The following is a 114,400-nucleotide window of genomic DNA, read 5'->3' as shown; positions in this document are numbered from 1 at the left end:
GCTGAATATCCAGCAGCACCAGGTCATACTCCTGCGGCGCAAACATGGCCAGCGCCTCGGCGCCGCTCATCGCCACATCGACGCTGTTCCCCATCTTCTCCAGCACCGAGCGCGCGACGATCACATTCAGTTCAATATCCTCAACCAGCAGGACGTGCAGCGCCGGCAGCGGCATCTCCTCTTCCGCGGGTGGCTCGCTCAGCGCCTCTTCGACGACCGGCGCACGGATGCTCAGGGTAAAGCAGGCCCCCTCGCCCGCCACGCTGCTCACCACGATATCGCCGCCCATGGTCTGCGCCAGACGCTTGGAGACCGCCAGGCCAATGCCGGTGCCGGTGGCCGGTTTGCCGCCGTGCATATCTTTCACCTGATAGTACATGGCAAAGATCTTATCCTGCTCCTCCGGAGGAATACCGATGCCGGTATCGCGCACCTCAAACAGCAGCTTATCCTGCTGCTCACGCCAGACGCGAACGCTGACGCCGCCGCGCTGAGTGAACTTGACCGCGTTGCCGATCAGGTTCCACAGGATCTGGCGCAGGCGCGTTCCGTCTGCCATCACCTTATGCGGCAGCGCGGGATCCGGCGTCAGCGTAAAGCTCAGCCCCTTCGGCTGAACCAAGAGCCCGGACAGATTCTCCAGATCCGTCAGAAAGCCGGTAAAATCGATAGCCTGGTTATCCAGCTGTACCTTGCGCCGCTCAAGTTTATCCATCTCAATGATGTCATTGAAAATATTCCCCAGCGCTATCGCGCTGACGTGGATGGTCTTCAGGTATTTCAGCTGCTCCTCATTCAGCTCGGTATCCAGCAGAATACGGCTGAGGCCGACGATCCCGTTCAGCGGGGTGCGCAGCTCATGGCTAATGGTCGAGATAAAGGTGGTTTTTTCACGGCTTGCGTTCTCCAGGGCATCCTGATAGCGCTTGCGCTCCGTAATATCGCGCCCAAAGCCCATCAGGCCGTGGCGCTTACCCACCCGATCATAGAAGGGCACCTTGCGCAGCTCGAAGCAGGCCTTACGCCCGTCGGGATAGACCAGCCACTGCTCGTAGGTGAGGGAAACATTATGGCGGAAGACCTTCTCATCGGTCTCGATGACCTTCTGGGCGATGTCTGGATCGTACACGTCGCGCGGCGTCAGTCCGATCAGCTGCTTTTCACTCTTACCGGTCAGCAGCTCCATCGCCCGATTGCAGCCGGAAAACTCACCGTCTTCATTGCGGTAGTAGACCAGATCCGGAGAGGAGTCGAGGAATGAGCGCAGCAGCGCCGACTGCTGCTCCAGCTCTACCTGCGCCAGCTCGCGCTGATCGATCTCGTGCTGCAGGGTATCCAGCACCTGCAGACGGGCCTCTTCGGCCTTAACGCGATCGGCAATCTCTTGGTTAAGCTGGCTAATATTGTCCTTGAGCTGCTGGTTCAGCTTCAGATCGCGGTGGCGCATCTCCTCCAGCTTATTCACCAGCTTACTCAGGCGCTGACGCGACTCCTCCAGCTGCTCCACCACCACCGACAGGAAATAGACGGCCCAGGGGGTGATCAGCAGGCCAAAGAAGACCGAGCGCACCACGTCGATGCTGTCCACCTGACCACGCAGGAGCATGGTCACCGCCATCTGCACCACCATGGCCAGCAGCACCAGCGCCGATGCCAATAGGATGGAGAAGCGCACCAGCCCAAGTTTTACCATTAAATCAACGTAATACTGGGCCAATACCCGAATTTGTTTCATCTTGCACTCCCCCGGCAATTGTCTCGGTCTAAACCTATCCCGGCGAACGCCATGACGGGAGCCGATGGCGGCGCGCGCCGAACGATGTCACCGGGGCCGATACGCCTGTATAGACTCCATATGACGACGCCGGCCGCCTAATAGGATAAGTCATTAATCATACCGTAAAATCCGCGCAGGTGGGCAGGCTACGACAGCGCGGAAGCCTGCCCACCGCACTCTAGCAGATAGTTATTAATGGCGACCATCCCGGTCCAGCGGTTCTCGCACCACTGGGGAGCCAGCAGCGTGGGGCGACGGGCGCTGGCGGAAATACGGTGATAGATAACCTCTGGCGGCGTGTGGCGGATCATCTCGCCGGCGGTGTGGACATAGCGCTCTAACGTCAGATCCTGCAGGCGCCCGGCCTGCCAGGCCTTCGCCAGTACGCTGCCGGTCACAATATGCAGCGGATGCAGCTTGATCCCCTCGACGCCGGTCTCCACCACCCGCTGCAGCGTGTCGAGACAGTCCGCGTGGCTCTCGCCAGGCAAACCCACGATCAGATGGCTGCATACCTTCAGCCCGCGTGCCCGGGCGGCGCGGGTCGTACGCTGATAGCAGGCGAAATCATGCCCGCGGTTAATCCGGCGCAGCGTCTTATCATTGGCGCTCTGCAGCCCTAGCTCCAGCCACACCTCGTAGCCCTGCTCACGGTACTCCGCCAGCAGATCAAGCACGCTCTCCGGTACGCAGTCAGGACGGGTCCCGACGCACAGACCGACCATATCGGCCTGCTGCAGGGCCTCCCGATACATATCTCGTAGGATACAGACCTCGGCATAGGTGCTGGTATAGGCCTGAAAATAGGCCAGGTAGCGTCGCGCTCGATTGACTTTGCGCGCCTGAGCCTCCAGCTGTTCGGCGATGCTGCGCCGCTGCATCTGTTCATCGGCAAAGGAGGCCACGTTGCAAAACGTACAGCCGCCGCGGCCCAGCGTTCCATCGCGGTTAGGGCAGCTAAATCCGCCGTGCAGCGTGAGCTTATGAATTTTTTCCCCATAGCGGCGCTGTAGGTCGGCGCCGAACATATTGACCAATTGCTGCAACTGCATAATAGTAAAAGAGGCCTTATATAACCCGCTGGCAAGTTTCGCCATTATACTCCATGCCGCTTTTTTACGCGCCAACGGAGATCCCCCTGCGCCATATCTGTATCAAAATTCACTTTAAGTGACTTTAAATTCATTTTTACGCACGGAGCAGCGCCGCGCTCTGCGCCCATCCGCGCCGGAATAAGTCCGTGATGTAAAAACAAAATTAATCATCAACATCTTCTCTATATGCGATATATTAATCTTAAGTAATTTATTTAAATAGCATATAAAATAACAAACAGGCTCATTTGACAGTGTTACCCGGTAGCCGCGTTCGGCCCGCTTCCCGCGATACATTAGGGCACTTTTTTATATATTTTCATTAAAAATCAACTCCATATCACATAATGACCTCCAAGAAACTGTGATGCAGCCCACATTTGACCTGCGAAATCTTTCCCGATAAGTTGGAATGCCGCCGGAAATAAAAATAACACCCTTCCGGATGGACACAACATCACATCATAGTTATCCAGTTAGTTACGATCCCCTCGCAACGCGTGACAGTGTGCTTGTGAATACTGATGCAGGCGGCTGCCCGACGGGCGCCCCCGGTCAAACGACCGAGAACCTGCCAGCTACAGGCCGCTGCGCCCGGCGATGGGGGGCCGCGCAGAGCTTGGGGAGGTTCACTGAATATGTTGTACGATGCATCCCATGAACGGGACAACTGCGGCTTCGGCCTGATTGCCCATATAGAAGGCGAACCGAGTCATAAGGTCGTGCGTACCGCCATCCATGCGCTGGCGCGCATGCAGCACCGCGGTGCCATCCTGGCCGACGGCAAAACCGGCGACGGCTGCGGCCTGCTGTTACAAAAGCCCGATCGCTTCCTGCGCATGGTGGCAGAAGAGCGTGGCTGGCGACTGGCCAAGAACTATGCCGTCGGCATGCTGTTCCTCAGCCGCGACGAAGAGCGGGCCAGCGCCGCCCGGCGCATCGTTGAGGAGGAGCTACAAAACGAGACTCTCTCCATCGTGGGGTGGCGCGACGTCCCCGTCAATCAAGAGGTGCTGGGTGAGATCGCACTCTCTTCCATGCCGCATATCGCGCAAATCTTCATCAATGCTCCGGCCGGATGGCGCCCGCGGGATCTGGAGCGCCGGCTGTTTATCGCCCGCCGACGCATAGAAAAGCGCATCGACGATCCGGATTTCTATGTCTGCAGCCTCTCGAATCTGGTCACCATCTACAAAGGGTTGTGCATGCCGGCCGATCTGCCGCGCTTTTACCACGACTTGGCCGACCTGCGCATGGAGTCGGCTATCTGCCTGTTCCACCAACGCTTCTCGACCAACACCGTGCCACGCTGGCCGCTGGCGCAGCCGTTTCGCTATCTGGCGCACAACGGCGAAATCAACACCATTACCGGTAATCGTCAGTGGGCACGGGCGCGTACCTACAAATTTAAGACGCCGCTGATCCCCGATCTGCAGGACGCAGCCCCCTTTGTCAACGAAACAGGCTCCGACTCCAGCTCCCTCGATAACATGCTGGAGCTGCTGTTAAGCGGGGGGATGGACATTGTGCGCGCCATGCGTCTGCTGGTGCCGCCGGCCTGGCAGAACAACCCGGACATGGACCCCGACCTACGCGCCTTCTTCGACTTTAACTCGATGCATATGGAGCCCTGGGATGGCCCGGCCGGCATCGTGATGTCAGACGGACGCTTCGCCGCCTGTAACTTAGATCGCAACGGCCTGCGTCCGGCGCGCTATGTAATAACCAAAGACAGGCTGATCACCTGCGCCTCAGAGGTGGGCATCTGGGACTATCAGCCGGATGAAGTGGTGGAGAAAGGGCGCGTCGGCCCCGGCGAGCTGATGGTGATCGACACCCGTGCCGGGCAGATCCTGCACTCGCGGGAAACCGACGACGATCTGAAAAGTCGCCATCCCTATCGCGAATGGATGGAGAAAAACGTCCGACGTCTAATCCCCTTTGAGGATCTGCCCGATGAGCGAGTCGGCAGCCGCACGCTGGACGATGCGGCGCTGCTCACTTACCAAAAACAGTTTGCCTACAGTCAGGAAGAGATCGACCAGATTCTGCGGGTGCTGGGGGAAAACGGCCAGGAGGCGACGGGCTCAATGGGCGATGATACGCCCTTTGCCGTCCTCTCCAGCCGCCCGCGCCTCATCTATGATTACTTCCGTCAGCAGTTCGCCCAGGTCACCAATCCGCCGATCGATCCGCTGCGCGAAGCCCACGTCATGTCGCTCTCTACCAGCATCGGGCGCGAAATGAACGTCTTCTGCGAAGCCGAGGGACAGGCGCATCGCCTTAACTTTAAGTCGCCGGTGCTGCTCTACTCTGACTTCGCCCAGCTGATCGGGCAGGAGAAAGAGCACTATCGCGCCGAAACCCTGGATATCACCTTCGATCCCGAGCAACAGGATCTGCAACAGGCCCTCGCCGCCCTGTGCGACGAGGCCGAGGCCCAGGTCCGCCGCGGCGCGGTGCTGCTGGTTCTGTCCGATCGCGCCATCAGCGCCCGGCGTTTGCCGATCCCTGCACCGATGGCCGTCGGGGCGGTGCAGCGGCGCTTAGTCGAACAGAGCCTACGCTGCGACGCCAACATCATCGTCGAAACCGCCGGCGCGCGCGATCCGCATCACTTTGCCGTACTGCTTGGCTTTGGCGCCACCGCAATCTACCCCTACCTGGCCTATGAAACCTTGGCCAAACTGGTGGACAGCGGAGCCATCGCGCGCAGCTATCGCCAGGTCATGCTGAACTACCGCAACGGGATCAATAAAGGGCTGTACAAGATCATGTCCAAAATGGGCATCTCAACGGTGGCCTCTTACCGCTGCTCCAAGCTGTTTGAGGCCGTCGGCCTTCACCCCGCGATCTGCGATCTGTGCTTCCCCGGGGTCATCAGCCGCATCGGTGGAGCGACCTTCAGCGACTTCCAGCAGGATCTGCATAATCTGTCCCGCCGGGCCTGGCTGGCACGCCAGCCCTTGGAGCAGGGGGGACTGCTGAAGTATGTCCACGACGGTGAGTATCACGCTTACAACCCCGACGTGGTGCAGGCCCTGCAGCAGGCGGTGCAGAGCGGCGACTATCGCGACTACCAGCGTTACGCTAGCCTGGTCAATCAGCGCCCGATCACCACCCTGCGCGATCTGTTGGCGCTGCGCCCCGTCGCGCAGCCCCTGGCGCTGGAGCAGGTTGAGGCGGAAAGCGCCCTGTTCCAACGCTTCGATACGGCGGCTATGTCCATCGGCGCGCTGAGCCCCGAGGCCCACGAGGCGCTGGCCCAGGCGATGAACGGCCTGGGCGGCTTCTCTAACTCCGGCGAGGGCGGCGAGGATCCGGCGCGCTACAACACCGATAAAGCCTCGCGTATCAAGCAGGTCGCCTCTGGACGCTTCGGCGTCACGCCCGCCTATCTGGTCAACGCCGATGTGATCCAGATTAAAGTGGCGCAGGGCGCCAAGCCGGGCGAAGGGGGGCAACTGCCCGGCGATAAGGTGACGCCGTACATTGCCCGACTGCGCTATTCGGTGCCCGGCGTCACGCTGATCTCTCCCCCGCCGCACCACGATATCTATTCCATCGAAGATCTGGCACAGCTGATCTTCGATCTCAAACAGGTCAATCCGCGGGCGCTGATCTCCGTTAAGCTGGTCTCTGAACCGGGAGTGGGCACCATCGCGACCGGAGTCGCCAAGGCCTATGCCGATCTGATCACCATCGCGGGCTATGACGGCGGCACCGGCGCCAGCCCGCTCTCCTCCGTGAAACACGCGGGGTGCCCCTGGGAGCTCGGCCTGGTGGAGACCCAGCAGGCGCTGGTGGCCAACGGACTGCGCCATAAGATCCGCCTGCAGGTGGACGGCGGCCTGAAGAGCGGCGCCGATATCATCAAGGCCGCGATCCTCGGCGCGGAAAGCTTCGGCTTCGGCACCGGTCCCATGGTGGCGCTGGGCTGCAAATATCTGCGTATCTGCCACCTCAATAACTGCGCTACCGGCGTCGCCACCCAGGATGAAAAGCTGCGCCGCGACCACTTCCACGGCCTGCCGCTGCGCGTGACCCACTACTTCCACTTTATTGCGCGGGAAACCCGCGAGCTGATGGCGCAGCTGGGCGTCAGCCGCCTGGTGGATCTGATCGGCCGCACCGATCTGCTGACGGTGCTGGAGGGAGTGACCGCCAAGCAAAGCCGCCTGGACCTGGCGCCTCTGCTCCATACGGCCACGCCGCATCCGGGCAAGGGGCTGTACTGCAGCGAAGGTAACCCCCCCTTCGATCCGGGACAGCTCAACCAGAGCCTGCTGTCTCAGCTACAGGACAATATCGCGACCCGTCAGGGACGCGCGCTATTCTGTGATATCCATAACACGGATCGCTCGGTGGGCGCCGCGCTTTCCGGCGCCATCGCCGAACGCTACGGTGAGCAGGGAATGGCCGCCTCGCCGCTGAAAATCCAGTTTAGCGGTACCGCAGGCCAGAGCTTTGGCGTGTGGAATGCCGCGGGCCTTGAGCTGACCCTGACCGGTGATGCCAACGACTATGTTGGAAAAGGCATGGCGGGCGGCCGTATCGTCATCCGCCCGCCGGTCGGCTCCGCCTTCCGCAGCCATGAGGCCAGCATCATCGGCAACACCTGTCTGTACGGCGCCACCGGCGGTAAGCTGTTCGCCGCCGGGCGCGCCGGCGAGCGCTTTGCCGTGCGTAACTCCGGCGCGCTCACCGTCGTTGAGGGGATCGGAGATAACGGTTGTGAATACATGACCGGCGGTATCGTCTGCGTGTTAGGCCGCACCGGTATCAACTTTGGCGCGGGCATGACCGGTGGCTTTGCCTATGTGCTCGATGAGGACGGCGAATTCCGCCAACGCGTCAACGCCGAGCTGGTTGAGGTGCTGGAAATGGCGGCGCTGCCGATCCACGAGGAGCACCTGCGCGGGCTGATCACCGAACACGTTCGGCTGACGGGATCCGGGCGCGCAGAGGCCATTCTGGCCGACTGGCCGCAGTGGGCCGCGCGCTTTGTCTTAATCAAGCCCAAATCCAGCGACGTGAAAGCGCTGCTGGGACACCGTAGCCGCTCCGCAGCCGAGCTGCGCGTACAGGCACAATAAGGAGGCGGAGAAATCATGAGTCAGAATGTCTATCAGTTTATCGAACTACAGCGTATCGATCCGCCGAAAAAGCCGCTAAAGCAGCGCCAGGGCGAATTTATCGAGATCTATGAACCCTTCTCCGACGGCCAGGCGCAGGCGCAGGCCGATCGCTGCCTCTCCTGCGGTAACCCCTACTGCGAATGGCGCTGCCCGCTGCACAATTACATTCCCAACTGGCTGAAGCTGGCCAACGAAGGGCGTATTTGGGATGCGGCGACGCTCAGCCACCAGACCAACAGCCTGCCGGAGGTGTGCGGCCGAGTCTGCCCGCAGGATCGCCTGTGCGAAGGCGCCTGCACGCTGCATGATGAGTTCGGTGCCGTCACTATCGGCAGCGTAGAGCGCTACATTACCGACAAAGCGCTGGCCGAGGGATGGATGCCGGATCTCAGCGGCGTACAGCCCACCGGGAAACGGGTCGCCATCGTCGGCGCCGGTCCGGCGGGCCTTGCCTGTGCCGACGTGCTGGCCCGCAGCGGCGTACAGGCCGAGCTCTTCGATCGCCACCCGGAGATCGGTGGACTGCTCACCTTTGGCATTCCCGCGTTTAAATTGGAAAAACAGGTTATGGTCCGTCGGCGCGAGATTTTCAGCGCCATGGGGATCCGTTTCCATCTGAATACCGAGATTGGACGCGATATCACGCTGGAGAGTCTGCTGAGCCAGTTTGACGCGGTCTTTCTCGGCGTCGGCACCTACCAGGCCCTCCCCGGCGGACTGGAGCAGGAGGAGGCCAGCGGCGTACACTCCGCCCTGCCCTACCTTATCGCCACCGCCCGCCATCTGATGGGCTATGCCGAGGATCCTCAGACCCCCTACGTCTCCATGCATGGCAAACGGGTGGTGGTGCTCGGCGGGGGAGACACCGCCATGGACTGCGTACGCAGCGCCCTGCGCCAGGGGGCGACCCAGGTCACCTGCGCCTATCGCCGCGATGAGGGCAATATGCCCGGCTCCCGGCGCGAAGTGAAAAACGCCCGCGAAGAGGGTGCCGCGTTTCGTTTCAACCTGCAGCCGCTGGCCATTGAAACCAACGCCGCCGGGCGGGTGTGCGGCGTTCGCATGGCACAGACGACGCTGACGGATCCGGACGCCGCCGGCCGACGCGCCGTGCGCCTCGTACCCGACGCCGAGGTCACGCTGGCGGCCGATGCGGTGATACTGGCGTTCGGCTTCCGCCCGCACGCCATGACATGGCTGGCGGAGCACGGCGTGGATCTCGATGCCCAAGGACGCATCGTCGCCGCAGACCACGGCGACTACCCCTATCAGACCAGTAACCCGCAGATTTTCGCCGGCGGCGATGCGGTACGCGGCTCCGATCTGGTGGTGACCGCCATCGCAGAGGGACGCCGAGCGGCTCAGGGCATCCTGAACTATCTCTGCGTGTAGCGCTCAGCGCCGACGCGGCATCCCGCGGCGTCGGCGTTATCCCGCGCGCTCTCCAGCGCCGCCTCCTCTGAAGCGAAGCGCAAAAATAGCGTCCGCAGCCACTGGATCACCGGATCATGGTGTACCCGATGATGCCAGATCAGCCGAGTATAGAAGGTGGTCTCGCCATCTGGGTAGGGGAGGATTGCCAGGTTGGCCATCTGGGAAAAGTGGCGAGCGGTCTGGGTGGGCAGGGTCAGAACAAAGTCAGTCTGCGATAGAAGCATCGGCGCCGCCAAAAAGTAGGGCACTGACATCGCGACATCATAGTCTTTTCCCTGACGATGGACGGCGTTCCCCACCGTAGCGCCAGGCTGACCGTCGTGCAGGCTCACCTGCAGCCGACGATAGGCGTTGATCTGCGCTAAGGTCGGCGTCTCACCGCGCAGCATCTGACGCGCCAGCGGATGCCCCTGACGCACCAGGCAGGAAAAGGTGGTCTTAAACAGGTTGGCCTCGTGAAAATCGGGCGGAATATCGATCAGCGGATAAATGGCCAGATCCATACGGCCGAACTTCAGGCTGGAAAACAGATCGTCACCGATGGGCAGGATCTCAATTCGCGCATTAGGCGCTTGCTGGAACAATGACTTAACGACCCGTGAAAAGATCATCCAGACACCGTTGTCCACCGCCCCCAGGTACAGGGTTCGCCGCAGCGCCTGCGGATCGAACTCATAGGGCATCGTCAAATGATCCAGCGCCTGCAGCACCGCGGTGACCCGCGGCATCAGCTCTCGGGCACGCGGCGTCGCCTGCATGCCATAGCCCCCCTTCACAAACAGCTGATCCTGAAAAACGGCGCGCAGCTTACTCAGCGCCCGGCTCGCCGCCGCTTGGCTCAAGCCAACCCGGCCGGCGGCCTGCGTCAAAGAGCCGGTTTCCGCCAGTGCACGGAATAGGGCCAATAGCTCGCTGTCTACGGCAACATTATCCACTTTACGCATGATCGTTATCCGGAAATAAGCATTTATCTCCGAATAGAGATAACCTAATATCGGTATAAAAGAAATAAAGCCTGCGGTTAATTACGTGATATGTATCAAATAATAATACTATGGCGCCGCCAACATATACATATCGCCAAGCAGATTAATTAATAACAAATAAAAATAATTCAAGTAAGATTAAATTTAACGAAATATATTCGCCTGCGTAATAGCCCTGTTTATCACGACAATGATAGCCATCCATCATTGCTCATCATCGCCCTATTTATCCTGCGCCCCGCGGCGTAGAAGATACCGAATTCCCCTTTTGGGATAGCGCGGACGGCATGCAACCCAACGTGGGCTGTCCACTGATGATAAAAATGGATTTATTGCAAAGTCAGGAGAATACCATGCTCAGCACAACCAGAAAAACGCTGGTCGCAGGTGCCATTGCATTCGCCATCGGCGCCGTCTCTCCCGTAGTTCACGCCGCCGGTATGCCGGCAGCGCCGGCCGTCGGTAATCTCGGCGCCGTCGTCGTTGACCCCTATGGCAATTCACCGCTCACGGCATTAATCAATCTGAATGGACACGCCATCTCCGACGTCAACGTTACCGTGCAAGGGAAAGGGAAAAATGGCGTTGCCGTCAGTTATCCCGTCGGTAAACAGTCCCTGTTAACCTATGATGGCATTCCCATTTTTGGTCTGTATCAAAAACATGATAACCAGGTCACAGTTGAATATAAAGAGGGCGGCAAACTCAAAAAAGATGCCTATACCATCCGAACCTCTGCCATCGTCAATAAATATATGGATAACCGCTCACTCACCGATTTACAGCCGGTGAAACCGGTTAAAGTCGCCAAGGGGTTTGAGGACCGTCTCTATTTAGTCAATACCCATACCTTTACCCCACAGGGATCTGACCTGCACTGGAGCGGCGAAAAAGATAAAAATGCAGGTCTGCTGGATGCGAGCCCAGCGACCGGATCCCTGCCATTCGATATCGCGCCCTTTACCTTTATTGTCGACACCCAGGGTGAATATCGCTGGTGGCTGAATCAAGATACGCTCTATAACGGCCATGATGTTGACATCAACCAGCGCGGTTACCTGATGGGGATCCGGGAGACGCCACGCGGAACCTTTACCGCCGTTCAGGGGCAGCACTGGTACGAGTTCGACATGATGGGTCAGGTACTGAATAATCACCGCCTACCGCGTGGCTACCTCGACGCCACCCATGAGTCGATCGAGATCCCCAACGGCAACGTAATGCTGCGCGTCGGCAAGCGCAACTACCTGCGCGACGATGGGCAGCGCGTACACACCATCCGCGACCATATTCTAGAAGTGGACAAAGCGGGACGGGTGGTCGACGTCTGGGATCTTAACCTGATCCTCGATCCGCTGCGCGACAGCCTGCTCGGCGCGCTCGATGCCGGCGCCGTCTGCGTTAACGTCGATCTGGATCACGCGGGCAAGCAGGCCAAGCTGGAGCCGGATACACCGTTTGGCGATGCGCTGGGCGTCGGCCCAGGCCGTAACTGGGCCCACGTCAACTCCATCGCCTACGATCCCAAAGATGACAGCATCATCCTCTCCTCCCGTCACCAGGGCGTCATCAAAATTGGCCGCGACAAGCAGGTGAAGTGGATCCTGGCGCCGGCTGAGGGCTGGAATGAGAAGCTCTCCGCCAAGCTGCTCAAGCCGGTTGATGCGCAGAATAAACCGCTGAACTGCAGCGCCAAGGGCGTCTGCGAGAACAGCGACTTCGACTTCTCCTATACCCAGCACACCGCCTGGCTGTCGCCCAAGGGCACCCTGACGGTCTTCGACAACGGCGATGGCCGCCACCTGGAGCAGCCGGCGCTGCCCACCATGAAATATTCGCGCATCGTGGAGTACAAGATCGATGAAAAGAATATGACCGTGCAGCAGCTCTGGGAGTATGGCAAGGATCGCGGCTATGAATGGTACAACCCGATCACCTCGATCGTCGAATACCAGCCGGATCGCGACACCATGTTCAGCTTCGGCGGCTCGACCAATCTGTTTGAGCCGGGCCAGCCGACCACCGGTCGCCTGAACGAGATCGACTATAAGACCAAAGAGGTCAAGGTCGAGCTGGACGTCCTGTCCGATAAGGCTAACCAAACCCATTACCGTGCGGCGCTGATCCGACCGCAGGGGCTGTTCCTGTAACGTCCATGGGCGTGCCCCCTGGGTACGCCCATTCCGTATCGCTTTAGGAAAGGAGTCTCCACTATGCATTTAACCCTGGGTAAAACACACCTTAAAGCCCTGCTGGGCGCCACGCTGCTGACCTGCGCCTTCGGCGCCGCCGCCTTCAGCGAAGGCACGGACTACGTGGTGCTGGAAAAGCCGATTCCCAATGCCCAGAAGACCCTGATCAAGGTCTTCAGCTACGACTGCCCCTTCTGCTACAAGTATGACAAAGCGGTCACCGGCCCCGTCAGCGACAAGGTTAAGGATATCGTACGCTTCGAGCCGTACCACCTGGATACCAAGGGGGTCTATGGGCCACAGGGCAGTGAAATTCTCGCCGTACTGCTCAATAAGGATCGCGCCGCCGGCGTCTCCATCTTCGATGACGCTTCTCAGTTCAAAAAGGCCAAGTTTGCCTACTACGCGGCCTACCATGATAAAAAAGAGCGCTGGAAGGATGGCAAGGATCCGGCTGCCTTTACCCAAACCGGGCTGGACGCCGCTGGCCTAAGCCAAGCCGATCTGGAGGGGGGGCTGAAAGATCCCGCGGTGCAAAAGACCCTGGGTGAATGGAAGGCCTCCGCCTACGACGTCGCCAAGATCCAGGGCGTACCGGCCTATGTGGTCAACGGTAAATACCTGATCATGACCAAGAGCATCAAATCCGTCGACTCCATGGCCGATTTAGTCAAAGAACTGGCTGCCAAGTAGCCTAAGGATGATCGCTATGTTTGCAAAAATGTGGAGTGACCTACGCCAAAATCCGGTCGAAACGCTGGTTCGCTGGCAGGAGCAGCGCTTTCTCTGGCTGCTGATGGCCCTGGCCATGGGCGGGCTGATCGTCCTGGCACACGCCTTTTTTCAGATCTACCTGTACATGGCCCCCTGCGAACAGTGCGTCTATATCCGCTTTGCCATGTTTGTCATGGTCATCGGCGGACTGGTCGCGGCGATCAACCCCCGCAATCTGGCGCTGAAGCTGTTCGGCTGTATCGCCGCCTTTTATGGCGCCATCATCGGCATGGGGTACTCCATCAAATTGAATGGGATCCACCATGCGGTGCACAGTCCAGACGCGCTGTTTGGCGTGCAGGGATGCTCCACCGATCCCAGCTTTCCCTTCGGGCTGCCCCTGGCCGAGTGGGCCCCCTCTTGGTTTAAGCCGACCGGCGACTGCGGCTACGATGCGCCGATGGTGCCACAGGGCGTGGCGCTGGACAGCGTACAGCAGTGGTTTATCGACATGTACGTGCAGGCTGAGGGCTGGTATCTGATCCCCTCCATGCAGTTTATGAATATGGCGCAGGCCTGTTTCCTGGCCTTTGCGCTGTGCTTTGCGATCCTGGTGATCATGAGCGTAGCCTGGGCTATCCACCTGCTGCGCCGCCGCGCGATGCCCGCAGATCCTACCGCCTCTCCCCCCCGCTAAACCACTGGCGGAGTTTAACTCCGCCACCGCCCTCCCTCGTCGCACGCTCACGGACGATAGTTTGACCCTACTCACGCTTTGCTGCATTTTACCTTGATGGAGTATTGCTCCATAATATAAATTCATATGGAGTTCAATTCTAAAGCGTAATCAAGGTGAGGTGCCATGTCTGTATTCACCACTCTGCAACAGCATATTCAACGCAACGGTGCCCTGATCGTCTCCTGCCAACCGGTGCCGGATAGCCCGATGGATAGCCCGGAGATCGTCGCCGCGATGGCCGCGGCCGCTGCCCAGGCGGGAGCCGCCGCGCTGCGTATCGAAGGCGTGGCCAACCTGCAGGCGGTGCGCCCGCGCGTCACCCTGCCGATTATCGGGATCATCAAACGCGATCTGGATGACTCGCCGGTACGCATTACCCCTTTCCTGCGCGATGTTGACGATCTGGTTCAGGCCGGTGCCGATATCATCGCCTTTGACGGCACCCTGCGCCCCCGCCCGGAGCAGCGAGAGGCCCTGCTGGCGCGAATACAGCACCATGGACGTCTAGCGATGGCCGACTGCTCCTCGCTGGAGGATGGGCTGTACTGTCAGCACCTCGGCTGCGATTTTATCGGCACCACGCTCTCCGGCTACACCAACGGAGAGACGCCCTGCGAGCCAGATTTGGCGCTGGTGCACGCGCTGAGCAACGCCGGATGCCGGGTGATCGCCGAAGGGCGCTACAACACGCCGTCGCAGGCGGCGCAGGCGCTCTCCCAAGGGGCCTGGGCCGTCACCGTCGGCTCGGCTATCACCCGCATTGAGCACATCTGTCAATGGTATTGCCAGGCTCTCCAGGCGGAGGCGCATCATGAATACGCTGGCCATTGATCTGGGCGGAACCAAGCTGGCGGCGGCGCTGGTCGACGTCGATGGCCAGCTGAGCCAACGCGTCGAGGCTGCCACGCCGGCCAGCGGTGACCCGGAGGCTCTAACGCAGGCGCTCGCCCAGCTAATCACGCGCTATCGCGGAATGGCTGATAGGGTTGCCGTCGCCTCTACCGGCATTATTCATCAGGGGATCCTCAGCGCCCTGAACCCCGATAACCTGGGCGGACTAAACCGTTTTCCGCTGCAGGAGTGCATTGAGAGGCTCAGCGCGCTGCCCTGCCATCTTCTCAATGACGCCCAGGCCGCGGCCTGGGCTGAGTACCTTGCCCTGACGCCCAGCGGTCAGGATATGGCGTTCATTACGGTATCGACCGGCGTAGGCGGCGGGCTGGTGCTCAACGGCCGCCTTCAGATCGGGCGCGGTGCCTTCGCTGGCCACATTGGCCATACCCTGGCCGATCCGGCGGGGCCACGCTGCGGCTGCGGTCGCAGCGGCTGCGTCGAGTCCATTGCCTCAGGGCGGGCCATCGCCGCGGCGGCGCAGGACGATCTGGTCGGTCTCGATGCCCGCGCTATTTTTCAACGGGCCGCCGCGGGCGATGCCCAGGCACAGCGGCTCATCGCTCGCTCGGCTCAGGCGATCGCTCAGCTGATCGCCGATCTGCGGGCGACGTTGGATATTCAGTGCGCGGTGATCGGCGGCAGCGTCGGCCTAGCACCAGGCTATCTGGATCAGGTTCAGCATTTTCTGCGGCAGATGCCGCACGCTTACCACGCCACGCTGTATTCAGCCCGCCATCAACGCGATGCCGGCCTGATCGGTGCGGCACTCTGGAGTCGGAGAGAAACAGCATGATACTTGGACATATTGATGATTTAGCCCAGCGCGGCGACCTGCCTACCCCCATTCGCCGAGCGCTGCAGCGCGCGCTGGAGGCCGGCGCAGCGCAGCTGGAAAACGGTACGCACCCCATCGACGGCGAGCGGCTGTATATGAATGTCATGACGCTAACGCCACAGCGTGCGGAGGAGAAACAGGGCGAGATACACCGCGACTATCTGGATATTCAGCTGGTGCTACAGGGCGAAGAGCGTATCGACTTTGCCTTGGCAGGCCAGGCGCGCGAATGCCAACCCTACCAGCAGGAGGGAGACTATCAGCTGTGTGCCGCCATGGCGCAGCCGCAGCGCCTGATCATGACGCCGGGGATGTTTGCGGTCTTTCTCCCCGGAGAACCCCATAAGCCCGGCTGTATCAGCCGGACGTCAGACCCCATTCGGAAAGTCGTCGTAAAACTGCACCGCGACTGTCTTAAGGAAGAGAAATAACAGCAGTCTGGATATGGCTCTCGGCATACCCCTGCCGGCGATGTCCGCCATCCTCTTTGACGTGTGATCGCCCTGCTCCCCCTATGTGGGGCATCACACTTTTTTCTCCTTTTCCCCGCGGGCTACGCGAAAACAAAACAAAACCCCCTGCCTAGCAGGGGGTTTTCAACAGACAAAAAAAACCGGGTTCGGCTCCCGGTTTCTATTAACGTTTACGTTATTTAACCACGCGCAGGGCCGGACGGCCGCGCGGCGGAGGCTCATCGCCGCCGTCATCATCAGCGGGCGCTTCGTTATCCGGCGAACGATCGCCGTCGATCAGCGTCATGGCCGGCTCGTCGCTCTCCGTCTCGGCGCGCGTCTCATCGCCATCCTGCTCATAGGCAGCCTCTGGCTCAAACATCGTACCGGCGCCGTTTTCACGCGCATAGATAGCCATCACCGCCGCCATGGGCACATATACCTGACGCGGTACGCCGCCAAAGCGGGCGTTAAAGCGCACCGCATCATCGGCCAGCTCCAGCCCACCCACGGCGCGCGGCGCGATATTCAGGACAATCTGCCCATCGCGCGCGTACTCCATCGGCACCATCACGTCGGCGCAGTGTACATCCACCACCAGATGCGGCGTCAGCTGATTATCCAGCAGCCAGTCATAGAAAGCGCGCAGCAGGAAAGGGCGGCGCGGTGACATTTGCGACAGCTCCATCATCAGCCTCGGGTATGCAGACGCATTTCACGCTCAGCCTCGGTCAGCGAGGCCAAGAAAGCATCGCGCTCAAAGACGCGCGTCATATAGCCCTTCAGCTCTTTGGCACCAGCGCCGCTCAGCTCGATGCCCAGCACCGGCAAACGCCACAGCAGCGGCGCCAGATAGCAGTCCACCAGGCTGAACTCATCGCTCATAAAGTACGGTTTCTGGGCGAAGACCGGCGCGATCGCCAGCAGCTCTTCACGCAGCTGTTTACGGGCGGCGTCCGCCTCCTGAGCGCTGCCTTTTTCGATCTTGTACAGCAGAGAGTACCAGTCGCGCTCGATCTGGTGCATAAACAGGCGGCTCTCACCGCGAGCAACCGGGTACACCGGCATCAGCGGCGGATGCGGAAAGCGCTCATCAAGGTATTCCATGATGATGCGAGATTCATACAGCGTCAGCTCGCGGTCAACCAGCGTCGGCACCGTGCGGTAGGGATTGAGGTCGATCAGATCCTGCGGCAGATTGTCCATATCCACCTGCTCGATCTCGACGCTGACACCCTTCTCAGCCAGGACAATGCGTACTTGATGGCTAAAGATGTCGGTCGGCCCGGAAAACAGCGTCATTACCGAACGTTTGTTGGCAGCGACAGCCATGAAAACCTCCAAGTTTATCTAGAAAACGGTATGAACAGGTGCCCGTCAGGCTCTACATAGAGAGACGCGCAGCGCCTGTTGCACAGTTACGGGCGCAAAAAGGCAAGACAACGGAAACATTGACTTATCCCGACCTGCGGCGCTCAAATTTTATACGTTGCAACAGGAGACAAAAGTGAATGCTAGTTTACCAGAAATTGGCGTACTTGTGGGGGGCAGATAATGATTTCATGGATAAAATCCTTTACAGCGAATAAACCAACGCCGTACGGAAATAAAAAAACCCGGCCAGGCCGGGTTTTTTAGCATTAAGGATCTGCCGAAGCAGAAACCCATTAACGCTTGGAGAACTGCGGACGACGACGTGCTTTGCGCAGACCGACTTTCTTACGTTCAACCTGACGAGCGTCACGAGTGACGAAGCCAGCTTTACGCAGTTCAGAGCGCAGAGTTTCATCGTACTCCATCAGAGCGCGGGTGATACCGTGACGGATCGCACCTGCCTGACCAGAGATACCACCACCTTTAACAGTGATGTACAGATCCAGTTTTTCAACCATGTCGACCAGTTCCAGCGGCTGACGAACTACCATGCGGGCAGTTTCGCGACCGAAGTACTGTTCCAGAGAACGCTGGTTGATAACGATTTTACCGCTACCCGGTTTGATAAATACGCGAGCGGCGGAGCTTTTGCGGCGACCAGTGCCGTAGTATTGATTTTCAGCCATTGCCTATATCCCGATTAAATGTCCAGAACCTGCGGTTGCTGCGCCGCGTGATTGTGCTCGTTGCCCGCGTAAACTTTCAGTTTACGGAACATTGCACGACCCAGCGGGCCTTTCGGCAGCATGCCTTTAACCGCGATTTCAATTACACGCTCAGGACGGCGAGCAATCATCTCTTCAAAGGTCGCTTCTTTGATACCGCCGATGTGGCCAGTATGGTGGAAATACTTCTTGTCCAGACGCTTGTTACCCGTTACGGCAACTTTTTCTGCGTTCAGAACGATGATGTAATCACCAGTATCCACATGCGGGGTATACTCCGCCTTGTGCTTGCCGCGCAGGCGACGAGCCAGTTCAGTTGCCAAACGGCCTAAAGTTTTGCCGGTAGCATCAACAACATACCAGTCGCGTTTTACGGTTTCTGGTTTAGCTGTAAAAGTTTTCATTAAAAGCTTACCCAATTTTTAGTTACACGTTGGTGAACACAACGCTTCGATTTTCAGTGTTGAGGTTCACACGACCATCGTCCAGCAAACCTACCCCTTCGAATAGAGCCATGCCGGCACATAAAGTTTTTGGGAAAAAAACTTTGTTGTAACGTGGGGTCGCGAGATTATAGAGAAGTCGGCCTCAAAGATCGATCGCTTTTTCGCACGGCGATGGAATTTATTGCCCGCGCGCGGCGATACCTCCCGTGCGCACTCATGGCCGATGCGGCAGGCTCAGGTAGGCTTCGCTCTGCATCTCCTGCAGGCGGGACAGGCAGCGCTGATATTCAAACGCCAGGCGCTCGCCGCGATAAAGACCAAACATATCGCAGGTCGCGCTGATAATCAGCGTCACCCGGCGCTCATAGAACTCATCCACCAGCGCCAGAAAACGCCGTGCGCACGCTTCACGGTCGGCCCCCATCGCGCTGACCCCGTGCAACAGCACCGTATGATAGCGCTGAGCCAGCGCAATGTAATCCCGTGAGCTGCAGGGCGCCTCGCACAGCGCGGAGAAATGCAGCGCCACCACCGCCTCTGCGCGCCGTAGCACCGGCATCTGGCGGTGGTTGATCGCCAGCGTACCGCCGATCTGCCCCGTCTGACCGGCCAAGCGTAGAAACAACGCCTCCATGGCCTGTTCTGTGCGCGCCCCCAGCGGCGTCAGGTACAGGTGCGCCTGGGTCAGGGTGCGCAGGCGGTAATCGGTGCCCCCGTCGACGTTCAGCACCTGGCAGTGCGTCTGGATTTGGGCGATGGCGGGCAGAAAGCGGCTGCGCTGCAGGCCGTTGGGGTAGAGCTGCGCCGGGGGAATATTGGACGTGGCGACCAGCGTCACCCCGCGCGTGAACAGCGCCGGCAGCAGGGTACCTAACAGCATGGCGTCGCCGATGTCCGTCACAAAAAATTCGTCGAAGCACAGCACATCCGCCTGCGCCTTCAGCGCATCCGCCAGCGCCGACAGCGGATCGGCCTGTCCCTGTTTATCCGCCAGCGACTCATGCACCCACAGCATGAATCGGTGAAAGTGCAGACGCTGCTTGCGCTGTCCTGGCAGGGTGTCAAAAAACAGATCCATCAGCCAGGTTTTTCCCCGGCCAACGCCCCCCCACAGATATAGCCCAACGATGGGCTCCGCGGTACGCCGCCCACCGAGCCAGTGAGGCAGCCGCGTCCGCCACGCGGCCGGCCCGGCGGTATGCCAGCGCACCGCCCACTGACGATGGATCTCATCCAGCGCCTCCACCGCTCTCTGCTGAGCGGCATCCGGCTGATAGTCACCGGCGGCCAGGGCCGCGCGGTAGCGGGCCAGCGGCGTATCGGGCGTCAGAGCATAGGGCGAGGACATCGGCGCGGGTATCCTTATTCTGCATTATGGACGACGCGCTAAACGCCTGCGTCATCCCCTTCAGTGAGTCATAACCATATGCAAAATAGCGACGGGATTCCACTCTGGCTCGGTTAGCGGTTATAGTGTGGGTATTAGGGAATGTCCCGTAACTGCGTAATCACACGAGCAGGATTGTTCAGACAATAGGAGTCACCATGACTTGGGAGTATGCGCTTATTGGTTTGGTTGTCGGCATCATCATCGGTGCGCTGGCGATGCGCTTTGGTAACCGGAAACTGCGCCAGCAGAAAACGCTGCAGGATGAGCTGGAGAAAAGTAAAACCGATCTGGATCAGTACCGCCAGGAGCTGGTCAACCATTTTGCCCGCAGCGCCGAGTTGCTCGACAATATGGCGAAAGATTACCGTCAGCTGTATCAGCACATGGCGACCAGCTCAAATAATCTGCTGCCGGATATGCCTGCGCATGATAATCCGTTCCGCTACCGTCTGACGGAAGCGGATAACGATCAGGCGCCGGTCGAAATCCCGCCGCGCGACTATTCCGAGGGCGCCTCCGGCCTGCTGCGCGCCGACCGCCACGATTAACCGCATCAGCGCCGCCCGACGGCGCTGATGCGCCCTGCGCGTACCCTGGATAGCCCGTCGTCCGGCGGTACGCGTCATCGCGTGCCGCGCCGCCGCTTCATCTTTTTTCCCTTACTCCGTCGCAGCCCTTGCGCCACAGATTGTAGGATGGTGCCATGACCCGCAGATCGCTTCCCCTTCTTCTTGCCCTGAGCCTGTCGCTCGGCGCGCTGCCCACCGCCCAGGCATCGCTGCCGGCGACCCTGAACGGCCAGGCGCTGCCCAGCCTGGCGCCTATGCTGGCCAAGGTTCTGCCGGCCGTGGTCAGCGTCTATGTCGAGGGCAAGCAGACGCCGCGCCACCGCCGCATGGAGGGGCTCGGCTCCGGCGTTATCATTAACGCGGATAAAGGCTACGTGCTGACCAATAACCACGTCATCCGCGATGCCCAATCGATCCGGGTACAGCTGGAGGATGGGCGGGAGTACTCAGCCCGACTGATTGGCCGCGATGCCGCCTCTGATATCGCGCTGCTCCAGCTGATCGATGCCCGTCATCTGACGGCCATTCCCCTGGCCGACTCCGATAAACTGCGCGTCGGTGACTTTGCCGTGGCCGTCGGCAATCCCTTTGGGCTAGGGCAGACGGCAACCGCCGGCATCGTCTCTGCGCTGGGGCGCAGCGGGCTCAATCTGGAGGGGCTGGAAAACTTTATTCAGACCGACGCCGCCATCAACAGCGGCAACTCCGGCGGGGCGCTGGTCAACCTCAAGGGCGAGCTGATCGGGATCAATACCGCGATCCTGGCCCCGCCGGCGGCAACATCGGTATCGGCTTTGCGATCCCCAGCAATATGGCGCGCAGCCTGAGCGATCAGCTGATCAAATACGGCGAGGTCAAGCGCGGCGTGCTGGGGATCCGGGGCCGTGATATGACCGCCGATCTGGCCAACGCCTTCAAGCTGGACAGCCCGCGCGGCACCTTCGTCAATGAGGTCTTACCCAAGTCTGCCGCGGCGCGCGCCGGGATCCGGGCCGGCGATGTGCTGATCTCCCTCAATGGTACCCCGATCACCAGCTTCGCCGAGCTACGGGCCAAGGTGGGATCCGTCGCACCCGGCACCGCGCTGCAGATTGGGCTGCTGCGCAACGGCAAGCCGATGAACGTCACCGTGACATTGGAAAACCATGCGCTGGCCAGCGTGCAGGGAGAGACGCTGACGCCGGCGCTTGCCGGGGCGAGCCTCAGCCCCGGAGAGGCCCAGGGAGCGCCGGGGATCCGTATCGATACGGTAGAAAAAGGGTCACCGGCGGCGCAGATCGGTCTGCATAAGGCGGATCTGATCATCGGCGTCAACCGCCTGCGCACCCGCGATATCGCCGCCCTGCGCCGCGCGCTGGCCGGCGACCCGCCGGTTATCGCGCTGCATCTGATCCGCGGCGGCGAAGGCATGTACCTCCTGCTGCGTTGATGGCCTGCACAAAATCGGGGGGCGGGCGCTGCCCCACTCCCCGTTTCTCTGTTATTCTTGCGATTACCCTTTCCGCTCTACGTTGATAACCATGCTGGTAAAACTGCTGCGCTCCACTCTGCTCGGTCTGGCCGTGGCAATCGTATTGATGATTGCTCTGCCCTCTCTGCGCCCCCACGGCCTGATGCCGCTGTTCAGCGAGGCGAGCTTCGAAGAGCAGCCGGTAAGCTATAATGCGGCGGTCAGACGCGCCGCGCCGGCGGTGGTCAACGTGTATAACGGCAGCATGAGCGGCAGCAACAGCGGGCTGGCGATCAAAACCCTGGGCTCCGGGGTAATCATGGATGAGAAAGGCTATATCCTGACCAACAAGCATGTGGTCAGCGCCGCCGATCAGATCGTGGTCGCCCTGCAGGATGGCCGCTGGTTCGAGGCGATGCTGGTCGGCTCCGATACCCTGACGGATCTGGCGGTGCTCAAGATCCAGGCCAGTAACCTGCCGGTGATCACCATTAATCCCAAGCGGGTACCGCATATCGGTGACGTGGTGCTGGCCATCGGCAACCCCTATAACATCGGGCAGACCACGACGCAGGGGATCATCAGCGCCACCGGGCGTGTCGGCCTGAGCACCTACGGCCATCAGAACTTCCTACAGACCGATGCCTCCATTAACCACGGCAACTCCGGCGGGGCGCTGGTCAACTCCCTCGGCGAGCTGGTCGGTATCAATACCCTCTCCCTGGATAAAAGCAACGACGGCGAGACGCCGGAGGGCATCGGGTTCGCCATTCCCACCGCCCTCGCCACCAAGATCATGAACAAGCTGATCCGCGATGGCCGGGTGATCCGCGGCTTCATCGGCATCGGCGGGCGGGAGATCGTGCCGGTGCGTAATCAGCCGGCCAGCGCCGAGCGTATTCAGGGGATTATCGTCAATAGCGTCGCCGCAAACGGGCCGGCGGCCCTGGCGGGGATCCACCCTGGCGATATCGTCCTCAACGTCAACGGGAAGCCGGCGATCAGCGCCACGGAAACGATGGATCAGGTAGCGGAAATCCGCCCGGGCAGCGAGGTGCCGGTCATCATCATGCGTAACGGCGAGCGCCTGAAGCTGAACGTGACCATCGCCGAGTTTCCCAACGTAGACTAGGGCGCATCCCGTAACGGTGCGCGTCGTCGGCGCGGGGCCAGACGCGCGTAATCAAGGCGGCGAGCGCAGGACATCGTGGGACTATGTTCAAGTCTGACAACGCAGCGTTCGTGCTTCTGACACGCGCCCCGCAGGGCTGGGGCTATTTTAGCCCCGTACGGCGTTACTCACGGTGCATTTAGGCCCGCCAAAGCTCGCCGCTCGCGCCTTGTCCTGGGCAAAATAACCGCCAGCAACGTTACCGGACACGTCCTGATCTCTCCATGCCACTGAAGCACCGCGCACCGGCGTCCGCGGCGCCGTTCAGCGCATAAAAAAGCCCCCGGCCTGACGGCGGGGGCTGTTTCACTCAGCGGCGGCGATTATTCGCCCACGCGCTCAATCCGGGCGCCCATGGCGCTCAGCTTGTCTTCGATCCGCTCATAGCCGCGATCGATATGATAAATCCGGTCTACCAGCGTGGTGCCCTGCGCGATACACCCGGCGATCACCAGGCTGGCGGAGGCGCGCAGATCCGTCGCCATCACCTGCGCGCCGGAGAGCGTTTCAACGCCGTGACAGATGGCGGTATTGCCTTCGATCTCCGCGTGCGCGCCCATGCGAATCAGCTCAGGGATGTGCATAAAGCGGTTTTCAAAGATGGTTTCCGTAATCACGCCGGTGCCTTCCGCCACCAGGTTCAACAGGCTGAACTGCGCCTGCATATCGGTCGGGAAACCCGGATGGGGCGCGGTGCGCACCGTGACCGCCTTCGGGCGCTGGCCGTGCATATCCAGCGATATCCAGTCTTCGCCCACCTCGATATCCGCCCCGACCTCACGCAGCTTGGCCAGCACCGCATCCAGGGTGTCCGGACGGGTGTGACGGCAGACGACGCGCCCGCGTGAGACCGCGGCGGCCACCAGGAACGTCCCGGTTTCGATGCGATCCGGCAGCACTCGGTAAACCCCACCGCCCAGACGCTCGACCCCTTCAATGGTAATGCGATCGGTTCCGGCCCCGCTGATCTTCGCGCCCAGCGTATTCAGGAAGCCGGCGGTATCGACGATCTCCGGCTCGCGAGCGGCATTTTCAATCACAGTGGTGCCCTGCGCCAGCGTGGCGGCGCTCATGATGGTCACGGTTGCGCCAACGCTGACCTTGTCCATCACGATATGTGCCCCCTGCAGACGCCCCTGCACGGAGGCTTTCACGTAGCCCTCCTCCAGGCGGATCTCCGCCCCCAGCTGCTCGAGGCCGGAGATGTGCAGATCCACCGGGCGAGCCCCGATGGCGCAGCCGCCCGGCAGCGAGACCTGGCCGCGGCCAAAGCGCGCCACCAGCGGCCCCAGCGCCCAAATCGAGGCACGCATGGTCTTCACCAGTTCATAGGGCGCACACAGTTCGTTGACGCCGCTGGCGTCGACGTGCACCGAGCCGTTACGCTCAACCTTGGCCCCCAGCTGACTGAGCAGCTTCATGGTGGTGTCAATGTCGCGCAGCTTGGGTACATTTTGGATCTCTACCGGCTCTTCAGCCAGCAGCGCGGCAAACAGGATCGGCAGGGCAGCGTTCTTGGCGCCGGAAATTGTCACCTCACCGTCGAGACGGGTCGGCCCCTGCAAACGAAATTTATCCATTTAATTGCGTTCTCGCTTAATCAGTTATCTACCGCCGCCCGCCCGTTGGCCGACGGCGCAAAATCACAGACCGCTCAGCTTGCGGTCGCGCTGCCACTCGTCGGGCGTATAGGCTTTGATGGTCAGCGCATGAATACGGTTGTCCGCAATGTACTCCATCAGCGGGGCGTAAACCGCCTGCTGCTGCTTAACCCGGCTCATCCCGGCAAACAGCTCACCCACTACGATAACCTGAAAATGGCTACCGTCACCGGTGACATGGACCTCTTGCAGGGCCAATGCCTTCATCAGCACGTCTTTGATTTGATCATTATTCATGGCGTTCGATTCTTTTCGGGTTACCAAGCCTATGCAATAGGCGAATAGGCTGTACATATTAGAGGAAAGTGGCGTCGGCTTAAACAGTGAAAAGCCCCCATCGGCGCCGCTGACGGGGGCTTGGTGATTATTACGAGGGATTACGCAAGGTTAGCCGAGGGCGCCGCGCACACTACGATATCCTGCAGGTTATACAGGGTTATCAGGGTACGCAGGCGCTCACTGACGCCCCGCAGCGGTATCGGCGTCTCCGGACGCAGGTTTTGCACATGCAGCAGCAGGGCCAGCCCCGCCGAATCCACCCGCGACAGCTCGCTGATATCCACACACGTGATGTCCGTCAGCAGCGTCTGGCGCTGCTGCCAGAGCGCATCCAGCGAATCGCACTCCAGCGCCCCCTGCAGGTACAGGGTCGCGTCGACGCGCCGCCAGCGCAGTTCACCCCGCGCTGTCACTGCTTGGTGTCCAGCGTAATGGGCTGTTTGGCCGCGACGATCAGCTGCTGCGTCAGGCCATCGACCCCTTTCTCGCGCAGAATGGCGGCCCATTCGTTCTGTTTGGTGGTGATCATGCTGACCCCCTCGGCAATCATGTCAAACGCCTGCCAATGGCCGGTCTGGGTATTTTTACGCCATTGGAAGTCCAGACGCACCGGCGGGCGCCCCTGATTGTCAAAGATCGTGACCCGGATAGTCACGATAGTGGCATCGCCCAGCGGACGCTCTGTGGCCACCTCATAGCGCTGGCCATGATACAGCGCCAGGGCCTGGCCATACACCTGCTCCAGATAGCTCTGGAAAGCCTTAAAGTAGGCATCGCGCTGCGCCGGCGTCGCGCCGCGGTAATACTGGCCCAGCACCAGTGCCCCGGCGTACTTCACCTGCACATAGGGCATCAGCTCTTCACGCACGATCGTGCGCAGATAGTCGGGGTCCTGCTTGATACGCGGCTGCTCGCTCTTCAGGCGGCTAAAGGTCGCGGCGGCGGCCTGATTCATCAGGGTATAAGGGTTGCTTTGGTCCAGCGTCGGCGCGGCGCTGGCCTGCGCGGAGAACCAGGGCGCCACGCACAGCAGCGCGGCCATCACAATACGTTTCAACATGTTCAACATCCTCGCTGTGATTAATGTGCGACAGGCGCCGGCGTATTGCCGGCGGGAGCGGTACTGGCGGAGGCGTTACCGTTCTCGCCGCCGCTCTTATACAGGAACTGCCCGATCAAATCCTCCAGCACGATGGCTGACTTGGTATCCTGAATAGTGCCACCGTCTTTCAGAATCGCCGTGCCCATCTCCGGATCTTCAAACCCGACGTTGAGGGCCAGATACTGCTCTCCCAGCAGGCCAGAGGTCCGGATCGCCAGGGAACTGGTGTCGGGAATATGGTTGTAGCGCTGGTCGATGTCCATCGCCACCCGCGGCAGATAGGTCTGAGTATCCAGCGAAATCTCCGCCACCCGGCCAATCACGACGCCGCCGATTTTCACCGGAGAGCGCGCCTTCAGGCCGCCGACGTTATCAAACGTAGCGTACAGGCGATACGTCGGCTCGCTCCCCAGCGATTTCACGTTGGCCACCTGTAGACAGAGGAAAACGGCGGCACACAGGGCGATCAGCATAAACAGACCGACCCACACTTCAGCTTTTTTCGTTTGCATTGCATCAATTCCCAAACATCAGTGCCGTCAGCACAAAATCCAACCCTAACACCGCCAGCGACGCATGCACGACGGTACGCGTCGTCGCTCGACTGATCCCAGCCGAGGTGGGGACCGCATCATAGCCGTTGAACAGCGCGATCCACATGACCGTAATGGCGAATACCAGGCTCTTGATCAGACAGTTCAGCAGATCGGTGCGGTAGTCCACCGCCCCCTGCATCGCCGACCAGAAGAAACCCGCGTCGATGCCTTTCCAATCTACGCCGACCACCGAGCCGCCCCAGATCCCCACGGCGACAAAGATCACCGTCAGCAGCGGCATGCTGATCACCCCAGCCCAAAAGCGCGGCGCGACCACGCGCCGCAGCGGATCAACCGCCATCATTTCTAGGCTAGAGAGCTGCTCCGTCGCCTTCATCAGGCCGATTTCCGCGGTCAGCGCCGAACCGGCGCGTCCGGCGAACAGCAGGGCGGTCACCACCGGCCCCAGTTCGCGCAGCAGCGACAGCGCCACCATCATGCCCAGGCTGGCCTCGGCGCTGTAGGTCGTCAGCACCAGATACCCCTGTAGCCCCAGCACCATGCCGATAAACAGCCCTGAGACGATAATGATCAGTAGAGACTGAACCCCGACGCTGTACAGCTGGCGGCGCAGCAGCGGCCACTGCTTGCCCGGCTCTGGCCGACCAACCAGCGCGCTGAAGAGCATCAGTCCGGCGCGACCGAAGGCGGCGCAGACCCGAATGCCACGGCGTCCAAAGGCCGCCAGTCCATTAAGCAACATGTGATGAGCCCTCTCCCGATGCCAGCAGCGCATGGCGATAGTCACCCGCCGGGTAACGGAAAGGCACCGGCCCATCGGCGATGCCGTCAAGGAACTGGCGCACCCGCGGATCCTGATTCGCACGCAGCGCCTGCCGATCGCCGTGCGCGATGACGCGCTGCTCCGCCACGATATAGGCATGGTCGGCGATACTCAGCACCTCGGGGACATCGTGCGATACCACTACGCAGGTGATGCCCAGCGCGTGATTCAGCTCGTCGATCAGCTTCACCAGCACCCCCATGGTGATCGGGTCCTGGCCGACGAAGGGCTCATCGAACAGGATCATCTGCGGATCGAGCGCGATAGCCCTGGCCAGCGCCGCCCGGCGCGCCATGCCGCCGGACAGCTCGGAGGGCATGAGGTCGGCGGCACCGCGCAGCCCCACGGCCTCCAGCTTCATCAGTACGGTGGTGCGCAGCAGGCTCTCCGGCAGCCGCGTATGCTCCCGCAGCGGAAAGGCCACGTTGTCAAACACGCTGAGATCGGTAAACAGCGCGCCGGACTGAAACAGCATGCTCATCTTCTTACGCGCTTCAAACAGTCGGCCGCGGGAGAGCGCCGGAATATTCTCTCCGTCGAACCAAATCTCCCCGCGGTCCGGACGCAGCTGGCCGCCGATCAGACGCAGCAGGGTGGTTTTACCGATCCCCGATGGCCCCATGATCGCCGTCACCTTCCCGCGCGGAACGGTCAGATTAATGTCGGTAAAAATCTGGCGATTTCCGCGGCTAAAGCTCATTCCACGGATATCCACCAGATTATTTTCCTGATGATTCATCCACAATTATTCCTGGTTATTGATCAGCTAACTCAAGCAAAACACAGCCACGTGCTTTTTCTAGGTTATTAATGCTATTTTTTCGTCACTATGACATTCAGACAGTGAATTTCCCGCCTTGATAGCAGCATAAGTTTTACTTTTATCCCGCCTACCGTCAAAATTAAGTGAATTACTTACTGCCAGCGGTATCGGTGGCCGACTGACCGCGTTCAGTTAGACGTTAGAAACTGTGTCGCCGGACACTGAGGTCCGGACTTCATTCACCCAAGGATCCTGCATGCTGCTCGCCACCCTGCTAATGCTCATCGGTTTACTACTTTTAGTGTATGGCGCAGACCGTGTGGTGTACGGCGCAGCGGCCGTTGCGCATGCGCTGGGCGTGGCTCCGCTGGTCATCGGCATGACCATCGTCAGTATGGGAACATCCCTGCCCGAATTGACCGTATCCTTGACTGCAACTCTGCATAATCAAATAGATACGGCCGTTGGTAACGTTCTGGGGTCGAACATCACCAATATCTTGCTAATCCTTGGCTGTGCGGCATTGATCCGCCCACTGTCCGTACGCTCTGATATCCTGCGTCGCGAACTGCCCCTGACCCTGGGGGCCACTATCTTGTGCGGTTTTTTGCTGTATGACAATCAGCTTAATCGTATTGATGGTGCTATTTTAATGACCTTTTTCGGCGCATTCTTATGGCTAATGCTTAAAATGGCCCACAGGGTAATGCCGGGCGGTCAGGATAGCTATGCCCGAGAGCAGATCGCGGAGCTGCCGCGGGATACCGGTCTACCGGTTGCCCTGCTGTGGATGGCGCTCGGGTTTATTATCCTGCCCTTGGCCTCTCGCATGGTGATCGACAATGCCACGGTGCTGGCCCGCTATCTGGGCGTCAGCGAACTGATCATCGGCCTGACGGTGATCGCCGTCGGCACCAGCCTCCCGGAGCTGGCAACGGCCTGCGCCGGCGCCATAAAGGGCGAGCATGATATTGTACTGGGGAATATCATTGGCTCCAACACCTTCAATATTCTGGTGGTACTGGGGATACCGGCGTTAATCGGCCCGCGCAATCCCCTCATCGACGGCGCCGCGTTCGCCCGCGACTACTGGGTTATGCTGGCCTTTACGCTGGTGCTGACCCTGCTGTGCCTGCGGCGTAGGCACAGCATCGGCCGCCTCGCGGGCGCGCTGCTATTGTGTGCGTTTATCGCCTATATCGGGCTGCTGTATACGCAGCCTTCGCTGATGTTGTATTGGGATTGACTCCCCGGGCAGGATCCGCCGAGTCAGTGGTTTTGCGAGACGTGAGAAAACAAAATGTCACATATGGAATTTCAGCCGGATTTTGATTTTCAGCAGGCAGGGAAAGATGTCCTACGTATCGAGCGAGAAGGACTGGCGCAGCTGGACCATTTCATCAACCAGGACTTCAGCCGCGCCTGTGAGGCCATGCTGCGCTGCAGCGGTAAGGTAGTGGTCATGGGGATGGGCAAATCGGGCCATATCGGGCGTAAGATTGCCGCCACCCTCGCCAGTACCGGCACCTCCGCCTTTTTTGTCCATCCAGGCGAAGCCAGCCATGGCGACCTGGGCATGGTAGAGCCGCGCGACGTCGTGCTGGCTATCTCCAACTCCGGTGAATCCCAAGAGATCCAGGCGCTCATTCCGGTCCTTAAGCGCCAGAGCGTCACGCTGATCTGCATGACCAACAATCCGGACAGCGCCATGGGCCGCGCGGCCGATATCCACCTGTGCATCCGGGTTCCGCAGGAGGCCTGCCCGCTGGGCCTGGCCCCGACCACCAGCACCACCGCCACCCTGGTGATGGGCGATGCCCTGGCCGTGGCGCTGCTGCAGGCGCGCGGCTTCACCGCGGAAGATTTTGCCCTGTCTCACCCCGGCGGCGCGCTGGGCCGCAAGCTGCTGCTGCGCGTCAGCGATATTATGCACAGCGGAGACGAGGTGCCGACGGTCTCGCCAACGGCCTCGCTGCGCGACGCCCTGCTGGAGATCACCCGCAAAAACCTGGGGCTGACGGTCATCTGCGGCCCCGATGCACATATTGACGGGATCTTTACCGACGGTGATCTGCGCCGTATATTCGATATGGGCATTGATTTAAATAATGCCAAAATCGCCGACGTCATGACCCGCGGGGGGATCCGCATTCGTCCCACGGCGCTGGCGGTCGATGCCCTGAACCTCATGCAGGATCGCCACATCACCTCGCTGCTGGTCGCCGAAAACGATCGGCTGATCGGCGTGGTGCATATGCATGATATGCTGCGCGCCGGCGTAGTCTGAAGAAACGGAGCTTGCATGCAACAGAATACCTCCCCGATTGCCACCTGCTATGGACCGGTTTCCGCCGATGTCATGGCGCGCGCCGCGCAGATCCGCCTGCTGATCTGCGACGTGGACGGCGTCTTATCCGACGGGCTGATCTACATGGGCAACCAGGGTGAAGAGCTGAAGGCGTTTAACGTCCGCGATGGCTATGGCATTCGCTGCCTGGTCACCCAGGGGATTGACGTGGCAATCATCACAGGTCGCAGTTCGCAGCTGGTGGCCGATCGGGCCGCCACGCTGGGTATCCGGCACCTGTATCAGGGGCAGTCCGACAAGCTTATCGCCTTTGAGCGCATCTTGGCCGATCTGCAGCTGGCCCCCCATCAGGCGGCCTATATCGGCGATGACCTGATCGACTGGCCGGTGATGGCACGCGTCGGACTGTCCGTCGCCGTCGCCGACGCTCACCCGCTGCTGTTGCCCAACGCGCACTACACCACCCGCATCGCCGGCGGCCGCGGTGCGGTGCGCGAGCTGTGCGACATTATCCTGCAGGCCCAGGGCAACCTGGATCAAGCCAAAGGGCTGTCGATATGAGTACGAGCAAACGCTGGGTGATCATCCTGCTGACCCTGATCGCGCTGGCGCTGATTGGCTGGAATCTGGCGGATAACTCGCCCGACGGCGCGCCGACGACGCTGGATCCCAATACGCCGAACTACCAGAGCCAGCACACCCTGACCGTCGTCTACGATCCCAGCGGCAAGCTGAGCTATAAGCTGGTGGCGCAGGATGTACAGCACTACAGCGAACAAGGCGTGACCTGGTTTACCCGGCCGGTGCTGACGACCTTCGATCCCCAGGCCGCAGCGACCTGGTCCGTTCGCGCTGACAAGGCCAAGCTAACGAACGATAACATGTTGTATCTCTATGGAAATGTAGAGGTCAATAGTTTGACGCCGACCTCGCAACTGGAAAGGATTACCACCGATAATGCGCAGGTGAATCTGGTTACTCAGGACATAAGCTCGGATGATGAGGTCACGCTGTACGGCAGCAATTTCACCTCTCATGGGTTGAAGATGCGCGGAAATATGCGGGATAAAACCGCACGGTTGATTGACAAGGTAAACACCTATTATGAAATTCAAAGCAAGCACCCTTAAACTGCGTGATCTGATCCTTGCCGGCGCCCTGCTGAGCGCCAGTGCCTCTGCGCTGGCCGTTACCGGTGATACCGATCAGCCGATCCACATCAACTCGATGCAGCAGTCGCTGGATATGCAGGGCAACGTCGCCACCTTCACCGGCGACGTGATCGTGACCCAAGGCACCATCAAGATCACCGCCGATAAGGTGGTCGTCACCCGCCCTAACGGACAGCAGGGTAGCGAAATCGTTGAGGCCTACGGTAACCCGGTCACCTTCTATCAGATGCAGGATAACGGCAAGCCGGTCGAGGGTCACAGCCAACAGCTGCGCTATGAACTGGCCAAAGACTATGTCATTCTGACCGGAAAGGCCTTTCTGAAGCAGCTCGACAGCAACATCGAGGGCGATCGGATTACCTATCTGGTGAAGCAGCAGCAGATGGAGGCCTTCAGCGATAAAGGCAAGCGCGTAACGACCGTGCTGCTGCCGTCCCAGCTGCAAGATAAAGGCAACGCCAAACCGGCGCCTCAGAAGAAGAGTAACTGATTCGTTATGGCAAGATTAATTGCGGAAAACCTGGCCAAGTCCTATAAAGGGCGCAGGGTCGTAGAGAACGTCAGTCTGACGGTAAACTCCGGCGAGATCGTCGGCCTGCTCGGCCCGAACGGCGCCGGAAAGACCACCACCTTCTACATGGTGGTCGGTATCGTGCCGCGCGATGCCGGGCGCATCATCATCGATGACGATGACATCAGCCTGCTGCCGCTGCACGCCCGCGCCCGTCGCGGCATCGGCTATCTGCCGCAGGAGGCCTCCATTTTCCGCCGCCTGAGCGTTTACGATAACCTGATGGCCGTGCTGGAGATCCGCGACGATCTCAACGCAGAGCAGCGCGCCGATCGGGCCGATGAGCTGCTGGAAGAGTTTCATATCGCCCATCTGCGCGATAACCTGGGGCAATCCCTCTCCGGCGGCGAACGGCGCCGGGTGGAGATAGCCCGCGCGCTGGCCGCCAACCCCAAGTTTATTCTGCTGGACGAACCCTTTGCCGGGGTGGATCCCATCTCCGTTATCGATATCAAAAAAATTATCGAGCACCTCCGCGATCGCGGCCTCGGGGTGCTGATCACCGACCACAACGTGCGTGAAACGCTGGACGTGTGCGAGCGGGCCTACATCGTCAGCCAGGGTAATCTGATAGCCTACGGCTCTCCCGACGAGATCCTGGCCGACGAACAGGTCAAACGCGTCTATCTGGGTGAAGAGTTCCGGCTGTAAATTGGCGAGGCGTCATATCCGCTAGGGGCGCCTTGCCATGCCGACTCTTTGTTTTTTCGCCGGCGAGCGCCGCTGCGCACCACCGGCCACCACTGTCAGCAATCAAGGAACAGAACGCGCGATTATGAAGCAAGGCTTGCAACTCAGACTCAGCCAGCAGCTGGCCATGACGCCACAGCTGCAACAGGCTATCCGCCTGCTGCAGCTCTCTACGCTGGAGCTACAGCAAGAGATCCAGCAGGCGCTGGAAAGTAACCCGCTGCTGGAGCAACTGGAGCCGAATGACGAAGCCGACGGCGATAGCGCCGACGACGAGCGCGTGCAGGATGATGCCGACGCACGCGATGACGACGACCCGCTTGATACCCGCGATGCGCTAGAACAGCGCGAAATGCCGGATGAGCTGCCGCTGGACGCCAGCTGGGATGAAATTTACACCGCCGGCACCCCCTCAGGAACAGGAACCGACTACCACGACGACGAACTGCCGGTGTTTCAGGGGGAAACGACCCAGACCCTGCAGGATTACCTGATGTGGCAGGTCGAGCTTACCCCCTTCAGCGAAACGGATCTGGCCATTGCGACCGCCATCGTGGATGCCGTCGATGACACCGGCTACCTCACGGCCTCGCTGGAGGAGATCCTAGAGAGCCTCGGCGATGAGCACGCGCTGCCGGAGGAGGTCGAAGCCGTCCTAAAGCGCATTCAGCGTTTCGATCCCGTCGGGGTTGCCGCCCGCGACCTGCGGGACTGCCTGCTGGTGCAGCTCTCCCAGTTTGCGCCAGATACCCCCTATTTAAACGAGGCGCGCAGCATTGTCGATCGCCATCTCGATCTGCTGGGCAATCACGATTTCCGAAATCTGATGCGTTCGACTAAGCTAAAGGAAGAGGTGCTCAAGGAGGCGATGCAGCTCATTCAGAGCCTCGACCCGCGGCCAGGGCTCTCGATTAATACCGGCGAGTCCGACTACGTTATCCCCGACGTGCTGGTCCATAAGCACCAGGGACGCTGGGTAGTCGAGCTCAATCAGGACAGCGTCCCGCGCCTGCACATTAACCAGCGCTACGCGGCGCTGGGCGCCCAGGCACGCAGCGACAGCGATAGCCAGTTTATCCGCAGCAATCTGCAGGAGGCCAAGTGGCTGATTAAGAGCCTGGAAAGCCGTAACGATACCCTGCTGAAGGTATCCCGCTGTATCGTCGAACAGCAGCAGGCGTTTTTCGAGCACGGCGCAGAGTCGATGAAGCCCATGGTGCTGGCCGACATCGCGCAGCAGGTAGAGATGCATGAGTCGACGATTTCCCGCGTGACGACGCAGAAGTTCCTGCACAGCCCGCGGGGGATCTTTGAACTGAAGTATTTCTTCTCCAGCCACGTCAATACCGAGGATGGTGGCGAAGCCTCCTCCACGGCGATCCGGGCACTGGTGAAGAAACTGATAGCGGCGGAAAATCCGGCGAAGCCTCTGAGCGACAGCAAACTTACCACCCTGCTGGCGGATCAGGGTATCATGGTCGCCCGGCGTACCGTTGCAAAATACCGAGAGTCTTTGTCCATTCCACCGTCTAACCAGCGTAAGCAGCTGGTGTGACACACCGAGAAGGAAGACATGATGCAGCTCAACATTACTGGACACCATCTTGAAATTACTGACGCTATCCGTCAGTTTGTCAGCGAGAAATTTGCCAAACTTGAGCAGTATTTTGACCGGATCAATCAGGTCAACGTCACTCTCAGTATTGAAAAGGTCGATCATATCGCCGAAGCAACGGTGTTTATCAACGGGGGAGAGCTGCACGCCTCGGCCCAGCAGGAAGACATGTACGCCGCTATCGATATCCTGATAGACAAACTGGCCCGCCAGTTAAACAAGCATAAAGACAAACTGAAACAACATTAACACTGCCTTATGGCTGGCACGCCAGCCTACCGACCGGCGGCCTACCCTGCAAGGGTGGGCCGTTTAAGCCTTAGGGGCTCCGCGTCGCCGGCACACAGCAGCCTTTTTGAAAAAACACCATGAGTAATGACTTAACTATGCCCTTAAGCGTCGTGCTGACTCCTGAATGCACGCGCAACGCCGTCCACTGCGCCAGCAAGAAGCGCGTATTGGAAATCATCAGCGAACTGGCTGCCGCCCAGCTCAACCTGCCGACTCAGGTCGTCTTCGACGCCATCCTGACCCGGGAGCGCATGGGCAGTACCGGGATCGGCAACGGGATCGCTATCCCCCACGGCAAGCTGGAAGAGGATACCCTGCGCGCCATCGCCGTCTTTATTCACCTCGATCAGCCTATCAACTTCGACGCCATTGACAATCAGCCGGTCGACCTGCTGTTTGCCCTGCTGGTACCGGCAGATCAGTGCAAAACACACCTGCAAACCCTATCGCTGATGGCACAAAAGCTCTCGGATAAGGGCGTTTGCCGCCGCCTGCGCGCGGCGCAAAGCGATGAAGATCTGTACCAGATCATCACCGAATGATCCTCGCCAGCGCGATCCGAGGCTATCGCTGACGATCCGGGCTTGATAGTATGATGAGTGGGCAGGCAATACCGACCCGCGTAACAATAACAACAGGGGAGTGGTGATATGGTGCTGATGATTGTCAGCGGCCGTTCCGGTTCAGGGAAATCCGTGGCCTTACGCGCCTTGGAAGATATGGGATTCTACTGCGTCGATAACCTACCGGTCGAGCTACTGCCGGAGCTGGCGCGCACGCTGGCCACCCGGGATACCTCCGCGGCGGTCAGCATTGACGTACGTAACATGCCCGAATCGCCGGAGGTGCTGGAAACGGCGATGGACCATCTGCCGGAGAGCTTTACGCCGCAGCTGCTGTTCCTTGATGCCGATCGCAATACGCTGATCCGCCGCTACAGCGATACCCGGCGCCTACATCCTCTGTCCAGCAAAAACCTGTCGTTGGAAAACGCCATCGATCAGGAGAACGAGCTGCTGGAGCCGCTGCGTTCCCGCGCCGATCTCATCATCGACACGTCGGAAATGTCGGTGCATGAGCTGGCGGAGATGCTGCGCGCCCGTCTGCTGGGCAAGCGCGAGCGCGAGCTGACCATGGTATTCGAATCCTTCGGCTTTAAACACGGTATTCCCATCGACGCCGACTATGTTTTCGATGTCCGTTTCCTGCCTAACCCCCACTGGGATCCCAAGCTGCGGCCGATGACCGGGCTAGATAAACCGGTGGCGGCGTTCCTCGATCGCCACACCGAGGTACACAACTTTATCTACCAGACCCGCAGCTACCTTGAACAGTGGCTGCCGGCGCTGGAGAACAATAACCGTAGCTACCTGACGGTAGCCATCGGCTGCACCGGCGGTAAGCACCGCTCGGTCTACGTCGCCGAGCAGCTGGCGGACTACTTCCGCTCGCGCGGCAAGAACGTGCAGTCCCGTCACCGCACCCTGGAAAAACGCAGGTAGGCCGACCATGAGCGTGACGCAAACCGTAGAGATCAAAAACCGCCTGGGTATGCATGCCCGCCCGGCCATGAAGCTGTTCGAGCTGGTGCAAACCTTCGATGCCGACGTCATTCTGCGCAATGAAAACGGCATCGAGGCCGAAGCCAACAGCGTGATAGCCCTACTGATGCTCGACTCCGCGCAGGGGGGGCAGATAGAGATTCAGGCCACCGGCCCAGACGAGCGCCAGGCGCTGGACGCCGTCGTCTCGCTATTCAACGCCGGCTTCGACGAAGAGTAGCCCCGGCCGGCCGGGGACTCCCCAATTTGTGAGCCAGCTCTCTTTTAAAAGCCCTATCGGCTTACTATGATCGCATCATGAATAGCCCTCGCCGCCCATGTCGGAACGGTGAGGGTTTTCTTTTGTGACGAGACAGGACGCAGCCATGCGTCATACCATGGAGAGAACAATGTCCCGACCAGCCATTATCATCAATGAATTGGACGCTGAACGCCTCGACAGGCTGCTGGAGCGGCCGGCCTTTGCCGCTCAGCCCGTCGCCCAGGCGCTGAATGAAGAGCTCGATCGCGCCCAGCTGCTGGCACCGGCGGCGATGCCCGCCGACGTCGTGACCATGAACAGCCGCGTACGCTTCCGCGATCTGAATACCAATGAAGAGCATGTCCGCACCCTGGTGTATCCCCATCTGCAGGATAGCGCTGAAGACGGTCTGTCCGTGATGGCGCCGATCGGCGCCGCGCTGCTGGGGCTGCGCGTCGGCGACGCGATTCGCTGGACGCTGCCCAACGGCAATCAGACCCATATTGAAGTGCTGGCGCTGCTGTACCAGCCGGAGGCGGCCGGCGAGCTGCTGCGCTAAGGCTCACGCCCGCCGCGGCGGGCGTTTACGACGACCTACTCCCCGCCGCGGCGCCCCGGCAGCATCGCGCCGATCAGATTCCGCCGCAGCCAAAACGACATCGCAAATACCGCCGCGATGTGCACGCAAACCACCAGCGTCAACGCATCGACCAACCAAACATGCCATACGTCCAGCGGCCAGCGAAAAGCCAGGTCGTTCCCCTGCCCCCAGCCCGTCAGCGCAATCAGTAACAGCAGCAGCCAGGTTGCCCAGATACCGATTGCGCCCAATGGGTTGTGGTGCGGCGCCTGCGGCACCGTACGGGTGCGCAGCTCATGCAGATGGTGGATCAGCGCACTCGGCGTTGGAATGAACGCCGACAGACGCGCCGCCCCACGCGCCCACGTCACGCCCCACAGCAGGCGCAGCAGCACCAGCCCGGCAACCATCAGGCCAATGAGCTGGTGCGGCGTACTACCGGGCACCGTCAGATACAGGCGGTTACACAGAAAGCCCAGCGCCACGCTCCAGTGCGTCAGGCGCACGACGGCATCCCAATGCATCGAGGCTTAACGGTACTTTTTATGGTAGACGTTGCGCGTCTGCAGCATCTGCTGCGCCTCGGTCTTCGCCTGATCCAGCTGGCCAGCGTCCGCCAGCTTCTCCGCCTTGTCTATCTGACCGATCAGCAGATCCAGACCGTGACGATAATCCTTCATGTCCGCACTGTCAGACGCCTGTCCCTGCAGCTTGCTGGGTGCCTCTGACTTCGCCGCCGTCGCCGCCGCACGCATCGCCGTCAGCGCCTGCTTAAAGTCCTGCGCCGTCGTTGCCTGCTGCGCCTGTCGATAGCTTTGATTGATGACATCCATATCTTCGCTTACGCTGGCCGCCTGTGCCAGGGCACTGCCCGCCATCATCGCCAAACCCGCCAATGCCAATACGCTCTTACGCATGCTTACACCCTCACGTTTTATTAACATTTAATCACGCTAATAAACATAAAGAGTCTAGGGGAAATAGGCAAGCCTCTGACAGAAGCAACGATGATGGTATTACCTATCGCTGCACAAAAACAAAAAGGGGACCCCTAGGGTCCCCTTACGCTCGCGGCGAACGCGCTGCGCGTTATGCCTGCTCCTGGTCACCCAGCAGCACAGACTCCAGCGCGATTTCGATCATGTCGTTGAACGTCGTCTGACGCTCCGCGGCCGTGGTCTGCTCGTGGGTACGGATATGGTCAGAAACGGTGCAGATGGTCAGCGCTTTCGCGCCAAACTCCGCGGCTACGCCGTAGATCCCGGCGGCTTCCATCTCTACGCCCAGAATGCCATATTTCTCCATCACGTCGAACATGGTCGGATCCGGAGAGTAGAACAGATCGGCGGAGAACAGGTTGCCCACGCGGACATCGATCCCCTTCGCCTTGGCGGCATCGGCCGCATTACGCACCATGTCGAAGTCAGCGATGGCGGCAAAGTCGTTGTCTTTAAAGCGCAGACGGTTCACCTTGGAGTCGGTGCAGGCGCCCATACCGATCACGACGTCGCGCAGCTTCACGTCCATACGGACGGCGCCGCAGGAGCCTACGCGGATGATTTTCTTCACGCCGAAGTCGGTGATCAGCTCTTTGGCATAGATGGAGCAGGAAGGGATCCCCATGCCATGGCCCATAACGGAGATCTTACGGCCCTTATAGGTCCCGGTGAACCCCAGCATACCGCGCACGTTGTTGACCTGGCGGACATCCTGCAAAAAGGTTTCTGCAATGTGTTTCGCACGCAGCGGATCGCCCGGCATCAGAACGACATCGGCAAAATCACCCATTTCGGCATTAATATGCGGCGTAGCCATAACTTTAATCCTTCTCTCTTAACGCAATAGACAAGAAAGCGCCATCCTCATGGATGGCGCTGACAATCAGAACATCGGCTTACCGTAAGCCATCGGCGACAGCCCGAAATAGTGGGCGACGGTCTGGCCGATATCGGCGAAAGTATCGCGCTCACCCAGGGAGCCCGGCTTCACCTTCGGCCCGTAGACCAGCACCGGAATGTGTTCGCGGGTATGATCGCTGCCATGCCAGGTCGGATCGCAGCCGTGGTCCGCGGTGAGGATCAGGATATCATCCTCTTTCACCAGCGCCAGCATCTCCGGCAAACGGCGGTCGAACAGCTCCAGCGCGGCGGCATAGCCAGCCACATCGCGACGGTGACCATACGAGGAGTCGAAGTCGACGAAGTTAGTAAAGACAATGGTGTCATTCCCCGCCTGACGCATCTCCTGCAGCGTGGCGTCAAACAGCGCATCGATACCGGTCGCCTTCACTTTCTTGGTGATACCGACGTTGGCATAGATATCGGCAATTTTACCGATGGATACCACTTCGCCCTGCTTTTCATCCACCAACTTCTTCAGCATGGTCGGTGCCGGCGGCTCTACCGCGAGATCATGGCGGTTGCCGGTGCGCTGGAAATGACCGGCTTTGTCGCCGACGAACGGCCGGGCGATAACGCGCCCGATGTTATAGCCGCCCTTGTTCAGTTCATCGCGCGCAATCTCGCACAATTCATACAGTCTTTCCAGCCCGAATGTCTCTTCGTGGCAGGCGATCTGGAACACCGAGTCTGCGGAGGTGTAAAAAATCGGCTTACCGCTCTTCATGTGCTCCTCGCCCAGCTGATCGAGGATCACCGTACCGGACGAGTGGCAGTTGCCCAGGTAACCCGGCAGATTGGCGCGCTCGACCAGCGTATCCAGCAGCGCCTGCGGGAAACTGTTCTGATGATCGTGGAAATACCCCCAGTCAAACAGCACCGGGACACCGGCGATTTCCCAGTGGCCTGACGGCGTATCTTTACCAGAGGAGAGTTCGTTGGCATAACCATAGGCACCGATAATCTCAGCGTTTTCATCCAACCCTTCCGGAAAACGGCCGGTTGACGCCAACGCAGCTTTACCCAGCCCCAGACGGCACAGGTTCGGTAGATGCAGCGGCCCCTGGCGCCCGATATCAGCCTCACCGCGTGCACAGGCACGGGCAATGTGGCCCAGGGTATCGGCGCCTTCGTCGCCAAAGCTTTTTGCATCCTTGGCCTCACCGATGCCAAAGGAATCCAGTACCATGATAAATGCACGTTTCATCTTACTCTCCCGCGCTTGCGCGCCAAGCGCCCGAACGGCGTCACGGGGACGGCGCGAACGGGCCAAAATCATCAGACTCGGTTTGGTATTGGCGTAACCCTTACTGCGTGATACGGCGATACACCACCGGCGTCGGCTCAGGCGCACGCTCTCCCAGCGTCACCGCGGCGCGCACCGCCTCGGCGGCCTGCTTCCAGCTCGCTTCATCGCGGGCATGAACCACGGCCAGCGGGCGCTGCCCATCGACCGAATCACCCAGACGAACCATCTCGGTTAGCCCTACGCTGTAATCAATGCTATCGCTGGCCTGACGGCGACCGCCGCCCAGCCCGACAACGGACATCCCCAGCGCACGGGTGTCCATTGCTGTGATAATACCAGCTTGTTCGGCAAATACCGGTTTGCACAGCACTGCCTGTGGCAAATAGTGGTCATAGCGCTCAACGAAGTCACACGGACCGCTCTGCGCCGCCACCATTCGGCCAAAGATCTCTGCCGCCTTACCGTTGTCGAGTACCGCCTGCAGCTTATTGCGGGCCTCCGTCTGATCTGCGGCCAGTTTGCCGGAGATCAGCATCTCAACGCACAGCGCCATGGTGACCTCGAACAGACGCGGATTGCGCGCCTCGCCCGTCAGGAACTGCACCGCCTCGCGCACTTCCAACGCGTTACCGGCGCTGGAGGCCAGCACCTGATTCATGTCGGTCAGCAGCGCCGTGGTGCGGCAGCCTGCGCCGTTGGCCACGCCAACGATCGCCTGCGCCAGCGCCTCAGACAGCGCGAACGTCGGCATAAAGGCGCCGGAACCAACCTTCACATCCATCACCAGCGCATCCAGCCCCTCGGCCAGCTTCTTGGCCAGAATAGAGGCGGTGATCAGCGGGATAGAGTCGACCGTCGCGGTGATATCGCGCGTCGCATAAAAACGCTTATCCGCCGGCGCCAGCGAGCTGGTCTGCCCGATAATGGCGACGCCGACATCGGCGATAATGCTGCGGAAACGGCTGTCGTCCGGGAAAATGTCGAACCCTGGGATCGATTCTAGCTTATCCAGCGTGCCGCCGGTATGCCCGAGGCCGCGACCGGAGATCATCGGCACATAGCCACCGCAGGCGGCGACCATCGGCCCCAGCATCAGTGAGGTCACGTCCCCCACGCCACCGGTCGAATGCTTATCGACAATCGGCCCGTTCAGATTCAGGGACTTCCAGTCCAGCACGGTGCCGGAGTCCCGCATCGCCATGGTCAGCGCCACGCGCTCCGGCATGGCCATATCGTGGAAAAAGATCGTCATCGCCAGCGCGGCGATCTGTCCCTCGGAGATCGTGTTATCCCGGATCCCGTTGATGAAAAAGCGAATTTCTTCTTCGCTCAGCGCATGGCCGTCGCGCTTTTTGCGGATAATTTCTTGAGCCAGAAACAAGGTAACCCCCTGTTAGACTGATTATTAGGCTAGGATCGTCTGCGCGATCCGTGAGAGGTAAATGCCCTTGACGTCAGTCAGGCCGCCCGCAGGCGGCCTGTTCCCGCATCAGTAGCTGCTGCCGGTGCCCTTGGCATCATAGCCTAAGGTCTGCAGCAGGCTAGCCAACAGGCTGGAAGCGCCGAAGCGGAAGTGGCGGCTATCGGCCCACCCTTCACCCAGCAGACGATCGGCCAGCGCCAGATACTGCGCCGCATCCTCCGCCGTACGCACGCCGCCGGCCGGCTTGAAGCCCACGCTCTTCGCCACGCCCATATCGCGGATCACGCTCATCATGATTTCAGCGCTCTCCAGCGTGGCGTTAACCGGCACCTTACCGGTGGAGGTCTTAATAAAGTCCGCCCCGGCCTTAATTGAAATTTCAGACGCTTTACGGATCAGCGCAGCGTCTTTCAGCTCGCCGGTTTCAATAATCACTTTCAGCAAGACATTAGCGGCGGCGCAGGCCTCTTTACAGGCTTTCACCAGATCGAAGCCCACCTGCTCGTTGCCCGCCATCAGGGCACGGTACGGGAAGACCACATCCACTTCATCCGCCCCGTAGGCGATCGCCGCACGGGTTTCCACCAGCGCGATCTCGATATCATCGTTACCGTGCGGGAAGTTGGTCACCGTTGCAATGCGTACGTCCGGCGTACCCTGTTCACGCAGGGTTTTACGGGCGATGGGGATAAAACGGGGGTAAATGCACACCGCAGCGGTATTGCCCACCGGGCTTTTGGCCTGATGACACAGCGCGATCACTTTCTCGTCGGTATCGTTGTCATTCAGGGTTGTCAGATCCATCAGGCGCAGTGCGCGCTGAGCGGCAGTTTGTAACTCGGTCATAATACTCTCCAACTGGCTGAACGCGGCCCATGCCGGTTCAATCAAAAAAAACGGGACGAAGGTTTTAACGGCCTGCGCCGTAAAGCGATCCCACACGTTGGCGAGCGGACTTGGTTCCCTGAAGAGACACCCGGCCACGCCGGTATGTCATTGAGATCCATCTCACCGCACACAGCCCTTCTGGTGTGATTATTTGAACACAAAACCTCCGTCATATTTGTGTTCACTGTCACATTAGATGAAAATCAGAATGTAACATAGGATCGTGATATGTGATCAATATCACATATAAATCATAACTATCGTCAAAACCGATGCTAACGTGCGAACGCGCGCAGCCCACGGCCTTACACTGACCACGCTCCGCCGTCCGCCGGTGAACCCCGCAGGCGCGACGCCGGGATTTCATACCGTTACAGGACACAGCCCTACGCTCATCCTGATCATCGCTCTCATCGCCATGGACAACGATCATGCCTGAAACCTCTGCCAACGCACTGCACTCGCGCTGTATGGCTATCGCCTGCGATCCCCATCTCTCTGCCCTGCAAAAACGCCACTTCCTTGCGCTGGAGGCCGAAAACGATCTGCCCTACCCCGCCCTACCGGAAGCGGCTCGCCAGGCGCTGGACGAAGGCGTCATCTGCGATATGTTTGAAGGCCATGCGCCCTATAAGCCCCGCTACGTACTGCCGGACTACGCCCGCTTCTTGGCCAACGGCTCTGAGTGGCTGGAGCTCGAGCCGGCGCAGGACTTTGACGACGCGCTCTCCATGTTGACCATCCTGTATCACCATGTCCCATCCGTCACATCTATGCCGGTATTTTTGGGGCATTTAGATCAACTATTGCTTCCATATGTTGGAATTTTAACAGAGAACGAATTATATATCCGCATAAAACGCTTTTGGCGTTATCTGGATCGCACTTTTCCCGATGCCTTTATGCACGCGAACCTGGGACCGTCCGATAACATCCTGACGCGTCTATTTTTACGCGCGGACGCGGGGCTAGCTCAGGTCGTCCCCAACCTGACCTTCCTCTACCACCCTGAGATCACGCCCGCAGAGCGTCTGCAGCAGGCCATTGAAAACATCTGCGCCTGCAGTAAACCGCACATCGCCAACGCGCCGCTGCATGATAATATTTTCACAGCGGGCGGCTACGGCATCGTCAGCTGCTACAACGCGCTGCCGCTGGGCGGCGGCGGCAGCACCCTGGTTCGGATGAACCTGAAAGAGGTGGCCCTGCGCAGCCGGGGAGAGGAGGACTTCTTTACCCGCACCCTGCCTGACTATTGCCAGCGCCAGACCGAGATTCTCCGCGCCCGCAGCGACTTTCTGTTCACCCGCTCCCATTTCTTCAGCCAGAGCTTCCTGGTGCATGAGGGGCTGATCGACGCCCAGCGTTTTGTGCCGATGTTCGGCATCTTTGCCCTGGCGGAGGCGGTCGATATTCTGTGTCAGCAGAGCGGCGTCGCCGCCCGCTACGGTCAGGATGAGGCGGCCAACGCCTTAGGCTATCGGATCAGCGCCTGGCTGGACGCGTTTGTCCGCGCGACCCCGCTCCCCCATGCTTGGCAGCAGCGCGCGCTGCTGCATGCCCAATCCGGGATCAGCAGCGATCGGGGCACGACGCCCGGCGCCCGCCTTCCCTACGGCAGCGAGCCGGATCCGATCGGCCATCTGATGGCCGTCGCGCCGCACCACGCCTATTATCCCGCCGGGATCAGCGACATTCTGACCCTGGATCCCACGGTAAAAAGCAACCCGCAGGCCCTGATGCAGCTGTGCCTCGGCGCGTTCTCCGCCGGGATGCGTGAATTCACGGCCAACGTCAGCGGCAACGATCTGGTGCGGGTGACCGGCTATATGGTGCGCCTGTCCGATCTGGCGCGCTATGAGCAGGAAGGGTCGCGGCTGAACACCACCTGGCTGGCGGAAGAGGCGGCGCGCAATACGGGGATGCTGGAGCGCCAGGCGCGCGTGATAAGCCATGAACAACAGACGCGCTTTAGTCAGTAAGCTGCTGCCCTTCTCCTGCGTGGATGGGCCGGGCAGTCGCCTGGTTCTGTTTCTGCAGGGCTGCAACCTGCGCTGCCGCAGCTGCCATAACCCCTACACCATTGGCCGCTGCGACGACTGTGCCCAGTGCGTGGCGACGTGCCCGCATCAGGCGCTGTCGCTGCAGGCGGGAAAAGTGCTCTGGGATGCGCTCGCCTGCCAGCAGTGCGATACCTGTCTGCAGGGTTGCCCACGTCAGGCGAGCCCCATGGCGCTCTCCCTCAGCGTCGACGATGTGCTGATGCAGCTGCGCCGCCAGGCGGTGTTTATCAAGGGAATCACCGTCAGCGGTGGAGAGGCGACGCTGCAGCTGCCTTTCCTGCTGGCGCTGTTTCAGGCGATACGCCGCGATCCGGGATTGCAGGCGCTTGACTGTCTGGTCGACAGCAACGGTGAACTGTCAGAGCCCGGCTGGGCACGGCTAATACCGTGGTGCGACGGCGTCATGGTCGATCTCAAAGCCTGGGACGACGAGCGCCACCGCTGGCTGACCGGGCGCGGCAATCGGCGCATCCTGCACAGCATTCGCTGGCTGGCGCAGCGGCGACGCCTGGCGGAGCTGCGCCTGCTGGTGATCCCGCAGCACAGCGACTACCTGACCCACATCGATGCGCTGGCCGAGTTTATCCTGTCGCTGGGCGATGTGCCCGTACGCCTCAATGCCTTCCATCATCACGGCGTCTATGGTCCGGCGTCAGCGTGGCAGCCCGCCGCAAAGGCCGATGTCGAACGACTGGCTCAGGCGCTGGAGACCCGCGGCGTCGGCGCGGTGATCCGCCCGGCGCTCTACCTATAAATAAAAACGCGCCCCGGCCAGTGACGGCGAAGGCGCGTGACCACCTTGCACAGCGCAGGATTACAGCGCCAGGAAGAACCCGGCGATGGTGGCGCTCATCAGGTTGGAGAGGGTACCTGCAGCGACGGCGCGCAGGCCGAAGCGGGCAATCTCATGGCGACGCTTCGGCGCCATACTGCCCAGTCCGCCCAGCAGGATCGCCACCGACGAAAGGTTGGCAAAGCCGCACAGCGCGAAAGAGATGATCGCCTTGGTATGGCCGGAAAGCACCTGCAGACCGGCCGCCGCGACCTCGGCATCCGCCTTCAGGTATTCGCCAAAGTTCATATAGGCGACGAACTCGTTAACGATCAGCTTCTGCCCGATGAAAGAGCCGGCGATCTGCGCCTCGTTCCAGGGCACGCCGATCAGGAAGGCGAGCGGAGAGAATACCCAGCCCAGGATCAGCTCCATCGACAGCTGCGGGTAGTTAAACCACCCGCCAATCCCGCCCAACATGCCATTCAGCAGAGCGATCAGGGCAATAAACGCCAGCAGCATCGCGCCGACGTTCAGCGCCAGCTGCAGACCCGAGGCCGCACCGGAGGCGGCGGCGTCAATCACGTTGGCCGGACGATCCTCTGCCGCCACCAGCGCGGTAGCATCTTCACGATCGTGGGTCTGCTCGGTTTCCGGTACGATCAGCTTGGCAAACAGCAGGCCGCCCGGCGCCGCCATAAAGGACGCAGCGATCAGGTACTCCAGCGGCACGCCCATCTGGGCATAGCCGGCCAGCACCGAGCCGGCAACGGAGGCCAGGCCACCGCACATGACCGCGAACAGTTCGGACTGGGTCATGGTGGCGATATAGGGGCGTACCACCAGCGGCGCTTCGGTCTGACCGACGAAGATATTGGCCGTCGCCGACAGCGACTCGGTACGGGAGGTGCCCAGCAGCTTGTGCAGCGCACCGCCCAGCACGCGGATCACCAGCTGCATGATCCCCAGATAATAGAGCACGGCAATCAGCGACGAGAAGAAGACGATCACCGGCAGTACGCGCAGGGCAAAGACAAACCCGCCGCCGCCGAACAGCTCAAACATCTTGTCGGATACCAGCCCACCGAACATAAACGAAATGCCCTGATTACCATAGGCGATAACGTTTGCTACACCGGTAGACATCGCGCCCAGCATATCGCGCCCAGCGGGCACATACAGCACAAAGGCGCCAAGGCATACCTGAACGGCGAAGGCGCCGGCCACGGTACGCACCCTAATGGCGCGGCGGTTGTTGGAAAGCAGTACGCCGAGCAGGATCAGCGTGACCATTCCCACAACACCCATTAAAAGTTGCATGGTTATTATCCCTGTTGTGTGAGTCTTAATAAGGCTTACACGCCCAATGGCGCAAGCCGTCTCCTGGTGCCAGGCAAAAAACAGGAGGGGTCCATCGCCGGCGGGCGGATTATAACGGGGCATCCGCGATGTTTGCGCGTATTGCTCACAAATTTATACAACTTGAAGCAAGTTAAATTGTTAAAAAGTGATGCATATCACATCATTTAATCGTTTACGCGCGCAAAAAATCGGCGGTTCGCGTCAGGAACGCGGGGGGAAGTGAAATAGACGGTGCGTGTTGTCATACAGCGCCTGGGCTATCTGCGCAGGCGTTTCACTGCGCAGCGCACACAGGGCCGCAAAGACCCGCGTCAGCTGCTCCGGACGATTGGGCGCGCCCTGGTAACCGAACAGCGGCATATCCGGCGCATCGGTCTCCAGCAGCAGCGCCTCCAGCGGCAGCGCCGCCACCGCGGCACGGGTCTTGTTCGCCCGTGCGTAGGTAATCGTGCCGCCGACGCCAATCGCATACCCCAAACGCACGAAGGCCTGCGCCTGGGCCAGGCTGCCGGAAAAACCGTGCACCACGCCGGTGCGCGTCAGCCGCCGCTGGCGCAGTATCTTCGCCAGCAGATCGTGGCTGCGGCGTGAATGCAGGATCACCGGCAGATCGTAGCGCTGGGCCAGGGCCAGCTGATCCTGCAGCAGGCTCAGCTGACGCGCCGGCTGGCGGACGTCACCGTAGTGATCCAGCCCGATCTCACCCAGCGCGACCACCGCCGGGTCGGCCTGGGCCAGCAGCGTATCCAGCGCCGCAATATCCGTATCCCGATGATGTTCGATGTACAGGGGATGCAGCCCCAGCGCCGCATGCAGCATCGGATAGCGATGGGCCAGCGCCAGCACCGACGCAAAACGGGAGGCCTCGATGCTGGGCACAATGATATCGCCGATCCCCGCCGCCCGGGCGCGATGCAGGCTTGCCGCCTCATCGCCACAGAAGGGAGCAAAGTCAAAATGGCAGTGGGTGTCGATCAGCGCCGCGGCGATCACAGCGTTTCCCCCGCAGGCTGACGCGCGGCTTGGTGGGTCAGCCTCGCCGGGCCATGGGCATGCGCCGGCAGGTCACGCGGTAGCAGCCAGTGCCCAACGGCCGCCAGAAAATAGCGGGCGCAGCGCCGTCCCAGATGGTAATCCGTGTTCAGCGATGCCACCGTACTGCCCAAGGCATGGCTCGCCAGCGGCTTGGGGGGGTAAATTTCAAAGATACGCAGACGGCCCGGCGGTTGCTCAATAAAACGCTGGGTGCGACGGTAGCTCTTCTCATGGCGCTGCATCATCCGCACCATCTGCTGCAGGCTGCTCTCGCTGAGCAGAGACTCCATGCGTTTCACCCAGCGGGGCGTATAGAACATCTGAGACGGCACGGTGCGTATCACCACGATGGTATCGGCGCCCAGTCGGTACGCCTCGCGCACCGGCACGGCGTCGGCGATGCCGCCGTCCTGGTAGACCACGCCGTCCAGCTCCACCCCGCTGCGGTAAAAGCCGGGGATGGCGCTGCTGGCCTTGATCACCTGCAGCCAGCTATCGCGCTGCGCCGGAAAATAGGCCGCGCTAAAGTCATCGCTACGGCTGGCGACCATATAGAACTGGCGCTGCTGTCCCAGCATACGCTCGGCGCGATCGAAGGCCAGCGGCATCTCGCGGTGGGTACAATCCACCAGCCAATCCAGATCAATGAGATGGCCGCCGCGGACAAAGCGCAGCGGGTTAAAAAACTCGCTGCGGGTGGTATAGCGCGTAATCACGCGTCGGGCATATCCCGCCTGACCACAGACAAAGGACGACAGGTTCTGGGCGCCGGCGGAGGTACCCAAATAGAGATCGAAGGGGTTGAAGCGCGCACGCAGAAACTCATCCAGCACCCCGGCGGTAAAAATACCCCGCTGTCCGCCGCCCTCGCACACCAGCGCAATGCGGCCCGGATGGTAGGGTTTATAGGCCAGGGGCTCAATGTTGCCCAGCGTAATCGGTATTCTGTATCCCACTCTACAACCTCATGACAACACGCTCAGCCGGTCTGCCGCCCCGACAAACGAGGCGACCCACATAGATTAAGCATACCTTGGATAAGGCCTCGGGATAAGTCCAGCGCAGGGGGGAAATATTATCATTCTGTCCGCTTTAACGGACGACGCGGCGCAAATAAGACGGCGGGCCACAAGGCCCGCCGCGATCGTCCCGCCAACGCCCCAAAAAAGGGCTAGGCCGATCAGTGTTCGCGCGTCTTACGGAAGCGCACCTCAGGATAACGCTCCTGGGTCAGGTTCAGGTTCACCATGGTCGGGGCGATATAGGCCAGGTTATCGCCGCCGTCCAGCGCCAGGTGCAGTTCGTTCTTACGCTGAAACTCGTCGAACTTCTTCGCGTCGTCACATTCGACCCAGCGCGCGGTAGAAACGTTAACCGACTCGTAGATCGCCTCAACGTTATATTCGCTCTTCAGGCGAGCCACCACCACGTCAAACTGCAGCACACCGACCGCACCGACGATCAGATCGTTATTGGCCACCGGACGGAACACCTGTACCGCCCCCTCTTCCGACAGCTGAACCAGCCCCTTCAGCAGCTGCTTCTGCTTCAGCGGGTCGCGCAGACGGATGCGGCGGAACAGTTCCGGGGCAAAGTTGGGGATCCCGGTGAACTTCATCTCTTCGCCCTGGGTAAAGGTATCGCCGATCTGGATGGTGCCATGGTTATGCAGACCGATGATATCGCCCGGGTAAGCCTCCTCTACGTGGGCGCGGTCGCCGGCCATAAAGGTCAGCGCGTCGGCGATCACCACATCCTTACCGGTGCGAACCTGGCGCAGCTTCATCCCCTTGTCATAGCGACCGGAGACCACGCGCATGAAGGCGACACGGTCGCGGTGCTTCGGATCCATGTTCGCCTGGATCTTAAACACAAAGCCGCTGAATTTCTCTTCGTCGGCGCTGACCTTGCGCACATCGGTCATCCGCGGCATCGGCGCCGGCGCCCAGGCCACCAGACCGTCCAGCATATGATCCACGCCAAAGTTACCCAGCGCAGTCCCGAAGAAGACCGGCGTCAGCTGACCGTTGAGGAAGGCCTCCTCTTCAAACTCGGTAGACGCCCCCTGCACCAGCTCCAGCTCCTCGCGCAGCTGGACCGCCAAGTCCTCGCCCACCGCGGCATCCAGCTGCGGGTTATCCAGCCCCTTAATCACCCGAACCTCTTGGATGGTATGCCCCTTGCCGCTTTGGTACAGGTAGGTTTCATCCTTGTACAGGTGGTAGACCCCCTTGAACAGCTTACCGCAGCCGATAGGCCAGGTGATCGGCGCACAGGCGATCCGCAGCTCGCTCTCCACCTCGTCCAGCAGCTCCATCGGATCGCGGATGTCACGGTCGAGTTTGTTCATAAAGGTCAGGATCGGCGTATCGCGCAGACGGGTGACCTCCATCAGCTTACGGGTGCGATCCTCGACCCCTTTAGCCGCATCGATCACCATCAGGCAGCAGTCCACCGCCGTCAGGGTTCGGTAGGTATCCTCGGAGAAATCCTCGTGCCCCGGGGTATCCAGCAGGTTGACCAGGGAGTCATGATACGGAAACTGCATCACCGAGGTGGTAATGGAGATACCGCGCTGTTTCTCCATCTCCATCCAGTCTGACTTGGCATGCTGGCTGGAGCCGCGGCCTTTTACCGTCCCGGCGACCTGGATCGCCTGTCCGAACAGCAGCACCTTTTCGGTGATGGTGGTTTTACCGGCATCCGGGTGAGAAATAATGGCAAAGGTGCGCCGTTTGGCGACTTCGCGGGCGTATTCACTTGGCGACATGATTTTCTATTCTGTATTGAGCTGCCCTGCCCGCGAACGCGCGCAAACGGCGGCCATCGGCGGGCAACACAGGCGTAAATGGGTAATCAGCGCGCTATTTTCCCTGATTTATTCAGGTTAGACAACGCGCAATTTCAGGCGCCCTGCCGCAGGCAGGGGGAATACTATCGCGCCGCGGGCGCGCGAAAACGACGGCTACCCCAGCGGCAGCGCCATGATGCGGGCATCCTCACGTCCGTCCGCGGTCGGATAGTAGTTGCGCCGCAGCGACACCTCATTGAACCCCAGCGCATGATACAGCGCGATGGCGGCCCGATTGGAGTCTCGCACCTCCAGCCACAGCGTCACCACGCCGCGCTCGGTCAGATCGTCAATCAGACGCAGCAGCAGCGTACGCCCCAGCCCCTGACGCTGATAGGCGGGGGCGACGGCAACGTTGAACAGCGTCGCCTCATCCAGCACCACCTGCGTAATGGCAAAGGCGGCCAGCTGCCCCTGTGACTCCAGCTTCAGGTTATAGTAACGCTCGCCCTGATTGCTGAGAAAGGTGCTGTGAGTCCAAGGAAATGCGTGACTGGCGCACTCCACGGCATAGGCGGCATCAGTGTCCGCCGGGGTCAGGGAAGAAATGATGTTGCTCATGACAAATTTGCTGCCACAGGGCGCGCTTGGCGCCGGGGTTATGGTAAAGCGCACCGAGCGCCGGAGAGCGGAGGCAAGCCTCAGAGGAGGCGGACTCCCCCAGCCACCAACACAGGTAACGCTGGCGATCGCTGAGCATCTCATACTGCTCCGGCGTCAGGATCACCGCCTGCTCCGCCGTCAGCGACAGCGCGCGTAGAATATCGCACAGTAACAGATCATCCGGCGACAGGGGAGCCTCAGACACGATAAGCAGCCGTGTCTGCGCCGACAGCGTAATGGCGACCTCGCCGCGCAGAAGCGCCGGGCGACGCAGGACCCATTGGGTTATCCCCAGCTGCTGTAAAAGTTGATCGCGTCGCGAAGTCATACTGCCCCTGTCTGTTATGCGCCGCCGCGGCGCCGAAATCCCGTGATACCTGTCTGCGCTACTATGCTAACAAACCCGTCGCGACGGCACCATCGCACCGTGCAGCGGATCGCCACCGCCGCGATGAATGGCGCGTTTCAGAACGCCGGTGAAAGCTCTATAATCACCGGTCAGCCTATTGAGGAGTTTTGTGCCATGTCCGCTTTTACCCCGGCCAGCGAAGTCGTGCTTCGCCACGGCGAAGAGTTTGAGCCCCGCCGCGTCCTGTTCGCCGGCGATCTGCAGGATACGCTGCCCGCGCAGTTTAACGCCGTTGAAGTCCGCGCCCACACCACCCAGTACCATCACTGGCAGGCGCTGCATCCCACCATGGGCGAGCGCTGCCTGTTCTCTCTGACCATCACGGCAGAGTTCGCCGCCGGCATCGATACCCTGATCTACTTCTGGCCCAAGAGCAAGCCAGAGGCGCTATTCCAGCTGACTCAGCTACTCTCGCAGCTGCCGGTCGGCTGCGATGTGTTTATCGTCGGTGAAAACCGCGCCGGCGTCCGCAGCGCCGAAGAGCTGGCGTCCGACATGCTGACGCTGAACAAGATAGACAGCGCCCGCCGCTGCGGCCTGTATCACGGTCAGCTGGCCCAGCCGCCCCACTTCGATCTGAACGACTGGTGGATGTCCTATGACACCGGCAGTCTGCGCATCGCCACGCTGCCGGGCGTATTCAGCCGCGACGGGCTGGACATCGGCAGTCATCTGCTGCTCTCTTCGCTGCCCCACGGCCTAAAAGGGCACGTCCTGGACGTCGGCTGCGGCGCCGGGGTGTTATCCGCCGCCATCGCCCGCATGTCGCCGGAGACCCGTCTCACCCTGAGCGATGTGAACGCCGCTGCCCTGACCGCCAGCCGGCAAACGCTGGCGCAGAATGCGATCGACGGCGAGGTGCTCGCCAGTAACGTCTTCTCCGATATCAGCGGTCGCTTCGATCTGATCATCTCTAACCCGCCGTTCCATGATGGTGTACAGACCAGCCTGCTGGCCGCTCAGACCCTGATCCGCGGCGCCGTCAGCCACCTGCAGCTGGGCGGTGAGCTGCGGATCGTCGCCAACGCCTTCCTGCCCTATCCGCAGGTGCTGGATGCCGTATTCGGTCGCCATGAGGTCGTGGCCCAGACCGGGAAATTCAAGGTGTACTCCGCCATTCTCGATCGGGCGGCGCTGGAGCACAGCCGTCGATAGACCCCGGGGCCGGCGTACGTCGGCCTTTTTTTCAGCGCAAAACGGTCAAATTACGCCTCACGCGCCCAAATTTGCACCGATCGCAGAAAATTCAGGAAATAACTGTTGACGCCGCGACGAAAATCTCTAGAATTCGCCTCCGTGGTTACGTTACTCCAGCAGTAACGCAACGGTATGCGAAGGTGGCGGAATTGGTAGACGCGCTAGCTTCAGGTGTTAGTGTCTTAACGGACGTGAGGGTTCAAGTCCCTCTCTTCGCACCACATAACCACGATTGATTGCGCTTTGACGGCACCTTGCGAAGGTGGCGGAATTGGTAGACGCGCTAGCTTCAGGTGTTAGTGTCTTAACGGACGTGAGGGTTCAAGTCCCTCTCTTCGCACCAAAGCCGACGAGCGACAATCAGCAACACCCGTGTGCGAAGGTGGCGGAATTGGTAGACGCGCTAGCTTCAGGTGTTAGTGTCCTAACGGACGTGAGGGTTCAAGTCCCTCTCTTCGCACCACTCTTGTTTTTCTTCTGCATCTCGTCATCCTCTCCCTGTTTTACGCTTGATTCCCGCAGTTGACCTATCCTGCTATCGCTATCCAGACAGAGACTCAACGCCGTCGATATATCGCGCTCGTCGCTCATCGCCGATAACGTCGCGACCGTACCGCCTCATCCCGACCCAACGCTGCGCTTAGCCTACCTGCAGCGACAGCATGCTCAGCGACCCCATGACGATCCCCTGCTCAAACACCCGCAGCGGCTCCGCGCCATCCCAGCAGCCCAGCACAGGCAGCAGCGGCAGAAAGTGCTCCGGTGTCGGATTGGCCAGCGTAGCATCCGGATTATCGGCAAACCGCAGCAATGCGGCATCCTCACCGCGTTCACGCAGCCCCTGGCGGACAACGTCTTCAAAGCGCCGCGCCCAGGGATAAGGTTCGGCCTCAGCCTCCCAGCGCAGCGTACGCAGGTTATGCACCACGTTACCGCTGCCCAACATCAGGATACCGCGCTGCCGCAGCGGGGCGAGCGCCTGCCCCAATTGATAGTGATACGCCGCCGGCTGACGCGGATCGAGGCTGAGCTGTATCACCGGAATATCGGCCTGGGGATACAGGTGAACCAGCAGGCTCCACGCCCCATGATCCAGCCCCCAGCCGCCCTCATCCAGCGACAGCGTATACTGCGGCGCCAGTAAAGACTGCAGTTCCCGCGCCAACGCCGGACTGCCGGGCGCCGGATAGCGCAGCGCAGAGAGCGCCGGCGGAAAGCCGCCAAAGTCATGCAGGGTACGCGGCTGCGCCATCGCCGTGGCCCAGAGCCCCTGGGTACACCAGTGGGCGGAAATCACCACAATGGCCTTTGGCCGCGGCAGCTCACGCCCCAGACGCTGCCATAGGGCGCTGAACGGATTATCCTCGATGGCGTTCATCGGACTCCCGTGCGCCAGAAACAGCGCCGGCATCGTCGCCTCGCTCATAGTGTATTGCCTCACCCTGATCGCCCGTCGCTTGCAGCGCCGGTCATAAAAAACGGCTCCGCGCACGGAGTACGCGACAGCCCCTCGCTCGATAGCCAGAAGCATAGAATAGGCACAGACAATCGGTGGAATTGTATATAACACGCTCACATTTATTTACTTCTGCTCACACTTAATAAATAATGAAAATCATTATCATCAACTGCGAGGCGTGTCCATGTCCATTCCCCTGCTTCTGACGCTGCTTGCCGGCGGCGCCACCGCCGTTGGGGCTCTGCTGGCCATCATCGGGCAAAGGCCCTCCAATCGCGTGCTGGCCTTTTCGCTCGGCTTCGCCGCCGGGATCATGCTGCTTATTTCGCTGATGGAGATGCTGCCCGCGGCGCTGAATACGCCGAAGATGCCGCCGCTGCTCGGCTACGCGATGTTTATCCTCGGTCTGGTCGGATACTTTCTACTGGATCGCCTGCTGCCCCACCAGCACGCCCACGATATGGTCCCGCTGGGGAATCGAACGCCGCGGAGTCTAAAACGCACCGCGCTGCTGCTTACGCTGGGCATCAGTCTGCACAATTTTCCCGAGGGTATCGCCACCTACGTCACCGCCAGCGCCGATCTGGAGCTGGGGATGGGCATCGCCCTGGCGGTAGCCATTCATAATATTCCCGAGGGGCTGGCCGTCGCGGGTCCCGTGTATGCTGCCAGCGGCTCGCGCCTGCGCGCGCTGTGGTGGGCCAGCCTGTCGGGCGTGGCAGAGATCCTCGGTGGGCTGCTGGCCTTTACCCTGCTGGGGCCGACGGTATCGCCGGTCGGGATGGCGGCGATCATGGCGCTGGTGGCCGGGATCATGGTCGCGCTGTCGGTGGATGAGCTTATGCCGCTGGCGCGGGAGATCGATCCGCACAGCAATCCCAGCCGCGGGGTGTTGTGCGGCATGACCGTCATGGGGCTGAGTCTGGCCCTGCTGCAGGCGACGCCGCTATAAAAGCGCAAGGGATAGCCGCTGGCTATCCCTTGATATATCTGCGATCGCGTTAACGATGCGGCCGAATTAGCAGGCTTTCTCCTGCGGCTCATGCGCCTGACGATAGGCCACCAGATCCTCAATGGTCACCACCGGCATCCCATGCTGGCGCGCAAAGGCCATCACCTGCGGAGCGCGAGCCATCGTGCCGTCATCATTGGTCAGTTCACACAGCACGCCGGCAGGGCGGAATCCCGCCAGCGAAACCAGATCGATCGTCGCCTCGGTATGACCCCGACGCGCCAGTACGCCGCCGGGGCGAGCGCGCAGCGGGAAAACATGCCCGGGACGATGGAGATCACTCGGCTTGGCACCGTCGGCGATGGCCGCGCGTACCGTGGTCAGGCGATCCTGCGCGGAGACCCCGGTGGTCACCCCTTCCGCCGCTTCAATCGTCACGGTGAAGGCGGTGCCGTAGTGGCTGGTGTTATTGCTCACCATCATCGGCAGATCCAGCTGCTGGCGACGCGCTTCGGTGATACACAGGCAGACAATACCGCTGCCGTGGCGGATGGTCAGCGCCATCTGCTCCACGGTCATCTTCTCGGCGGCAAAGATCATGTCGCCTTCATTTTCACGGTTTTCATCATCCAACACCATGACGCCACGGCCATCGCGCAGTGCGGACAAGGCGCGCTCAACGCGCTCCATCGGGGTACCGAAATCGGAAAGTAGAATCTGATTCATGGTAAAAACCTCATCAATAATCGTATGAATTACCAGAACCAGGGCAAATTTGAGGAGCGGCACACGCAGCGGCGCGGCCAAAATAACGCGAGCGGGTGAATCCCAGCAGATATCGTTACTCTCTCCCATCCGGACTGTAACCGTCGGCCCCGGAATTACACCGGATCTGCTGACCCCGCACGGTCGTGCGAGCGCTCGCGGGCTTTCAGTGACGCCGAAGCGTACCAATTTACCGCCGGTAGGGACTTTCACCCCGCCCTGAGAATAAGCAAACCGACTATAGCGCCAAAGCCAGTAGCGGGCAATCACCATTGCCGATTATTGGCGTTCGCTCACAAACAGCGTCATACAGGCTCGTTATCGCGCATTTTTTATCCTTATGCCGTGGCCTGGGGGGATAATTACGACCCGCTCTGGCATCCGCCATGACACTACGGTAACGTATCGGCTACCGCATAACTGCTCTGAAGCCCAAGGAACGCTCCATGATTGATCCCAAGAAAATTGAACAGATTGCCCGTCAGGTGCATCAATCCATGCCAAAAGGACTGCGCGAGTTCGGCGATGATATGGAGAAGCGCGTGCGCCAAATCCTCCAACAGCAGCTCAGCCGACTGGATTTGGTCAACCGGGAAGATTTTGAGATCCAGACGCAGGTTCTGCTGCGCACCCGCGAAAAGCTGGCGCTGCTGGAGCAGCGCGTCGCCGCCCTTGAGGCACGCCTGAACGATGCCGAGGACGGGCAGGCCTAGTCCCGCCGTCCCCGTGACGCTCACCCGCCGTGCGACGCCGCGCGGCGCGGCAGCAGGAGATACAAGACCAGCAGCATCCCCAGCGCATACAGGCTCTTCACCCCCACCATCGCCAGCAGCAGCAGACACAGCACGCTGCCCGTCAGCGCCATCAGCCGGGCGTGACCGCGCAGCAGACGGCATCCGGCCAGCATGCACAGCAGATAGATCATGATGAATACGCCGTTGGCATACACGATCAGCGCATCCAGCGACAGACCGCTGAGGTAAATCAGCAGCGAGCACAGTAAACAGCACAGCATCACCGACGTCAGCGCATTGACCGGCGCCTGGCGGGCAGAGAGCTGCGCCAGACGGCTCTGCGGTCGGCGCTGCGCCTGCGACCACACCAGCCGGGCGAAGCTCTGGATATAAACGTTCAGGCTGGCAAAGCAGGCCAAATAACCGATGACGCAGGCTATCCACAGCGCATGGCGGCCAAACAGCTGCACCACAATCCCTGGCAATGACGCCGCCGCCGCCCGTCCATCGCCGAAGGCGTGAAAGTGGAGCACCGCCACGCTGCAGGCCCAGTAGACCGCCCCGGCTAACAGTAGCCCCAGCAGCAGCGCCCGCGGGAAATCACGCTGCGGATGACGAAACTCCGACGCCAGATGGGCAAAGGCCTCGAGCCCGACAAAGCACCAAAACATCACCGCCAGCGCCCCCGTCAGGGGCGAGAGCGACAGCTGCGACGGCGCCGGCCACGGGATCTGCGTCGGCGAGATCCCGCCGCGCCACCAAACGGCGGCAATCAGCAGCACCACCAGCAGCGCGATCAGGGTCTGCAGATTGGCGCTGGAGCCCGCCCCCCGCGTCCCCAGCAGCCACACGGCCAGCAGCGTAATCAGCTCAACCGCCAGCAGGGGCGCGCCCTGCCAGCCGAACAGCGCCTGCCAGAAGCCGGCGGCGATCTGCAGCGACGCGGGCAGTCCCACCGGGATCACCGACAGAAAAAGCCAGCCGGTAACCCGCGCCATGTGCGGGCCAAAGGCCTTACCGACGAAATGCGCGGCGCCACCGGCGCTGGGGAAATGACGCCCCAGTGCGGCGAAGCCGATAGCGATGGGAAAAACCAGAACGATCAATAATGGCCAGGCCCACAGGCTATCGTCGCCTGCGACCTGGGCGGCCAGCGCCGGAACCGCAAAAACCCCGGTTCCCAGCAGGGAGGTGGACAGCATCCCCACCCCCTGCACTAGCCCTAACTCCTGTTTTAACGTAGCCACTGCCCTATCCTGCCAAGACGCGATAGGCGGCTCAGTCGTTCTGACCCTGACGGATGGTATTAATGATATTGGTCGTCGAGCAGCCATCCTCGAAGTTCAGGACCCGCACGTCACCGCCGGCGGCGATCACCTCTTTGCCCCCGGCGATCTCCTCAGGCCGATAGTCTCCCCCTTTAACCAGCAGGTCAGGCAGGATCTCCGCGATAATTCGCTGCGGCGTATCCTCCTCAAACGGGATCACCCAGTCGACCGACTCCAGCGCCGCCAGCACCAGCATACGCTGAGTCAACGGGTTAACCGGACGCTCCGGCCCCTTGAGGCGGCAGGTAGAGGCATCGCTGTTCACCGCCACGATCAGGCGATCGCCCAGCCTGCGGGCATTGGCCAGGTAGGAGACGTGACCGGCGTGCAGAATATCAAAGACCCCGTTGGTCATCACCACCTTCTCGCCGCGCTGACGCGCCTGAAGAACCGCCGTTTTCAGCTCCTCTTGGGTCATCACACCAAAGCCGGTATCGGCGCGGCCGCGAATGGCATTCTCCAGCTCGATGGGAGAGACGGTCGAGGTTCCCAGCTTACCCACGACGACGCCGGCGGCGGCGTTGGCCAGGAAACAGGCCTCTTCCAGCGACGTCCCGGCGGCAATCGACGTCGCCAGCATCCCGATCACCGTATCGCCGGCGCCGGTTACGTCATAGACCTCCTGCGCCTGCGTCGGCATATGCAGCGGCGCAATGCCGCGCTGCAGCAGCGTCATTCCCTGCTCAGAGCGCGTCACCAGCAACGCCGTCAGATCGAAGCGATCCATCAGCGCCAGGCCGCGATCCACGATCTCCTGTTCGCTGTGACAACGCCCGACCACGGCTTCAAACTCAGACAGGTTGGGGGTCAGCAGGGTCGCGCCGCGATAGCGCTCAAAGTCGGTGCCTTTCGGATCGATCAGCACCGGCACGCCGGCATCGCGTGCCAGACGGATCATCGCCTGCACCGACGCCAGCGCCCCCTTGGCATAGTCAGAGAGGATCATCGCCCCCAGCTGCGGCAGCGCCTGGCGAATACGCGCCAGGATCGGTTCGGGATCGACGCCGCCGAACCCCTCTTCAAAGTCCAGGCGGATCAGCTGCTGATTACGCGACAGAACGCGCAGCTTGGTGATGGTGGGCTGGGTTGGGATCGCAACGAAGTCACACTCGACGTGCACCTCATCCAGACGCGCGCTCAGCGCGCGGGCGGCGTCATCAACGCCGGTCAGACCGACCAGGCGCGCGTTGGCGCCCAGGGAGGCAATGTTCATCGCCACGTTGGCCGCGCCGCCGGGGCGCTCTTCGATGGTTTCCACTTTCACCACCGGCACTGGCGCTTCCGGTGAGATCCGGCTGGTCGGCCCATACCAATAGCGGTCCAGCATCACATCGCCCACCACCAATACCTGGGCGCGGCGAAAATCAGGCAGGGTTACTTTCATCCCCAGACTCCTACATATCAAGATGGGCGCAATGTTATCACAATCGTCCTGATATCAATTACACTAGCAATCTAAATCTATTTACGAGAATACATTAACGATAGCCATGTCTGACAATCACGTTTACCCGCAGTTTCAGCGCAGCATGCTGCACCCCCGCTATTGGTTGACCTGGCTGGGCATCGGGATCTTTTACCTGGTGATGCTGCTGCCCTATCCCTGGCTCTATCGCCTGGGCAAGATGCTGGGGAAAACGGCGATGCGCTTCATGAAAAAGCGTGTAGAGGTGACCCGACGCAATCTGGCGCTCTGCTTCCCACAGATGCCGGCGGCGCAGCGCGAAGCGTGGGTCAGGCAGAACTTTGAGTCTGTCGGCATGGCGCTGGTCGAGACCGGCATGGCCTGGTTCTGGCCCGACTGGCGCATCCGCCGCTGGTGCCGGGTCGAAGGCGAAGAAAACCTGCGCCAGGCCAAGCAGACAGGAAAAGGCATTTTATTGATTGGAATGCATTTTCTTACGCTGGAGCTGGGCGCGCGCATCTTCGGAATGCACAACCCAGGCGTCGGCGTCTACCGCCCTAACGATAACCCGGTTCTCGACTGGCTACAGACCTGGGGCCGGCTGCGATCCAACAAATATATGCTCGATCGCCGCGATGTGAAGGGAATGATCCGAGCGTTGAAAGAGGGCGAAATCGTCTGGTACGCGCCGGATCATGACTACGGCCCGCGCAGCAGCGTATTCGTCCCACTGTTTGCCGTAGCGCAGGCGGCGACCACCACCGGGACCTATATCCTGGCCCGCATGGGCCAACCGACGCTCCTCCCCTTTATACCGCTGCGCAACGCGGACGGCAGCGGCTATACCCTGCGTATTCAGCCGATGCTGCAGGACGTTCCGCTGGACGACCAAACGACGACGGCGGCCTATATGAATCGGGTGGTGGAGCGTGAAATCATGCTGGCACCGACCCAGTACATGTGGCTACATCGCCGCTTCAAAACCTGTCCGCCGGGCGTCGCCTCCCGCTACTGAGGCCAGGCGCTCAGCGCGCCGTCCCCAGCCAGCGCTGCCAGCTCTCGCAGACCCGCGCCCGCGCATCGGCAAAGCGGGTGCTCTCCACCACCCCCGGCTGCGCCTGCAGCGCCAAATGGTGCAGCGTATTACGCAGCGTCACATAGGCATGGGTCAGCGCATCGGCCTCCGCCTGTGGCATCACCGCGTACTGCGCCATCAGTTCAAAGATGCGCACATTGTCTGACCAGCGGGTCAGGTCCGGCTGTTCGGCGCCGTAGCGCAGTACCAGATACTGCGCGATGAATTCGATATCCACGATGCCGCCGCGATCGGCCTTGATGTCAAACTGTGCCGCGTCACGGCTGCCCTGATGGGTTCGCATCTTCTCACGCATCTCAGCCACCTCGCACCGCAGCGTCGCCGCATCGCGCTCGCGACACAGGATCTCGCGGCGAATGGCGTCAAACTGGCGGTGCATCTGCACGTCGCCGTAAACCGGACGCGCCCGCACCAGCGCCTGATGCTCCCAGGTCCAAGCCTCGCTGCGCTGATAGTCGCCGAAGGCGGTCAGGGTGCTGACCAGCATACCGGCGGCGCCGGAGGGCCGCAGGCGCGCGTCCACCTCGTACAGGATGCCGGAGGCGGTACGGGCGCTAAACAGGTGCATAATGCGCTGCGCCAGACGCAGGTAAAACTGGCGCCCATCGATACAGCGAGGCCCGTCGGTCATCACCTCCGCCGGGCAGTCCAACAGAAACACCAGATCCAGATCCGAGCCATAGCCCAGCTCCCAACCCCCCAGCTTACCGTAGCCGAGCACCGCAAACCCACGCTGCCCGTGGTCAACCAGATGCGTCGGCTGGCCGTAGCGCGCCACCATTTGCTCCCAGGCCTGCTGCACCACCGCCTCGATCACCGCCTCGGCCAGGTAGGTCAGGTGATCGCTCACCTTCATCACCGGCAGCGCGCCGGCGATATCGCTGGCGGCGATGCGCAGCTGCTGCGCGTGCTTAAACTGACGCAGCGCCTCCAGGCGCTGCTCCTCATCATCCGGAATGCGCAGCAGATACTGACGCAGCTCGTCGCGGTAGGCGCCCTGATCCACCGGGCGATACAGCGTGACAGGATCGAGCAGCTCATCGAGCAGCAGCGGATAGCGAGCCAGCTGTTCGGCCAGCATCGGTGAGGCCGCGCACAGACGGATCAGCTGATGCAGCGCCGCCGGGAACTCCATCAGCAGCTCCAGATAGGTCGTGCGGGTCACGATGTTGAGCAGCAGCGGCATCAGGCGCTGCTGCAGCACCAGCGCGTCATCGCGCACGCACACCTGCGCCAGCAGCGTCGGCATCAGCGTCGCCAGCACCTCTCGCCCACGCGGGCCGATGGTGCGTTTGTCCACGTCGCGGTGAAACGCCTCCAGCGTCTGCTGCAGCCGGAGGCGCTGCGCCGGGTCGAGCTGCGGCATCAACGCGGCCAGCTCGCTCTCGTCCAAACGCTCTTGCCACAGGGGCGCAAAGCGCAGCGCCGCGTCGTCGCCGCGCTCCTCTTCATCCTGATCGTCATCGCCGATCAGCGCATTGAAGATCGCGCGCACCGCCGCCATATGCTCCTGAAGCGCCCGACTCAGCGCGGCCCAGTCCGCCAGGCCCATACCATAGGCCAGACGGGCTCGGTTGAGATCGTCCGACGGCAGGGTCTGCGTCTGCTGATCGTCGATCGCCTGCAGCAGATTCTCCAGACGGCGTAAAAAGAGATAGGCGTCGCGCAGCGCCGCCACCTGCGCCGCCGTCAGCAGCCCCAGCTCGCCGATCGCCGCCAGCGCGGGCAGCAGCGCACGCTGCTGTAGGCTGCGCTCGCGCCCGCCGCGGATCAGTTGGAACACCTGCGTGATAAACTCGATCTCGCGGATCCCGCCCGCGCCAAGCTTGATATTCTCCTTCAGCCCGCGGCGGCGCACCTCTCGGGCTATCATGCCCTTCATATTGCGCAGCGACTGGATCACACTGAAATCGATATAGCGGCGAAACACAAACGGGCGCAGCAGACGGTACAGCTCTTGCCCATAGCGATCCTGTCCTTCGCCCAGCAGACGCGCCTTCACCATGGCGTAACGCTCCCAGTCGCGCCCCTGCTCTTGGTAATAGTCCTCCAGCGCGGAAAAACTCAGCACCAGAGGACCGCTGTCGCCGAAGGGGCGCAGACGCATGTCGACCCGATAGACAAAGCCATCCTCCGTCGGCTGATCCAGGGCCTTAATCAGGCGCTGGCCGAGGCGGGTGAAAAACTGGGCATTATCCAGCTCGCGGCGGCCGCCGCGGGTGGCTCCGGACTGCGGATAGACAAAGATGAGATCGATATCCGAGGAGAAATTCAGCTCGCCGCCGCCCAGCTTGCCCATACCCAGGATCAGCAGCGGCTGGGCTTCACCGGCGGCGTTGCAGGGAACGCCCCACTCCTGACAGGCGCGATGATATAGCCAGTCGCGCGCGCCGATAACCAGCGTCTCCGCCAGCGCGCTTAGCTGGAGCAGGGTCTGCTGACAGTCGGCCTGGGCGCGGGCCTGCATCCAGGCAATCCGCGTCAGCATGTAGCGACGAAACAGGCGCAGCGCCTGCATCAACGTCGCCTCATCCTGCACCTGCGCCAGGCGCTCCGCCAGCCATCCGGCATACTGCTGCCACTCCTGCACCTGCGGCGGCAGCTGCTGCAGCTGCTGCCACCATGCGGGATACGCGGCCAGACTGTCGGCGACAAAGTCGCTCAGCGCCAGCGCCGGCAGCGCCGCCGACGTCGCGTCCCGCAGCCGCGCGGCCTGACGCGCTCCCTGACTGTGCAGCAGCGCCGGCAGCGCCCGAGTCTCAGACATATTCACTCCCTGCTGAATGCGGCGGCGCCAACGCCGCCTGGATTAGACCGTCGCCCGCGCGCGGCGGGATATCACCGCATTAATGCGCGCCGTTGCGCCAAAAGGCCGGCTGATGCAGCGCCTGCGCGCAGGCGGCCTCCGCTGTCACCGCGGCGGGATGGACAATGGCCTGCGCCAGCGTCTGCCACGGCGCCAGATAGTCCTCTACCGCCGCCTCGCCATATGCGCCGCCCAGCAGGCGGATCGCCAGAATCTGGTGCTGCAGACGCGGCAGTTTATCCTGATACTCCTGGGGGTGACGAACCTGAGCGAACAGCGCCTTCAGTTCAGCGCCGCAGCGTCCCAACATGATGTCGGCAAAGCGCTTGAACGAGCCGGACAGCTTGGCGCTTCCCGCCGCATCGAGATAGGCTCGCCAGCCAGACTCGGCTAACCAGCGAGTGAGCGCCCACTGGGTGGTCAGGGATTCCCGGCCATAGCACAGCGTCTGCGCTACGCACGTCGGCTGCTGTATCTGCTCCTCCAGCGCGCTCAGACCGGCGCGCAGCGTCGCGCTGGCCTTACGCGGCACGATACCGCCGAAGAGGGTCAAACTCTGCCGCAGCGCCGTCAGCGCCTCCTGGATTCCGCCCCGGGACGCCGCGTCGCCCCGCAGCCAGGCCTCCTCATGGTATTGCCAGTGCGCCAGGATCTGCGTCAGCGCGGCAGACATCCCCTGTTCGACGCTGGCGCGGGCCGCGGGCCGTAGCAGCGGAAACGCCCGCCGCCGCAGCGCGGCATTGCCCGCCGCCAGGCGGTAGCCGCGGGCGGCCTTACTCATGGCCCCCATCCGGATCCCCTCCAGCGTCAGCAACTGTTCGGCAAAAGCGAACAGATCGTCCCGCTCGCCCCGCAGCAGCTCCAGCTCGATCTCATGCAGCGCCTCGCTCTCCCCCGCGGCGCGAATGTCGCCCCGGTCAAGCGCCACTTCAATCTGACTTTCACGGTAGGTCACCTCCCACCGCTCCCGCTGAAAGTCGGTCGAGAACAGCGGCTGCAGCGCCGTCTGCAGCGCATCGACGTCGCAGCCCTCCGGCCACGCCTGCGCCGGAAAGCGGCGGAGATCCAGCTGCGGGGCATCCAGCGCAACGTTATACTCCGGGCGCTGATGCAGGCCGCCGACGTCGCTGCCGGCGGTCTTCAGCGTCATCTCATAGGCGCCGTCGCAGCCGCGGATCCGCAGCCCCATATCATGGCGACGCAAAGTCTGGCTCGCCGTCTCATAATAGATATTGCTCAGTGTCTGGGCGGGCGTATGCTGAAGAGGCCAACGGGCCAGGCTCGCGGGCAATGCGTGTACAGCGGACGGGAGGGCGATGAATTTCAGTTCAATTTCCACGGTCATTTTTTCTGTCATATTAAGGTTTTACCGAGGTGTTCAGCATTGCTCGGTAAAAAATGTAAAAACGGTGTCCAATGCCGGGCACATCAGTTACCATGCGCACCTTTCTGACGAACTATGCGCAGAAAACCATCAATTTAAGGTGCATGAGTGATGCCAGTAAATACTATTTTAGGCTTGTTTGCCAAGTCTCCGCTCAAACCGCTTCAAGAGCACGCCAGCCGCGTGCACGAATGCTGTAGCCTGCTGGTTCCCTTCTTTGCCGCCACCGCGCAGCAGCAGTGGGATCAGGCACAGGAGATCCGTGAACAGATCTCCAATCTGGAAAAACAGGCCGACACGCTGAAGCGCGAAATCCGACTGAAATTACCACGTGGTCTTTTTCTGCCGGTCGATCGCGGCGATATGCTGGAGCTGGTTACCCAACAGGATCGTCTGGCCAACCGCGCCAAAGACATCGCCGGTCGGGTCATCGGCCGCCGGTTGCAAATCCCCGCCGTCATGCAGGCTGACTTTGTGAGCTACCTGCAGCGCTGCCTGGATGCGACCGCGCTCTCCAGCAAGGTTATTCACGAAATGGACGAGCTGCTGGAGACCGGCTTTCGCGGCCGCGAAGCCGATCTGGTCGAGCAGATGGTGATGGAGCTGGATCATATTGAGGATGATACCGACCATCAGCAGATCCTGTTACGCCAGACCCTGCTCTCCCTTGAGCATCAGCTCAACCCCGTCGACATTATGTTTCTCTATCAAATCATTGAGTGGGTCGGCGGCCTTGCCGATAAAGCGCTGCGCGTGGGTTCCCGACTGGAACTGATGCTGGCCCGTAGTTAATCACCACACCCGGACACAATAGATGGAAATCATTGCCAATCACGGCTCATTACTGATCATAGTGGCGGCCTTCTTTGGCCTGCTGATGGCTATCGGCATCGGCGCCAACGACGTCGCCAACGCGATGGGAACCTCCGTAGGCGCCCGCGCCGTTACCATCCGTCAGGCGATCGTCATCGCCATGATCTTCGAGTTCGCCGGCGCCTACCTGGCCGGCGGTGAAGTCACCCAAACTATCCGCAGCGGCATCATCGATACCAGTGCCTTCGCCGGTCATCCCCAGACGCTGGTCTTCGGGATGATGGCCTCGCTGCTGGCCGCCGGCATCTGGCTGATCGTCGCCTCGCTGATGGGCTGGCCGGTCTCCACCACCCACTCTATCATCGGTGCCATCATCGGCTTTGCCTGCGTCTCGGTCGGCCCTGAAGCGGTCGAATGGGGCGGCGTGAAGGGTATCGTCGGCAGCTGGATCATCACACCGCTGATCTCCGGGGTGGTGGCCTATGGCATCTTCCTCAGCGCCCAGCGGCTGATCTTTAACACCGAGAACCCGTTCGCTAACGCCCGCCGCTTTGGCCCGGTGTATATGTTCCTGACCGCGCTGGTTATCTCACTGGTCACCATCAAGAAAGGGTTAAAGCACGTCGGCCTGCACCTGACGGACGGCGAGACCTGGCTGGTTTCACTGCTGGTGTCCCTGCTGGTCATGCTCGGCGGCTATCTGTATCTGTCGCGCAAATCCTTTACCGATGACGCAGACGAGCAGGATCACTTCCGCGGCGTTGAGCGGGTATTCAGCCTGCTGATGGTCATCACCGCCTGTGCCATGGCCTTTGCCCACGGCTCTAACGACGTCGCCAATGCCATTGGGCCGCTATCTGCCATCGTCGCCATCGTACGCGATCCGAGCGTACTGGCCGGCACCTCCCCCATCGTCTGGTGGATCCTGCCGCTGGGCGGTATCGGTATCGTCGTGGGTCTGGCGCTGATGGGCCGTCGCGTCATGGAAACCGTGGGAACCGGTATTACCGATCTGACCCCGAGCCGTGGCTTTGCCGCTCAGTTCGCCACCGCCTCAACGGTGGTGATCGCCTCCGGCACCGGCCTGCCGATCTCCACCACCCAGACGCTGGTCGGCGCCGTGCTAGGCGTCGGCTTTGCCCGCGGCATTGCGGCCCTGAACCTTAACGTGGTACGTAACATTGTCGCGTCATGGATTGTGACCCTGCCCGCGGGAGCCGCGCTCTCCATTGCCCTGTTTTATCTGCTGCAGGCGGTCTTCGGCTAATTATCTGCCTATGGCGCCAATAAGTAGCAATAAACCGGTCGCAGAGTCTCCCTCTGCGGCCGTTTTTTTTATAACCGCTACCGCGCCAGACGCCGGAGCTACGCGATAAATAGCTCGGACAGTTCTCATTTTAAGATTTTTCATTGCCTCACTGTATACTTCCCCTTACTATCAGCCCAATTCCCTCAACCAACGAACCGATTATCGCCATGCACCTATTCCGCCGGTTACTCCTGCCCCTGCTCAGCCTCTGTCTGGCCTTTCAGAGCCACGCCGAAGAACAGCGCTTTATTTCCGATGCGCTCAGTACCTATGTACACAGCGGGCCGGGTAACCAATACCGCATCGTCGGCACGATCAACGCAGGCGATCCGGTCACGCTGCTGGGCATTAATCAACAGAGCCAGTTTGCCCAGATCCGCGACGCCAAAGGGCGCAGCGTCTGGCTTCCCCTCGATCAGCTCAGTAACCAGCCCAGCCTGCGCACGCGCGTACCGGCGCTGGAGGCGCAGCTCTCAGCCCTGACGGCCAAGCTCAGCCATATCGACGGCGAATGGCAGCAGAAAACCGCAGAGATGCAGAGCAAAGTCGCCGGCAGCGACGATGCGATCGCCCGCCTGCAGGCGGAGAATCAGCAGCTGCGTCAACAGCTGAGCAGCGCGCAAAAAAGCCTCGGCGCCCTCAACTCGCAGCTGGATGACAAAAAGCGGGCCATTATCCTGCAGTGGTTCCTGTACGGCGGCGGCGTCGCCGGCGCTGGCCTGCTGCTGGGCCTGCTGCTCCCGCGCCTGCTGCCCCGGCGCCAAAAAGCGCGCTGGATGAACTGATCCCCCACAACGCCGCCGCCCGCGGCGTTTTTTCTTTTCTCTGGGGCGGCCGATTGCCGTCCATGAACGCTTGCAGTAACATGAGATTAACATTTAATCGGCTCTCTACCGAGGTTGGCACGTGAAGACATATCTGGTCGGTGGCGCCGTACGCGACAAGTATCTACAGCTTCCTACCCAGGATCGTGACTGGGTCGTCGTCGGCGCGACGCCGCAGGCGCTGTTGGCACAGGGCTACCAGCAAGTCGGCAAGGATTTCCCGGTATTTCTGCATCCGCGTAGCAAAGAGGAGTACGCCCTGGCGCGTACCGAACGCAAGGCGGGCCAGGGCTACACCGGCTTTAGCACCTATTTCGCCCCAGACGTTACCCTAGAGCAGGATCTGCTGCGGCGCGATCTGACCATCAATGCGATGGCGGAAGACGATGAAGGTCAGCTGATCGATCCCTACGGCGGCCTGCAGGATCTGCGGCAGCGTCAGCTGCGCCACGTCTCGGAGGCCTTTGTCGAAGACCCGCTGCGCGTGCTGCGCGTCGCCCGCTTTGCCGCCCGCTTCGCTCCGCTGGGTTTTCAGGTCGCCGCGCCGACGCTGGCGCTGATGCAGCGAATGAGCCAGCGCGGCGAGCTGGCCCACCTGACGCCGGAGCGGGTCTGGCTAGAGACGGAGAAAGCGCTGTCCGGCCCCGCGCCGCAGGTTTATTTCCAGGTGCTGCGCGACTGCGGCGCATTGGCGGTGCTGTTCCCCGAGATCGATCGGCTGTTCGGGGTGCCGGCCCCCGCCCAGTGGCACCCGGAGATCGACACCGGCATCCATACCCTGCTTACCCTGGCCATGGCCAGCCATCTGAGCGACGACGTCGCCGTGCGCTTTGCCGCGCTGACCCACGATGTGGGCAAGGGGCTGACTAACCCCAATTTTTGGCCCCACCATCACGGCCATGGGCCGGCAGGCGTACGCCTGGTGCGGGAGATGTGCCAGCGCCTACGCACGCCAAACCCGGTGCGCGATCTGGCGCTGCTGGTCGCCGAATATCACGATCTGATCCACACGGTGGAGCGCCTTCGCCCCGCGACGCTGCTCAAGCTGCTCGACACCATTGACGTCTGGCGCCGTCCCCAGCGCCTGCAGCACATGATCCTGTGTAGCGAGGCCGACGCCCGCGGGCGCACCGGTCTGGAGGAGCAACCCTACCCACAGGCTGACTATCTGCGCGCCGCCTACCACCAGGTCGCACAGGTTGCCGTACGCGAGGTTATCGCCGACGGTTTTCAGGGGGCTGCGATTCGCGAAGAGCTGCAGACGCGGCGTCTACAGGTGCTCAAACGATGGAAAGCCGCCCAGGAGGCGGCCTTAAACGCGGAATAGCGGAGAAAACGGCAGCGGGCATCCGCCCGATCAGCAGAAGACCAGGTAGACCGCCGCCGCCACAATAAAGCGATAAATGGCGAAAGGCACAAAGGAGATCCGCTTGATCACGTTCAGGAAGGTCTTGATCGCGATCAGCGCCACGACAAACGCGGTAACAAAACCCACGCTGAACATCGGCAGATCGCCCAGCGACAGATAGGGCAGGCTTTTGTACAGCTCCAGCGCGCTGGCGCCCATCATCATCGGCACAGCCAAAAGAAAGGAGAACTCTGACGCGGCGTAGCGGCTCACGCCCATCAGCATACCGCCGGAGATCGTCGCCCCTGAGCGGGAAAAGCCCGGCCACAGCGCCAGGCACTGAAAGCAACCGATCATAAAAGCCTGACGGTAGGTGATATCATCCAGCCCGACCGCCCGTGCCTGCGCCGGCTTGAGCCACTCAGCGGCCAGCAGCAGCAGACCGCCCACCACCAGGGCGTAGGCCACCGTCAGCGGGGTAAACAGGCTCTTGATAAAATCATGGAACAGCAGCCCCAGCACTACCGCCGGGATCATCGCCAGCACAATATGGCCCAGCTTCAGCTGCCCCTGACCGCACCCTTCGCGCGCCACCGGGCGACCAAAGTGGATGCCGATAAGTCCAAACAGACGGCGCCAGAACATCACCACCACCGCCAGGATCGAACCCAGCTGGATAATCACCTCAAACGTTTTCGCCTTATCCCCTTCAAAGCCCAGCCAGTGGCCAACAATAATCATATGGCCGGTGGAAGAAACCGGTAAAAACTCCGTCAATCCCTCGACAACGCCCAGAATAAACGCATTAAGCAGCGTATGCAGATCCATATACTCTCATTCTCTTCTTAGTACAGACGGCCTGTGGGCCGTAAAACGTTAAACGTCTGCCGTGCGGCAACCGCGCTCAATCACCACCCCAACGCTGTGTGCCTGGGCGACCGCGCCCGGCTTGCTCACCCGCAGGCGAACCCAGGGGGTGTTAAAGCGCGCCATCAATAGGGCAGCAACCTCTTCGGCCACCCGCTCGACCAGGGCAAAGCGATTCGGCTCTACGTGCTGTAGGATAGCCTCGCTCACCTCAGCATAGCTCAGGCAGTGCGCCACATCGTCGCTCTGCGCGGCGCGGCGGTTGTCCCAGCCCAGCTCGACATCAAACACCAGCCTCTGACGGATCGTCTGCTCCCACTCAAATACCCCGATCGTGGTGACGACGGTCAACCCTTCGATAAATACGATGTCCATCACGCGATTCCCGTTTTTTAGCCTGCTTCGGATACCACTTCTTGTAGAATGTGCGTATTATCCACAGATATCCGACGCTGTCGCGCACTAATCCATGCTGCGGCATGGGTGACCAGTCAGCGGGCGTACGGCGGCTCAACACCCTGATTTCTCTTTTACTCAAGACGGAGATGAATCCATGAGTGCGACTGCGTTAGGCATGATCATTTTCGCCTACCTGTGCGGCTCCATCTCCAGCGCCATTCTGGTTTGCAAAGCGGCCGGACTCCCCGACCCAAGGGAAAATGGTTCTGGTAATCCCGGAGCAACCAACGTGCTGCGCATCGGCGGCCGCTTAGCCGCCGCCGCCGTGCTGATCTTCGATGTGCTTAAGGGAATGATCCCGGTCTGGCTGGCCTATAAGCTCGAGGTGTCCCCCTTTTATCTCGGTCTGACGGCCATCGCGGCCTGCCTGGGCCATATTTACCCGGTATTCTTTCGCTTCCGCGGCGGTAAAGGCGTCGCCACCGCCTTTGGCGCCATCGCCCCCATCGGCTGGGATCTGACCGGGCTGATGGTCGGCACCTGGCTGCTGACCGTGCTGCTGAGCGGGTACTCCTCCCTTGGCGCCATCGTCAGCGCGCTGATCGCCCCCTTCTACGTCTGGTGGTTTAAGCCGCAGTTTACCTTCCCGGTGGCGATGCTCTCCTGCCTGATCCTGGTGCGTCACCACGACAACATCCAGCGTCTGTGGCGTGGAAAAGAGGGGAAAATCTGGAAGAAAAAGGGCGCCAAAGGCGCCCAGGATAGCGAGAGACAGGCCACGCCTCCCCGCGATGACGAACCGCCGACGCCGCGCTAAATAGGCGTACGTCGCGAAGCGTTAACGGTCGGCCGCCACCGGCGGCAGCTCCGCCAGCGGCCAGCGCGGGCGTACGCTGATAGACAGGTCGGCATCGACGCCGCTCTTCAGACGCACCATGCCGGCATAGGCGATCATCGCGCCGTTATCGGTGCAGAACTCTGGACGGGCGTAGAACACCGCGCCGCCGCGCTGCTGCATCATCTGCGCCAAACGCGCGCGCAGCGCACGGTTTGCGCTCACGCCGCCGGCCATCACCAGACGCGTAAACCCGGTCTGATCCAGCGCACGACGGCACTTGATCGCCAGCGTATCCACCACCGCATCTTCAAAGGCGCGCGCAATATCGGCGCGGGTTTGCGCATCATCACCGTTAGCGTGAATCGTATTGGCGGCAAAGGTCTTCAGGCCGGAAAAGCTGAGGTCCAGCCCTGGGCGATCGGTCATCGGACGCGGGAACACGAAGCGTCCCGCCACGCCCTGCTGCGCCATCTTGGAGAGAACCGGCCCACCGGGATAATCCAGCCCCAGCAGCTTGGCCGTCTTGTCAAAGGCCTCCCCCGCGGCGTCGTCAATCGACTCGCCCAGCAGGCGATATTCGCCGATGCCGGTGACGCTGATAAGCTGAGTATGGCCGCCGGAGACCAGCAGCGCGACAAACGGAAACGCCGGAGGATTCTCCTCCAGCATCGGTGCCAGCAGATGCCCTTCCATGTGGTGAACCGGGACCGCCGGCACGCCCCAGGCAAACGCCAGCGACCGCCCAACGGTCGCCCCGACCAGCAGCGCCCCAACCAGCCCCGGACCGGCGGTATAGGCCACGCCGTCCAAATCCGCCGGGGTCAGATCCGCCTCACGCAGCGCCGCCTGAATCAGCGGTACGGTCTTGCGCACATGGTCACGCGACGCCAACTCGGGAACCACACCGCCATAGTCAGCGTGCAGCTTAATCTGGCTATACAGCTGATTGGCCAGGATCCCTTTTTCATCGTCGTAAATGGCGATACCGGTTTCATCACAGGAGGTTTCGATCCCCAGAATACGCATGGCGGCTCCAACAACACGTTCAGTACAACTCAAAGTGGCGCATAATAGCACAATTCTGCTATACTACTTCGCTTTCTTACTGCGGCTCATCGCCGTTGAAGGATGAGACAGCGCTTTACAAGCGGGTGCTGTTCGGATTAAAATTCCGCACCATTTTTGAACAGCTGGCGCATGGCCAGCGAAAATACCGATTTTTATCGAGGTGAGAGGCACATGCCGGTAATTAAAGTACGTGAAAACGAGCCGTTCGACGTAGCTCTGCGTCGCTTCAAACGTTCCTGCGAGAAAGCAGGCATCCTGGCCGAAGTTCGTCGTCGTGAATTCTATGAAAAACCGACCACCGAACGTAAGCGCGCTAAAGCGTCTGCTGTTAAACGTCACGCCAAGAAACTGGCTCGCGAAAACGCACGCCGCACTCGTCTGTACTAATTTGACCGGGGTTTTCCCCGCCGAATCCAGGTCACAGACCATGTCGTTGTTTGTATCGCACGGGCAATGACATACGAAGGCCGTGCCTTCCGAAAGGAATGCGCGGCTTGTTCTCGTTTAGAGGCTGTAAAACTGTTTGCCTGTCGCCCGCTCAGGGTCGACGGCGGACAACCACTGTAAAGGGCTTATGGCTGGACGAATCCCACGCGTATTTATCAACGATCTGTTGGCTCGTACCGATATTGTCGAGCTGGTCGATGCGCGTGTGAAACTTAAGAAGCAGGGGAAGAACTACCATGCCTGCTGTCCATTCCACTCGGAAAAAACGCCCTCGTTTACCGTTAACGCGGACAAACAGTTTTACCACTGCTTCGGCTGCGGTGCCCACGGCAACGCCATTGATTTTTTGATGAACTATGACCGGCTTGAGTTTGTCGAAAGCATAGAAGAGCTGGCGACCATGGCGGGGCTGGAAGTGCCCTATGAGTCCGGCAGCGGGCCGAGCCAGATGGAGCGGCATCAGCGCCAGAATCTGTATCAGCTGATGGATAGTCTGTGCGGCTACTATCAGCAGTCCCTGCGCCAGCCGGGCGCGACGCAGGCGCAGCAATACCTGACCGGGCGCGGCATGAGCCAGGCCATTATGGATCGCTTTGCCATCGGCTACGCGCCGCAGGGCTGGGACAACGCCCTCAAACGCTTTGGCCGCGACGCGGGCGGTCGCACGGCGCTCAACGACGCCGGGATGCTGGTGAATAACGAGAACGGCCGTAGCTACGATCGTTTCCGAGACCGCATCATGATCCCTATCCGTGACAAACGCGGGCGGGTGATCGCCTTTGGCGGGCGGGTTCTGGGCAACGGCACGCCTAAATACCTGAACTCGCCCGAGACAGAAATTTTTCATAAAGGCCGCCAGCTGTTTGGCCTGTATGAGGCGCTGCAGCACGCTGCGCAGCCGGAGCGTCTGCTGGTCGTCGAAGGCTACATGGACGTCATCGCGCTGGCGCAGTATGGCGTCAACTATGCGGTGGCCTCGCTGGGAACCTCCACGACCGCTGAGCATATCCAACTATTGTTCCGCCATACCGACAGCGTTGTGTGCTGTTACGATGGCGATAACGCCGGGCGCGAGGCCGCCTGGCGCGCGCTGGAGACCGCACTGCCCTACCTGAGCGACGGCCGTCAGCTGAAGTTTATGTTTTTACCCGAGGGGGAAGACCCGGATACGCTGATCCGCCAAGAGGGGGCCGAGGCCTTCGAACGGCGAATGAACGATGCGCATCCCCTGTCCGCCTTTCTGTTCGACAGCCTGCTGCCGCAGGTCGATTTGAGTACCCCGGATGGCCGAGCCAAGCTGAGTGCGCTGGCGCTGCCGCTCATCGGCCAGGTGCCCGGCGAGACGCTGCGTCTGTATCTGCGCCAGTCGCTGGGACAGAAGCTGGGAATACTCGACGATAGCCAGCTGGAAAAACTGCTGCCTCGGCGCAGCGAAGCGGTAAAGAATTATCAGCCGCCGCGGTTAAAACCAACGACTATGCGTATACTTATAGCATTGTTGGTACAAAACCCGGCGTTAGCCGCCGAAGTACCGACGCTGGACGGATTACGCCAGCACCCGTTACCGGGCCTACCGCTGTTTATCGAGCTGGTAGAAACCTGTCTGGCGCAGCCGGGACTGACTACCGGGCAATTGCTGGAGCTGTATCGCGATAATAAATATGCGTCGCAGCTTGAAACGCTGGCAACGTGGAACCACATGATTATTGAGCCCATGGTGCTCGAAACCTTCGTGGATACCCTCGGCAGTCTGTACGACGCCGTGCTGGAGCAGCGCCTGGAGCAGCTCATCGCCCGAGCCAGAACCGACGGGCTGACGCCTGCGGAGCGCGAAGAGGTGCGCTCACTGAATGAGGCGCTGGCCAAAAAGAACTAACGCATAATAAACACCGTCGGTATTAATAGGGCGGTGACTAAACTTAATAATAAATTTAGCGGCTTGATTGCCGATACCACGCAGGATGTAGCCCCTGCATGCCGCAATACCGGGGAGCGGCGACGAATGAAAGTAACCCGCGTACGGCCCTGATAATCCGGGCCTTAAGCATCGTTGGCGGTCATAGATAATCCGACCAACACCAATTCAAACTCTGAAGTGTGGATACCGTCTTATGGAGCAAAACCCGCAGTCACAGCTCAAACTTCTTGTTACCAAGGGCAAGGAGCAAGGCTACCTGACCTATGCTGAGGTCAATGACCATCTGCCGGAAGATATCGTCGACTCCGATCAGATCGAAGACATCATCCAAATGATTAATGACATGGGCATCCAGGTGATGGAAGAAGCACCGGATGCCGATGACCTGATGCTGGCGGAGAACATTGCCGACGAAGACGCCGCAGAGGCGGCGGTACAGGTTCTGTCCAGCGTCGAATCCGAAATTGGCCGTACCACCGACCCGGTACGCATGTACATGCGTGAAATGGGCACCGTTGAGCTGCTGACCCGCGAAGGGGAAATCGATATCGCCAAGCGTATCGAGGACGGTATCAACCAGGTTCAGTGCTCCGTTGCCGAATACCCTGAGGCCATCACCTACCTGCTGGAGCAGTATGACCGCGTCGAAGCCAGCGAAGCGCGTCTGTCCGACCTGATCACCGGTTTTGTCGATCCTAACGCCGAAGAGGATATGGCCCCGACCGCAACCCACGTGGGTTCCGAGCTGCCGGAAGAGGAGCTGGACGACGACGAGGATGAGGACGAAGACGACGACGACGACAGCGACGATGACAACAGCATCGATCCGGAGCTGGCGCGTCAGAAGTTCGTTGAGCTGCGCGAACAGTACGAAAAAACCCGTCTGGCTATCAAGGCCGAAGGGCGCAGCAGCGGTAAGGCGCAGGAAGAGATCCAGAATCTGTCTGAAATCTTCAAGCAGTTCCGCCTGGTGCCGAAGCAGTTTGACTATCTGGTCAGCAACATGCGCGAAATGATGGATCGCGTACGTGGTCAGGAGCGCCTGATCATGAAGCTGTGCGTTGAGCAGAGCAAGATGCCGAAGAAAAACTTCATCACCCTGTTTACCGGCAACGAAACCAGCATCACCTGGTTTGACGCCGCGCTGGCCATGGGCAAACCCTGGGGCGAAAAGCTCAAGGATATGCGTGAAGACGTGGAGCGCAGCCTGCAGAAGCTGCACCAGATTGAAGAAGAGACCGGTCTGACCATCGAGCAGGTCAAAGACATCAACCGTCGTATGTCCATCGGCGAGGCCAAAGCGCGTCGCGCGAAGAAAGAGATGGTTGAGGCTAACCTGCGTCTGGTTATCTCCATCGCCAAGAAGTACACCAACCGCGGCCTGCAGTTCCTGGATCTGATCCAGGAGGGCAACATCGGTCTGATGAAGGCGGTCGATAAGTTTGAGTACCGTCGCGGCTACAAGTTCTCCACCTACGCGACCTGGTGGATCCGTCAGGCGATCACCCGCTCTATCGCCGATCAGGCGCGCACCATCCGTATCCCGGTGCATATGATTGAGACTATCAATAAGCTCAACCGTATTTCACGTCAGATGCTGCAGGAGATGGGGCGTGAGCCGACGCCGGAAGAGCTGGCCGAGCGCATGATGATGCCGGAAGACAAGATCCGCAAGGTGCTGAAGATTGCCAAAGAGCCGATCTCCATGGAAACGCCGATCGGTGACGATGAAGATTCGCATCTGGGTGACTTTATCGAAGATACCACTCTGGAGCTGCCGCTGGACTCCGCGACCTCGGAAAGCCTGCGCTCCGCTACCCGCGACGTGCTGGCCGGGCTGACCGCCCGCGAGGCGAAAGTCCTGCGCATGCGCTTTGGTATCGATATGAATACCGACCACACCCTGGAAGAGGTCGGCAAGCAGTTCGATGTTACCCGCGAGCGTATCCGCCAGATCGAAGCCAAGGCGCTGCGTAAGCTGCGCCACCCGAGCCGCTCTGAAGTCCTGCGCAGCTTCCTGGACGACTAAAGCCGTCTCGACCTCGCTACGCATACCCACCCCGGCCTACTGGCCGGGGTTTTTCTTTTTCAGCGCCGCGGCGCGTCCGTCAAGGTATCGCCAAGCCGCAGGCTATGCCCCGCGCTCCTGCGGCGTCAGCGCCAGATAGAGCGCCCGGTAGCTCTCTACCAGCGCGGCCAGCGTCGCCCGGTTCAGGCCACTGGGGTTTGGCAGCACCCACAGCATCGTATCGCCGATACGCAGCGCCTGGCGTCCCCAGGCGGGGCGGCGAATCCCAAACGCCTGGGTAAAGGCCTGCTTACCCAACACCGCCAGCGCCCGCGGCTGATAGCGCGCGATCTTCGCCTGCAGCGCATCGCCCCCGGCGCGCAGCTCCGCCGCCGTTAGCTCAGCGGCCGTCACCGTCGGGCGCTGTACCAGCGCGGTGATCCCACAGCCGGTATCCAATAGATGACGCTCCTCCTGAGGCGCCAGCTGGCGATCGGTAAAGCCCGCCAGGTGGATCACCGACCAGAAACGATTACGCGGATTGGCAAAATGGTAGCCCGTATGGGCCGAGCTCAATCCTGGGTTGATACCGCAAAACACCACCCGTAGCCCGGGTGCCAAAATGTCCACGCTCATCACGTCGCCTTTGCATTCTCGTCGTACCTGAAATCTTACCGTAATAACAACGGGCTAGCCATGTTCAAAAAAGCGGCGTCCGCTGCGCGAACACTGGATCTTCCCCCTTGATTTACTCTATAATCCTCGCCATTCGGCCCCTTAGCTCAGTGGTTAGAGCAGGCGACTCATAATCGCTTGGTCGTTGGTTCAAACCCAACAGGGGCCACCAAATTTTAGCTTTAGATTCAATCAATTAAGCCATCCTCAACGGGGTGGCTTTTTTGTTGGTAAACCGCGCAGTCCCCTTTTCGCCCCCGCCTCCCGCCACGCGCGCAAGCGATGCGTATAACGGCATAGCCCCTATTATCTACGCGGTGGGAAAGGAAAATAACGATTCGAAAGAACGAGACGCCGGCGGCGCGGCGCCGCCGGGTGAGAATACGCGCGGAAAGGGATGATTACAGCGTACGACGGCCAAAGGCATCCTGCCAATCCTGCTCAAACTGGGCAACCGCGGCCGTGACGGCAGGGGCGCTGATAAACTGCTCGGCGACCTCTATCGGTAGCGTAATCGCGCCGCAGCCCGCCAATAGGCAGTCCAGCGCCTGACGGGCATTCTTAAAGCTGGCGGCCAGCACCGAGGCCTGCGGCGCATGCAGGGTCAGCAGGCGCTGCAGCGCCTCTACGGTCTTAATCCCATCGCCCCCCTGCGCATCCAGGCGGTTAACGTAGGGCGCGATATAGTCGGCGCCGGCCAGCGCCGCCAGCAGTCCTTGTCCGGCGCCGTATACCGCGGTGCCAAGCGTAGGTATCCCTTCCTGTTTCAACAATTTAATTGCCGCTAACCCTTCCGACGTCACCGGCACCTTCACCACCAGATTGTCCACGATGGCGCGCAGCGCACGCGCCTCGCTCACCATGCCCTGCGCATCGTTCGCCATCACCTGGGCAAACAGACGGCCGTGGCCCCCCAGCGCATCGTACAGGCGCGGTAGCGCCTGCGCGGGCGACAAGCCACTGCGGGCAAGAATGCTGGGGTTGGTGGTGACGCCCGCCAGCGGCAGGATACGGGCCAGGCGCTGAACGGCCGCGCAGTCGGCTGTGTCGAGATAGAGTTCCATGCTTATGTCCTTAATCAACGGTGACGCAGGGCTAATTTTTGTTCAGTATAGCGGCGAAAAGCGCTCCAATTATTGATCAAAATCAAATCAACTTTCGTTCGAAAGTTATTTAATCTTCATAAGAAGAAAATGGAGCCTTGACGATGATCTTCAACATCCAGCGTTACTCCACTCACGATGGCCCGGGGATCCGCACGGTGATCTTCCTCAAAGGCTGCTCCCTGGCATGCCGCTGGTGTCAGAACCCGGAGAGTCTGACCCGGACGCCCCAGCTGCTGTATGACGAGCGCAGCTGTCTGACGGGGTGCTCACTGTGTCAGCAGGCCGCACCCGCGGTCGCGATACGCACTGGCCAGGGCCTTACTCTGCTACGCCAACGGGCCGATGCCGATACCCTTGAGCGTCTGCGCGACTGCTGCCCCAGCCAGGCGCTCACGGTCTGCGGTGAGGCGCTCGCCGTCGAGGAGATCCTACGCCAGGCTGAACGCGATCGCCCTTTCTATCAACGCAGCGGCGGCGGCATCACGCTCTCCGGCGGCGAGCCCTTTATGCAGCCGACGCTGGCCGAAACGCTGCTCCGGCGCTGTCATCAGTCGGGGATCCACACCGCCGTTGAGACCTGTCTGCATGTGCCCTGGCGCTATATCGCCCCGGCGCTGCCCTATACCGATCTGTTCCTGGCGGATCTCAAGCACGTAGACGAGGCGCGCTTTCGCGAGTGGACCGGCGGCAGCGCGCGGCGAGTTATGGATAATCTGACGCGCCTGGCCGCCGCAGGGGCGACGCTGATCCTGCGCGTACCGCTGATCCCTGGCTTTAATGCCAACCTCGATGATATCCGCCGGATAGTCGACTTTGCCGCCGTCGCGCTCACCGTCCGCGAGATCCATTTTCTGCCCTACCACACCCTGGGGCGCAATAAATACCGTCTGCTCGGTCAGCCTTATCTGGCGCCGGCGCAGCCACTAAACGATCCCGCTTTGCTCGATGCGGCGCGCGACTATGCGTGCCAGCGCGGTCTGAGCGTGATTCTGGGAGGATAATACGATGACCATACTGCAGCTGAACACCCTGAGTGAGCGTATCCGGGCGCATAAAGAGGCGCTGATCCATATCGTCACGCCGCCGATCTGCACCGAGCGGGCGGTTCACTACACCGAGGCCTACCAGCGTCATCTGGACAAGCCTGTGCCGGTACGCCGCGCGCTGGCGCTGGCGGAGCACCTGGCCCGTCGCACCATTTGGATTAACCATGATGAGCTGATCGTAGGTAATCAGGCCAGCCGAGTACGCGCGGCGCCGATCTTCCCCGAGTATACGGTCAGCTGGATCGAGAAGGAGATCGACGATCTGGCCGATCGCCCCGGCGCCGGCTTCAGCGTCACGGAAGAGGATAAAGCGGTTCTGCACCGCGTCTGCCCATGGTGGCGCGGGCAAACCGTACAGGATCGTTGCTACGGTATGTTTACTGATGAACAGAAGGCGCTGCTGGCCAGCGGCATCATCAAGGCGGAGGGCAACATGACCTCCGGCGACGCCCACCTGGCGGTCAACTATCCGCTGCTGCTGGATCTCGGGCTGGATGGGCTACGCGAGCGGGTTGCCGCGCGCCGGCGCCGCATCGATCTGACGCAGCTGGACGATCTGCACGGCGAACAGTTCCTCAAGGCTGTCGATATCACGCTTGAGGCGGTTAGCCAGCACTGTCTGCGTTTCGCCGCCCTGGCCCGACGCATGGTCGTCGATGAGCCCCGGGCCGAACGGCGCAGCGAACTGCTCACCATCGCCGACGGCTGTGAACACATCGCCCACCGCCCACCGCAGACTTTCTGGCAGGCGCTGCAGCTGTGCTACTTTATTCAGCTGCTGCTGCAGATCGAATCGAACGGCCACTCCGTCTCCTTTGGCCGCATGGATCAGTATCTCTACCCCTGGTATCGCCGCGATGTCGAGCTGGAGCAGCGCCTCAGCCGCGAGCAGGCCATTGAGCTACTGCAAAGCTGCTGGCTGAAGCTGCTGGAAGTCAACAAGATCCGCTCCGGCACCCACTCCAAGGCCTCGGCGGGCAGCCCGCTCTACCAGAACGTCACCATCGGCGGCCAGAATCTGGTGGACGGCACGCCGCAGGATGCGGTTAATCCGCTCTCCTACGCCATTCTAGAGTCCTGCGGACGCCTGCGCTCCACCCAGCCCAATCTGAGCGTACGCTACCATGCCGGGATCAGCGACGACTTCCTCGAGGCCTGCACTCAGGTGATCCGCTGCGGCTTTGGTATGCCGGCGTTCAATAACGATGAGATCGTCATTCCCGCCTTTATCGACCTTGGCGTCGCGCCACAGGACGCCTATCAGTACGCCGCTATCGGCTGCATTGAGACCGCCGTGGCGGGCAAATGGGGCTACCGCTGCACCGGGATGAGCTTTATCAACGTTGCTCGCGTCATGCTGGCGGCGCTGGAGGGGGGACGCGATGCCACCGGCGGCGACGTTTTCCTACCGCAGCCGCAGGCGCTGTCGCTGGGGAACTTCGCGGACTTCGAACAGGTCATGGCCGCCTGGGAGCGCCAGATCCGCTACTACACGCGCAAATCTATCGAGATCGAATACGTGGTTGATACGGCGCTGGAGGAGAACGCCCACGACATTCTCTGCTCGGCGCTGGTGGATGACTGCATTGAGCGTGCCAAGAGCATCAAACAGGGTGGCGCCAAATATGACTGGGTTTCCGGTCTGCAGGTCGGTATCGCCAACCTGGGCAACAGTCTGGCCGCGGTGAAAAAGCTTGTCTTTGAACAGGGCAGCATCAGCCAGCAGGATCTGGCCGACGCGCTGGCGCAGGACTTTAACGGCCCGCAGCATGAACTGCTGCGCCAGCGCCTGCTCAACGGCGCGCCCAAGTACGGCAACGACGATGACAGCGTGGACGCACTGCTGGTGCGGGCCTATGACAGCTATATTGATGAGCTCTCCCACTACCGCAACCCACGTCACGGTCGCGGGCCGGTCGGCGGCGGCTACTACGCCGGCACCTCATCGATCTCGGCCAACGTCCCCTTCGGCGCCGCCACGCTGGCCACGCCGGACGGCCGCAAGGCCCATACGCCGCTGGCGGAGGGCGCCAGCCCCGCCTCCGGCACCGACCGCATCGGACCGACGGCGGTGATGGGATCGGTCGGCAAGCTGCCGACCCGGGCCATTCTGGGCGGAGTACTGCTGAACCAGAAGCTCAACCCTGCCACGCTGGAGAATGAGCGCGATCGCCAAAAGCTGATGCTGCTGCTGCGCACCTTCTTTGAGGTCCATAAGGGGTGGCATATCCAGTACAACATCGTCTCACGCGATACCCTGCTCGATGCCAAGGCCCACCCTGAACGCTACCGCGATCTGGTGGTGCGCGTCGCCGGCTATTCGGCATTCTTTACCGCGCTGTCGCCGGATACCCAGGACGATATCATCGCCCGCACCGAACACGTGCTGTAATAAAAAACGGCGCCGTCCAACCGGGACGGCGCCGCCATACTCACCTTCGCTGCATTAATCAGTTCATCTTATGCAGGCGCTTAACATCAATCTTGGTGGTGTTCCAATCTTTGTCGACCTCACCCTGGATCTCCACCTTGTCTTTCGGCGTTATGGTCTGCCCGTTCCAGTACTTGTGGTCGATCTCAACTTCAATGGTGCCGGTGGCATCGCGGAACGTGTAGTGGTCGCCGCGCACGCGCTGTTCAATGTTGCCCTGCAGCACAACCCAGCTGTTATCGTTGAGATCTTTCGCCTTCGCCACGGTGGTTACCGCCTGCTGACCGCCGACAAAGCCGCCGCTCTGCTGGGTATTCTGAACCTGTTGCGTCGCACCCGGGCCAGAGAATCCACCTGTCTGAGCCAGAACCGGTGCACTGCACAGGGCCAGAATAGCGAAAATAGCAGCACTTTTTTTCATCATTGTTCTCCCGTTATGGAATTCAGAAAGCAGCCTCACTGACTGCCGATGAGTGCATTACACCAAACAGTCCTTAACAAGATCTTAAGTATGTATCATAGCGCTCAATTTTTTTTATCACCGCCGATAGGGGGCGATTACGCAGCGCTAACGCTGTACAAAAGGCTTGCCACACGGTTAAATCAGGCGCAATAGCCAAGGGAAAATGAGCATATGCGCGTACTGTTAATTGAAGACGATCGCCTGATTGGCGACGGTATTAAAGCCGGATTGAGTAAGATGGGATTTACCTTGGACTGGTTTACCGACGGGCAGCTAGGCATGACGGCGCTGGAGAGCGCGCCCTATGACGCCGTGATCCTCGACCTGAGCCTGCCGGGCATCGACGGGCTGGAAATTCTGCGCCGCTGGCGCGAAGCCGGGCACGCGGAGCCGGTTCTGATCCTGACCGCCCGCGATGCCCTGGAGCAGCGAGTGACCGGGCTACAGCAGGGCGCAGATGACTATCTGTGTAAGCCCTTCGCCCTGATCGAGGTCGCCGCGCGCCTGCAGGCGCTGATCCGGCGCAACCACGGCCAGGCCCAGACCCTGCTCAGCCACGGCGCGGTGAGCCTCGATCCCCTGAGCCTCACCGCGACCCTCGACGGTGCATCGCTGCCGCTAAAGCCCAAGGAGTTCGCCCTGCTGGAGCTGCTGCTGCGCAACGCCGGGCGCGTGCTGCCGCGCTCGCTGATCGAGGAAAAGCTCTACAGCTGGGATGACGATGTCTCCAGCAACGCCGTCGAGGTCCACATCCACCACCTGCGCCGCAAGCTGGGCAGCCACTTTATCCGCACCGTGCACGGCGTCGGCTACACGCTGGGAGACGCCTGATGCGCCATCTGTCCCGCCAGCTGACCCACAGCCTGCGCGCCAGGCTGACCGGCGGCTTTTTGATCCTGGTACTGCTGGTCTGGAGCAGCGCCAGCGCCCTGACCTGGTATCAGACGCGCGATGCGCTCAACGAGCTGTTCGACACCCAACAGATGCTGTTTGCCAAGCGCCTGCTGGCCTTCGATCTCAGCCAGCTAAAGCACCCGCTGCAGCTACCGCAAAGCCATGATTTACTACGTAAACACCGCGGAGATCAGGACAAGGACGCGCTGGCGTTCGCCATCTTCAACGCCGATGGACGTATGCTGCTCAACGACGGAGACAACGGCGATAATCTGGTGTACCGCTACCAGGGGGACGGCTTTACCGATGGCTATCTGGATAACGACGATGACAGCTGGCGGCTGCTGTGGCTCACCACCCCGGACGGACGCTACCGGATTTTAGTCGGCCAGGAGTGGGACTATCGCAACGACATGGCGCTGAGCATCGTCGGGGCGCAGATGGTGCCCTGGCTGGTGGCGCTGCCGGTCATGGTGATCCTGCTACTGCTGGTGGTCAGCCGCGGACTGGCGCCCTTGCACCGCCTGGCGGCGGCGCTGAGACGACGCCGCCCGGACGATGCCACCCCGTTACCCCGCGAGGCCATTCCCAGCGAGGTCTGGCCGGTAGTCGCCTCACTCAACACCCTATTTGCCCGTACCAACGCGCAGATGGTGCGCGAGCGGCGCTTTACCTCTGACGCCGCCCATGAGCTGCGAACCCCACTGGCGGCGCTGCGGGTTCAGGCCGAAGTGGTACAGCTGGCGCAGGATGATCTCGCCCTGCGTCAGCGCGCGCTGGGCCAGCTGGAGCAGGGGATCGATCGCGCGACCCGACTGGTGGATCAGCTGTTGACCCTGTCGCGCCTTGATTCACTCTCCCAGCTGGACGATGTGCAGCCGCGGGCGCTGGCCGAACTCCTACAGACGGCGGTGATCGACATGGACGCAAAGGCCCATGCCGCAGGGGTCGCCCTGGCGCTGTCGGTGGACGATCCCAAGGTATGCCGACGTATCCAGCCGCTGCTGTTCTCCCTGCTGATCCGCAACCTGCTGGATAACGCGATCCGCTACAGCCCGACGGGCAGCCAGGTCACCCTGCGGCTGACCAGCCATCGTCTGCAGATCACCGATAACGGCGCAGGCGTCAGCGATGCTGTGCTACAGCGCTTGGGCGAGCGCTTTTATCGCCCGCCGGGCCAGGAGAAAACCGGCAGTGGACTGGGACTTTCTATCGTCCGTCAAATAGCCTCCCTGCATGGGATGCAGGTGCAGTTTGACCACGCGCCGGGCGGGGGATTTCAGGCCACGCTGCGCTGGTAAGCGACGCGCACTAAGGCTCTCCGTGACTCAGACCCACCCCTGACGGCGGAACGCGTGCAGCTGCGCGACAAACAGCTGCATCTCCTGCGGCGTCCCCAGCGTCAGGCGGTTCCAGTTATTTAACGGAGGGAATGGGCGGCCGACCAGGATATGGTGCTGCTTCATTCGCGCCTGGTAGCGCGCGGCATCACCGTTAACCTGGTGAAAAATAAAGTTGGCCTGAGACGGCAGATAGGCCAGCTGCAGCTCATCCAGCGCCGCGCACACGATCTGCCGCGAGAGATCCGTCGTCTTACGGCTGTGCTCTACAAAAGCGCGGTCCTGCAGAGAGGCCAGCGCCGCAGCGGCGCCCGCGCTGTTGGTATTATCCAGCGACATCAGCGCCTCGCTCTGCGCGGCCACCGACGGCGCCGCGACCCCATAGCCCACCCGCAGCCCGGCCAGCGCATACAGCTTAGAGAAGGTGCGCGTCACCAATAGGTTCTCATGCCCCGCCTGCACCAGCGCCACGGCGCTGCGAAAGGCCGGATCGTTGACGAACTCGGCATAGGCCTCATCGATGACAAAGAAGGTATCCGGCGGCGCCTGGGTGATCCACGCCGCCAGCGCATCGGTCGGAGTAAGGGTCGCCGTCGGGTTATTCGGATTACACAGATAGACCAGCGACAGGCCGTTAAAGGCGCGAGTGCGGCGCTGCATCTCCGCCAGCGGGAACCCCAGCTGCGCATCCAGCGGCACCTTGACCACCTCAACACCCAGCGGCTGCAGATACAGCTCTGCGTAGTTAAAGGTGGGATCCGGCACCACCAGCTGCACCGCCTTTCCCTGGCGCTGTGCGGCGATCGCCTGCGCCTGCAGAATGGCGCGAATACACTCCGAGGAGCCATTGCCTAACGACAGGTGAGCCGGCGTCAGCGCCATCTCGCTGGCCAGCGCGGCAATCAGCGCCTCCCGCGCCGCATCGGGGTAACGAAAGGCGCCGGGCAGCGCGGCGGCGATAGCCTGGTGCGCCTGCGCCGACATACCGAGAGCATTCTCGTTAAAATTCAGCGCCAGCGGATGGTCAGCATCGGGCGCGGCGGGCCGTTGGGCGACAGACTGCGCCCGGGCCAGCGAGCCCGGGCCTGAGAGCGATAGCGCGCCCAGCAGGGCGACAGAGGATTTAAGCAGGGTGCGACGATCCATGGCAAAGTCCTTTTCTTTTTCCGGCTCGACCGACGCGGGGGAGCCCCGGTTCGGTCGGCGTCGGAAGACAATATTGGGATAACGGTTGAGCGAGGATAACCGCGTTCAGCATAACCAAAAATCATGCCATGACCAATATTTATTCACTTTCCATGCGTATTTATTTCAATATGGCGCGGCGTTCAGGCCGTTTTCACCGCCTTGAGCACCACAAATTTGCGGTTCATTCCCAGGGTAGCGCAGTTGCCAAACAAACGACGCAGCTTCGGATAATAGTCCAGGTGACGGTTGCCGACGATATACAGCGCCCCGTTGCGCTTCAAACAGCGCCGCGCGGCGACGAACATGTCCCACGCCACCTGATCGGTAATCGAATGCTGCTGATGAAACGGCGGGTTACACAGCACCGCGTCCAGCGTGCCGCCTTCGCGCCCCGCCAGCCCGTTACCGACCCAGAACTCGCAGCGCGCCAAATCCTGCGGACGGTTATGCTGCACGTTCAGGCGCGCCGAGGCCACCGCCATATAGGACTCATCGGCAAACAGCACCCGAGCCTGCGGGCTGCTGCTCAGCGCCGCCAGTCCCAGGACGCCGTTGCCGCAGCCCAGATCGGCCACCTCACCCTGTATCCCCTCCGGCAGGTGCTGCAGGAAAAAACGCGCACCGATATCCAGGCTGCCGCGGGAGAATACTCCTGCATGATTATGCATAGTGTAAGGTGTGCCCTCCAGCGGCCAAACGGTCGTAGCCGGCGCCGGCGTCACCGCGCGCTCGCCCACCTGACAGTAAATCAAGCGGGCCTTTTTCCACGCCAGAGAGGTATGCGTCTCCCCCAGGATCGACTCAAACAGCTGTAGGGTCGAGGTATGAATATCGCGCGCCTTGGCCGCGGCGATAATGCGGGTATCCGGCGCGACCACCGCCCGCAGCGCGTGCAGCTGTTGCTCCAGCAGCGCCAGCATTTTAGGCAGCTTAATCACCACCAGCGCGGGCGCCTCCGGCAGCGGGCTCAGGCTGTCCAGCAGGGTAACGGCATCCTCGTCCAGATCGTTAAGCTGCAGATTATGGCGCGTCGCCAGCTGGCTGACGTAGGAGTCGCTCACCGAGTAGGGACGCAGCTCGTGCAGAGCACAGGCCAGCGCGCCAAAGGCATCGTTAAAGATGATGGTCGGGCGTCCCTGCGCCTGGGTCAGATCGATCTGCTGCAGCAGATATTCGTCCGCGGCCTCCCAGGCCTGCAGGGAAGGATCGTCAGACTGACGGGGAAAACGCGCCAGCGTCAGGCCGGTGATAGCCGGACAACCGGCGCTGGATTCGAGTTGGCTCATCGCCCCTCCGCAAAAGTGCCCCGCCGTAGGCGGGCATAAAGTACAATAGCCCGCCATTGTACCTGAAGGAGGGCCAAATGACGCACCTGAGTTACCTTGCCGGCTATCCGGAGCCCCTGCTGGCGCAGGTTCGTACCCTGTTGGCGCAAAGGCGCCTGGGCGATACGCTGCGCCGCCGCTACCCCGAGCGCCATACGATCACCACGGACCGGGCCTTGTATGACTATGCGCACAGCCTGAAAAATCGCTATATGCGCAATACCCCGCCCCTTAGCCGGGTACAGTACGATAGCCGCATTCAGGTGATCCAGCAGGCGCTCGGCCTGCACAGCGCCGTATCCCGCGTTCAGGGCAACCGGCTGAAGGCCAAAGCGGAAATCCGTATCGCTAGCCTGTTCCGTCAGGGGCCAGAGGCCCTGCTGCGGATGATCGTGGTGCACGAACTGGCCCACCTGCGCGAAAAAAATCACGACAAGGCTTTCTACAGTCTGTGCTGCCATATGGCGCCCGACTATCACCAGCTGGAGTTTGATGCCCGGCTCTACCTGACCTGCCTGGATGTTGAGGGCAGCGTATATTGATCGTACAGCGAGTGTGTTAGCCTGACGGGTAATTTTTATCCTCAGGGAGACTGCCATGATCCGCCTCGCTATCATCGGAACCAACTGGATTACCCGGCGCTTTGTCGATGCCGCGCTGGCCTGCGGCCAATATCGCCTCAGCGCCGTCTATTCACGCCGCCTGGAACAGGCCGCCGATTTTGCCGCGCCCTACGGGGCAGTACACTGCTTTGACAGCCTTGACGCGCTGGCCTGCAGCCCAGAGGTCGACGCGGTCTATATCGCCAGCCCCAACGCCCTGCACTGCGCCCAGACGCTGCTGATGCTGCGCCATGGTAAGCACGTCATCTGTGAGAAACCGCTGGCCTCGACCCACGCGGAGGCCCAGCGCGCGTTCGACTGCGCCCGCGCCAACGGCGTCGTTCTATTCGAAGCCTTTAAAACCGCCTATCTGCCCAACTTTGACGTCATCCGCAGCGCGCTGCCGCGCCTTGGCCGCCTGCGTAAGGCCTTTCTCAACTACTGCCAATACTCTTCCCGCTATCCTCGCTATCTCAACGGTGAAAACCCCAATACCTTTAATCCGGCCTTTTCCAACGGATCTATCATGGATATCGGTTTTTACTGTCTGGCCAGCGGCGTCGCGCTGTTCGGCGAGCCGCAGCGGGTGAGCGCCGAGGCGGTACTGCTGGACTCCGGCGTTGACGCCCATGGCCACGTCGCCATGCGCTATCCCGGCCTTGAGGTCTTGCTGTTTCACTCCAAGGTCAGCGATTCGGCGCTGCCCAGCGAGATCCAGGGCGAGGAGGGCAGCCTGGTGATCGAGCACCTCTCCCAATGCCAGCGGGTAACCCTGATCCCGCGCGGCGGCGTGGCGCAAGAGATTGGCGTCGTTCAGCGTGAAAATACCATGGAGTATGAAGCGCAGGCCTTCGCCCGCCTGATACGAGAGGGCCGGGTGGCCCACGCCGGGGTGGCGCGCGCGCTCAGCACGGCCCGCCTGCTGGACGAGATACGCCGCCAAACCGGGGTGGTCTTTCCCGCCGATCGCGCCTGATACCGCGCCGGCCGCCGACGCGGCCGGCCCAGCGCTATCGACGGGTGCTCTGCGCCTGGGGCCCCTGCCTCTTGATGCTAATCACCGCCAGCGCCAGCGCGATCAGCACAATACCGCTCCCCTCCACCGGGCCGGGGTTCTCGCCCAGCAGCCACCAGGAAAACAGTACCCCGCAGACCGGGACCGCCAGGGTGCTCAGACTGGCGATCCCGGCCGGCAGATTTTTCAACACGAACAGCCACAGACTCCAGGCCAGCGCCGTCGCCAGAATCGCACTGTAGGCCAACGCCCAGAACACGTAGGGCTGCCAGTCCACGCTGCGCTGCGGTACCAGCCAAGCCACCACGCTCATCACCACGGCGGCATACAGCATCTGCCAGGTCGTGAGCCCCAGCAAATCAATGCCCGGATAGCGAGCATACATTCGCTTGGCCACGATGGCGCTCGCCCCCCAGCTGATGCCGGAGAGCACCGCCAGCAGCGCACTTTGCAGCGAGGAGAGATCCAGCTTCCACGGCTGCAGCACCAGCAGCAATCCCAGGGCCGCCGCCGCAATCGCGACATACTGCAGGCGCCGCATCCGCTCGCCGAGAAACAGGGCGGCCATGATCACCACCCAAAACGGCATGGTATAGCTTAAAATAGCCACCTTGCCAGCGCCGCCGCTCATGAGCGCCCACTGGGCCAAGCCGACCATACCGCAGGTCTGCAGCAGCGCGATGGCCAGCGTATAGCCAAACGGCGTCGGCCGCATACCGCGTCCGCGCAGACGCAGCACCACCAGCAGCAGCAGCGCGCCGCAGACGCAGCGCAGCGCGGTAAAGTCGAACGCCCCGATATACTGCGTTACCTGTTTCATCGCAATCCAGCTGTAGCTCCAGATCAGCGTCAAGGCGATCAGACCCACTATCGCCAGTGGATTGGTTTTTCTTGCAACTGCCATGACATTACCACCCTTCTCTTATCCCACAGGCACTATAGCGGCTTCCGCCCGACGATGCATGGATAGCCCCCGGATTGCTTATGCCATCTCGATCTGAGAGAACGGCGGTTCATGCCTATCCTGAACAGCGAACAGGGATTGACCAATGACACATTTTGCATTATTTTCTGCGCAGCAAAGGGGAGTAACTTCTTATTTGCCGGTTAATCGTCATTACGGTGCACAGCACCCGGTTACCGGGCAACCTCGCGGGCTCCCGCCCGTGGATGCGTTGTAAGTGAGACCTTGCCGGAAGGCGAGGTACAGGCAACGCGTGGTTAATAAATGCACGCACGGTGTTCGCCCTCCGACACCCGTTATTGATTAACCTTATAGGAGACTTCCATGCTCAACTCTGTTGGCACCCCCTGGCTATGGGGGAGCTTCGCCCTGATCATCCTGATTATGCTGGCTATCGATCTACTGCTGCAGGGTCGGCGCGGCGCCCAGGCGATGACCATGCGCCAGGCCGCCGTCTGGTCGCTGGTCTGGGTCAGCCTGGCGCTGCTGTTCAACGCCGGTCTTTGGCTCTATCTGAGTGAAACCCTGGGACGCGCGGCGGCCGATCAGCAGGCGCTGGCATTCCTCACCGGCTATTTGATCGAAAAGGCGCTGGCGGTAGATAACGTCTTTGTCTGGCTGATGCTGTTCAGCTATTTCTCCGTGCCGGCCAACATGCAGCGCCGGGTGCTGGTCTACGGCGTGCTGGGGGCGATCATTCTGCGTACGATCATGATCTTCGCCGGTAGCTGGCTGGTGACCCAGTTCCAGTGGATCCTCTACCTGTTTGGCGCTTTCCTGCTGTTTACCGGTATTAAGATGGCCATGGCCCACGACGATGACGGCGATCTCGGCGATCGCCCGCTGGTGCGTTGGCTGCGCCGCCACCTGCGGATGACCGACTGCATTGAAAGCGAGCACTTCTTTACCCGCCGCAGCGGTACGCTGTTCGCCACCCCGCTGCTGCTGGTGCTGATCCTGGTCGAACTGAGCGACGTGATCTTTGCCGTCGACAGCATTCCGGCGATCTTTGCCGTGACCACCGATCCGTTCCTGGTATTGACCTCCAACCTGTTCGCCATTCTGGGGCTGCGCGCCATGTACTTCCTGCTGGCCGGCGTAGCCGAGCGCTTTACGCTGTTAAAGTACGGGCTGGCAGCCATTCTGACCTTCATCGGCATCAAGATGCTGATCGTCGATTTCTACCATATTCCCATCGCCTTCTCCCTGGGCATCGTCGCCGGGATCCTGGCGCTGACCCTGCTGATTAACGCCGGGGTCAACCATCGCCGGGCATCGCGCGCCCCCCGATAACGCCCCTTCCCCGGTATGCTAATACTGGGGAGTTTTACCTGACAAAACGTCAGAAACCCCCGAAATCTATTTGGAATAATTCTTTGATATAGACACTTTTTCAGCAAATTATTCTAGAGGCACGGTTTGCCATGTGAGCACAGTTGGCTTTTTTCCCTACATTTCGACGCTATCGTTAATAAATGCAATAAAAAGTTAAATTAGAGTTAAATTTATAGCGTGGCGACAGAATTTTATAAATTCAGCGTTCCCAATTGAGTCGATTTCCCTATACTGGGGTGGCAAACACATTTAGTTACAGGTTGCATGCATGACATGTAATCCAAAAATATAACAAGTGGGTAATCGATTATGGAAAGACAATCTGGATTCGTGCGTTTCATTACGCGCGGTAGCCTAGTCGGCCAGATCCTGGTAGGGCTGGTACTGGGGATCGCGCTGGCTTCGTTCTCCCAATCCGGCGCCATCGCCGCCGGGCTGCTGGGTACACTGTTCGTCAGCGCCCTGAAAGCCGTCGCGCCGGTGCTGGTCTTCATTCTGGTGGCGGCCTCCATCGCCAACCACCGTCAGGGACAAAAAACCAACATGCGGCCTATCGTGCTGCTGTATTTGCTTGGCACCTTCGCCGCCGCACTGGTGGCCGTGGTGGTCAGCTTCGCCTTCCCGTCACAGCTGGCGCTCGTCAGCCACACCAACGATATCACCCCGCCGGGCGGGATCGTCGAGGTGCTGCAGTCCCTGCTGATGAACGTCGTGGATAACCCGTTCCGCGCTCTGGCCAACGGCAACTTCATCGGTATTCTGGCCTGGGCCATCGGTCTGGGCGTCGCCCTTCGCCATGCCTCTGATACCACCAAACGCGTGGTGGGCGACCTCTCCTACGGCGTCACCTTTATCGTTCGCGTGGTCATCCGCTTTGCGCCGCTGGGTATCTTCGGGCTGGTCTCCTCGACGCTGGCTGAAACCGGGTTCGACGCCCTGTGGGGCTATGCCCACCTGCTGATGGTGCTGATCGGCGCCATGCTGCTGGTCGCCCTGGTTCTCAACCCCTTAATCGTGTTTTGGAAAATCCGACGTAATCCCTATCCGCTGGTGTTCACCTGCCTGCGTGAAAGCGGTCTGACGGCGTTCTTTACCCGTAGCTCGGCCGCCAACATCCCGGTAAACATGGAGCTGTGTAAGAAGCTGAAGCTCAATGAGGATACCTATGCGGTCTCCATTCCGTTGGGCGCCACCATCAATATGGCCGGTGCGGCCATCACCATCACCGTGCTGACGCTGGCGGCGGCGCATACCCTGGGGATCAGCGTCGACCTGCCGACGGCGCTGCTGCTCAGCCTGGTGGCGGCGGTCTGCGCCTGCGGCGCCTCCGGGGTCGCCGGCGGCTCCCTGCTGCTGATCCCGCTGGCCTGCAGCCTGTTTGGTATCAGCAGTGATATCGCCATGCAGGTCGTCGCGGTCGGCTTTATCATCGGCGTCCTGCAGGACTCCTGTGAAACCGCCCTCAACTCCTCAACGGACGTTCTGTTCACCGCGGCCGCCTGCGTGGCAGCAGAGGAAAGCACCGGCGATAGCGCCGCAGAGCTGGGCTAACCCCTATGACATGGCATAACGGGCGCCGCGGCGCCCGTTTTTTGTCGGTTGAATGCCCCCGACGATGCGGGGGATAGCGATGTTTCGCCTGACGACGCCTCGCCGGAGGCTACGAGCGGAAGGGATCGATGCCGCGCCGCTGCATGCGGTAAAAGCGGACGATGTTATAGCCATTGATCAGCAGGAAACTGCCCTCGATCAGCGAGCCCCCCAGCGAGCCCAGCCACAGATTGTGGATCACCCAGCAGGCGGTGGAGCACCACATGACGCAGCGGGTGGTCAAGCCGCGGCAGCGGAACAGCGCCCAGGTGCTGGCAATCGTACCCACGATAGGCAGAACCTCAACCGGGTGCTTCAGCTCCCAGCCGCCCAGCCCGAGGGTCAGCGCAATAAACAGCGCCATAATCCAGACATTGCGCGTACGCGTCGCCACCACCGAACGGATCGCGTTCAGCTCGGCGCTCATCCCAGCGGCGCTGGCGCCCATCAGAAAAAAATGGGCGCCGATGATCGCGCTGTACAGCGCCAGCTGCAGACGGAAACGGCGCTCATCGCGGTTGAAAAACGTCGTAATCCCGACCAGAAAGGCGACGACGCCTACCCCCTGGGCAAACAGAAGCTCACCGCTCATAGCGTTAATCCCTTAAGGGGCGGGAGCTCGCCCCGCGGCGGCCCCCGCGATCCGACGGCGGTTACAGCGTTACACCGCTTTTAAAGATGGCCAGCTCACGAAAGTCATTCTTCTCGTTACAGGTCTGTCTGCCGTCGGCGATCGCCACGATCAGATCGATAAACTCACTCAGCAGCAGCGCCATCGGCTTGCCCTGCAGCAGCTGACCGGCGTCAAAATCTATCCAGTGCGGTTTCTTCGCCGCCAGCGGCGTGTTGGTCGCCAGCTTCACCGTCGGTACAAAGCCGCCGTAGGGCGTACCGCGGCCGGTGCTAAACAGCACCATATGGCACCCGGCGGCAGCCAGCGCGCTGGTGGCGACCGCATCGTTTCCCGGCGCGCTGAGCAGGTTCAGCCCCGGCGTATGCAGACGCTCGCCGTAGCGCAGTACATCCATCACCTGGCTCTGCCCGGCCTTTTGCGTACAGCCGAGGGATTTCTCCTCCAGGGTTGTGATGCCGCCGGCCTTATTGCCCGGCGAGGGGTTCTCATAGATCGGCTGCTGATGATCGATGAAGTAGCGTTTGAAATCGTTGACCATCGCGACCGTCTTTTCAAAGGTTTCCCCATCGCGGCAGCGGCTCATCAGGATCCGCTCAGCGCCGAACATCTCCGGGACCTCGGTCAGTACGCTGGTGCCACCGTGGGCGATCACATAGTCGGAAAAACGCCCCAACAGCGGGTTGGCGCTGATGCCGGAGAAGCCGTCCGAACCGCCGCACTCCAGGCCAAACTTCAGCTCACTGAGACGGCCTGGCTCCCGACGATCGCCGCGCATGGCGCCATACAGCTCATGCAGCGCCTCAGTTCCGGCCTCCACCTCATCATCCTGCTGCTGGCACACCAGAAAGCGCACCCGCGCCGGATCATAGTCGCCCAGCGTCTCGCGAAACGCTGCGATCTGGTTATTCTCACAGCCGAGCCCGACCACCAGCACGCCGCCGGCGTTCGGGTGGTGCACCATATTCTGCAGCAGGGTACGGGTATTCTGGTGATCATCGCCCAACTGTGAACAGCCGAACGGATGGGTAAACAGATGGACGCCATCGATCGCCGATGCTCCGTCGCTTTCACGCAGAAAGCGCTGCAGCATCTGACGAGCCATGCCGTTGACGCAGCCGACGGTCGGCAGGATCCACAGCTCATTGCGAATGGCCACCTCGCCGCTGGCGCGCCGATACAGGGAGATCGCGCGATCCGCCGGCTGCGCCGTCGGCGCGGCGAAGTCCGGCTGATACTGGTAGCTGTCCAGATCGCTGAGGTTGGTACGCAGGTTCTGGGCATGCACGTGATCGCCGGCGGCAATGGGCGTCAACGCATGGCCAATCGGCAAACCATACTTGATCACCATCGCCTGCGGCGCCAGGTGGCACAGCGCGACCTTGTGCCCGCGCGGCACCGCGTCGCGCAGCGTCAGCGCACCGTCGTCCAGCGCTATCGTCTCTCCGGCCGCAAGATCGCGCAGGGCGACCGCCACGTTATCCTGAGGGTGGATCTTAATGATACTTTGCATATGACTCGACCCGCTCCGTTAATAAGATGATGCCAGCAGCGCGCCCAGCGCGGCGCGCATTCCCTGCTGTTCAATGGCCTGCAGCGCGCGGCTCACCTGCTGCGTCAGCCCGGGGACACCGTTGAGATCCTCGCCCCAGTGCGCCGACTGCGCCAACACCGCGCTGACCAGCTGCTCCAGCGTCTGCTCCCCTGCGCGCACCGCCTCCCAGCCCGCGGCGTAAAACGCCAGCCAATGGGCATCATCCTGCAGCGGATAGCGCAGGCCGTCGCGTTCGCCGCGGTAAAAGGCGATCAGCGCCGCCAGCGCAAAGCTCAGACGTAGCGGCACCGCGTTCTGGCGGGCGCGGTAAGAGAGTAGCTGAGGCAGGATCCGGGTCCGGAATTTGGTCATCCCGTTAAGCGCTATCGACAGCAGCTGGTGCTGAATATAGGGATTACGGAAGCGGGCAATTACCGCCGCGGAAAAAGCGTTGAGCTCCTCGATGGGCAGATCCAGCTGCGGGATAATCTCCTGGGCGATCGTCTGCTCGACGAATGCAGCCACCTGGGCATCGTCCATGCTCTGACCCACGGTATCCAGACCGGCCAGGTAGGCTACCGGCACCAGCGCCGTATGTGCGCCGTTCAGAATCGCCACCTTACGCTCTTTATAAGGGCGAATATCCTCAACGATACGAATATTCAACGGCCCCTGCGCGGCGGCATAGGCATCCAGGCGCAGCGCCTGCGCCAGCCACTGCGGTCCCTGAATCACAAACAGATAGAAGTATTCTGCGGTATCCAGGAAGCTATCCTGGTAGCCGAGCGCATCGCACAGTGACGTGGCCTCATCGCGCGGATAGCCGGTGACAATGCGGTCAACCAGGGTTGCGCAAAACGTCGTGTGCTCGGTCAGCCAGACGGTGAACGCCGGCGGCAGATCCCACTGTTCGGCGTAGCGCAGCACCAGCTCGCGCAAGGCCTCACCGTTGTAATCGATCAGTTCACAGGGCAGCAGCACCCAGCCTTTATCCGCGGCGCCGTCAAAGTGACAAAAGCGCTCATACAGCAGGCGCGTCAGCTTGGCCGGGAAGCTAGAAGGCGGGGCGTCGCTCAGGCGATCCTGCGGCGCATAGCTGATCCCCGCCTCCGTGGTATTGGAGAAGACAAAGCGAATGTTCGGATCGCGCGCCAGCGCCAGAAATGCATCAAACTCGCGATAGACGTTCAACTCACGGTTAACGCTGCGGATCACCCGACTGGTCGATACCGCCTCTCCCCGTTCGTTCAACCCGCGCACGATGGTGGTATACAGACCGTCCTGGCAGTTCAGCGACGGCGGGAAATCGCTGTCGATCGGGCGGACCACCACGATCCCGGCATCCAGATCGGTATGTTCATTCAACAGATCCAGCTGCCAGTCGACGAAGGCGCGCAGGAAGTTACCCTCGCCAAACTGGATCACTTTATCCGGGTGCTGGCGGCCAGGAAAATCACGACGGTTCAGGGTTTGCATCAGGATCCACCTCAATAGCGGGCCCTCCGCCCTGCGGCGGCCCGTCACAGTCAAATTTGGATTTAGCGGCAGCGGGCGGCAAACGCCGGCTGCCGTAGGTCAGCGATTACAGCTCAATGGCGAAGTAGCTTTTCGCGTTGTCGAAGCAGATGTTCTTCACCATGCTCCCCAGCAGGGCAATATCGGCGGGCGCCTCACCCTGCGCGACCCAGCGCCCGATCATCTGGCACAGGATGCGGCGGAAATACTCATGACGGGTATAGGAGAGGAAGCTGCGGCTATCGGTCAGCATTCCCACAAAGCGGCTCAGCAGCCCCAGCTGCGCCAGCTGCGTCATCTGGCGCTGCATACCGTCTTTCTGATCGTTAAACCACCAGCCTGAGCCAAACTGCATCTTGCCCGGCATTCCCTCGCCCTGGAAGTTGCCGATCATGGTTCCCAGCACTTCGTTATCACGCGGATTCAGGCAGTACAGAATGGTTTTCGCCAGTCCGCCGTTGCGGCTCTGGGCATCCAACAGACGCGACAGCGGCTGCGCGACCGGCGCATCGTTAATCGAATCAAAGCCGATATCCGCTCCCAGACGCGCAAACATCGGCGTATTGTTGTTGCGCAGCGCGCCGATGTGGTACTGCTGTACCCAGCCGCGCTGCTGATATTCGCGGCCCAAGAACAGCAGCACGGCCGTCTTGAACTGAGCGACCTCGGTCTCGCTCGGCGTACCGCCGCTCAGACGGCGGGCCAGGATCCCATCCAGGGTCGCATCATCTGCCTCGCCGTAGACCACCACATCCAGCGCGTGGTCAGAGACCTTACAACCGTGGGCGGCAAAGTAATCCATGCGCACCTTCAGCGCCTGACACAGATCGGCAAAGCGGGTGATATCGACGTCGGCCACGGCGCCCAGCTTCGCGATATAGTCAGAGAACAGCGCGGCATCGATATTAAACGCTTTATCTGGGCGCCAGCTTGGCAGCACTTTGGTCGTAAAGCTGCTGTCGGCGGCGATCGTCCGATGATGGCGCAGATCGTCGATCGGATCGTCGGTGGTGCCCACCATCTTCACATTCATCTGGCCCATGATGCCGCGCGCCGTAAAGCTATCCTCCGCCAGCATTCGGTTGCAGCGGGTCCAAATATCCTCGGCCGTCGCGGCAGACAGCAGCGTATCGGTGATGCCGAAGGGACGACGCAGCTCCAGATGGGTCCAGTGGTACAGCGGATTACCGATGGTGTGCGGCACCGTCTCGGCCCACGCCTGAAACTTCTCGCGATCGCTGGCCTCTCCGGTGCAAAAACGCTCCGCTACCCCGTTGGTGCGCATCGCACGCCACTTATAGTGGTCACCTTTTAGCCAGATGTCATACAGGTTTTTGAAACGATAGTTTTCGGCGATCTGCTCCGGCGGAAGGTGGCAGTGATAATCGAAAATAGGCTGTTCTGCCGCATAATCGTGGTACAAACGGCGGGCAAATTCGGTATCAAGCAAAAAATCTTCGGTCAAAAACGGAGACATAATCGGGGTTCCTCAGATGCGGTTGATGCGCTCGCACGGGGGCGCTGGCGGAAGTTATCACACCAATTTAAAAGTTAGTCCAGAACTTTATCCAGGTTTGCGGACTGCATGACAAAAAACGTCGCGTCACGGTGCTAAAAGCGCCATTCAGCTCACTTTCACGACCGTTGGTCATCCCAATTATTATTCAGCAATCCAATTATGGTTTTTGTGATAGCTCTCAACCTTTGAATCTGTATGACAAGTTATCTTAGCCGTCGCACTAACCCGGCTGTAGGTCAACCAATTTAGCCCATTGTGGTTTGGCCAATCATCCATCGGCGTACCGTCGCGGCGATCTCCGCACGCCCCCCAGCCACTGTCAGGGCCACGGGAGCGCTCGGTATACGCCAACCATGTCTTTCCAGCAGGAAAGTGAACGAGCACCCGCCGACGCGGATATGGGTCTTGGCCGCCCCGTATCCGTCACGCGTGCACTATCGGTAATACCTTAAACGGGGAGAGAGTTTAAATGCGTAAAATTAAAGGATTACGCTGGTACATGATCGGCCTGGTCACCATTGGTACGGTGCTAGGCTATCTGACGCGCAACGCCATTGCCGTGGCCGCACCCGCGCTGGAAGACACCCTGCACATCACAACCCAACAGTACTCCTATATCATCGCGACCTACTCTGCCTGCTATACCATCATGCAACCCGTGGCCGGGTACGTGCTGGATCTATTGGGTACCAAAGTCGGCTATGCGGTCTTTGCTGTACTCTGGGCGCTGTTCTGCATGGGAACGGCGCTGGCCAACAGCTGGGGTGGCCTGGCTATCGCCCGCGGCGCGGTAGGGATGGCCGAGGCCGCCATGATCCCGGCGGGTCTGAAAGCCTCGTCAGAGTGGTTCCCGGCCAAAGAACGCTCGATCGCCGTCGGCTATTTCAACGTAGGCTCCTCTATCGGCGGCATGATTGCACCACCGCTGGTGGTCTGGGCCATCATGGTCCACAGCTGGGAAATGGCCTTTATCATTACCGGTGCCCTGAGCCTGCTGTGGGCGATCGGCTGGCTTATCTTCTACAAGCAGCCCCAGGATCAAAAGCGCCTGAGCGATGAAGAACGCCAGTACATTCTGAGCGGTCAAGAGGCGCAGCATAAGGGCGATAACGCCACCCGCATGTCGGCCTGGCAGATTTTGCGTAACCGCCAGTTTTGGGGTATCGCCCTGCCGCGCTTCCTCGCAGAGCCGGCCTGGGGCACCTTTAACGCCTGGATCCCGCTATTTATGTTTAAGGCCTACGGTTTCAATCTGAAAGAGATCGCCATGTTCGCCTGGATGCCGATGCTGTTCGCCGATCTGGGCTGCGTCATCGGCGGCTACCTGCCGCCGCTGTTTCAGAAGTACTTCAACGTCAACCTGATCGTCTCCCGTAAGCTGGTCGTCACACTGGGTGCCGTACTGATGATTGGCCCCGGCATGATCGGCCTGTTCAGCAGCCCGTATATCGCCATCGCCCTTCTGTGCATCGGCGGATTTGCCCATCAGGCGCTCTCCGGCTCGCTGATCACGCTCTCTTCCGATGTCTTTGGCCGCAATGAGGTCGCCACGGCCAACGGCCTAACCGGCATGGCGGCCTGGACCGCCAGTACCCTGTTTGCCTTAGTGGTCGGCGCATTGGCCGATACCCTGGGCTTCAGTCCGCTGTTCGCCGCCCTGGCCGTCTTTGATCTGTTGGGCGCCCTGATCATCTGGACCGTACTGCAAAACCGTACCGCCAACGATCCGCAGCCGATCCCTCGCCCGGCTAACGCAAACGCCTAACCTATTCATGTCAAAGGGTCCCCCCGCGGGCGGACCCTTTTCCGCACGGATTTTGTCCACGAAGGCTCACACTCTGTATGCTTGCCGCTGGTGACTGCCCGATGAAAGTGGTATAACAACTCGCACCGTGGCCCTGAGCCACCCGCGTTACCAACCCTAGCCGAGCACGAATATGGAATGCACGAGACTCTACCAACAGCTTGCCGCCGAACTGAAACAGCGCGTTGAAGGCGGCGTTTATCCCGTCGGCGATAAGTTGCCCGCCGAGCGTTTTATCGCCGAAGAGATGGACGTCAGCCGTACCGTCGTGCGGGAGGCCATCATCATGCTGGAGGTCGAAGGCTATGTTGAGGTGCGTAAAGGCTCCGGCATTCATGTCATCAATAATCAGCCCAAGTCGCTGATTCAGCCGGACAACGCCATTGAGTTTGCCAGCGCCGGACCGTTCGAACTGCTGCAGGCACGCCAGCTTATTGAAAGCAATATCGCCGAATTTGCCGCGACCCAGGTTACCAAGCAGGATATCGTCGCGCTGATGGAGATCCAGGAGCGGGCGCGCCAGGAAGATCGCTTCCGCGACTCGGAGTGGGATCTCAAGTTCCACGTCCAGGTGGCTTTGGCGACCCAGAACAGCGCCATGGCCACCATCGTAGAAAAGATGTGGAGCCAGCGTACCCATAATCCCTACTGGCTAAAGCTGCACGAGCATATCGATGACAAATCGATCGAAAGCTGGTGCGAGGATCACGATAAAATTCTTAAGGCGCTGATCCGTAAAGATCCCTATGGCGCCAAAATCGCCATGTGGCAGCACCTGGAGAACACCAAGCAGATGCTGTTCCACGCCACGACAGACGACTTTGAGTTCAACGTCGATCGCTACCTGTTTGCCGAGAACCCCGTCGTGCATCTTGACGCGGTGGCCAACGGCGGTAAGTAATCCCCATTGTATCTGAGATAAATAGGCTCCTATAATATCTACCGGTGATGGTGTTCCACCTTTAATTCAAAAAATGAATTAAAAACCGCCGGGGATAGCCGGCAGCGCGAGCCGATATGGGTCGCACTGCCGTCGTAGCGAGCGACCTCGCCTAATCCTGTGCTGATGACGCCTGGCAAAACGGTGTGTTTCCCATTAATTAATGGGTGGCCTGCGTTTGCCCGGCGAGATCGTTTTCCGTGGCCTGCGCATTCCCCCAGCTTAGGTTTGTAAAGGAGTCTGCCATGAATTATGGCCTCACGCTGCTGGTCGTCGCCTGCGGCGGCGCGCTCGGCGCCATTAGCCGTTTTCAAATCACCAACTGGTTCAGCGCGTGGTTTGGCAGCGGTTTTCCCTACGCCACGCTCACGGTCAACGTCATTGGCTGCTTCATCATGGGGGCGTTGGTCTCAATGCTGAACAGCGGTACCCTGATCGCGCCGCACTGGCGCCCGCTGATTGGCGTTGGCTTTCTCGGTGCGCTGACCACCTTTTCCACCTTCTCGTTTGATACATTCGCCCTGTTTAGCGAAGGTTTCTGGATGAAGGCGATGCTAAACGTCGTACTCAATCTGATCCTGTGTATGGCGGCCGTGAGCGCAGGTTACTATCTGTTACTGTCCCGCAGCGCCTGACGCGCTGGCAGCGGATAATCCGCGCCATATCAGTCCATTCCGGCGATTTTGTAGGACAAAACCGCCGGAGAAAAAACATCGGATTTCACCTGATTTGGCCAGGAAACCCCCATTTTGTGCTGTCTCCAGGTGGGCGATTTTGCTAAAGTGAGCGCCTGTTTTTCTGTCTGTATCCGGAAACGACAAAATATTGAAGCGTGTAACCTCTGCCTCTCTGCTGCTGTTACTGTGTTGCTGGGCCGCCACGGCCATCGGCAAAATAGGCGCATGGCATTCTCAGGCCGTCACCACGCTTCCGCTGAGCCAGTTTCCCTGCAATACGGCGGTCTTCAGCGAAAACTACCGCGATCCGGCGGGCAGCCACTGCCTGAGCCGGATACCGCACAATCGTAAGATCACCGCGCTGATCCGACTGCATATCTGCGGCGGCAGCGAGGTGGTGCGCAACGGCCTTATCCCACCGGACGTCCCGCCGCCGGAGACCCGTCAGCCCTATCGCCCCCAGGCGCCGGGCAACGACGGCCACTATGCGCGCCTATCGCGCATTCTGCTGCGAACGCTGCAGCTACCGCCCCACCAAAATCGGCTGGGGGGATGGAAAGAGAGTAATATCCTTTACCGCGGTCAGGTCACCTATCACCCAGCGCTCGCCTAAACTGACGGTGTTGTATCAGGTGATACGTTAGCGGATCGCCCGGCGCTATCACAGCGCCAGACCGGCAAACGATCTCCGAGGTTTCTGCTAGGAATTCGCGATGGATATTATTAGAGAATTAATCACTGCCCTGTGGCATCAGGACTATGAGACGCTGGCGAACCCTTCGCTGGTCTGGACGATTTACGGCATTCTGTTCGTGATCCTTTTTCTGGAAAACGGCCTGCTGCCAGCGGCTTTCCTGCCCGGAGACAGTCTGCTTATTTTGGTCGGGGTGCTGATCGCCCGCGATACCATGGATTTTCCGCTGACGCTGCTGGTGCTGACCTCCGCCGCCAGCCTCGGCTGCTGGGTGGGCTACCTACAGGGACGCTGGCTGGGCAATACCCACTTAGTCCAGAAATGGCTTTCACATCTGCCCGCCCACTACCATCAGCGTGCTCACCAGCTGTTCCATCGCCATGGCCTGGCCGCGCTATTGATTGGGCGCTTTCTCGCCTTCGTTCGCACCCTTCTGCCGCTGATTGCCGGCCTCTCCGGGCTGAACGGTCCGCGCTTTCAGTTCTTCAACTGGATAAGCGGCCTGCTGTGGGTGTTGATCCTAAGCTCCCTGGGCTATGTGCTGGGCAAAACGCCGCTGTTCCTACGCTATGAGGATCAGCTGATGAACCTGCTGATGCTGCTGCCGCTGGTGCTGCTGGTCTTTGGCCTGTGCGGTTCCCTGCTGGTGCTGTGGCGGAAAAAACACGCCCATGCCACCGGTAAAAGCCCGAGGAAATGACGTGAACCAGGCAAACTCACAGCCATTTACCCGTCGGCAGGGTTGGAAACGCATGTTGGGCCTACTGCTGTTCATCGTCGCCGCCCTCACGGCGGTGATCTTACCGCAGCTGGGCCATAAAGAGGTCTCCCTGCAGATCCGGGCGACCCACAGCGGCCTGGCCACGCCCGACGGCTTTTTTGTCTATCAAAAGCTGGACGAGAACGGCGTCAGCATCACCAGCATCACCCCGGACAGGGAGGGGCTGGTGGTACGTCTGGCGCACCCCGAACAGCAGGCGCTGGCGCTGCAGGTGCTGCAGCGTGAGCTGCCGCCCGGCTATAGCATCGCTGATAAAATCCTGCATCGCTCGCTGTTTCATAAGAGCGAACGCCCCGCCGCCGCCCTTTCTTACAGCGCTGGCCGCAACAGCTAATCCCCGGCGGGAAGAGACTTTCCCGCACCGCTCCTCCCGCTTGGGCTAAAAGTGAGATTATTTCCGCCCATAGGGTGCCCAAGAACAACTATGATAGAGGATGGAGGGGCGATCTCTGCCTGGCAGAATCCCTGCGGCGCGACGCTGACCGTCTACAATATATGACGACAAAGCTAAGTTATTACAGAATGTTATCTAGCTATACCCTTTGCACTCTCTGTAAAAGCCCGCTATGTTGAAAGTCCTAATCAGTAACGTGAAGGAGCGTAAGAATGACTAACGATTCCACCGCTGAACATCTGCGTGCCGAGCTGAAGTCCCTGGCTGACGCGCTGGAAGATGTGCTCAACTCATCCACCGATAAGCCCAAGGCCGAACTGGAAAAACTGCGCGCCCGCGCCCATGACGCGCTGCACAACAGCCGTGAACGCCTGAGCCAGGCCGGTGAAAACGTGGCGACCCAGACCCGGGAAATGGCCGGGCGAGCCGATGACTATGTCCGGGATAATCCCTGGACCGGCGTTGGCATCGGCGCCGCCGTCGGCGTCGTGCTTGGCGTGCTGCTGGCCCGTCGCTAATGGCAGGCGACACCTCCCCCACCCAGGATTCCGCCGCCGGGATCCTGGGTACAGCCCGACGCATCGTCACCCTGCTGGTCGGTATGACGGAAACCCGTTTACGCCTGGCGGTTGTCGAGCTGGAAGAGGAGAAAGCCAACCTCATTCAGCTGCTGCTGATGGCTGGCGTCACGCTCTTGTTTACCGCCTTCGGTTTGATGTGCCTGCTGGTACTGCTGTTTTGGGCCGTCGAGCCAGCCTATCGCCTGATGGCCTTAGGGATAGCCACCGCTCTGCTGCTGCTGCTGGCCTGCGTCGGCGCGATCTGGACGCTGACAAAAGCGCGCCGCTCTACCTTTTTGCTGGCCACCCGCAAACAGCTTGAGATCGATCGTCAGCTGCTGGAGCGTCGGGAGAAGCCATGAACCGCCAACGTCAGTCCTTGGCCGCTGAAAAAGCGCGGCTGCTGCAAAAAATCGCGCAGCAGCGCGTGGATCTGCATACCGAATCGCTGCGCGCCGAGCGGCTGTGTATCAACGTGGACCGCACCCTGACCACGCTGTGGCGTCTGCGGCGTACCCTGTCGCTGGCCGCTGGCCTGGCCGCCGTTTACGCCGCCCGTCATCCCTCCCGTCTGCTAAGCGGTATAAAACGGGCCGTAGGCCTGTGGAGCACCCTGCGTTTGGCACGCCGCACCTTCTACCCATGATCGCCGCCGGCATCTTCGCGTACGGACCCGCTGCGCGTCGCTGATGCCCCCTTACCCACCACGCGTTCCCGCGCTGATGCGGGGGTACATATGCGCCCATAGCCTACCCCACGTGACCATTAGCGCATTTTTTATACAAAAAATCATTATTACATTATTAAAAAACGGTGCTGATCACCCTCTGTATAACGATTCTACCGATGCTAAAAATCATTGATTCAGGTCAATAAAATTTACTTTATCAAATCGCCATTCCCATATATAGTGTCTCTGACGTAAACGAACACCTATATATAGTAGTTATCCACAAAGCATCCACACAACGCGCGTAAAGCCTGATTTCACGCGGCTTTGTGCTGTGGATAACCGGTAGATGGATGCACACCACAATCACAGGAGCGAGAAAACGGTGAAACCTATAGTGATTAAACGGGACGGTTGTCAGGTACCCTTCAACGAACAGCGTATCAAGGAAGCGGTGCTGCGTGCAGCGCTGGCCGCTGACGTGGATGATGCCGATTACTGCGCAACCGTTGCCCGCGTAGTCGCTATGCAGATGGCCGATCGCGAGCGTGTGGATATCAACGACATCCAGCACGCCGTAGAAAACCAACTGATGGCGGGCAACTATAAGCAGCTTGCGCGCGCCTATATCGAGTACCGTCACGATCGTGACGTTGCCCGTGAGCAGCGTGGCCGTCTTAATCAGGATATTCGCGGACTGATCGAACAGAGCAACGCGGCCCTGCTCAATGAGAACGCCAACAAAGACAGTAAGGTTATCCCAACCCAGCGCGATCTGCTGGCGGGGATCGTCGCCAAACACTATGCCAAACAGCATTTGCTGCCGCGTGACGTGGTGCAGGCCCATGAGCGCGGAGAGATCCACTACCACGATCTCGACTATTCGCCGTTCTTTCCCATGTTCAACTGTATGCTGATCGATCTGAAAGGCATGCTGACCAACGGCTTTAAGATGGGTAACGCAGAAATCGAGCGGCCGAAATCCATCTCTACCGCCACCGCCGTTACCGCACAGATCATCGCGCAGGTTGCCAGCCATATCTATGGCGGAACGACCATCAACCGCATTGATGAGGTGCTGGCTCCCTTCGTCAGCGCCAGCTTCGCCAAGCATCGCCAAATCGCCGAGCAGTGGAATATCCCCGACGTAGAAGGCTATGCCCACGCGCGTACCGAGAAAGAGTGCTACGATGCGTTCCAGTCGCTGGAGTATGAGGTAAATACCCTGCATACCGCCAACGGGCAGACTCCGTTTGTCACCTTTGGCTTCGGGCTGGGCACCAGCTGGGAGTCGCGGATGATCCAGCAGTCGATCCTGAAGAACCGTATCGCTGGCCTGGGTAAAAACCGCAAGACCGCGGTATTCCCCAAGCTGGTATTCGCTATTCGCGACGGCCTCAATCACAAATTCGGCGACCCGAACTACGATATCAAGCAGCTGGCCCTTGAGTGCGCCAGCAAACGCATGTATCCGGACATTCTCAACTACGATCAGGTCGTCAACGTCACCGGCTCCTTCAAGACCCCGATGGGCTGCCGCAGCTTCCTTGGCGTCTACGAAGAGAACGGCGAGATGATCCACGACGGGCGTAATAACCTGGGGGTCATCAGCCTTAACCTGCCGCGCATTGCGCTGGAGGCGCAGGGTGATGAGGCGGCCTTCTGGAAACTGCTCGACCGCCGTTTGGCGCTGGCTCGCAAGGCGCTGATGACCCGCATCGCGCGTCTGGAAGGGGTGAAGGCCCGCGTTGCGCCGATCCTGTATATGGAAGGGGCCTGCGGCGTGCGCCTGAAAGCGGATGACGCCATCGCCGACATCTTTAAAAATGGCCGCGCCTCCGTATCGCTGGGCTATATCGGGATCCATGAGACCATCAACGCCCTGTTTGGCACCCAGACGCACGTTTTTGACGACGCGGCGCTGCGCGCCAAGGCGATCGCCATCGTCGAGCGTCTGCGTCAGGCTACCGATACCTGGAAACAGGAGACCGGCTATGCCTTCAGCCTGTACAGCACGCCGAGTGAAAACCTGTGCGACCGTTTCTGCCGACTGGATACCGCCGAGTTTGGCCTCGTTGAGGGGGTCACCGACAAGGGCTATTACACCAACAGCTTCCATCTGGACGTGGAAAAGCAGGTCAACCCCTACGACAAGCTGGACTTTGAGGCGCCGTATCCGCCGCTGGCTAACGGTGGATTCATCTGCTACGGCGAATATCCTAACCTGCAGCACAACCTGAAGGCGCTGGAGGATGTCTGGGACTACAGCTATAGCCGAGTCCCCTACTACGGAACCAACACGCCGATCGATGAGTGCTATGAGTGCGGCTATACCGGTGAGTTTGAGTGTACCAGCAAAGGCTTTACCTGCCCGAAATGCGGTAACCATGACTCCACCAAGGTGTCGGTTATCCGCCGCGTCTGCGGTTATCTGGGCAGCCCGGATGCGCGTCCGTTCAACGCCGGCAAGCAGGAAGAAGTGAAGCGCCGCATCAAGCATCTGAACAACGGTCAGATAGGTTAAACGCGCCTAGGCGATCGTCATCCCATCCCGGGCAGCCCGCTGCCCGGTTGCTTTTGCGGGGGGCGCCCCGCAGGACAAACATCATGAATTACCATCAGTATTATCCGGTCGATGTCGTCAACGGCCCGGGCACCCGCTGCACGCTGTTCGTTGCGGGCTGCGTCCACCAGTGCCCCGGCTGCTATAACAAAGCCACCTGGCGCCTGGACTCCGGCGTACCCTTTACGACGGCGCTGGAGGATCGCATCATTGCCGATCTCAACGATACCCGGATTAACCATCAGGGACTCTCCCTCTCGGGCGGTGACCCGCTGCACCCGCACAACGTGGCAACGATCCTGCACCTGGTACAGCGGGTTCGCACCGAGTGCCGCGGCAAAGACATCTGGCTGTGGACGGGCTATCGCCTAGAGGAGCTCACGGCGGAGCAGCAGGCCGTGGTGGCGCTGATCAATGTCTTGGTGGACGGCAAGTTTGTACAGGATCTCAAAGATCCCATGCTGATCTGGCGCGGCAGCAGCAATCAAATCGTCCACTACCTGCGCTGATCCGCGCCGGTATCAGCCCCTCCCGTCGCCGTCTCGCCCAGACGCTGCACCTGCTCAGACTCCAGGATCTGCAGACGATACTCCGCCGGATACAGCGCACAGTGCAGCATGGCACGCGCCACGCTGTCTGCCTCGATCGCCTTCCATTTCTCCGGCAGCAGACGAAATAGCGGCTCGGAGATCTGCTCCAGCAGGCGCGGCTTGGCCCGCTCTCCCTGCAGCAGTGAGGGACGCAGCAGAGAGAGCCGTCGCCAGGCCTGCAGCTCTAACGCCTGCTCCATCTCCCCCTTGGTGCGGCTGTACAAAAACGGCGACTGGGCGTTGGCTCCCAGCGCGCTGACCACCACATAGTGGCGGCAGCCGTGCTGCAGCGCGACCGCACCGCACTCGACCACCAGCGAGTAGTCCACATAGCGAAAGTCGCTGTCGCTGCCGGCCGCTTTGCGGGTGGTTCCCAGGCAGCAAAAGGCCACGTCACAGGGGGTATCCCACTCCAGCATCGCCCGGCAGATATCTGCGCCGACGGGGTTAATCAGCTTGGCCGACGCCGGCAGCGCCGTACGCGTCGGCGCATAGATCTGGGTAACACGGGGCTCCGACGTCAACCGCGTCAATAGCGCACGCCCGATAAGACCGGTCGCCCCAAGAAGCAATACGTTCATCGGTGACTCCTCCCTATTTTTTTGGCGCCTTCCGCCACGGTATACACCGTCAACGCCGGAAGGGGTCGCCCGTTCCGCGCCGACGTCTCGCACAGCGATAGCTTCTCTTAGTATACCCCCACTGGCTCGCCCTGGCGGGCCCAGTGACGCTTATGGCCAAAGCCGCAGGTATTGTCGGTCATCTTCACCCGCATCAGGCGCAGCCCCCAGACCGGCGATGGCCTGGCCCTCGCCAGCGGGAAACGGCGATAGTAGAGCGCATACGCCGCCGCCGCCGCCTCTCCTTCAAGGCACGCAACCCGGCCGTGAAACTGTATCCCCTGGATCTTCGCCACGCTGCGCGTCTGGTGAGCCACCGTCCCGGCGACCCGTGGGTTGACCGACATCAGCCGTCCGTGATGGGAGGTCGGCGAGGTCAGCAGGTACAGCGTCATCGTCGGCGCATCCAGCGCATAAAAACAGTCGGCGCACCACAGCGCCTCCCCTTGCCCGACGGCCAGCGTCACAACGTGCTGACGGGCCAGGAAACGCCGGATGGCCGCCAGCGTATCGTCGTTGCTCATTCCCTCTCCTACCGCCGCGCCGGGACTCGTCCCCAGCGCCGTCGTCGCGTACACTGATCCCACCGTTTCCCACCGAGAGATCCCAATGCAGGATACTGTAGCGCATAATGCGTGGTATCTGTACATGCTGCGTACCGCCGGTGGTGCGCTGTATACCGGTATCACCACCGACGTCGCACGTCGCCTCCACCAGCATCAATCTGGTCGGGGAGCCAAGGCGCTGCGCGGTAAAGGACCGCTGACGCTGGCGTACCAGTGCGCGCTCTCGCATGAGCTGGCCGCTCGGCTGGAGTATCGCGTTAAGCAGCTAAGCAAGAAACAAAAAGAGAGGCTGGTCGCCGACCAGCCTCTCTGTCTGTTGCAGTGGTTAGCCGACGGCGGCTACCTTACTTCGTCAGGTAAATCGTATTCGCCTGCGCAAAACGCTCCCGCATCTGCGGCGACGGCCCTTTGCCCACCAGGCTGACCAGCACGATAGCCAACGAGGCCAAAATAAAGCCGGGAATGATCTCATACAGGTGGAACCAGGCGTATTGCTTCCACACGACCACGGTGGCCGCCCCCACCAGCATACCGGCCAGCGCGCCGTTACGCGTCATGCCCGGCCACAGCAGGGAGATAATAATCACCGGGCCAAAGGCGGCGCCAAAGCCGGCCCAGGCATAGCTCACCAGATCGAGCACATAGTTGTGCGGGTTGGCCGCCAGGCCGATGGCGATCAGCGCGATCAGCATCACCATGGTACGGCTGACGATCACCAGCTCCCGCTGGTTGGCATGCTTGCGCAAAAACGCCTTATACAGATCTTCGGTCACCGCGCTGGCGCTCACCAGCAGCTGGCAGCTCAGGGTGCTCATCACCGCCGCCAGAATAGCCGACAGCAGGATCCCGGCAATCCATGGATTAAACAGCAGCTTGGAGAGGGAGATAAAGACTCGCTCTTTGTTTTCGTGCACCTCCAGCGCCAGCTCGGGATGCGTAGAGAAGAACGCGATCCCGAAGAAGCCAACCGCAACCGCGCCCCCCAGACAGAAGATCATCCACACGATGCTGATTCGGCGTGCCTTACGGATCGTATGGTGGGAGTCCGCCGCCATAAATCGCGCCAGGATATGCGGCTGCCCAAAATAGCCCAGGCCCCATCCCATCAGGGAGACGATCGCCACCCAGTCCAGCCCGCGGAACAGGTCCAGATAGGCCGGGCTGCGCTGCGCAATGGCGTTCATGGCATCGTCAAAGCCGCCGACGCTGACCACCACCATCACCGGCGTCAGGATCAGGGCAAAAATCATCAGGGTCGCCTGCACGGTATCCGTCCAGCTGATGGCCAGGAAACCACCGATAAAGGTATAGGCAATCGTCGCCGCCGCGCCGGCCCACAGCGCGCTTTCGTAGCTCATACCAAAGGTACTTTCAAACAGACGAGCCCCGGCGACGACGCCGGAGGCGCAGTACACGGTGAAAAAGACCAGAATAATCAACGCTGAAATCAGACGCAGAATGCGCTGCTTATCCTCAAAACGCTGGGTAAAGTAGTCCGGCAGCGTCAGCGCATTATTGTTCAGCTCGGTGTGCACCCGCAGGCGCCCGGCCACGATACGCCAGTTGAGGTAGGCCCCTAGCACCAGCCCGATGGCGATCCAGCTCTCCGACAGACCGGCGACAAAGATCGCGCCCGGCAGCCCCATCAGCAACCAGCCGCTCATGTCCGACGCACCGGCGGAGAGCGCGGTCACCACGCTGCCCAAACGGCGTCCTCCCAAGATATAGTCAGAGAAGTTATTGGTGGCGCGATAGGCCAGCAGACCAATCAAGATCATGCCGAAGATATAGATTAGAAACGTGATTAGTGTCGGTGTATTAACACTCATCCTGTACCCCTGTCATCACGGTGTCACGCACCGTTTTTTTTGTTGTTAAAGGAGGCACTGTCCACGGCGCGGAGCTGCGGGCGAAACACAGATGATACCGCCGCTGTCTGGGCTATGGCCCGGATGCGTACGGCAGTACGGCAGTGAAACGCCCAATACGCGATCAGGCGCGGCGAGAGGCGCAGACGATGGCGATAAATGCGTGGAGCAGGCAGACTTACTCCCCCGCCCGCCGGCAGGCGAACGGGGGGAAGCATGATAGACCCAGCGGGGAAGAACGACAAGCGTTCAGAAGATAAGCGGCGGGATCGTCACCCGCCGCACAGGCTTAAAAACGGTTAAACGGTTCGGCGTACTCGATACGCCCACGGGCCTGCTCCAGCGCCTGCGGCGCCAGCGCGTACACCTGAAAGAGCGTATCGCATTCCGGCCAGCGACAGTGCAGATCGTTCTGCGCCGCGTTAACAAAGCCAAAGCGCTGATAGTAGCGCGGGTCACCCAGCACCGCCACGCCGGCATAGCCGAACTCATTCAGGGTATCCAGCCCCTCATAAACCAGCCGCTCCGCGATCCCCTGACGGCGGTAGGCTTCATCCACCGCCAGCGGCGCCAGGCCAACCCACTGGCACTCCTCACCGTCGACCGTCACCGGGCTGAAGGCGGCATAGCCGACCACGCCCCCCTCATCATCCGTGGCAACGATCCCGAGGGTCAGCAGCCCATCCTCGCGCAGGCAAGAAACCAGCTCGGCCTCGTCCGCGCCCGGAAAACAGCGGCGCAGCAGCCGATCAATGCCCGGCGCATCGACGGGGATCTCCGCCCGGATCAGCATGACGTTACCGCACGCGCATCGATCGGCGTGCCCTCCCGCAGACCGGCCTCGACAAAATCAGCCAGCTGCATCAGCGCCAGGCGCAGCGGCGCCGGCATCAGCTCAGGATCGATGGCATCCATCAGATTTTTAACCTGCAGCCCCAGCTCGGTATCGCCCTCAATACGCAGACGACGCTGGAAGAAAAGCGTATCGGGATCCTCTTTGCGGGCGGCGATCAGGATCAGATCGTTAGCGTCCGCGCTGAAGCTGACATCCGCCTGCTGCTGACGCCCCACGCGCAGCGTCCCCTGTTGCACGGTGACAAACCAGCGCAGACCGAGATCGCGCACGTCAACCTGCAGCCAGCGCCCGTCGAGAAACGCCAGCTCGCCCTCAGCCAGCGCCTGGCGAAACTGCCAGGCCAGCAGCTGCTCCAACACATGCCGCTGCAGGACAAACGGCGTAACTTTTAACGGCAGGCTCAAGAATGCCGGCCCCTGACGCACGATGCGTGCTCGCAATTGTTCCAACACCGCAGTGACTCCTTCTGATCAGACAGCGTCTATTCTGCCACAACCGCCCATGCAGACTGCGTCTTATATCAACAAAAAGGCCCGTCATTGTCACGGATTAATACGCCGCCGCCGCCGTTGCGCAGGCCATCTGGTAACAGTGATTCAACACGCCGGAAACTGCCTGAAATCAAAACAATTACATAACGTCTTATCTAGAATGACACCCTAGCGGACAGAACACCGCCCGGGCCGCGGTGTCGATATCCATCCCCTAACACGCCACGCCCGGCGTTATCCGTGGCCAAACTCAGGAATTCACATATGGAGCTGCTGTGCCCCGCCGGTAACCTGCCCGCCCTCAAAGCGGCCGTAGAGAATGGTGCCGACGCTGTCTATATTGGACTGAAAGACGATACCAACGCCCGCCATTTCGCCGGCCTCAATTTTAATGAAAAAAAGCTGCAGGAGGCGCTGGAATATGTGCACCAACGCGGCCGTAAGCTGCATATCGCTATCAACACCTTTGCCCACCCCGACGGCTATAGCCGCTGGCAACGGGCGGTAGATATGGCCGCCCAGCTGGGCGCTGACGCGCTGATCCTCGCCGATTTGGCCATGCTGGAGTACGCCGCCGAACGCTACCCTCACATTGAGCGCCACGTTTCGGTACAGGCATCGGTGACGAACGAAGAGGCGATCCGCTTCTACCAGCGTCACTTTGCGGTCGCGCGCGTGGTGCTGCCGCGCGTTCTTTCGCTGCATCAGGTAAAACAGCTGGCGCGCTGCAGTCCGGTGCCGCTGGAGGTCTTCGCCTTCGGCAGCCTGTGCATCATGTCCGAGGGGCGCTGCTACCTCTCTTCCTACCTGACCGGAGAGTCTCCCAACACCGTCGGCGCCTGTTCGCCCGCCCGCTTCGTACGCTGGCAGCAGACCCCGCAGGGCATGGAGTCCCGCCTCAACGACGTCCTGATCGATCGCTATGCCAATGACGAAAATGCGGGCTATCCCACGCTGTGCAAGGGGCGCTACCTGGTCGACGGCGTGCGCTACCATACGCTGGAGGAGCCGACCAGCCTGAATACGCTCGCGCTGCTGCCGGCGCTGATGGAGGCCAATATCGCCTCAGTCAAAATCGAGGGGCGCCAGCGCAGCCCGGCCTACGTCAGCCAGGTAACGCGGGTGTGGCGACAGGCTATCGATCGCTGCCGTCGTGATCCTGAACACTTCACCCCCGACGCCGCCTGGATGGAGGCGCTCGACGCCGTTTCAGAAGGCGCGCAGACCACCCTCGGCGCCTATCATCGCCGATGGCAGTAAGGAGTCCGACCATGCAATTCGCACTCGGCGCAGTACTGTACTGCTGGCCACAGGCCCGCCTAGAGGCATTCTATCGGGCCGCCGCCGCCAGCGAGGCCGACATCGTCTATCTGGGCGAAACGGTCTGCAGCAAACGGCGGGTCATCAAGTCCAGCGACTGGCTGGCTCTGGCCCGGACGCTGGCTGACGGCGGCAAACAGGTGGTCCTGTCAACCCTGGCGCTGCTGCAGGCCCCCTCGGAACTGAGCGAGCTACGCCGCTATATCGAGAACGGAGAGTTTCTGATCGAGGCCAACGATCTGGCCGCGGTCAACCTGGCCGCCGAGCGGCACCTGCCGTTTGTCGCCGGCCCGGCGCTCAACTGCTATAACGCCGTCACGCTGCGGCTGCTGCTGCGACAAGGGATGGTACGCTGGTGCATGCCGGTGGAGCTGTCGCGCGACTGGCTGCGCAACATTCGCCAACAGTGCGATGAACTGGGGATCCTCGGGCAGTTTGAGACCGAAGTCTTCGCCTACGGCCATCTGCCGCTGGCCTACTCCGCCCGCTGCTTTACCGCCCGCGCTGAAAACCTGCCCAAGGATGAGTGCGACACCTGCTGCATCCGCTATCCCCAAGGGCGACGGGTCCTGTCGCAGGAGCAGCAGCAGGTTTTCGTCCTCAACGGGATCCAGACCCTGAGCGGCTATTGCTACAATCTGGGCAACCAGCTGCGGGAAATGCAGGGATTGGTCGATATCGTACGCCTCTCACCGCAGGGAGAAGAGACGCTGGAGATGC

Annotated in this window: 109 protein-coding genes, 4 tRNA genes, 1 pseudogene and 2 riboswitches (2 of these 116 running past the window's edge); of the genes and pseudogenes, 63 read left to right on the top strand and 51 right to left on the bottom strand. The window is 60.7% G+C overall.

Features of this window, described 5'->3' with window-relative positions; translation table 11 throughout:
- On the bottom strand, positions 1-1,735 hold the 5' portion of the coding sequence (gene arcB / locus BRD58_RS02905; protein WP_015460902.1) for an aerobic respiration two-component sensor histidine kinase ArcB. It extends 602 nt beyond the left edge of the window; the window shows 1,735 of its 2,337 coding nt (coding positions 1-1,735); the start codon lies at positions 1,733-1,735; its stop codon lies off the left edge, out of view.
- A gap of 188 nt (positions 1,736-1,923) precedes the next feature.
- A complete protein-coding gene (locus BRD58_RS02900; protein WP_015460901.1) occupies positions 1,924-2,829 on the bottom strand; it encodes a TIGR01212 family radical SAM protein in 906 nt (301 codons plus the stop codon).
- A gap of 680 nt (positions 2,830-3,509) precedes the next feature.
- Here BRD58_RS02900 and gltB point away from each other — a divergent pair.
- Both gltB and BRD58_RS02890 read left to right on the top strand, forming a co-directional pair.
- The gene (gene gltB, locus BRD58_RS02895; protein WP_012847398.1) at positions 3,510-7,967 is read left to right on the top strand and encodes a glutamate synthase large subunit; all 4,458 of its coding nucleotides are present in this window, start codon (positions 3,510-3,512) and stop codon (positions 7,965-7,967) included.
- Between the two features lie 15 nt (positions 7,968-7,982).
- Positions 7,983-9,401, top strand: a complete 1,419-nt coding sequence (locus BRD58_RS02890) for an FAD-dependent oxidoreductase (protein WP_073381542.1) — start codon at positions 7,983-7,985, stop codon at positions 9,399-9,401.
- Here the strand turns inward: BRD58_RS02890 and BRD58_RS02885 are convergent.
- Positions 9,386-10,387 carry a LysR family transcriptional regulator gene (locus BRD58_RS02885; RefSeq protein ID WP_012847396.1) on the bottom strand — a complete coding sequence of 334 codons (1,002 nt, stop codon included), beginning with the start codon at positions 10,385-10,387 and terminating at the stop codon, positions 9,386-9,388. The two genes, BRD58_RS02890 and BRD58_RS02885, sit on opposite strands and share 16 nt — an antisense overlap.
- A 395-nt stretch (positions 10,388-10,782) precedes the next feature.
- Between BRD58_RS02885 and BRD58_RS02880 the strand changes: the two genes are divergently transcribed.
- The 6 genes from BRD58_RS02880 to nanQ all read left to right on the top strand — a co-directional run bounded on the left by BRD58_RS02880 (position 10,783) and on the right by nanQ (position 16,234).
- Complete coding sequence (locus tag BRD58_RS02880; protein WP_073381540.1) at positions 10,783-12,579, top strand: aryl-sulfate sulfotransferase; 1,797 nt, start codon at positions 10,783-10,785, stop codon at positions 12,577-12,579.
- A 63-nt stretch (positions 12,580-12,642) separates the two neighbouring features.
- Complete coding sequence (locus BRD58_RS02875; RefSeq protein WP_012847394.1) at positions 12,643-13,314, top strand: thiol:disulfide interchange protein DsbA/DsbL; 672 nt, start codon at positions 12,643-12,645, stop codon at positions 13,312-13,314.
- A gap of 16 nt (positions 13,315-13,330) precedes the next feature.
- Entirely contained in the window at positions 13,331-14,032 is a 702-nt protein-coding gene (dsbI, locus tag BRD58_RS02870; protein WP_073381538.1) for a protein-disulfide oxidoreductase DsbI, read from the top strand.
- Positions 14,033-14,197: 165 nt separating this feature from the next.
- On the top strand, positions 14,198-14,905 hold the full coding sequence (locus BRD58_RS02865) for an N-acetylmannosamine-6-phosphate 2-epimerase (RefSeq protein ID WP_073381536.1): 708 nt from the start codon (positions 14,198-14,200) through the stop codon (positions 14,903-14,905).
- Positions 14,886-15,761, top strand: a complete 876-nt coding sequence (gene nanK, locus BRD58_RS02860; protein ID WP_012847391.1) for an N-acetylmannosamine kinase — start codon at positions 14,886-14,888, stop codon at positions 15,759-15,761. The genes BRD58_RS02865 and nanK overlap by 20 nt, the downstream gene beginning before the upstream one ends.
- Complete coding sequence (gene nanQ, locus BRD58_RS02855; protein ID WP_069578169.1) at positions 15,758-16,234, top strand: N-acetylneuraminate anomerase; 477 nt, start codon at positions 15,758-15,760, stop codon at positions 16,232-16,234. The genes nanK and nanQ overlap by 4 nt, the downstream gene beginning before the upstream one ends.
- Before the next feature lie 217 nt (positions 16,235-16,451).
- Here nanQ and sspB read toward each other — a convergent pair whose 3' ends face one another.
- The 5 genes from sspB to zapE form a co-directional block, all read right to left on the bottom strand.
- A complete protein-coding gene (gene sspB, locus BRD58_RS02850; protein WP_012847389.1) occupies positions 16,452-16,943 on the bottom strand; it encodes a ClpXP protease specificity-enhancing factor in 492 nt (163 codons plus the stop codon).
- A 2-nt stretch (positions 16,944-16,945) separates the two neighbouring features.
- Complete coding sequence (sspA, locus tag BRD58_RS02845) at positions 16,946-17,587, bottom strand: stringent starvation protein SspA (RefSeq protein ID WP_012847388.1); 642 nt, start codon at positions 17,585-17,587, stop codon at positions 16,946-16,948.
- Positions 17,588-17,922: 335 nt separating this feature from the next.
- Complete coding sequence (rpsI, locus tag BRD58_RS02840) at positions 17,923-18,315, bottom strand: 30S ribosomal protein S9 (protein WP_005281735.1); 393 nt, start codon at positions 18,313-18,315, stop codon at positions 17,923-17,925.
- A gap of 14 nt (positions 18,316-18,329) precedes the next feature.
- Complete coding sequence (gene rplM, locus BRD58_RS02835; protein ID WP_012847387.1) at positions 18,330-18,758, bottom strand: 50S ribosomal protein L13; 429 nt, start codon at positions 18,756-18,758, stop codon at positions 18,330-18,332.
- Between the two features lie 256 nt (positions 18,759-19,014).
- Entirely contained in the window at positions 19,015-20,148 is a 1,134-nt protein-coding gene (zapE, locus tag BRD58_RS02825; protein ID WP_012847386.1) for a cell division protein ZapE, read from the bottom strand.
- A gap of 197 nt (positions 20,149-20,345) precedes the next feature.
- Here zapE and zapG point away from each other — a divergent pair, with 197 nt between their 5' ends.
- From zapG to degS, 3 genes and pseudogenes are all read left to right on the top strand, one after another.
- A complete protein-coding gene (gene zapG / locus BRD58_RS02820; protein ID WP_012847385.1) occupies positions 20,346-20,738 on the top strand; it encodes a Z-ring associated protein ZapG in 393 nt (130 codons plus the stop codon).
- 155 nt (positions 20,739-20,893) lie between these two features.
- A pseudogene (locus tag BRD58_RS02815) lies at positions 20,894-22,188 on the top strand (Do family serine endopeptidase).
- A 91-nt stretch (positions 22,189-22,279) separates the two neighbouring features.
- A complete protein-coding gene (gene degS, locus BRD58_RS02810; protein WP_012847383.1) occupies positions 22,280-23,341 on the top strand; it encodes an outer membrane-stress sensor serine endopeptidase DegS in 1,062 nt (353 codons plus the stop codon).
- A gap of 362 nt (positions 23,342-23,703) precedes the next feature.
- Here the strand turns inward: degS and murA are convergent, their stop codons facing one another.
- The 7 genes from murA to mlaF all read right to left on the bottom strand — a co-directional run bounded on the left by murA (position 23,704) and on the right by mlaF (position 28,541).
- The gene (gene murA / locus BRD58_RS02805; protein ID WP_073381534.1) at positions 23,704-24,960 is read right to left on the bottom strand and encodes a UDP-N-acetylglucosamine 1-carboxyvinyltransferase; all 1,257 of its coding nucleotides are present in this window, start codon (positions 24,958-24,960) and stop codon (positions 23,704-23,706) included.
- Between the two features lie 63 nt (positions 24,961-25,023).
- Positions 25,024-25,278, bottom strand: coding sequence for a BolA family iron metabolism protein IbaG (gene ibaG / locus BRD58_RS02800; protein ID WP_012847381.1), 255 nt, complete (start codon positions 25,276-25,278; stop codon positions 25,024-25,026).
- A gap of 140 nt (positions 25,279-25,418) precedes the next feature.
- Positions 25,419-25,733, bottom strand: coding sequence for a lipid asymmetry maintenance protein MlaB (gene mlaB, locus BRD58_RS02795; RefSeq protein ID WP_012847380.1), 315 nt, complete (start codon positions 25,731-25,733; stop codon positions 25,419-25,421).
- On the bottom strand, positions 25,730-26,380 hold the full coding sequence (gene mlaC / locus BRD58_RS02790) for a phospholipid-binding protein MlaC (protein WP_073381533.1): 651 nt from the start codon (positions 26,378-26,380) through the stop codon (positions 25,730-25,732). Before mlaC ends, mlaB begins: the two co-directional genes overlap by 4 nt.
- 20 nt (positions 26,381-26,400) lie before the next feature.
- Positions 26,401-26,934, bottom strand: coding sequence for an outer membrane lipid asymmetry maintenance protein MlaD (gene mlaD / locus BRD58_RS02785; RefSeq protein WP_069578165.1), 534 nt, complete (start codon positions 26,932-26,934; stop codon positions 26,401-26,403).
- 4 nt (positions 26,935-26,938) lie between these two features.
- Positions 26,939-27,721: a lipid asymmetry maintenance ABC transporter permease subunit MlaE gene (mlaE, locus tag BRD58_RS02780; RefSeq protein WP_012847377.1), complete on the bottom strand. Its 783-nt coding sequence runs from the start codon at positions 27,719-27,721 to the stop codon at positions 26,939-26,941.
- Positions 27,711-28,541 (bottom strand): phospholipid ABC transporter ATP-binding protein MlaF, encoded by an 831-nt coding sequence (gene mlaF, locus BRD58_RS02775; protein WP_012847376.1) that lies wholly within the window; start codon positions 28,539-28,541, stop codon positions 27,711-27,713. The genes mlaE and mlaF overlap by 11 nt, the downstream gene beginning before the upstream one ends.
- Positions 28,542-28,821: 280 nt before the next feature.
- Here mlaF and BRD58_RS02770 point away from each other — a divergent pair, with 280 nt between their 5' ends.
- The 12 genes from BRD58_RS02770 to rnk all read left to right on the top strand — a co-directional run bounded on the left by BRD58_RS02770 (position 28,822) and on the right by rnk (position 37,574).
- A complete protein-coding gene (locus BRD58_RS02770; protein ID WP_012847375.1) occupies positions 28,822-29,811 on the top strand; it encodes a calcium/sodium antiporter in 990 nt (329 codons plus the stop codon).
- 54 nt (positions 29,812-29,865) lie between these two features.
- Positions 29,866-30,852: an arabinose-5-phosphate isomerase KdsD gene (gene kdsD, locus BRD58_RS02765; protein WP_012847374.1), complete on the top strand. Its 987-nt coding sequence runs from the start codon at positions 29,866-29,868 to the stop codon at positions 30,850-30,852.
- A 15-nt stretch (positions 30,853-30,867) separates the two neighbouring features.
- Positions 30,868-31,434: a 3-deoxy-manno-octulosonate-8-phosphatase KdsC gene (gene kdsC, locus BRD58_RS02760; protein ID WP_012847373.1), complete on the top strand. Its 567-nt coding sequence runs from the start codon at positions 30,868-30,870 to the stop codon at positions 31,432-31,434.
- Positions 31,431-32,003 (top strand): LPS export ABC transporter periplasmic protein LptC, encoded by a 573-nt coding sequence (lptC, locus tag BRD58_RS02755; RefSeq protein ID WP_015460892.1) that lies wholly within the window; start codon positions 31,431-31,433, stop codon positions 32,001-32,003. Before kdsC ends, lptC begins: the two co-directional genes overlap by 4 nt.
- Complete coding sequence (lptA, locus tag BRD58_RS02750) at positions 31,978-32,535, top strand: lipopolysaccharide ABC transporter substrate-binding protein LptA (protein WP_012847371.1); 558 nt, start codon at positions 31,978-31,980, stop codon at positions 32,533-32,535. Before lptC ends, lptA begins: the two co-directional genes overlap by 26 nt.
- A 6-nt stretch (positions 32,536-32,541) precedes the next feature.
- Positions 32,542-33,267, top strand: a complete 726-nt coding sequence (gene lptB / locus BRD58_RS02745; RefSeq protein ID WP_012847370.1) for an LPS export ABC transporter ATP-binding protein — start codon at positions 32,542-32,544, stop codon at positions 33,265-33,267.
- Between the two features lie 124 nt (positions 33,268-33,391).
- The gene (gene rpoN / locus BRD58_RS02740; protein ID WP_034168337.1) at positions 33,392-34,861 is read left to right on the top strand and encodes an RNA polymerase factor sigma-54; all 1,470 of its coding nucleotides are present in this window, start codon (positions 33,392-33,394) and stop codon (positions 34,859-34,861) included.
- Positions 34,862-34,882: 21 nt separating this feature from the next.
- The gene (gene hpf / locus BRD58_RS02735; RefSeq protein WP_012847368.1) at positions 34,883-35,170 is read left to right on the top strand and encodes a ribosome hibernation promoting factor; all 288 of its coding nucleotides are present in this window, start codon (positions 34,883-34,885) and stop codon (positions 35,168-35,170) included.
- Positions 35,171-35,289: 119 nt separating this feature from the next.
- Positions 35,290-35,754, top strand: coding sequence for a PTS IIA-like nitrogen regulatory protein PtsN (gene ptsN / locus BRD58_RS02730; protein ID WP_071818497.1), 465 nt, complete (start codon positions 35,290-35,292; stop codon positions 35,752-35,754).
- A 108-nt stretch (positions 35,755-35,862) separates the two neighbouring features.
- Positions 35,863-36,714, top strand: coding sequence for an RNase adapter RapZ (gene rapZ / locus BRD58_RS02725; protein WP_012847366.1), 852 nt, complete (start codon positions 35,863-35,865; stop codon positions 36,712-36,714).
- Positions 36,715-36,721: 7 nt separating this feature from the next.
- Positions 36,722-36,994: a PTS phosphocarrier protein NPr gene (gene npr / locus BRD58_RS02720; protein WP_012847365.1), complete on the top strand. Its 273-nt coding sequence runs from the start codon at positions 36,722-36,724 to the stop codon at positions 36,992-36,994.
- Positions 36,995-37,163: 169 nt separating this feature from the next.
- Positions 37,164-37,574 carry a nucleoside diphosphate kinase regulator gene (gene rnk / locus BRD58_RS02715; protein ID WP_012847364.1) on the top strand — a complete coding sequence of 137 codons (411 nt, stop codon included), beginning with the start codon at positions 37,164-37,166 and terminating at the stop codon, positions 37,572-37,574.
- Positions 37,575-37,609: 35 nt separating this feature from the next.
- Here the strand turns inward: rnk and BRD58_RS02710 are convergent, their stop codons facing one another.
- The 6 genes from BRD58_RS02710 to deoC form a co-directional block, all read right to left on the bottom strand.
- Positions 37,610-38,119 (bottom strand): cytochrome b/b6 domain-containing protein, encoded by a 510-nt coding sequence (locus BRD58_RS02710; RefSeq protein WP_073381532.1) that lies wholly within the window; start codon positions 38,117-38,119, stop codon positions 37,610-37,612.
- A 6-nt stretch (positions 38,120-38,125) separates the two neighbouring features.
- Positions 38,126-38,512 carry a cytochrome b562 gene (gene cybC, locus BRD58_RS02705; RefSeq protein WP_012847362.1) on the bottom strand — a complete coding sequence of 129 codons (387 nt, stop codon included), beginning with the start codon at positions 38,510-38,512 and terminating at the stop codon, positions 38,126-38,128.
- Positions 38,513-38,684: 172 nt separating this feature from the next.
- Entirely contained in the window at positions 38,685-39,410 is a 726-nt protein-coding gene (gene deoD / locus BRD58_RS02700; RefSeq protein WP_012847361.1) for a purine-nucleoside phosphorylase, read from the bottom strand.
- 66 nt (positions 39,411-39,476) lie between these two features.
- Positions 39,477-40,700 (bottom strand): phosphopentomutase, encoded by a 1,224-nt coding sequence (deoB, locus tag BRD58_RS02695; protein ID WP_073381531.1) that lies wholly within the window; start codon positions 40,698-40,700, stop codon positions 39,477-39,479.
- 100 nt (positions 40,701-40,800) lie between these two features.
- Positions 40,801-42,123 (bottom strand): thymidine phosphorylase, encoded by a 1,323-nt coding sequence (deoA, locus tag BRD58_RS02690; RefSeq protein WP_073381530.1) that lies wholly within the window; start codon positions 42,121-42,123, stop codon positions 40,801-40,803.
- A gap of 108 nt (positions 42,124-42,231) precedes the next feature.
- A complete protein-coding gene (deoC, locus tag BRD58_RS02685) occupies positions 42,232-43,011 on the bottom strand; it encodes a deoxyribose-phosphate aldolase (protein WP_069579594.1) in 780 nt (259 codons plus the stop codon).
- A 473-nt stretch (positions 43,012-43,484) separates the two neighbouring features.
- On the opposite strand from deoC, the gene BRD58_RS02680 reads away from it, so the two are divergent.
- Positions 43,485-45,035, top strand: a complete 1,551-nt coding sequence (locus tag BRD58_RS02680) for a YjjI family glycine radical enzyme (RefSeq protein ID WP_073381529.1) — start codon at positions 43,485-43,487, stop codon at positions 45,033-45,035.
- Complete coding sequence (locus BRD58_RS02675) at positions 45,007-45,870, top strand: YjjW family glycine radical enzyme activase (RefSeq protein WP_073381528.1); 864 nt, start codon at positions 45,007-45,009, stop codon at positions 45,868-45,870. Before BRD58_RS02680 ends, BRD58_RS02675 begins: the two co-directional genes overlap by 29 nt.
- Before the next feature lie 60 nt (positions 45,871-45,930).
- Here the strand turns inward: BRD58_RS02675 and BRD58_RS02670 are convergent, their stop codons facing one another.
- The 6 genes from BRD58_RS02670 to BRD58_RS02645 form a co-directional block, all read right to left on the bottom strand.
- Entirely contained in the window at positions 45,931-47,196 is a 1,266-nt protein-coding gene (locus BRD58_RS02670) for a NupC/NupG family nucleoside CNT transporter (protein ID WP_172454876.1), read from the bottom strand.
- A 255-nt stretch (positions 47,197-47,451) separates the two neighbouring features.
- Positions 47,452-48,240, bottom strand: coding sequence for a TatD family hydrolase (locus tag BRD58_RS02665; protein ID WP_073383834.1), 789 nt, complete (start codon positions 48,238-48,240; stop codon positions 47,452-47,454).
- A complete protein-coding gene (locus tag BRD58_RS02660) occupies positions 48,240-49,241 on the bottom strand; it encodes a patatin-like phospholipase family protein (protein ID WP_012847352.1) in 1,002 nt (333 codons plus the stop codon). The genes BRD58_RS02665 and BRD58_RS02660 overlap by 1 nt, the downstream gene beginning before the upstream one ends.
- A gap of 224 nt (positions 49,242-49,465) precedes the next feature.
- Positions 49,466-51,055 carry a peptide chain release factor 3 gene (gene prfC / locus BRD58_RS02655; RefSeq protein WP_012847351.1) on the bottom strand — a complete coding sequence of 530 codons (1,590 nt, stop codon included), beginning with the start codon at positions 51,053-51,055 and terminating at the stop codon, positions 49,466-49,468.
- Positions 51,056-51,250: 195 nt separating this feature from the next.
- Positions 51,251-51,697, bottom strand: a complete 447-nt coding sequence (rimI, locus tag BRD58_RS02650) for a ribosomal protein S18-alanine N-acetyltransferase (RefSeq protein WP_012847349.1) — start codon at positions 51,695-51,697, stop codon at positions 51,251-51,253.
- Entirely contained in the window at positions 51,657-52,067 is a 411-nt protein-coding gene (locus BRD58_RS02645; RefSeq protein WP_012847348.1) for a DNA polymerase III subunit psi, read from the bottom strand. The genes rimI and BRD58_RS02645 overlap by 41 nt, the downstream gene beginning before the upstream one ends.
- A gap of 195 nt (positions 52,068-52,262) precedes the next feature.
- Between BRD58_RS02645 and rsmC the strand changes: the two genes are divergently transcribed.
- The 4 genes from rsmC (at position 52,263) to BRD58_RS02625 (ending at position 53,808) form a co-directional block, all read left to right on the top strand.
- A complete protein-coding gene (gene rsmC / locus BRD58_RS02640) occupies positions 52,263-53,303 on the top strand; it encodes a 16S rRNA (guanine(1207)-N(2))-methyltransferase RsmC (protein WP_073383831.1) in 1,041 nt (346 codons plus the stop codon).
- Between the two features lie 176 nt (positions 53,304-53,479).
- Positions 53,480-53,566, top strand: a tRNA-Leu gene (locus BRD58_RS02635).
- A gap of 35 nt (positions 53,567-53,601) precedes the next feature.
- Positions 53,602-53,688, top strand: a tRNA-Leu gene (locus BRD58_RS02630).
- Between the two features lie 33 nt (positions 53,689-53,721).
- A tRNA-Leu gene (locus BRD58_RS02625) sits at positions 53,722-53,808 on the top strand.
- Positions 53,809-53,985: 177 nt separating this feature from the next.
- Here the strand turns inward: BRD58_RS02625 and ygiD are convergent.
- Complete coding sequence (gene ygiD, locus BRD58_RS02620) at positions 53,986-54,771, bottom strand: 4,5-DOPA-extradiol-dioxygenase (RefSeq protein WP_073381527.1); 786 nt, start codon at positions 54,769-54,771, stop codon at positions 53,986-53,988.
- Between the two features lie 217 nt (positions 54,772-54,988).
- On the opposite strand from ygiD, the gene zupT reads away from it, so the two are divergent.
- Positions 54,989-55,756: a zinc transporter ZupT gene (gene zupT, locus BRD58_RS02615; protein WP_012847345.1), complete on the top strand. Its 768-nt coding sequence runs from the start codon at positions 54,989-54,991 to the stop codon at positions 55,754-55,756.
- Between the two features lie 66 nt (positions 55,757-55,822).
- Here zupT and ribB read toward each other — a convergent pair whose 3' ends face one another.
- Positions 55,823-56,482 carry a 3,4-dihydroxy-2-butanone-4-phosphate synthase gene (ribB, locus tag BRD58_RS02610; protein ID WP_069579590.1) on the bottom strand — a complete coding sequence of 220 codons (660 nt, stop codon included), beginning with the start codon at positions 56,480-56,482 and terminating at the stop codon, positions 55,823-55,825.
- A gap of 113 nt (positions 56,483-56,595) precedes the next feature.
- Positions 56,596-56,752: riboswitch (FMN riboswitch) on the bottom strand.
- Positions 56,753-56,967: 215 nt separating this feature from the next.
- Between ribB and ubiK the strand changes: the two genes are divergently transcribed.
- A complete protein-coding gene (gene ubiK, locus BRD58_RS02605; protein ID WP_012847343.1) occupies positions 56,968-57,234 on the top strand; it encodes a ubiquinone biosynthesis accessory factor UbiK in 267 nt (88 codons plus the stop codon).
- A gap of 20 nt (positions 57,235-57,254) precedes the next feature.
- On the opposite strand, the gene yjeH is transcribed toward ubiK, so the two are convergent.
- Positions 57,255-58,502, bottom strand: coding sequence for an L-methionine/branched-chain amino acid transporter (gene yjeH, locus BRD58_RS02600; protein ID WP_069578159.1), 1,248 nt, complete (start codon positions 58,500-58,502; stop codon positions 57,255-57,257).
- Positions 58,503-58,533: 31 nt separating this feature from the next.
- Positions 58,534-59,967 (bottom strand): bifunctional D-glycero-beta-D-manno-heptose-7-phosphate kinase/D-glycero-beta-D-manno-heptose 1-phosphate adenylyltransferase HldE, encoded by a 1,434-nt coding sequence (hldE, locus tag BRD58_RS02595; protein ID WP_069578158.1) that lies wholly within the window; start codon positions 59,965-59,967, stop codon positions 58,534-58,536.
- Positions 59,968-60,073: 106 nt separating this feature from the next.
- On the opposite strand from hldE, the gene BRD58_RS02590 reads away from it, so the two are divergent.
- Entirely contained in the window at positions 60,074-61,003 is a 930-nt protein-coding gene (locus BRD58_RS02590; RefSeq protein ID WP_012847340.1) for a Kdo(2)-lipid IV(A) acyltransferase, read from the top strand.
- A gap of 10 nt (positions 61,004-61,013) precedes the next feature.
- Here BRD58_RS02590 and glnE read toward each other — a convergent pair whose 3' ends face one another.
- Positions 61,014-63,851, bottom strand: coding sequence for a bifunctional [glutamate--ammonia ligase]-adenylyl-L-tyrosine phosphorylase/[glutamate--ammonia-ligase] adenylyltransferase (glnE, locus tag BRD58_RS02585; protein WP_073381526.1), 2,838 nt, complete (start codon positions 63,849-63,851; stop codon positions 61,014-61,016).
- A gap of 79 nt (positions 63,852-63,930) precedes the next feature.
- Entirely contained in the window at positions 63,931-65,235 is a 1,305-nt protein-coding gene (locus tag BRD58_RS02580) for a CYTH domain-containing protein (RefSeq protein WP_109579755.1), read from the bottom strand.
- Between the two features lie 150 nt (positions 65,236-65,385).
- Between BRD58_RS02580 and BRD58_RS02575 the strand changes: the two genes are divergently transcribed.
- The 4 genes from BRD58_RS02575 (at position 65,386) to BRD58_RS02560 (ending at position 69,547) form a co-directional block, all read left to right on the top strand.
- Positions 65,386-66,066, top strand: coding sequence for a TIGR00153 family protein (locus tag BRD58_RS02575; protein ID WP_012847336.1), 681 nt, complete (start codon positions 65,386-65,388; stop codon positions 66,064-66,066).
- 22 nt (positions 66,067-66,088) lie between these two features.
- Positions 66,089-67,354, top strand: a complete 1,266-nt coding sequence (locus BRD58_RS02570) for an inorganic phosphate transporter (protein ID WP_012847335.1) — start codon at positions 66,089-66,091, stop codon at positions 67,352-67,354.
- Between the two features lie 209 nt (positions 67,355-67,563).
- Positions 67,564-68,181, top strand: a complete 618-nt coding sequence (locus BRD58_RS02565; protein WP_012847334.1) for a TIGR04211 family SH3 domain-containing protein — start codon at positions 67,564-67,566, stop codon at positions 68,179-68,181.
- A gap of 121 nt (positions 68,182-68,302) precedes the next feature.
- Complete coding sequence (locus tag BRD58_RS02560; RefSeq protein WP_012847333.1) at positions 68,303-69,547, top strand: multifunctional CCA addition/repair protein; 1,245 nt, start codon at positions 68,303-68,305, stop codon at positions 69,545-69,547.
- A 30-nt stretch (positions 69,548-69,577) separates the two neighbouring features.
- Here BRD58_RS02560 and bacA read toward each other — a convergent pair whose 3' ends face one another.
- On the bottom strand, positions 69,578-70,396 hold the full coding sequence (bacA, locus tag BRD58_RS02555) for an undecaprenyl-diphosphate phosphatase (protein ID WP_069578152.1): 819 nt from the start codon (positions 70,394-70,396) through the stop codon (positions 69,578-69,580).
- Between the two features lie 48 nt (positions 70,397-70,444).
- Complete coding sequence (gene folB, locus BRD58_RS02550) at positions 70,445-70,810, bottom strand: bifunctional dihydroneopterin aldolase/7,8-dihydroneopterin epimerase (RefSeq protein WP_012847331.1); 366 nt, start codon at positions 70,808-70,810, stop codon at positions 70,445-70,447.
- 178 nt (positions 70,811-70,988) lie between these two features.
- On the opposite strand from folB, the gene plsY reads away from it, so the two are divergent.
- On the top strand, positions 70,989-71,651 hold the full coding sequence (gene plsY, locus BRD58_RS02545) for a glycerol-3-phosphate 1-O-acyltransferase PlsY (RefSeq protein WP_012847330.1): 663 nt from the start codon (positions 70,989-70,991) through the stop codon (positions 71,649-71,651).
- A gap of 21 nt (positions 71,652-71,672) precedes the next feature.
- On the opposite strand, the gene tsaD is transcribed toward plsY, so the two are convergent.
- Positions 71,673-72,698 carry a tRNA (adenosine(37)-N6)-threonylcarbamoyltransferase complex transferase subunit TsaD gene (gene tsaD, locus BRD58_RS02540; protein WP_012847329.1) on the bottom strand — a complete coding sequence of 342 codons (1,026 nt, stop codon included), beginning with the start codon at positions 72,696-72,698 and terminating at the stop codon, positions 71,673-71,675.
- Positions 72,699-72,911: 213 nt separating this feature from the next.
- Between tsaD and rpsU the strand changes: the two genes are divergently transcribed.
- From rpsU to rpoD, 3 genes are all read left to right on the top strand, one after another.
- The gene (gene rpsU / locus BRD58_RS02535) at positions 72,912-73,127 is read left to right on the top strand and encodes a 30S ribosomal protein S21 (protein WP_005295814.1); all 216 of its coding nucleotides are present in this window, start codon (positions 72,912-72,914) and stop codon (positions 73,125-73,127) included.
- 187 nt (positions 73,128-73,314) lie between these two features.
- Entirely contained in the window at positions 73,315-75,063 is a 1,749-nt protein-coding gene (gene dnaG, locus BRD58_RS02530) for a DNA primase (protein WP_012847328.1), read from the top strand.
- Between the two features lie 235 nt (positions 75,064-75,298).
- On the top strand, positions 75,299-77,134 hold the full coding sequence (gene rpoD / locus BRD58_RS02525; RefSeq protein ID WP_015460877.1) for an RNA polymerase sigma factor RpoD: 1,836 nt from the start codon (positions 75,299-75,301) through the stop codon (positions 77,132-77,134).
- Positions 77,135-77,236: 102 nt separating this feature from the next.
- Here rpoD and mug read toward each other — a convergent pair whose 3' ends face one another.
- Positions 77,237-77,749 carry a G/U mismatch-specific DNA glycosylase gene (mug, locus tag BRD58_RS02520; RefSeq protein WP_012847326.1) on the bottom strand — a complete coding sequence of 171 codons (513 nt, stop codon included), beginning with the start codon at positions 77,747-77,749 and terminating at the stop codon, positions 77,237-77,239.
- 135 nt (positions 77,750-77,884) lie between these two features.
- On the opposite strand from mug, the gene BRD58_RS02515 reads away from it, so the two are divergent.
- Positions 77,885-77,960 (top strand) — tRNA-Ile (locus BRD58_RS02515).
- A gap of 229 nt (positions 77,961-78,189) precedes the next feature.
- Here the strand turns inward: BRD58_RS02515 and fsa are convergent.
- Positions 78,190-78,852, bottom strand: a complete 663-nt coding sequence (gene fsa, locus BRD58_RS02510; RefSeq protein WP_012847325.1) for a fructose-6-phosphate aldolase — start codon at positions 78,850-78,852, stop codon at positions 78,190-78,192.
- Between the two features lie 143 nt (positions 78,853-78,995).
- Here fsa and BRD58_RS02505 point away from each other — a divergent pair, with 143 nt between their 5' ends.
- Together BRD58_RS02505 and BRD58_RS02500 are read left to right on the top strand one after the other, a co-directional pair.
- Entirely contained in the window at positions 78,996-79,895 is a 900-nt protein-coding gene (locus BRD58_RS02505; RefSeq protein WP_012847324.1) for a glycyl-radical enzyme activating protein, read from the top strand.
- Positions 79,896-79,899: 4 nt separating this feature from the next.
- Positions 79,900-82,332 carry a formate C-acetyltransferase/glycerol dehydratase family glycyl radical enzyme gene (locus BRD58_RS02500; protein WP_015460840.1) on the top strand — a complete coding sequence of 811 codons (2,433 nt, stop codon included), beginning with the start codon at positions 79,900-79,902 and terminating at the stop codon, positions 82,330-82,332.
- Positions 82,333-82,390: 58 nt separating this feature from the next.
- Here BRD58_RS02500 and BRD58_RS02495 read toward each other — a convergent pair whose 3' ends face one another.
- Positions 82,391-82,792: a YgiW/YdeI family stress tolerance OB fold protein gene (locus tag BRD58_RS02495; RefSeq protein ID WP_015460839.1), complete on the bottom strand. Its 402-nt coding sequence runs from the start codon at positions 82,790-82,792 to the stop codon at positions 82,391-82,393.
- Between the two features lie 213 nt (positions 82,793-83,005).
- Here BRD58_RS02495 and qseB point away from each other — a divergent pair, with 213 nt between their 5' ends.
- Together qseB and qseC are read left to right on the top strand one after the other, a co-directional pair.
- On the top strand, positions 83,006-83,665 hold the full coding sequence (gene qseB / locus BRD58_RS02490; protein ID WP_015460838.1) for a quorum sensing response regulator transcription factor QseB: 660 nt from the start codon (positions 83,006-83,008) through the stop codon (positions 83,663-83,665).
- Complete coding sequence (qseC, locus tag BRD58_RS02485) at positions 83,665-85,029, top strand: quorum sensing histidine kinase QseC (RefSeq protein ID WP_012847320.1); 1,365 nt, start codon at positions 83,665-83,667, stop codon at positions 85,027-85,029. Before qseB ends, qseC begins: the two co-directional genes overlap by 1 nt.
- A gap of 27 nt (positions 85,030-85,056) precedes the next feature.
- On the opposite strand, the gene BRD58_RS02480 is transcribed toward qseC, so the two are convergent.
- A complete protein-coding gene (locus BRD58_RS02480; protein ID WP_015460836.1) occupies positions 85,057-86,214 on the bottom strand; it encodes a pyridoxal phosphate-dependent aminotransferase in 1,158 nt (385 codons plus the stop codon).
- A 182-nt stretch (positions 86,215-86,396) separates the two neighbouring features.
- Positions 86,397-87,542 (bottom strand): 23S rRNA (guanine(1835)-N(2))-methyltransferase RlmG, encoded by a 1,146-nt coding sequence (gene rlmG, locus BRD58_RS02475; protein ID WP_012847318.1) that lies wholly within the window; start codon positions 87,540-87,542, stop codon positions 86,397-86,399.
- 77 nt (positions 87,543-87,619) lie between these two features.
- Between rlmG and BRD58_RS02470 the strand changes: the two genes are divergently transcribed.
- Positions 87,620-88,123 carry a M48 metallopeptidase family protein gene (locus tag BRD58_RS02470; protein ID WP_073381518.1) on the top strand — a complete coding sequence of 168 codons (504 nt, stop codon included), beginning with the start codon at positions 87,620-87,622 and terminating at the stop codon, positions 88,121-88,123.
- A 55-nt stretch (positions 88,124-88,178) separates the two neighbouring features.
- A complete protein-coding gene (locus BRD58_RS02465) occupies positions 88,179-89,159 on the top strand; it encodes a Gfo/Idh/MocA family protein (RefSeq protein WP_012847316.1) in 981 nt (326 codons plus the stop codon).
- Positions 89,160-89,193: 34 nt separating this feature from the next.
- On the opposite strand, the gene BRD58_RS02460 is transcribed toward BRD58_RS02465, so the two are convergent.
- Positions 89,194-90,102, bottom strand: coding sequence for a DMT family transporter (locus BRD58_RS02460; RefSeq protein ID WP_073381516.1), 909 nt, complete (start codon positions 90,100-90,102; stop codon positions 89,194-89,196).
- Between the two features lie 384 nt (positions 90,103-90,486).
- Here BRD58_RS02460 and BRD58_RS02455 point away from each other — a divergent pair, with 384 nt between their 5' ends.
- Both BRD58_RS02455 and sstT read left to right on the top strand, forming a co-directional pair.
- Entirely contained in the window at positions 90,487-91,455 is a 969-nt protein-coding gene (locus tag BRD58_RS02455; RefSeq protein WP_012847314.1) for a TerC family protein, read from the top strand.
- A 351-nt stretch (positions 91,456-91,806) separates the two neighbouring features.
- The gene (gene sstT, locus BRD58_RS02450) at positions 91,807-93,048 is read left to right on the top strand and encodes a serine/threonine transporter SstT (protein ID WP_034168227.1); all 1,242 of its coding nucleotides are present in this window, start codon (positions 91,807-91,809) and stop codon (positions 93,046-93,048) included.
- Positions 93,049-93,157: 109 nt separating this feature from the next.
- Here the strand turns inward: sstT and BRD58_RS02445 are convergent, their stop codons facing one another.
- The 4 genes from BRD58_RS02445 to uxaC form a co-directional block, all read right to left on the bottom strand.
- Positions 93,158-93,679: a YgjV family protein gene (locus BRD58_RS02445; RefSeq protein ID WP_015460831.1), complete on the bottom strand. Its 522-nt coding sequence runs from the start codon at positions 93,677-93,679 to the stop codon at positions 93,158-93,160.
- Between the two features lie 61 nt (positions 93,680-93,740).
- Positions 93,741-95,231: a UxaA family hydrolase gene (locus BRD58_RS02440; RefSeq protein WP_012847311.1), complete on the bottom strand. Its 1,491-nt coding sequence runs from the start codon at positions 95,229-95,231 to the stop codon at positions 93,741-93,743.
- Between the two features lie 18 nt (positions 95,232-95,249).
- Positions 95,250-96,728 carry a tagaturonate reductase gene (locus BRD58_RS02435; protein ID WP_034168772.1) on the bottom strand — a complete coding sequence of 493 codons (1,479 nt, stop codon included), beginning with the start codon at positions 96,726-96,728 and terminating at the stop codon, positions 95,250-95,252.
- 106 nt (positions 96,729-96,834) lie between these two features.
- Positions 96,835-98,244: a glucuronate isomerase gene (uxaC, locus tag BRD58_RS02430; RefSeq protein WP_012847309.1), complete on the bottom strand. Its 1,410-nt coding sequence runs from the start codon at positions 98,242-98,244 to the stop codon at positions 96,835-96,837.
- 511 nt (positions 98,245-98,755) lie between these two features.
- On the opposite strand from uxaC, the gene BRD58_RS02425 reads away from it, so the two are divergent.
- The 11 genes from BRD58_RS02425 to nrdG all read left to right on the top strand — a co-directional run bounded on the left by BRD58_RS02425 (position 98,756) and on the right by nrdG (position 107,878).
- Positions 98,756-100,051 (top strand): MFS transporter, encoded by a 1,296-nt coding sequence (locus tag BRD58_RS02425; protein ID WP_012847308.1) that lies wholly within the window; start codon positions 98,756-98,758, stop codon positions 100,049-100,051.
- A 172-nt stretch (positions 100,052-100,223) separates the two neighbouring features.
- Positions 100,224-100,991, top strand: a complete 768-nt coding sequence (gene exuR / locus BRD58_RS02420) for a transcriptional regulator ExuR (RefSeq protein ID WP_012847307.1) — start codon at positions 100,224-100,226, stop codon at positions 100,989-100,991.
- 34 nt (positions 100,992-101,025) lie between these two features.
- Positions 101,026-101,173, top strand: a riboswitch (Fluoride riboswitch).
- A gap of 102 nt (positions 101,174-101,275) precedes the next feature.
- Complete coding sequence (gene crcB / locus BRD58_RS02415; protein ID WP_012847305.1) at positions 101,276-101,665, top strand: fluoride efflux transporter CrcB; 390 nt, start codon at positions 101,276-101,278, stop codon at positions 101,663-101,665.
- A gap of 190 nt (positions 101,666-101,855) precedes the next feature.
- Positions 101,856-102,320 carry a hypothetical protein gene (locus BRD58_RS02410; RefSeq protein ID WP_012847304.1) on the top strand — a complete coding sequence of 155 codons (465 nt, stop codon included), beginning with the start codon at positions 101,856-101,858 and terminating at the stop codon, positions 102,318-102,320.
- 100 nt (positions 102,321-102,420) lie between these two features.
- Positions 102,421-103,101 (top strand): DedA family protein, encoded by a 681-nt coding sequence (locus BRD58_RS02405; RefSeq protein ID WP_012847303.1) that lies wholly within the window; start codon positions 102,421-102,423, stop codon positions 103,099-103,101.
- Between the two features lies 1 nt (position 103,102).
- Positions 103,103-103,516 (top strand): EnvZ/OmpR regulon moderator MzrA, encoded by a 414-nt coding sequence (mzrA, locus tag BRD58_RS02400; RefSeq protein WP_012847302.1) that lies wholly within the window; start codon positions 103,103-103,105, stop codon positions 103,514-103,516.
- 272 nt (positions 103,517-103,788) lie between these two features.
- Entirely contained in the window at positions 103,789-104,094 is a 306-nt protein-coding gene (locus BRD58_RS02395; RefSeq protein ID WP_012847301.1) for a DUF883 family protein, read from the top strand.
- Complete coding sequence (locus BRD58_RS02390; protein ID WP_012847300.1) at positions 104,094-104,498, top strand: phage holin family protein; 405 nt, start codon at positions 104,094-104,096, stop codon at positions 104,496-104,498. The genes BRD58_RS02395 and BRD58_RS02390 overlap by 1 nt, the downstream gene beginning before the upstream one ends.
- Positions 104,495-104,782, top strand: coding sequence for a YqjK family protein (locus BRD58_RS02385; RefSeq protein ID WP_034168770.1), 288 nt, complete (start codon positions 104,495-104,497; stop codon positions 104,780-104,782). The genes BRD58_RS02390 and BRD58_RS02385 overlap by 4 nt, the downstream gene beginning before the upstream one ends.
- Positions 104,783-105,191: 409 nt before the next feature.
- Positions 105,192-107,330, top strand: coding sequence for an anaerobic ribonucleoside-triphosphate reductase (gene nrdD, locus BRD58_RS02380; RefSeq protein ID WP_012847296.1), 2,139 nt, complete (start codon positions 105,192-105,194; stop codon positions 107,328-107,330).
- An 83-nt stretch (positions 107,331-107,413) separates the two neighbouring features.
- Positions 107,414-107,878, top strand: a complete 465-nt coding sequence (nrdG, locus tag BRD58_RS02375) for an anaerobic ribonucleoside-triphosphate reductase-activating protein (protein WP_012847295.1) — start codon at positions 107,414-107,416, stop codon at positions 107,876-107,878.
- Here the strand turns inward: nrdG and BRD58_RS02370 are convergent.
- Together BRD58_RS02370 and BRD58_RS02365 are read right to left on the bottom strand one after the other, a co-directional pair.
- Entirely contained in the window at positions 107,866-108,540 is a 675-nt protein-coding gene (locus tag BRD58_RS02370) for an NAD(P)H-binding protein (protein WP_012847294.1), read from the bottom strand. The two genes, nrdG and BRD58_RS02370, sit on opposite strands and share 13 nt — an antisense overlap.
- 107 nt (positions 108,541-108,647) lie before the next feature.
- The gene (locus BRD58_RS02365) at positions 108,648-109,103 is read right to left on the bottom strand and encodes a YhbP family protein (RefSeq protein WP_012847293.1); all 456 of its coding nucleotides are present in this window, start codon (positions 109,101-109,103) and stop codon (positions 108,648-108,650) included.
- An 85-nt stretch (positions 109,104-109,188) separates the two neighbouring features.
- On the opposite strand from BRD58_RS02365, the gene BRD58_RS02360 reads away from it, so the two are divergent.
- Entirely contained in the window at positions 109,189-109,569 is a 381-nt protein-coding gene (locus tag BRD58_RS02360; protein ID WP_015460823.1) for a GIY-YIG nuclease family protein, read from the top strand.
- Here the strand turns inward: BRD58_RS02360 and putP are convergent.
- The 3 genes from putP to ubiT form a co-directional block, all read right to left on the bottom strand.
- On the bottom strand, positions 109,490-110,974 hold the full coding sequence (putP, locus tag BRD58_RS02355) for a sodium/proline symporter PutP (RefSeq protein WP_012847292.1): 1,485 nt from the start codon (positions 110,972-110,974) through the stop codon (positions 109,490-109,492). The two genes, BRD58_RS02360 and putP, sit on opposite strands and share 80 nt — an antisense overlap.
- 328 nt (positions 110,975-111,302) lie before the next feature.
- The gene (locus tag BRD58_RS02350; RefSeq protein ID WP_012847291.1) at positions 111,303-111,806 is read right to left on the bottom strand and encodes a GNAT family N-acetyltransferase; all 504 of its coding nucleotides are present in this window, start codon (positions 111,804-111,806) and stop codon (positions 111,303-111,305) included.
- Positions 111,800-112,321, bottom strand: a complete 522-nt coding sequence (gene ubiT, locus BRD58_RS02345) for a ubiquinone anaerobic biosynthesis accessory factor UbiT (protein WP_012847290.1) — start codon at positions 112,319-112,321, stop codon at positions 111,800-111,802. The genes BRD58_RS02350 and ubiT overlap by 7 nt, the downstream gene beginning before the upstream one ends.
- Before the next feature lie 303 nt (positions 112,322-112,624).
- Here ubiT and ubiU point away from each other — a divergent pair, with 303 nt between their 5' ends.
- Both ubiU and BRD58_RS02335 read left to right on the top strand, forming a co-directional pair.
- On the top strand, positions 112,625-113,620 hold the full coding sequence (gene ubiU, locus BRD58_RS02340; protein ID WP_012847289.1) for a ubiquinone anaerobic biosynthesis protein UbiU: 996 nt from the start codon (positions 112,625-112,627) through the stop codon (positions 113,618-113,620).
- Between the two features lie 11 nt (positions 113,621-113,631).
- On the top strand, positions 113,632-114,400 hold the 5' portion of the coding sequence (locus tag BRD58_RS02335; RefSeq protein WP_069578099.1) for a U32 family peptidase. 110 nt of this gene lie beyond the right edge of the window; the window shows 769 of its 879 coding nt (coding positions 1-769); the start codon lies at positions 113,632-113,634; the stop codon falls past the right edge of the window.

Source organism: Edwardsiella piscicida, from assembly GCF_001896205.1.
GTDB classification, from domain to species: Bacteria; Pseudomonadota; Gammaproteobacteria; order Enterobacterales; family Enterobacteriaceae; genus Edwardsiella; species Edwardsiella piscicida.
Note: the sequence above shows the minus strand (reverse complement) of the source record. Positions and strands in the feature narration are given on the sequence as shown.

Coding starts and splice junctions, on each gene's coding strand:
- BRD58_RS02900 (WP_015460901.1), bottom strand. CDS start 2,829: ATGCAGTTGCAGCAATTGGTCAATATGTTCGGCGCCGACCTACAGCGC.
- gltB (WP_012847398.1), top strand. CDS start 3,510: ATGTTGTACGATGCATCCCATGAACGGGACAACTGCGGCTTCGGCCTG.
- BRD58_RS02890 (WP_073381542.1), top strand. CDS start 7,983: ATGAGTCAGAATGTCTATCAGTTTATCGAACTACAGCGTATCGATCCG.
- BRD58_RS02885 (WP_012847396.1), bottom strand. CDS start 10,387: ATGCGTAAAGTGGATAATGTTGCCGTAGACAGCGAGCTATTGGCCCTA.
- BRD58_RS02880 (WP_073381540.1), top strand. CDS start 10,783: ATGCTCAGCACAACCAGAAAAACGCTGGTCGCAGGTGCCATTGCATTC.
- BRD58_RS02875 (WP_012847394.1), top strand. CDS start 12,643: ATGCATTTAACCCTGGGTAAAACACACCTTAAAGCCCTGCTGGGCGCC.
- dsbI (WP_073381538.1), top strand. CDS start 13,331: ATGTTTGCAAAAATGTGGAGTGACCTACGCCAAAATCCGGTCGAAACG.
- BRD58_RS02865 (WP_073381536.1), top strand. CDS start 14,198: ATGTCTGTATTCACCACTCTGCAACAGCATATTCAACGCAACGGTGCC.
- nanK (WP_012847391.1), top strand. CDS start 14,886: ATGAATACGCTGGCCATTGATCTGGGCGGAACCAAGCTGGCGGCGGCG.
- nanQ (WP_069578169.1), top strand. CDS start 15,758: ATGATACTTGGACATATTGATGATTTAGCCCAGCGCGGCGACCTGCCT.
- sspB (WP_012847389.1), bottom strand. CDS start 16,943: ATGGAGCTGTCGCAAATGTCACCGCGCCGCCCTTTCCTGCTGCGCGCT.
- sspA (WP_012847388.1), bottom strand. CDS start 17,587: ATGGCTGTCGCTGCCAACAAACGTTCGGTAATGACGCTGTTTTCCGGG.
- rpsI (WP_005281735.1), bottom strand. CDS start 18,315: ATGGCTGAAAATCAATACTACGGCACTGGTCGCCGCAAAAGCTCCGCC.
- rplM (WP_012847387.1), bottom strand. CDS start 18,758: ATGAAAACTTTTACAGCTAAACCAGAAACCGTAAAACGCGACTGGTAT.
- zapE (WP_012847386.1), bottom strand. CDS start 20,148: ATGTCCTCGCCCTATGCTCTGACGCCCGATACGCCGCTGGCCCGCTAC.
- zapG (WP_012847385.1), top strand. CDS start 20,346: ATGACTTGGGAGTATGCGCTTATTGGTTTGGTTGTCGGCATCATCATC.
- degS (WP_012847383.1), top strand. CDS start 22,280: ATGCTGGTAAAACTGCTGCGCTCCACTCTGCTCGGTCTGGCCGTGGCA.
- murA (WP_073381534.1), bottom strand. CDS start 24,960: ATGGATAAATTTCGTTTGCAGGGGCCGACCCGTCTCGACGGTGAGGTG.
- ibaG (WP_012847381.1), bottom strand. CDS start 25,278: ATGAATAATGATCAAATCAAAGACGTGCTGATGAAGGCATTGGCCCTG.
- mlaC (WP_073381533.1), bottom strand. CDS start 26,380: ATGTTGAAACGTATTGTGATGGCCGCGCTGCTGTGCGTGGCGCCCTGG.
- mlaD (WP_069578165.1), bottom strand. CDS start 26,934: ATGCAAACGAAAAAAGCTGAAGTGTGGGTCGGTCTGTTTATGCTGATC.
- mlaE (WP_012847377.1), bottom strand. CDS start 27,721: ATGTTGCTTAATGGACTGGCGGCCTTTGGACGCCGTGGCATTCGGGTC.
- mlaF (WP_012847376.1), bottom strand. CDS start 28,541: ATGAATCATCAGGAAAATAATCTGGTGGATATCCGTGGAATGAGCTTT.
- BRD58_RS02770 (WP_012847375.1), top strand. CDS start 28,822: ATGCTGCTCGCCACCCTGCTAATGCTCATCGGTTTACTACTTTTAGTG.
- kdsD (WP_012847374.1), top strand. CDS start 29,866: ATGTCACATATGGAATTTCAGCCGGATTTTGATTTTCAGCAGGCAGGG.
- kdsC (WP_012847373.1), top strand. CDS start 30,868: ATGCAACAGAATACCTCCCCGATTGCCACCTGCTATGGACCGGTTTCC.
- lptC (WP_015460892.1), top strand. CDS start 31,431: ATGAGTACGAGCAAACGCTGGGTGATCATCCTGCTGACCCTGATCGCG.
- lptA (WP_012847371.1), top strand. CDS start 31,978: ATGAAATTCAAAGCAAGCACCCTTAAACTGCGTGATCTGATCCTTGCC.
- lptB (WP_012847370.1), top strand. CDS start 32,542: ATGGCAAGATTAATTGCGGAAAACCTGGCCAAGTCCTATAAAGGGCGC.
- rpoN (WP_034168337.1), top strand. CDS start 33,392: ATGAAGCAAGGCTTGCAACTCAGACTCAGCCAGCAGCTGGCCATGACG.
- hpf (WP_012847368.1), top strand. CDS start 34,883: ATGCAGCTCAACATTACTGGACACCATCTTGAAATTACTGACGCTATC.
- ptsN (WP_071818497.1), top strand. CDS start 35,290: ATGAGTAATGACTTAACTATGCCCTTAAGCGTCGTGCTGACTCCTGAA.
- rapZ (WP_012847366.1), top strand. CDS start 35,863: ATGGTGCTGATGATTGTCAGCGGCCGTTCCGGTTCAGGGAAATCCGTG.
- npr (WP_012847365.1), top strand. CDS start 36,722: ATGAGCGTGACGCAAACCGTAGAGATCAAAAACCGCCTGGGTATGCAT.
- rnk (WP_012847364.1), top strand. CDS start 37,164: ATGTCCCGACCAGCCATTATCATCAATGAATTGGACGCTGAACGCCTC.
- BRD58_RS02710 (WP_073381532.1), bottom strand. CDS start 38,119: ATGCATTGGGATGCCGTCGTGCGCCTGACGCACTGGAGCGTGGCGCTG.
- cybC (WP_012847362.1), bottom strand. CDS start 38,512: ATGCGTAAGAGCGTATTGGCATTGGCGGGTTTGGCGATGATGGCGGGC.
- deoD (WP_012847361.1), bottom strand. CDS start 39,410: ATGGCTACGCCGCATATTAATGCCGAAATGGGTGATTTTGCCGATGTC.
- deoB (WP_073381531.1), bottom strand. CDS start 40,700: ATGAAACGTGCATTTATCATGGTACTGGATTCCTTTGGCATCGGTGAG.
- deoC (WP_069579594.1), bottom strand. CDS start 43,011: ATGACCGAGTTACAAACTGCCGCTCAGCGCGCACTGCGCCTGATGGAT.
- BRD58_RS02680 (WP_073381529.1), top strand. CDS start 43,485: ATGCCTGAAACCTCTGCCAACGCACTGCACTCGCGCTGTATGGCTATC.
- BRD58_RS02675 (WP_073381528.1), top strand. CDS start 45,007: ATGAACAACAGACGCGCTTTAGTCAGTAAGCTGCTGCCCTTCTCCTGC.
- BRD58_RS02670 (WP_172454876.1), bottom strand. CDS start 47,196: ATGGGTGTTGTGGGAATGGTCACGCTGATCCTGCTCGGCGTACTGCTT.
- prfC (WP_012847351.1), bottom strand. CDS start 51,055: ATGTCGCCAAGTGAATACGCCCGCGAAGTCGCCAAACGGCGCACCTTT.
- rimI (WP_012847349.1), bottom strand. CDS start 51,697: ATGAGCAACATCATTTCTTCCCTGACCCCGGCGGACACTGATGCCGCC.
- BRD58_RS02645 (WP_012847348.1), bottom strand. CDS start 52,067: ATGACTTCGCGACGCGATCAACTTTTACAGCAGCTGGGGATAACCCAA.
- rsmC (WP_073383831.1), top strand. CDS start 52,263: ATGTCCGCTTTTACCCCGGCCAGCGAAGTCGTGCTTCGCCACGGCGAA.
- ygiD (WP_073381527.1), bottom strand. CDS start 54,771: ATGAGCGAGGCGACGATGCCGGCGCTGTTTCTGGCGCACGGGAGTCCG.
- zupT (WP_012847345.1), top strand. CDS start 54,989: ATGTCCATTCCCCTGCTTCTGACGCTGCTTGCCGGCGGCGCCACCGCC.
- ribB (WP_069579590.1), bottom strand. CDS start 56,482: ATGAATCAGATTCTACTTTCCGATTTCGGTACCCCGATGGAGCGCGTT.
- ubiK (WP_012847343.1), top strand. CDS start 56,968: ATGATTGATCCCAAGAAAATTGAACAGATTGCCCGTCAGGTGCATCAA.
- hldE (WP_069578158.1), bottom strand. CDS start 59,967: ATGAAAGTAACCCTGCCTGATTTTCGCCGCGCCCAGGTATTGGTGGTG.
- BRD58_RS02590 (WP_012847340.1), top strand. CDS start 60,074: ATGTCTGACAATCACGTTTACCCGCAGTTTCAGCGCAGCATGCTGCAC.
- glnE (WP_073381526.1), bottom strand. CDS start 63,851: ATGTCTGAGACTCGGGCGCTGCCGGCGCTGCTGCACAGTCAGGGAGCG.
- BRD58_RS02580 (WP_109579755.1), bottom strand. CDS start 65,235: ATGACCGTGGAAATTGAACTGAAATTCATCGCCCTCCCGTCCGCTGTA.
- BRD58_RS02575 (WP_012847336.1), top strand. CDS start 65,386: ATGCCAGTAAATACTATTTTAGGCTTGTTTGCCAAGTCTCCGCTCAAA.
- BRD58_RS02570 (WP_012847335.1), top strand. CDS start 66,089: ATGGAAATCATTGCCAATCACGGCTCATTACTGATCATAGTGGCGGCC.
- BRD58_RS02565 (WP_012847334.1), top strand. CDS start 67,564: ATGCACCTATTCCGCCGGTTACTCCTGCCCCTGCTCAGCCTCTGTCTG.
- bacA (WP_069578152.1), bottom strand. CDS start 70,396: ATGGATCTGCATACGCTGCTTAATGCGTTTATTCTGGGCGTTGTCGAG.
- folB (WP_012847331.1), bottom strand. CDS start 70,810: ATGGACATCGTATTTATCGAAGGGTTGACCGTCGTCACCACGATCGGG.
- plsY (WP_012847330.1), top strand. CDS start 70,989: ATGAGTGCGACTGCGTTAGGCATGATCATTTTCGCCTACCTGTGCGGC.
- tsaD (WP_012847329.1), bottom strand. CDS start 72,698: ATGCGTATTCTGGGGATCGAAACCTCCTGTGATGAAACCGGTATCGCC.
- rpsU (WP_005295814.1), top strand. CDS start 72,912: ATGCCGGTAATTAAAGTACGTGAAAACGAGCCGTTCGACGTAGCTCTG.
- dnaG (WP_012847328.1), top strand. CDS start 73,315: ATGGCTGGACGAATCCCACGCGTATTTATCAACGATCTGTTGGCTCGT.
- rpoD (WP_015460877.1), top strand. CDS start 75,299: ATGGAGCAAAACCCGCAGTCACAGCTCAAACTTCTTGTTACCAAGGGC.
- mug (WP_012847326.1), bottom strand. CDS start 77,749: ATGAGCGTGGACATTTTGGCACCCGGGCTACGGGTGGTGTTTTGCGGT.
- fsa (WP_012847325.1), bottom strand. CDS start 78,852: ATGGAACTCTATCTCGACACAGCCGACTGCGCGGCCGTTCAGCGCCTG.
- BRD58_RS02505 (WP_012847324.1), top strand. CDS start 78,996: ATGATCTTCAACATCCAGCGTTACTCCACTCACGATGGCCCGGGGATC.
- BRD58_RS02500 (WP_015460840.1), top strand. CDS start 79,900: ATGACCATACTGCAGCTGAACACCCTGAGTGAGCGTATCCGGGCGCAT.
- BRD58_RS02495 (WP_015460839.1), bottom strand. CDS start 82,792: ATGAAAAAAAGTGCTGCTATTTTCGCTATTCTGGCCCTGTGCAGTGCA.
- qseB (WP_015460838.1), top strand. CDS start 83,006: ATGCGCGTACTGTTAATTGAAGACGATCGCCTGATTGGCGACGGTATT.
- qseC (WP_012847320.1), top strand. CDS start 83,665: ATGCGCCATCTGTCCCGCCAGCTGACCCACAGCCTGCGCGCCAGGCTG.
- BRD58_RS02480 (WP_015460836.1), bottom strand. CDS start 86,214: ATGGATCGTCGCACCCTGCTTAAATCCTCTGTCGCCCTGCTGGGCGCG.
- rlmG (WP_012847318.1), bottom strand. CDS start 87,542: ATGAGCCAACTCGAATCCAGCGCCGGTTGTCCGGCTATCACCGGCCTG.
- BRD58_RS02470 (WP_073381518.1), top strand. CDS start 87,620: ATGACGCACCTGAGTTACCTTGCCGGCTATCCGGAGCCCCTGCTGGCG.
- BRD58_RS02465 (WP_012847316.1), top strand. CDS start 88,179: ATGATCCGCCTCGCTATCATCGGAACCAACTGGATTACCCGGCGCTTT.
- BRD58_RS02460 (WP_073381516.1), bottom strand. CDS start 90,102: ATGGCAGTTGCAAGAAAAACCAATCCACTGGCGATAGTGGGTCTGATC.
- BRD58_RS02455 (WP_012847314.1), top strand. CDS start 90,487: ATGCTCAACTCTGTTGGCACCCCCTGGCTATGGGGGAGCTTCGCCCTG.
- sstT (WP_034168227.1), top strand. CDS start 91,807: ATGGAAAGACAATCTGGATTCGTGCGTTTCATTACGCGCGGTAGCCTA.
- BRD58_RS02445 (WP_015460831.1), bottom strand. CDS start 93,679: ATGAGCGGTGAGCTTCTGTTTGCCCAGGGGGTAGGCGTCGTCGCCTTT.
- BRD58_RS02440 (WP_012847311.1), bottom strand. CDS start 95,231: ATGCAAAGTATCATTAAGATCCACCCTCAGGATAACGTGGCGGTCGCC.
- BRD58_RS02435 (WP_034168772.1), bottom strand. CDS start 96,728: ATGCAAACCCTGAACCGTCGTGATTTTCCTGGCCGCCAGCACCCGGAT.
- uxaC (WP_012847309.1), bottom strand. CDS start 98,244: ATGTCTCCGTTTTTGACCGAAGATTTTTTGCTTGATACCGAATTTGCC.
- BRD58_RS02425 (WP_012847308.1), top strand. CDS start 98,756: ATGCGTAAAATTAAAGGATTACGCTGGTACATGATCGGCCTGGTCACC.
- exuR (WP_012847307.1), top strand. CDS start 100,224: ATGGAATGCACGAGACTCTACCAACAGCTTGCCGCCGAACTGAAACAG.
- crcB (WP_012847305.1), top strand. CDS start 101,276: ATGAATTATGGCCTCACGCTGCTGGTCGTCGCCTGCGGCGGCGCGCTC.
- BRD58_RS02405 (WP_012847303.1), top strand. CDS start 102,421: ATGGATATTATTAGAGAATTAATCACTGCCCTGTGGCATCAGGACTAT.
- BRD58_RS02395 (WP_012847301.1), top strand. CDS start 103,789: ATGACTAACGATTCCACCGCTGAACATCTGCGTGCCGAGCTGAAGTCC.
- BRD58_RS02390 (WP_012847300.1), top strand. CDS start 104,094: ATGGCAGGCGACACCTCCCCCACCCAGGATTCCGCCGCCGGGATCCTG.
- BRD58_RS02385 (WP_034168770.1), top strand. CDS start 104,495: ATGAACCGCCAACGTCAGTCCTTGGCCGCTGAAAAAGCGCGGCTGCTG.
- nrdG (WP_012847295.1), top strand. CDS start 107,414: ATGAATTACCATCAGTATTATCCGGTCGATGTCGTCAACGGCCCGGGC.
- BRD58_RS02370 (WP_012847294.1), bottom strand. CDS start 108,540: ATGAACGTATTGCTTCTTGGGGCGACCGGTCTTATCGGGCGTGCGCTA.
- BRD58_RS02365 (WP_012847293.1), bottom strand. CDS start 109,103: ATGAGCAACGACGATACGCTGGCGGCCATCCGGCGTTTCCTGGCCCGT.
- BRD58_RS02360 (WP_015460823.1), top strand. CDS start 109,189: ATGCAGGATACTGTAGCGCATAATGCGTGGTATCTGTACATGCTGCGT.
- putP (WP_012847292.1), bottom strand. CDS start 110,974: ATGAGTGTTAATACACCGACACTAATCACGTTTCTAATCTATATCTTC.
- BRD58_RS02350 (WP_012847291.1), bottom strand. CDS start 111,806: ATGCTGATCCGGGCGGAGATCCCCGTCGATGCGCCGGGCATTGATCGG.
- ubiU (WP_012847289.1), top strand. CDS start 112,625: ATGGAGCTGCTGTGCCCCGCCGGTAACCTGCCCGCCCTCAAAGCGGCC.